Source organism: Leptospira koniambonensis, assembly GCF_004769555.1.
Taxonomy (GTDB): domain Bacteria; phylum Spirochaetota; class Leptospiria; order Leptospirales; family Leptospiraceae; genus Leptospira_B; species Leptospira_B koniambonensis.
Window position 1 is genome coordinate 288,358 of sequence record NZ_RQFY01000012.1, and the last position, 115,343, is coordinate 403,700.

101 protein-coding genes (2 of these 101 only partly in view) are annotated in these 115,343 nt (G+C 40.1%); 84 read left to right on the plus strand and 17 right to left on the minus strand.

Going from position 1 to position 115,343, the window contains the following annotated elements:
- Window positions 1-1,545 carry the end of an Ig-like domain-containing domain gene (locus tag EHQ52_RS19195; protein ID WP_135616985.1) on the plus strand. The gene continues 1,554 nt to the left of window position 1, outside the view, so only the last 1,545 of its 3,099 coding nucleotides appear in the window; its start codon lies beyond the left edge, outside the window; its stop codon occupies window positions 1,543-1,545.
- Between the two features lie 343 nt (window positions 1,546-1,888).
- Window positions 1,889-4,912, plus strand: a complete 3,024-nt coding sequence (locus tag EHQ52_RS19200; RefSeq protein WP_244244961.1) for an Ig-like domain-containing domain — start codon at window positions 1,889-1,891, stop codon at window positions 4,910-4,912.
- 63 nt (window positions 4,913-4,975) lie between these two features.
- Here the strand turns inward: EHQ52_RS19200 and EHQ52_RS19205 are convergent, their stop codons facing one another.
- Window positions 4,976-5,710, minus strand: a complete 735-nt coding sequence (locus EHQ52_RS19205) for a FecR family protein (RefSeq protein WP_135616987.1) — start codon at window positions 5,708-5,710, stop codon at window positions 4,976-4,978.
- A 10-nt stretch (window positions 5,711-5,720) separates the two neighbouring features.
- Window positions 5,721-7,166, minus strand: a complete 1,446-nt coding sequence (locus tag EHQ52_RS19210; RefSeq protein WP_135616988.1) for a hypothetical protein — start codon at window positions 7,164-7,166, stop codon at window positions 5,721-5,723.
- Between the two features lie 305 nt (window positions 7,167-7,471).
- On the opposite strand from EHQ52_RS19210, the gene EHQ52_RS19220 reads away from it, so the two are divergent.
- On the plus strand, window positions 7,472-8,437 hold the full coding sequence (locus EHQ52_RS19220) for a sensor histidine kinase (protein WP_135616990.1): 966 nt from the start codon (window positions 7,472-7,474) through the stop codon (window positions 8,435-8,437).
- Complete coding sequence (locus EHQ52_RS19225) at window positions 8,434-9,174, plus strand: LytR/AlgR family response regulator transcription factor (RefSeq protein WP_135616991.1); 741 nt, start codon at window positions 8,434-8,436, stop codon at window positions 9,172-9,174. Before EHQ52_RS19220 ends, EHQ52_RS19225 begins: the two co-directional genes overlap by 4 nt.
- A gap of 212 nt (window positions 9,175-9,386) precedes the next feature.
- Here EHQ52_RS19225 and EHQ52_RS19230 read toward each other — a convergent pair whose 3' ends face one another.
- The 4 genes from EHQ52_RS19230 to EHQ52_RS19245 are packed head-to-tail and all read right to left on the minus strand — an operon-like array spanning window position 9,387 to window position 12,498.
- The gene (locus tag EHQ52_RS19230) at window positions 9,387-10,085 is read right to left on the minus strand and encodes an SDR family oxidoreductase (RefSeq protein ID WP_135616992.1); all 699 of its coding nucleotides are present in this window, start codon (window positions 10,083-10,085) and stop codon (window positions 9,387-9,389) included.
- 10 nt (window positions 10,086-10,095) lie between these two features.
- Window positions 10,096-11,097, minus strand: a complete 1,002-nt coding sequence (gene corA / locus EHQ52_RS19235) for a magnesium/cobalt transporter CorA (protein WP_135616993.1) — start codon at window positions 11,095-11,097, stop codon at window positions 10,096-10,098.
- 42 nt (window positions 11,098-11,139) lie between these two features.
- Window positions 11,140-11,691, minus strand: coding sequence for a TetR/AcrR family transcriptional regulator (locus EHQ52_RS19240; protein ID WP_135616994.1), 552 nt, complete (start codon window positions 11,689-11,691; stop codon window positions 11,140-11,142).
- Window positions 11,692-11,694: 3 nt separating this feature from the next.
- The gene (locus EHQ52_RS19245; protein WP_100710485.1) at window positions 11,695-12,498 is read right to left on the minus strand and encodes an aldolase/citrate lyase family protein; all 804 of its coding nucleotides are present in this window, start codon (window positions 12,496-12,498) and stop codon (window positions 11,695-11,697) included.
- 146 nt (window positions 12,499-12,644) lie between these two features.
- Here EHQ52_RS19245 and EHQ52_RS19250 point away from each other — a divergent pair, with 146 nt between their 5' ends.
- From EHQ52_RS19250 to EHQ52_RS19325, 16 genes are all read left to right on the plus strand, one after another.
- Window positions 12,645-12,935: a hypothetical protein gene (locus EHQ52_RS19250; RefSeq protein ID WP_135616995.1), complete on the plus strand. Its 291-nt coding sequence runs from the start codon at window positions 12,645-12,647 to the stop codon at window positions 12,933-12,935.
- 57 nt (window positions 12,936-12,992) lie between these two features.
- Entirely contained in the window at window positions 12,993-13,988 is a 996-nt protein-coding gene (lepB, locus tag EHQ52_RS19255; RefSeq protein WP_244244962.1) for a signal peptidase I, read from the plus strand.
- A complete protein-coding gene (locus EHQ52_RS19260) occupies window positions 13,989-14,222 on the plus strand; it encodes an AtpZ/AtpI family protein (RefSeq protein ID WP_135616996.1) in 234 nt (77 codons plus the stop codon).
- 12 nt (window positions 14,223-14,234) lie between these two features.
- The gene (locus EHQ52_RS19265) at window positions 14,235-14,588 is read left to right on the plus strand and encodes a hypothetical protein (RefSeq protein WP_135616997.1); all 354 of its coding nucleotides are present in this window, start codon (window positions 14,235-14,237) and stop codon (window positions 14,586-14,588) included.
- Between the two features lie 114 nt (window positions 14,589-14,702).
- A complete protein-coding gene (gene atpB / locus EHQ52_RS19270; RefSeq protein ID WP_135616998.1) occupies window positions 14,703-15,761 on the plus strand; it encodes a F0F1 ATP synthase subunit A in 1,059 nt (352 codons plus the stop codon).
- Window positions 15,762-15,802: 41 nt separating this feature from the next.
- Entirely contained in the window at window positions 15,803-16,102 is a 300-nt protein-coding gene (gene atpE, locus EHQ52_RS19275; RefSeq protein ID WP_135616999.1) for an ATP synthase F0 subunit C, read from the plus strand.
- A 2-nt stretch (window positions 16,103-16,104) separates the two neighbouring features.
- Window positions 16,105-16,623, plus strand: coding sequence for a F0F1 ATP synthase subunit B (locus EHQ52_RS19280; RefSeq protein WP_135617000.1), 519 nt, complete (start codon window positions 16,105-16,107; stop codon window positions 16,621-16,623).
- Between the two features lie 7 nt (window positions 16,624-16,630).
- Window positions 16,631-17,191, plus strand: coding sequence for an ATP synthase F1 subunit delta (gene atpH, locus EHQ52_RS19285; protein WP_135617001.1), 561 nt, complete (start codon window positions 16,631-16,633; stop codon window positions 17,189-17,191).
- The gene (gene atpA / locus EHQ52_RS19290; protein WP_135617002.1) at window positions 17,181-18,695 is read left to right on the plus strand and encodes a F0F1 ATP synthase subunit alpha; all 1,515 of its coding nucleotides are present in this window, start codon (window positions 17,181-17,183) and stop codon (window positions 18,693-18,695) included. The genes atpH and atpA overlap by 11 nt, the downstream gene beginning before the upstream one ends.
- 13 nt (window positions 18,696-18,708) lie before the next feature.
- Window positions 18,709-19,569, plus strand: a complete 861-nt coding sequence (gene atpG / locus EHQ52_RS19295) for an ATP synthase F1 subunit gamma (protein ID WP_100710491.1) — start codon at window positions 18,709-18,711, stop codon at window positions 19,567-19,569.
- A gap of 21 nt (window positions 19,570-19,590) precedes the next feature.
- The gene (atpD, locus tag EHQ52_RS19300) at window positions 19,591-20,994 is read left to right on the plus strand and encodes a F0F1 ATP synthase subunit beta (RefSeq protein ID WP_135617003.1); all 1,404 of its coding nucleotides are present in this window, start codon (window positions 19,591-19,593) and stop codon (window positions 20,992-20,994) included.
- Window positions 20,995-21,378, plus strand: coding sequence for an ATP synthase F1 subunit epsilon (gene atpC / locus EHQ52_RS19305; RefSeq protein WP_135617004.1), 384 nt, complete (start codon window positions 20,995-20,997; stop codon window positions 21,376-21,378).
- Between the two features lie 192 nt (window positions 21,379-21,570).
- The gene (locus tag EHQ52_RS19310) at window positions 21,571-24,255 is read left to right on the plus strand and encodes a hypothetical protein (protein WP_135617005.1); all 2,685 of its coding nucleotides are present in this window, start codon (window positions 21,571-21,573) and stop codon (window positions 24,253-24,255) included.
- Between the two features lie 2 nt (window positions 24,256-24,257).
- Window positions 24,258-26,498 carry a GAF domain-containing protein gene (locus EHQ52_RS19315; RefSeq protein ID WP_135617006.1) on the plus strand — a complete coding sequence of 747 codons (2,241 nt, stop codon included), beginning with the start codon at window positions 24,258-24,260 and terminating at the stop codon, window positions 26,496-26,498.
- Between the two features lie 327 nt (window positions 26,499-26,825).
- The gene (locus tag EHQ52_RS19320) at window positions 26,826-27,155 is read left to right on the plus strand and encodes a metalloregulator ArsR/SmtB family transcription factor (protein ID WP_100710497.1); all 330 of its coding nucleotides are present in this window, start codon (window positions 26,826-26,828) and stop codon (window positions 27,153-27,155) included.
- Entirely contained in the window at window positions 27,142-27,639 is a 498-nt protein-coding gene (locus EHQ52_RS19325) for an SRPBCC family protein (RefSeq protein WP_135617007.1), read from the plus strand. The genes EHQ52_RS19320 and EHQ52_RS19325 overlap by 14 nt, the downstream gene beginning before the upstream one ends.
- Window positions 27,640-27,673: 34 nt before the next feature.
- Here EHQ52_RS19325 and carA read toward each other — a convergent pair whose 3' ends face one another.
- Entirely contained in the window at window positions 27,674-28,762 is a 1,089-nt protein-coding gene (carA, locus tag EHQ52_RS19330) for a glutamine-hydrolyzing carbamoyl-phosphate synthase small subunit (protein ID WP_135617008.1), read from the minus strand.
- 377 nt (window positions 28,763-29,139) lie between these two features.
- On the opposite strand from carA, the gene thrS reads away from it, so the two are divergent.
- From thrS to EHQ52_RS19480, 30 genes are all read left to right on the plus strand, one after another.
- Complete coding sequence (gene thrS / locus EHQ52_RS19335) at window positions 29,140-31,113, plus strand: threonine--tRNA ligase (RefSeq protein WP_135617129.1); 1,974 nt, start codon at window positions 29,140-29,142, stop codon at window positions 31,111-31,113.
- Window positions 31,114-31,206: 93 nt separating this feature from the next.
- A complete protein-coding gene (gene infC, locus EHQ52_RS19340) occupies window positions 31,207-31,755 on the plus strand; it encodes a translation initiation factor IF-3 (RefSeq protein WP_135617009.1) in 549 nt (182 codons plus the stop codon).
- A 33-nt stretch (window positions 31,756-31,788) separates the two neighbouring features.
- Window positions 31,789-31,992: a 50S ribosomal protein L35 gene (gene rpmI, locus EHQ52_RS19345; protein WP_010514334.1), complete on the plus strand. Its 204-nt coding sequence runs from the start codon at window positions 31,789-31,791 to the stop codon at window positions 31,990-31,992.
- Window positions 31,992-32,345, plus strand: coding sequence for a 50S ribosomal protein L20 (gene rplT / locus EHQ52_RS19350; protein WP_086446212.1), 354 nt, complete (start codon window positions 31,992-31,994; stop codon window positions 32,343-32,345). The genes rpmI and rplT overlap by 1 nt, the downstream gene beginning before the upstream one ends.
- A gap of 232 nt (window positions 32,346-32,577) precedes the next feature.
- Window positions 32,578-33,258 (plus strand): hypothetical protein, encoded by a 681-nt coding sequence (locus tag EHQ52_RS19355; RefSeq protein WP_135617010.1) that lies wholly within the window; start codon window positions 32,578-32,580, stop codon window positions 33,256-33,258.
- 5 nt (window positions 33,259-33,263) lie between these two features.
- Window positions 33,264-33,563: a cell division protein ZapA gene (locus EHQ52_RS19360; protein WP_100710502.1), complete on the plus strand. Its 300-nt coding sequence runs from the start codon at window positions 33,264-33,266 to the stop codon at window positions 33,561-33,563.
- 1 nt (window position 33,564) lies between these two features.
- Window positions 33,565-34,152, plus strand: coding sequence for a 5-formyltetrahydrofolate cyclo-ligase (locus tag EHQ52_RS19365; RefSeq protein WP_135617011.1), 588 nt, complete (start codon window positions 33,565-33,567; stop codon window positions 34,150-34,152).
- Window positions 34,153-34,266: 114 nt separating this feature from the next.
- Window positions 34,267-34,752, plus strand: coding sequence for a chemotaxis protein CheW (locus EHQ52_RS19370; RefSeq protein WP_425269414.1), 486 nt, complete (start codon window positions 34,267-34,269; stop codon window positions 34,750-34,752).
- Window positions 34,753-37,905 (plus strand): chemotaxis protein CheW, encoded by a 3,153-nt coding sequence (locus tag EHQ52_RS19375; RefSeq protein ID WP_135617013.1) that lies wholly within the window; start codon window positions 34,753-34,755, stop codon window positions 37,903-37,905. It begins immediately after the preceding gene.
- A gap of 16 nt (window positions 37,906-37,921) precedes the next feature.
- On the plus strand, window positions 37,922-39,004 hold the full coding sequence (locus EHQ52_RS19380; RefSeq protein WP_135617014.1) for a protein-glutamate methylesterase/protein-glutamine glutaminase: 1,083 nt from the start codon (window positions 37,922-37,924) through the stop codon (window positions 39,002-39,004).
- Between the two features lie 2 nt (window positions 39,005-39,006).
- Window positions 39,007-39,369 carry a response regulator gene (locus EHQ52_RS19385; RefSeq protein WP_008594408.1) on the plus strand — a complete coding sequence of 121 codons (363 nt, stop codon included), beginning with the start codon at window positions 39,007-39,009 and terminating at the stop codon, window positions 39,367-39,369.
- A gap of 4 nt (window positions 39,370-39,373) precedes the next feature.
- Entirely contained in the window at window positions 39,374-40,150 is a 777-nt protein-coding gene (locus EHQ52_RS19390) for a segregation and condensation protein A (RefSeq protein ID WP_135617015.1), read from the plus strand.
- 5 nt (window positions 40,151-40,155) lie between these two features.
- Entirely contained in the window at window positions 40,156-40,695 is a 540-nt protein-coding gene (scpB, locus tag EHQ52_RS19395; protein ID WP_423789925.1) for an SMC-Scp complex subunit ScpB, read from the plus strand.
- The gene (gene pheA / locus EHQ52_RS19400; protein WP_135617016.1) at window positions 40,682-41,773 is read left to right on the plus strand and encodes a prephenate dehydratase; all 1,092 of its coding nucleotides are present in this window, start codon (window positions 40,682-40,684) and stop codon (window positions 41,771-41,773) included. The genes scpB and pheA overlap by 14 nt, the downstream gene beginning before the upstream one ends.
- Window positions 41,770-42,687 (plus strand): prephenate dehydrogenase, encoded by a 918-nt coding sequence (locus EHQ52_RS19405; protein ID WP_135617017.1) that lies wholly within the window; start codon window positions 41,770-41,772, stop codon window positions 42,685-42,687. Before pheA ends, EHQ52_RS19405 begins: the two co-directional genes overlap by 4 nt.
- Window positions 42,668-43,984: a 3-phosphoshikimate 1-carboxyvinyltransferase gene (gene aroA, locus EHQ52_RS19410; RefSeq protein ID WP_135617018.1), complete on the plus strand. Its 1,317-nt coding sequence runs from the start codon at window positions 42,668-42,670 to the stop codon at window positions 43,982-43,984. Before EHQ52_RS19405 ends, aroA begins: the two co-directional genes overlap by 20 nt.
- Window positions 43,981-44,694 carry a (d)CMP kinase gene (gene cmk, locus EHQ52_RS19415; protein WP_135617019.1) on the plus strand — a complete coding sequence of 238 codons (714 nt, stop codon included), beginning with the start codon at window positions 43,981-43,983 and terminating at the stop codon, window positions 44,692-44,694. The genes aroA and cmk overlap by 4 nt, the downstream gene beginning before the upstream one ends.
- On the plus strand, window positions 44,684-46,411 hold the full coding sequence (locus EHQ52_RS19420) for a 30S ribosomal protein S1 (RefSeq protein WP_279638310.1): 1,728 nt from the start codon (window positions 44,684-44,686) through the stop codon (window positions 46,409-46,411). Before cmk ends, EHQ52_RS19420 begins: the two co-directional genes overlap by 11 nt.
- Before the next feature lie 20 nt (window positions 46,412-46,431).
- Window positions 46,432-47,169: a tetratricopeptide repeat protein gene (locus EHQ52_RS19425; protein ID WP_135617021.1), complete on the plus strand. Its 738-nt coding sequence runs from the start codon at window positions 46,432-46,434 to the stop codon at window positions 47,167-47,169.
- On the plus strand, window positions 47,170-47,808 hold the full coding sequence (gene hisG, locus EHQ52_RS19430; protein ID WP_135617022.1) for an ATP phosphoribosyltransferase: 639 nt from the start codon (window positions 47,170-47,172) through the stop codon (window positions 47,806-47,808).
- Between the two features lie 174 nt (window positions 47,809-47,982).
- The gene (gene rpmF, locus EHQ52_RS19435; RefSeq protein WP_008593555.1) at window positions 47,983-48,183 is read left to right on the plus strand and encodes a 50S ribosomal protein L32; all 201 of its coding nucleotides are present in this window, start codon (window positions 47,983-47,985) and stop codon (window positions 48,181-48,183) included.
- A 5-nt stretch (window positions 48,184-48,188) separates the two neighbouring features.
- Window positions 48,189-49,193, plus strand: coding sequence for a phosphate acyltransferase PlsX (plsX, locus tag EHQ52_RS19440; RefSeq protein ID WP_135617023.1), 1,005 nt, complete (start codon window positions 48,189-48,191; stop codon window positions 49,191-49,193).
- 105 nt (window positions 49,194-49,298) lie between these two features.
- Window positions 49,299-50,063, plus strand: coding sequence for a 3-oxoacyl-ACP reductase FabG (gene fabG / locus EHQ52_RS19445; protein WP_135617024.1), 765 nt, complete (start codon window positions 49,299-49,301; stop codon window positions 50,061-50,063).
- A 446-nt stretch (window positions 50,064-50,509) separates the two neighbouring features.
- Window positions 50,510-50,743: an acyl carrier protein gene (acpP, locus tag EHQ52_RS19450; protein ID WP_008594933.1), complete on the plus strand. Its 234-nt coding sequence runs from the start codon at window positions 50,510-50,512 to the stop codon at window positions 50,741-50,743.
- 67 nt (window positions 50,744-50,810) lie between these two features.
- Window positions 50,811-51,548, plus strand: coding sequence for a ribonuclease III (rnc, locus tag EHQ52_RS19455; protein ID WP_425269410.1), 738 nt, complete (start codon window positions 50,811-50,813; stop codon window positions 51,546-51,548).
- Between the two features lie 11 nt (window positions 51,549-51,559).
- Entirely contained in the window at window positions 51,560-52,021 is a 462-nt protein-coding gene (locus tag EHQ52_RS19460; protein ID WP_135617130.1) for an NUDIX domain-containing protein, read from the plus strand.
- Window positions 52,018-53,112: a 3-dehydroquinate synthase gene (gene aroB, locus EHQ52_RS19465; protein ID WP_135617025.1), complete on the plus strand. Its 1,095-nt coding sequence runs from the start codon at window positions 52,018-52,020 to the stop codon at window positions 53,110-53,112. The genes EHQ52_RS19460 and aroB overlap by 4 nt, the downstream gene beginning before the upstream one ends.
- A 49-nt stretch (window positions 53,113-53,161) precedes the next feature.
- A complete protein-coding gene (locus EHQ52_RS19470; protein WP_135617026.1) occupies window positions 53,162-54,031 on the plus strand; it encodes a mechanosensitive ion channel family protein in 870 nt (289 codons plus the stop codon).
- A 47-nt stretch (window positions 54,032-54,078) separates the two neighbouring features.
- The gene (locus EHQ52_RS19475) at window positions 54,079-55,167 is read left to right on the plus strand and encodes a tetratricopeptide repeat protein (protein WP_135617027.1); all 1,089 of its coding nucleotides are present in this window, start codon (window positions 54,079-54,081) and stop codon (window positions 55,165-55,167) included.
- A gap of 54 nt (window positions 55,168-55,221) precedes the next feature.
- Window positions 55,222-55,812 (plus strand): hypothetical protein, encoded by a 591-nt coding sequence (locus EHQ52_RS19480; protein WP_135617028.1) that lies wholly within the window; start codon window positions 55,222-55,224, stop codon window positions 55,810-55,812.
- 12 nt (window positions 55,813-55,824) lie between these two features.
- Here EHQ52_RS19480 and pyk read toward each other — a convergent pair whose 3' ends face one another.
- On the minus strand, window positions 55,825-57,249 hold the full coding sequence (gene pyk / locus EHQ52_RS19485) for a pyruvate kinase (RefSeq protein ID WP_135617029.1): 1,425 nt from the start codon (window positions 57,247-57,249) through the stop codon (window positions 55,825-55,827).
- A 152-nt stretch (window positions 57,250-57,401) separates the two neighbouring features.
- Between pyk and EHQ52_RS19490 the strand changes: the two genes are divergently transcribed.
- From EHQ52_RS19490 to EHQ52_RS19500, 3 genes are read left to right on the plus strand one after another with little or no spacing between them, the layout of a single operon-like run.
- Window positions 57,402-58,259, plus strand: coding sequence for a histone deacetylase family protein (locus EHQ52_RS19490; RefSeq protein WP_425269411.1), 858 nt, complete (start codon window positions 57,402-57,404; stop codon window positions 58,257-58,259).
- Between the two features lie 4 nt (window positions 58,260-58,263).
- Entirely contained in the window at window positions 58,264-59,079 is an 816-nt protein-coding gene (locus EHQ52_RS19495; RefSeq protein ID WP_135617031.1) for a hypothetical protein, read from the plus strand.
- Window positions 59,080-60,183, plus strand: a complete 1,104-nt coding sequence (locus EHQ52_RS19500) for a SpoIIE family protein phosphatase (protein ID WP_135617032.1) — start codon at window positions 59,080-59,082, stop codon at window positions 60,181-60,183. It abuts the gene before it with no gap.
- Here EHQ52_RS19500 and EHQ52_RS19505 read toward each other — a convergent pair.
- From EHQ52_RS19505 to EHQ52_RS19515, 3 genes are all read right to left on the minus strand, one after another.
- Window positions 60,166-61,911 (minus strand): hypothetical protein, encoded by a 1,746-nt coding sequence (locus EHQ52_RS19505; RefSeq protein WP_244244963.1) that lies wholly within the window; start codon window positions 61,909-61,911, stop codon window positions 60,166-60,168. The two genes, EHQ52_RS19500 and EHQ52_RS19505, sit on opposite strands and share 18 nt — an antisense overlap.
- 112 nt (window positions 61,912-62,023) lie before the next feature.
- Window positions 62,024-62,488 (minus strand): putative lipoprotein, encoded by a 465-nt coding sequence (locus EHQ52_RS19510; RefSeq protein WP_135617034.1) that lies wholly within the window; start codon window positions 62,486-62,488, stop codon window positions 62,024-62,026.
- Window positions 62,489-62,574: 86 nt separating this feature from the next.
- Window positions 62,575-64,500, minus strand: coding sequence for a glycoside hydrolase family 36 protein (locus EHQ52_RS19515; RefSeq protein WP_135617035.1), 1,926 nt, complete (start codon window positions 64,498-64,500; stop codon window positions 62,575-62,577).
- Window positions 64,501-64,606: 106 nt separating this feature from the next.
- Between EHQ52_RS19515 and EHQ52_RS19520 the strand changes: the two genes are divergently transcribed.
- The 11 genes from EHQ52_RS19520 to greA all read left to right on the plus strand — a co-directional run bounded on the left by EHQ52_RS19520 (window position 64,607) and on the right by greA (window position 76,383).
- The gene (locus EHQ52_RS19520; protein ID WP_100710526.1) at window positions 64,607-65,245 is read left to right on the plus strand and encodes a ribonuclease D; all 639 of its coding nucleotides are present in this window, start codon (window positions 64,607-64,609) and stop codon (window positions 65,243-65,245) included.
- Entirely contained in the window at window positions 65,242-66,609 is a 1,368-nt protein-coding gene (radA, locus tag EHQ52_RS19525) for a DNA repair protein RadA (RefSeq protein ID WP_135617036.1), read from the plus strand. The genes EHQ52_RS19520 and radA overlap by 4 nt, the downstream gene beginning before the upstream one ends.
- Window positions 66,606-67,715, plus strand: coding sequence for an LIC10775 family protein (locus EHQ52_RS19530; RefSeq protein ID WP_135617037.1), 1,110 nt, complete (start codon window positions 66,606-66,608; stop codon window positions 67,713-67,715). Before radA ends, EHQ52_RS19530 begins: the two co-directional genes overlap by 4 nt.
- Before the next feature lie 5 nt (window positions 67,716-67,720).
- The gene (locus tag EHQ52_RS19535; RefSeq protein ID WP_135617038.1) at window positions 67,721-68,524 is read left to right on the plus strand and encodes a hypothetical protein; all 804 of its coding nucleotides are present in this window, start codon (window positions 67,721-67,723) and stop codon (window positions 68,522-68,524) included.
- Between the two features lie 284 nt (window positions 68,525-68,808).
- Complete coding sequence (locus EHQ52_RS19540) at window positions 68,809-69,042, plus strand: DNA-binding protein (RefSeq protein ID WP_135617039.1); 234 nt, start codon at window positions 68,809-68,811, stop codon at window positions 69,040-69,042.
- A gap of 34 nt (window positions 69,043-69,076) precedes the next feature.
- Entirely contained in the window at window positions 69,077-69,790 is a 714-nt protein-coding gene (flaA2, locus tag EHQ52_RS19545) for a flagellar filament outer layer protein FlaA2 (RefSeq protein ID WP_135617040.1), read from the plus strand.
- 21 nt (window positions 69,791-69,811) lie between these two features.
- Window positions 69,812-70,753: a flagellar filament outer layer protein FlaA1 gene (flaA1, locus tag EHQ52_RS19550; protein ID WP_135617041.1), complete on the plus strand. Its 942-nt coding sequence runs from the start codon at window positions 69,812-69,814 to the stop codon at window positions 70,751-70,753.
- Window positions 70,754-71,085: 332 nt separating this feature from the next.
- Window positions 71,086-71,655, plus strand: coding sequence for a hypothetical protein (locus EHQ52_RS19555; RefSeq protein WP_135617042.1), 570 nt, complete (start codon window positions 71,086-71,088; stop codon window positions 71,653-71,655).
- Complete coding sequence (locus tag EHQ52_RS19560; RefSeq protein ID WP_135617043.1) at window positions 71,652-72,182, plus strand: hypothetical protein; 531 nt, start codon at window positions 71,652-71,654, stop codon at window positions 72,180-72,182. The genes EHQ52_RS19555 and EHQ52_RS19560 overlap by 4 nt, the downstream gene beginning before the upstream one ends.
- 6 nt (window positions 72,183-72,188) lie before the next feature.
- Window positions 72,189-73,175, plus strand: a complete 987-nt coding sequence (locus tag EHQ52_RS19565) for an SGNH/GDSL hydrolase family protein (protein WP_135617044.1) — start codon at window positions 72,189-72,191, stop codon at window positions 73,173-73,175.
- Window positions 73,176-73,605: 430 nt separating this feature from the next.
- Window positions 73,606-76,383, plus strand: a complete 2,778-nt coding sequence (gene greA, locus EHQ52_RS19570; protein ID WP_135617045.1) for a transcription elongation factor GreA — start codon at window positions 73,606-73,608, stop codon at window positions 76,381-76,383.
- Window positions 76,384-76,505: 122 nt separating this feature from the next.
- On the opposite strand, the gene EHQ52_RS19575 is transcribed toward greA, so the two are convergent.
- Window positions 76,506-78,314 (minus strand): M23 family metallopeptidase, encoded by a 1,809-nt coding sequence (locus tag EHQ52_RS19575; protein WP_135617046.1) that lies wholly within the window; start codon window positions 78,312-78,314, stop codon window positions 76,506-76,508.
- A 91-nt stretch (window positions 78,315-78,405) separates the two neighbouring features.
- On the opposite strand from EHQ52_RS19575, the gene EHQ52_RS19580 reads away from it, so the two are divergent.
- The 9 genes from EHQ52_RS19580 to EHQ52_RS19620 all read left to right on the plus strand — a co-directional run bounded on the left by EHQ52_RS19580 (window position 78,406) and on the right by EHQ52_RS19620 (window position 88,854).
- Window positions 78,406-78,966, plus strand: a complete 561-nt coding sequence (locus EHQ52_RS19580) for an LPS assembly lipoprotein LptE (protein ID WP_135617047.1) — start codon at window positions 78,406-78,408, stop codon at window positions 78,964-78,966.
- A 144-nt stretch (window positions 78,967-79,110) separates the two neighbouring features.
- Complete coding sequence (locus EHQ52_RS19585; RefSeq protein WP_008595524.1) at window positions 79,111-79,599, plus strand: Fur family transcriptional regulator; 489 nt, start codon at window positions 79,111-79,113, stop codon at window positions 79,597-79,599.
- Window positions 79,596-80,720: a tRNA guanosine(34) transglycosylase Tgt gene (gene tgt, locus EHQ52_RS19590; protein WP_167492243.1), complete on the plus strand. Its 1,125-nt coding sequence runs from the start codon at window positions 79,596-79,598 to the stop codon at window positions 80,718-80,720. Before EHQ52_RS19585 ends, tgt begins: the two co-directional genes overlap by 4 nt.
- 69 nt (window positions 80,721-80,789) lie before the next feature.
- On the plus strand, window positions 80,790-81,125 hold the full coding sequence (locus EHQ52_RS19595) for an STAS domain-containing protein (RefSeq protein ID WP_008595243.1): 336 nt from the start codon (window positions 80,790-80,792) through the stop codon (window positions 81,123-81,125).
- A gap of 43 nt (window positions 81,126-81,168) precedes the next feature.
- A complete protein-coding gene (locus EHQ52_RS19600) occupies window positions 81,169-82,761 on the plus strand; it encodes a lipoprotein LipL71 (RefSeq protein WP_135617049.1) in 1,593 nt (530 codons plus the stop codon).
- Between the two features lie 145 nt (window positions 82,762-82,906).
- Window positions 82,907-83,779, plus strand: coding sequence for a carboxylating nicotinate-nucleotide diphosphorylase (gene nadC / locus EHQ52_RS19605; protein WP_135617050.1), 873 nt, complete (start codon window positions 82,907-82,909; stop codon window positions 83,777-83,779).
- A gap of 2 nt (window positions 83,780-83,781) precedes the next feature.
- The gene (locus EHQ52_RS19610; RefSeq protein WP_135617051.1) at window positions 83,782-85,815 is read left to right on the plus strand and encodes a RelA/SpoT family protein; all 2,034 of its coding nucleotides are present in this window, start codon (window positions 83,782-83,784) and stop codon (window positions 85,813-85,815) included.
- 118 nt (window positions 85,816-85,933) lie between these two features.
- Window positions 85,934-87,772 carry an extracellular solute-binding protein gene (locus EHQ52_RS19615; RefSeq protein ID WP_135617052.1) on the plus strand — a complete coding sequence of 613 codons (1,839 nt, stop codon included), beginning with the start codon at window positions 85,934-85,936 and terminating at the stop codon, window positions 87,770-87,772.
- Between the two features lie 14 nt (window positions 87,773-87,786).
- A complete protein-coding gene (locus tag EHQ52_RS19620; RefSeq protein ID WP_135617053.1) occupies window positions 87,787-88,854 on the plus strand; it encodes a hypothetical protein in 1,068 nt (355 codons plus the stop codon).
- Window positions 88,855-88,939: 85 nt separating this feature from the next.
- On the opposite strand, the gene EHQ52_RS19625 is transcribed toward EHQ52_RS19620, so the two are convergent.
- Window positions 88,940-89,668, minus strand: coding sequence for a TetR/AcrR family transcriptional regulator (locus EHQ52_RS19625; RefSeq protein WP_341867189.1), 729 nt, complete (start codon window positions 89,666-89,668; stop codon window positions 88,940-88,942).
- A gap of 47 nt (window positions 89,669-89,715) precedes the next feature.
- Between EHQ52_RS19625 and EHQ52_RS19630 the strand changes: the two genes are divergently transcribed.
- The 6 genes from EHQ52_RS19630 to EHQ52_RS19655 all read left to right on the plus strand — a co-directional run bounded on the left by EHQ52_RS19630 (window position 89,716) and on the right by EHQ52_RS19655 (window position 96,331).
- Complete coding sequence (locus EHQ52_RS19630; protein WP_135617054.1) at window positions 89,716-91,137, plus strand: flavin-containing monooxygenase; 1,422 nt, start codon at window positions 89,716-89,718, stop codon at window positions 91,135-91,137.
- Window positions 91,134-91,955, plus strand: coding sequence for an SDR family NAD(P)-dependent oxidoreductase (locus EHQ52_RS19635; RefSeq protein WP_135617055.1), 822 nt, complete (start codon window positions 91,134-91,136; stop codon window positions 91,953-91,955). The genes EHQ52_RS19630 and EHQ52_RS19635 overlap by 4 nt, the downstream gene beginning before the upstream one ends.
- Window positions 91,956-92,273: 318 nt before the next feature.
- On the plus strand, window positions 92,274-93,575 hold the full coding sequence (gene purB / locus EHQ52_RS19640) for an adenylosuccinate lyase (protein ID WP_100710541.1): 1,302 nt from the start codon (window positions 92,274-92,276) through the stop codon (window positions 93,573-93,575).
- Entirely contained in the window at window positions 93,575-94,339 is a 765-nt protein-coding gene (locus EHQ52_RS19645; protein ID WP_135617056.1) for a Rossmann-fold NAD(P)-binding domain-containing protein, read from the plus strand. Before purB ends, EHQ52_RS19645 begins: the two co-directional genes overlap by 1 nt.
- Window positions 94,336-95,439, plus strand: a complete 1,104-nt coding sequence (locus EHQ52_RS19650) for an AraC family transcriptional regulator (RefSeq protein WP_135617132.1) — start codon at window positions 94,336-94,338, stop codon at window positions 95,437-95,439. Before EHQ52_RS19645 ends, EHQ52_RS19650 begins: the two co-directional genes overlap by 4 nt.
- A gap of 70 nt (window positions 95,440-95,509) precedes the next feature.
- Window positions 95,510-96,331: a sterol desaturase family protein gene (locus tag EHQ52_RS19655; protein ID WP_135617057.1), complete on the plus strand. Its 822-nt coding sequence runs from the start codon at window positions 95,510-95,512 to the stop codon at window positions 96,329-96,331.
- Here EHQ52_RS19655 and EHQ52_RS19660 read toward each other — a convergent pair.
- Genes EHQ52_RS19660 through EHQ52_RS19670 form a run of 3 tightly spaced genes read right to left on the minus strand, consistent with a single transcriptional unit; the run spans window position 96,303 to window position 101,272 of the window.
- On the minus strand, window positions 96,303-98,318 hold the full coding sequence (locus tag EHQ52_RS19660) for a PAS domain S-box protein (RefSeq protein ID WP_135617058.1): 2,016 nt from the start codon (window positions 98,316-98,318) through the stop codon (window positions 96,303-96,305). The genes EHQ52_RS19655 and EHQ52_RS19660 overlap by 29 nt on opposite strands.
- A gap of 45 nt (window positions 98,319-98,363) precedes the next feature.
- Window positions 98,364-100,298 (minus strand): hypothetical protein, encoded by a 1,935-nt coding sequence (locus EHQ52_RS19665; RefSeq protein WP_135617059.1) that lies wholly within the window; start codon window positions 100,296-100,298, stop codon window positions 98,364-98,366.
- A complete protein-coding gene (locus tag EHQ52_RS19670) occupies window positions 100,295-101,272 on the minus strand; it encodes a glycosyltransferase family 2 protein (RefSeq protein ID WP_135617060.1) in 978 nt (325 codons plus the stop codon). The genes EHQ52_RS19665 and EHQ52_RS19670 overlap by 4 nt, the downstream gene beginning before the upstream one ends.
- Before the next feature lie 197 nt (window positions 101,273-101,469).
- Between EHQ52_RS19670 and EHQ52_RS19675 the strand changes: the two genes are divergently transcribed.
- From EHQ52_RS19675 to EHQ52_RS19690, 4 genes are read left to right on the plus strand one after another with little or no spacing between them, the layout of a single operon-like run.
- On the plus strand, window positions 101,470-101,811 hold the full coding sequence (locus EHQ52_RS19675; protein ID WP_086446267.1) for an STAS domain-containing protein: 342 nt from the start codon (window positions 101,470-101,472) through the stop codon (window positions 101,809-101,811).
- Between the two features lie 14 nt (window positions 101,812-101,825).
- Window positions 101,826-104,852, plus strand: coding sequence for an LIC_11026 family protein (locus tag EHQ52_RS19680; protein WP_135617061.1), 3,027 nt, complete (start codon window positions 101,826-101,828; stop codon window positions 104,850-104,852).
- A gap of 5 nt (window positions 104,853-104,857) precedes the next feature.
- Complete coding sequence (locus EHQ52_RS19685) at window positions 104,858-105,481, plus strand: DUF1318 domain-containing protein (RefSeq protein ID WP_135617062.1); 624 nt, start codon at window positions 104,858-104,860, stop codon at window positions 105,479-105,481.
- Between the two features lie 5 nt (window positions 105,482-105,486).
- Window positions 105,487-113,079, plus strand: coding sequence for a PD40 domain-containing protein (locus EHQ52_RS19690; protein WP_135617063.1), 7,593 nt, complete (start codon window positions 105,487-105,489; stop codon window positions 113,077-113,079).
- 158 nt (window positions 113,080-113,237) lie between these two features.
- On the opposite strand, the gene EHQ52_RS19695 is transcribed toward EHQ52_RS19690, so the two are convergent.
- Window positions 113,238-114,314: an aminopeptidase gene (locus EHQ52_RS19695; RefSeq protein WP_135617064.1), complete on the minus strand. Its 1,077-nt coding sequence runs from the start codon at window positions 114,312-114,314 to the stop codon at window positions 113,238-113,240.
- Between EHQ52_RS19695 and EHQ52_RS19700 the strand changes: the two genes are divergently transcribed.
- A protein-coding gene (locus tag EHQ52_RS19700) for a S1C family serine protease (RefSeq protein WP_100710551.1) crosses the window boundary here: on the plus strand, window positions 114,313-115,343 show its 5' portion. 70 nt of this gene lie beyond the right edge of the window; only the first 1,031 of its 1,101 coding nucleotides appear in the window; its start codon is at window positions 114,313-114,315; its stop codon lies off the right edge, out of view. The two genes, EHQ52_RS19695 and EHQ52_RS19700, sit on opposite strands and share 2 nt — an antisense overlap.

Below are 115,343 nucleotides of genomic sequence, written 5' to 3' on the forward strand. Positions count from 1 at the left end.
GCTATTAAAACTCCTTTAACTATAGCAGCCCTTCCTGCAAACACCTCTTCCGATAATTTTTATACGAAAGAATGGTCTGACCATTTAAGAGTTAAAAATAATGCTGGAACTTTGGATTCTGTAGATTATGTAGATTCTACTTCTTGGGCAGCGGACCTTCTATCCTCCGTAACAGCTTCTATCGCGAACGATATGGTTCCGGCTTTAAAACCGGCAATTACTCAATCCATGTTAAAGGACGTTGTGCAAAAGGTTGCTCCTAATGCTTTAAACGCAGTTGTTACGTCCCTGGCAAATCCTGGTTTGGATGTAATATTGCCCGATTATCTTCCTGCGCCTCTCCAAAGTTTCCCTCTTTCTTTGAAATTGAAATTTCAAACAGATGTGGTTCCTACGGTTTCTGGAGCGAATAAAGGACTTGTTGGTTCTGCTTCTGTTGCGCTGGTAGCTAAAAATCCTTTGATCAATACGGATCCGAATTATCACGGACATCAATTAGCTTCCGGTTTTGTGAGCACTCGCCCTGTTCCGAATGCAGATGCTCTTACTAAAACTTTCCCATTCTCTAAAAGTTCTACAAACCCTGGACTTCTTTTAACTTTAACAGCTGATACTGTTACTCAGGCGGCTTATAGTCTCTGGCAAAACGGTGCATTAAACTTAAGAATCAATAAACCTTTTATTGATTCCATCACTGCGTATGCTGGTTCAGATCCTCTCTTTCAGTTGACCCAGGAACTCGTGAAGGTAGGAACTCTCCTAAATATTTTGGCTCCTGGTAGATCTACTTTGGTTGGTTTAAATCCAAGTGATTCTACAAAACTCATCCAGAACGTAAAATCTACAGATGATGTGGATATAGATGTGTATGCGATCCATGCACCTAACGGGGAGTTTAAGTTTGGCGGGGCAAGTTCCATTCCCGCACTCGTTGTAAACTTTACTGACTTAGAATTGAGAATTTATGGAAGAAGACCGAACGGAACTCAGATCGGATATCCTACTTTAAGTTCGATCACTTGCTCTTCTGCGGCAGCGGATAATGCTGCAAACAGTTGTCGTTATCTTTTGAATACTGTGCGTGTAAGTATCAAGGGAGATGGTTCTTTCAATTTTATTCCTTTCGTGAATCCGGATCCAACTGGAAAACCTCAGTATAATAATTTGAACGCTATGAGCCTTGTGATCAAAAAAGATGAGAACAGTATGGCTTATACCCTGGACATTCTGGAAGGAAATTCAGTGAACCCATTCGGATTGGATCCAAAAGGAATTTTCCAAGTGGTAGATCCTTTGATCCGTTCATTGATCATTCCTTTGGTGAATAACGTATTGAGACAGGTTCCTTTGCCTAAATCTTTGAATGTTTCTGCGATCACGAATTTTTCTTCGGGTGCAGTATGTAATCTTCAGTCTACTACGGATAAATTGAAACTGATCACTATCCCGATCCCGAATACGGAACCTTATCCGTATCTATTCGGAGGTCTTCAGTTCCAAGGAGCTGCTGCTACAAACCCTGGAACAGTGGTGCAATGTCCTTAAGAGCATATAGGAATTAGCAAAAGAGGATAAAGTATAGAAACATAATATTATAAAAATAGAATAAATCCTAAACCAAGAGTTTTCTCCAAAATTGAAAATAAACTCTTAAAGGCGGGGCCGGTTCTTCGAAAGAAGAAGGTCCAGTCTGAGGTTGGATAGGCACTGACGGGTGCCGATTCCTGCCGAATTCAAAAGAAATCATGCGATTGAAGACTGGAGAAAAAAGATGGTTACCGGATTGGGTGAAAGAGATAGAATTTTTATTAAACGGACGGTTGTTATAACCTGTCTGGCAGTGCCCCTTTTATTTTTCGGATGTAAAGATTCTGAAAAGGGGGGAGGCATGCTCGATTCATTCCTTAGTTCCATTGGAATTCCTATTGATGATGGAGGCTCAATCCCCGGGGCTTCCAATAATATTAATTATACTGAAACAGATACTCCTGCCACTTTACCTGTTGATTTCGGGACCGCTGGGCCTCAGGTCCTTCTCAATTTAGCTAGTCTCACTCAGGTGGATCGTTATAAAAGTTTAGAGATCGTCTTCTCCGAACCGATGGTTTCAAGCACAGTTAAGGCCGACTTCGTATTTACTGAAAATAATGGGACCCTTCTTCCTGGGCCTCCTACTGAAAAAGGAGGAACTTTCTACTGGAAGTCGGGGGGAAGATTAGTATTCGATCCTTATCGTGAATTAAAGGCAAATACTACTTACAAGCTAACCTTGACTTCTGCTTCCAAAGGATTAGAAGGAGGGGATCTTCAGCCTTATACTGTCAGCTTCATTACGGAGCCGGATTACTATATTACAATGTCCTTAAATGGCACAGGAGTGGGTCCGGCGAATTCTCAAAAAGATCTGACTTACTTAGATGCAACTCCAGGTACAATCTCCATGAACCTGAATGCAAGTTTTTCCAATCCTAGTAATCCAAACCAAATCCAAAGTATTAAATTAAAACATATGGGTTCCACTGCGGAACACGTGATTTGTGCAGCTTCTCCTTGTGATATGACTGCACCTTTGGCTTCTTCCCTAAATTTGAATACTTTTTCAGGAGCAAAAGCTGGGTTGAAACCATACCAAGGAGGGAACGCTTATGAATTCCAGATCTCTACTGCTGATGGGAAAACATTCCGTAGGTCTTTTGGATTTAATTATGGAAAAGTAAATTCTACTCCATATGCTTTAATATCTAATGCCTCTGCCGCGGTTTTTGATGAAGCTCAGACTTTAAAATTATTTTCTAATATTCTCCAAAGGTTTGCTCATGCGGATTTTAAGATCACGAATAAAACGTTTAACGATTTTTCCGGATCTCCTAAAACTACAGACGTTACTCCTCTTAGAGATCCGGACGGCAATGGGAACTTTTCGGACAGAAGATGTATAGATTTCTGGTCTATTACGGCTAATGATTTTCCGATCAGCGTAAATTACGTGAAAACCTACGGGGATATGCCGGGTCAATTCGGGAATGGATATTGCGGGATAGCCGGAAATACTGGCGCATTCAATATTACCGCGAGTTTTGCAGGAAATCTTCCTATGTGGTTGGATGTTTATATCAATAACGTGGTAGTTCCTCCATTAGCTCCAGACAATACCACCAATATCACTGATTCGATTTACGTTCAGGCTGACGGAGTGATGGGGATAGATCTGAATGGAAAAAGATCTGTGATAGATATCACTACTATAGGGTATTCTCATGATTGTACAGTCCTTGCTTGCCTGCTTGGGAACGACGATACTTATGCATTCTCTACCTCGGCGACATTGAACCCGAACTCACCATATACTTCTCGTTTGGCGAGAGCTAAGGCAAACGCAAGCTTTGATTCGAGCGGGAAAATTGCAGTAGCGATCAAAACTCCTTATACACCTACGGATGGAATTAACGGTAACTTTTATGTTTCAGAGTGGACTAATAATCTAAGTGTAGCAGGCGTAAATTTACTCGCTGCCACAGATACATTAGGTTCTTGGCTTTCTCCAATTACAGAAAGTGTAGCGAATAATGCAGTTCCACAGGCGACACCTTATATCACTCAGTCAATGCTTCGAGATATTGTGGAAAGAGTATCTGTGGAAGCAATGAATGCAGTATTAGTCTCATTGAATAATCCAGGTTTGGATGTTACTTTACCGGATTATTTACCTGCACCTTTGAATAATTTTCCTCTGTCTTTGAGGTTGATGGCCCAAAATGATGCGATCGTAAAATCGGACGGAACTAATAAAGGAATACTAACTTCTGCAAGTGTATCTTTAGTTGCTAAAACTCCTCTTGTAAATACGGATCCGAATTATCATGGGCACCAATTGGCTACTGGTTTTGTAAGCACTCGTCCTATTCCGACTGGAACTGCTATGGCGAAAACATATCCATTCTCCAGAAGTAATGCCAATCCAGGATTACTTTTAACATTGAATGCTGATACTGTGACCCAAGCAGCTTATAGTCTCTGGCAAAATGGTGCCTTAAATTTAAGGATCAATAAACAATTTATAAATCAGATCAAACAGTATGCTGGTTCTGATCCTCTTTTCGAATTAACCCAAGAGTTGGTAAAAGTTGGGACCTTACTAAATATATTATCTCCAGGTAGACCCTTAGTAGGTTTAAAACCAAGTGATCCGACTAAGTTTGTTCCGAACGTAAGCGCTACTGATGATGTAGATATTGATGTTTATGCTATACATGCTCCAAATGGTGAATTCAAATTTGGAGGAGCGAGTGCGCTTCCTACTCTGGTAGTGAACTTTACTGATTTAGAATTAAGGATATATGGCAGAAGACTTCCTGGAACAGATGTTGGTAGCGGAAGTTCTGTGCCTTGTAGTGTAGCCGCAGCGGATAGTGCTGCAAACAGTTGCCGTTATCTTTTGAATACTGTAAGAGTTAGTATAAAAGGGGACGGGTCCTTCAATTTTATTCCTTTCGTGAATCCGGATCCTACTGGAAAACCTCAATATAATAATTTGAATGCGCTAAGTCTTGTGATCCGAAAAGACGAAGCTAGTATGTCTTACACAATGGACATTCTGGAAGGGCCTACATTCAATCCTTTTGGTTTGGACCCTAAGGGAATTTTCCAAGTGGTAGATCCTTTGATCCGCTCTCTGATTGTTCCTTTAGTGAATAACGTATTAAGACAGGTGCCTTTGCCTAGTTCTTTGGCCTTGGATGCGATCACGAATGTTAGTTCTGGGAATAAATGTAGTCTTCAATCTACTACGGATAAATTAAGATTAGTTACTATCCCAATCCCGAATTCGGAAGCGTATCCTTATCTATTCGGTGGGCTTCAGTTCCAAGGAGCATTCGCTTCCAATCCTGGAAATGCGATCACTTGCCCTTAGGATAAAAAAAGAGGCTCAGTTTTTCGTGAGCCTCTCATACATTCCAAAATCTTTATAAAAGATTTACATCTTTCCGCCGCCGTATGTCTCATCGCTTGGAACGGAATCTTCTGGAGTCCAGCCTTGAGGTGTATGGCAAGATAGACAGTTCTTTAAGGAAATATTCTTTTTCATTAAATCCTTAAATGGAGGAAGAGATTTGAATTTTACGATAATCCCATCATAAGAACTTCTTTTAGGCTCTTCTCCGCCGCCAGGATAATAGCCACCATTTCCTTTTTCCTGCATAGTTCCGTCTTTCGGATCTCCTGTTCCATTCATCAAAACCTTACCTTCACAAGTACAGAAGGAAGAATCTTTGGTCTTATGGTCATGAAATGCGGAGAAAGCAGTTCCTCTTACGCCAGCAGTAGTAGTAGGAGTGCTGACTTCGAATTTTTTTCCTTTTAGGTTCACAAGTTGGAACCAAGCAAATCCGCTTTGCACTTCTAATTTACCGTCTTTGGATTCATTATACAGGCTGGAAATTTTCAGTTTTGTATTCGGCAGGATCTTAAACTCAGATCCCTTATAGAGAAGGGTGGTTTTGGAAGCGTTTCCTGTAGAAACTATATCTCCCTCTGAAACTAGGTCGCCCTGTTTTAAAATGTTCCAACTTCCCTTGCCGCCTTTTTGTAACTGTACTTTTCCTATCAGGAAGGAGACTCTCGCATCCTTCTCTTTATTCTCTTGGCTTATTAAAACCAAGGAACCGATGGAAAGCATTAAGCTTAAGATCATCCACACTCTTAATTTCATAAATATCTCCTTAAAATTCGATGGTGGTCCAAAGAGTTAACTCTTTGGTCAGGCGGCCGTAGGATACGATCCCGTTATTTGCACCGCCTTGGAATTGTTGTAAATACTCCGCTTTGGTCCTTTCGTTTCCAGACCCATCCACATAAGATTGTTCCCTGTCTCCGTCCTTGTCCCTGTTCCTTGATTCGGTATACCCTATAGAAACACGTAAAGAATCTGTAATATTCCATTCCGCGAATATTGAACCCCTTCTGAAGGAAGAACGAACAGAATAACCGGAAGAATTTACCAAAGGCCCTATGGTATTGGTTTGTATATTCCAATAATCCGATTCGGGACTTCCTGGCATGATCTGGTTTATCTGAGTTCGGTTTGCGGCGAGCATTCCGTCTCTTCCGCTTCCTCCTTCTAATCTACCCACGATCCTAAAATCTCCCCATCCTAAAGACAACCAGGCGTAAGCAGCATTTCCCGTAGAATCCAAACCTGGAGTTATAGCTCCGAACGGTTTAGAAACGTCTCTGATATCTCCGCCTTTCTGTTTTCTGAACACGTATCCAAGTCCAAAGTTGAGAATTTTTTTACGATCAAAATTAGCCTCAACAGCATAAGAGTCACTTTCTAAGGAACGAACATCTTTTCTGAGGTTAGTTAAAGGGTTATTATCTGAAGCAAGACATGCAGTTCCTTCTTTACAATCTGAAGAAGCGGCACCTGTTAAGTTAGCGGATCTATAAAAGAAATGAAGGCCGATCCTATTCTCATCACCTATTTTAGGTTCATAAGAAACTCTGGAAGAAAGATCGAAACCTGTGGAGTCAGTGTTTTGAGTTTGCCTGTAACCTTCTCCATTGGAAAGAATTACTTGGGCGGATATATTATTATCCCATTTCCCTGTTCCGCCTAACCCGATATCGGCGGGAGCGGGTGCGAATCCCAGACTTTCTAGAGGTCCTTTATCTACATATCTCCATCTCCAATAATTTTTCCATTGGGTGTATGTGTGTGGGAGTTCCTGCATTCCAAACGTTAGTGAATATTCTCCAAGTCCAGTTTCCCAGGTTTTGCGGATAAGTGCCCTTCTGATCCCTAAAATATAAGGATTAGATTTAGTTCCTCCGTCCATTCTTGTATCTGCACTTACTTGAGCAGAACGTAATAATTCTCCCCATAGTTCCAAGCTGACCCCTGTTTCTTTAATTTCTTTATTAATGGTCAGAAGGGTCCAAGGAGTGGAGAAACCCGGCTCTTCATTTGGATACGCGTTAGTAAGACCGGAGCCGCCGTCTCTCATTCTCTGGTTATAAGAAGGGGAGAGGATACCACCTATCTTTAAACCGTAAAAACCATCCGGTTCGTCTTTCTTGGTGGTAACGATTTCCTCTGCGGATAAATGTACGGATCCCATAATAAAACATGCTGCGGTGATCAGTTTTCGAATAGATGTCTTTTTCAAAGAGGTCCCCCTCGATTACTTGCCGACAAAAGTCGTAAAGAAAAAATTTCGTTTAGATAAACTTATCCTTACTCTCTTGTCTACCAGACTTTGTATTTAACAAGCTGGTCGATCCGATTTCTGTAGTTTCCATTCGATTGGAATAAACGATACTTCCCTTGGAATAAGATTGTAAAAAGGGAATCGACGGGGTAAAAGAATAAAGGATCAGTGGAGTCGGAACCGGAAAAAAATTTTCGACCATTCTTTCTATGCGCACGTTTAAAATATTATTCTGGTTAACTATAAACACAGTGATCGGCACAATGAATTCGTTGTTAGTCGCTCATAATTCCAAGGCTCCTTTTTGGAAGGTGTTCTTGGCCACTCAGGTGACTACACATTGTGTATGTTCTATAGTCGAGTTTTCTGTAGAATTCCTAAACCGAATGAACAAAGGGGCATTTTTTACCGGTGCTTTTCTGGTAGTAGCTTCTGCGATTGCGTCTGTCTTGGGAGTCGCGTCAGGCGGGATCATCCATGTAATATTATTAGCGGGAGAAGGAGTCGAAAGGCCCCACGGAGGATCTTATAATATTCTTCTAAGCAGCTTAATACTGGCATTATTCATTTCATTTTTAGAAAAATCCATGCAGATCCTGATTGAAAGAAGGAAGAAGATGGAAAGTGAGCTGAAAGATATCCAATACCGGACCTTTCAGAACAGGATGGACCCTCATTATCTGTTTAATACTTTGAATACAATACATTCTTTGCTCGTAACAGACCCTCAAAAAGCAGATAACGCTTTAATTTTACTCTCCGAAACGTATCGATTTTTGTCAGACCGTATTTTCGAAAAAACTATACCGTTTTCGGAAGAATGGGATTTCACGGTAAACTATCTGGAATTACAAAGGATACGATTTTCGGATTCTTTAACGATCAAGATCAAAAAAGTGGGGGATTTTTCCAGGTTGAGGATACCTCCTCTCACATTACAACCATTAGTCGAAAATAGTTTCAAACATGGATTAGAAAATCGTTCCGAGGCAGGGATATTAGAGATCAGTGCAACCGAAAGTTTCGGAAGAATAAAAATAGAGATCAAAAATAATGGGAACGAAAAACAGGAACATCATTTGTTACCTGAATATAAGAAGTCCGAATTTTCTCGCACCTTAAACAATATAAAATCCAGGTTAGAGTATAATTTTGGCGAAGCGGAACTCAAATTAGAAAAAGATAAATTCGGAATCACCACATTACGATTGGAATTTGCATCAAGATGAATAGCGTGCTATATAAAGTTTTAGTCATAGAAGACGAGGTTCCTGCTCGGGACCTTCTCCGCAAATTTTTGGAATATTGGCCTCAGTTCGAAGTGGGCGGGATCGCAAGAACAGGCTCTCAGGCAATCGATCTTCTTAAAAAAGAAAAATTCGATCTGATGTTTTTGGACATCAATCTTCCCGAAAAAACTGGCTTACAGGTCTTGGAAGAAATAGGAGAGAGTCTTCCTGTATTAGTATTTACCACAGCTTATAGGGAGCACACTCTTAAAGCATTCGAAGTTGGGGCCTGCGATTATCTTTTGAAGCCTTATACAAAGGAAAGATTTTCTGCATGTATGGAAAGGGCACTTCATCATCTGCAATTAAAATCAATTTCCAATTCCAGAGCAAGCGGTGAACCGGATCCAGTATTCGTTTTTCGTGATGGAGGTTTGATCCATAGGGTTTTATATGCGGATCTATATTATCTCACTGCAAATGGAAAACGTTCCGTTCTTCATACCAAGGACGGAGATTATGAAACTGCCAAGCTGCTTGGCGATTTAGAAAAAGAATTACCTAAGACTGATTTTTTGCGGATCCACAGAAAACATATGGTGAATCGTAATCTTGTTTCCGCCGCAAAATCCCAAGCGGGCGGCGCTTATACAATTTATCTGAAAGACGAGGACGAGACAAACCTTCCAGTTGGAAGAGAATTCGTGGATGGAGTAAAGGGTTTATTCGGTAAGTGAGGAAGGATGTAGGAGTTCCTACATTTTTTTTTAAACCGCCCCCGCCCTGATTCGGGAGGGGGGAGTGGCCCGTGGGAAAGCGCTTTCCCCTATACCACAAAATCCCCCCTTTGTCAACCTGATTCCCCAACCCCAAACCTATGTTGGAATTCCAACAAACAGAGAATCTTCCTTCAAGTAGGAGTTCCCACTCCCACTCCCACTACTTCCAACTACCAAGGAATCTCTTTCTTATCCCTCAGAAAAATCCCGCTCGGACCACTCTTCTCCAGTTGAGCTGCCCAAACAATTGTCTCAGCACCATGTTCTATGGAGCGAGTTGCAGACTTACCACCCATATCCGTTCTTACCCAACCTGGACAAACTGAATTTACTTTAATATCTTTGTCGGAAGATTCTGCATGAAGGATACGAGTAAGCGCATTTAAAGCAGTTTTGGAAATACGATATGCCGCATAACCAGAACTCATATCATAAAGTTGTCCCATACCTGAGCTGACATTTACGATCCTACCATAACCGTTCTTTTTCATTACGCCTAAGATCTTTTGAGAAATAAGAAAAGGTCCTATCAGATTTGTATCCAAGGTTCCTTGTAACATTTCTAAACTAGTATTTTCGATAGATCCGTTATCCAGATAAATTCCTGCGTTATTCACAAGTATGTCGATCTTCGGATATTTTGCTAAGACTTCTTTTAAGAAAGTTTGGATAGAGTTTGGATCGGAAACATCTAAGGCAAAAGCTTCTGCGGAGCCTCCGTTATTTCGAATGGAAGAAGCAGTTTTTTCGGAATCTTCTTTTTTGCGGGAAGCGCAGATAATGTGGATCCCTGATTTGGAAAGTTGTTTGGAAACTTCTTCGCCTATACCTCGGCTTGCGCCGGTTACGATTGCAATTTTTTTGTCCATAAGACTTGGACTAATCTTTGAACCAATTTTTATATTTAAAATATAAAATCATACTTCCTGGAATAGCAAGCATCGTAGCAAGGGAAGCGCTTAGGATGAGCTTATTTCCATAAGGGAGGTCTGCAAAATTCATACCGAAAAATCCAGTTAAGAAGGTGAGTGGCATAAAAATCATCGAAACCAATGTTAATCGTTTGATAATATCGTTTGTTTTCTGGGAAAGAATGGAAAAATAAGCATCCATTGAGTTTCCGATCAGGTCCCGGTCCATATCTATAGTTTCTACGAGCCTGCTTAAATGATCGTATACGTCCCTGAAATAGAAACGCACCTTTTCAGAGAGAAATTTGTCCTCATGTCTCATGATCAGATTAAGAACTTCCCTCTGAGGAGAAAGAACCCTTCTCATCCGAACCAAATTTCTTTTCACATATAAGATATCCGTAATAAAGTCGGGCTGTATTTCGCTGATCAGGATCTGATTTTCCAGATCTGTGATCTGTTCTGAAATTTGGTCTAAGATCGGAAAATTAGAATCTACCAAAAGATCGAATAAAAGATACAGAACATGATCCGTTCCTTTAGAAGCAAAATTCTGTTCGGTCATAGTTCGATGCCAAAGGGAATCTATCAAAGGTTCCTTATGTTCATGAACAGAAACAATAAACTTACGATTGAAAAATACATGTGTTTCAGTCGCAGAAAAAGACTGTTCTCCTTCTGATCTGAAACTATGAAGAACAATAAATGCGTGATCTTCATAATCTTCGAACTTAGGTCTTTGGTTTCTGTTCACACAATCTTCAATCGCTAGATCATGGAAGCCGCAGTTTTTGGATAAAAAGATTAGATCTTCCGGGCTTGGATTTTCTACATCAATCCAAACCTTTTCTTTGTTCAGAGTTTTCTTTAAGGAGAAATTTTTCAGAAACGCAGAATCTGTTTTCCGAGGCACTGCTTTAGAAACAGAATTTTTTTCTTTGGGAGTGGGGAAGGACAGAAATCGTATCATTCTATTGCTCTAATGCGAATTCTTCCGAGAGCTTGTTCAGCCTTAGGTATTCTCCAATGCGTAAACTATATACGCTCGAAAATCTTCCAGAGTGAATTCTCTCTTATTGGTCAAATGATTGATCATATAGCCTATGATCGCGGAAGTAAGATTTTTTACTTCGAACTCAGTATAATTCGGTTTTAAAGCTAAGATGATCTTTTTGGAGTTTTCATAAAAGATCAAATTTACTAAATGAATATTCCGTTTTTTTAATCTATGGATCTTAGGTTGGAGCATGAGACTCCAATACAAACGGAGATATTCTTCATTCTCCTTTACCAATTTAATGATCTGTCCACCTAAGAATTGGATAAGCTCCGCTCTATTCTCCGTAGTATTCAATTTTTCCGGAAGATATTTTTTTAGGATCGTATCATGGGATTCGATGATCCCTTCTAAAATAGATTCCTTGGATTCAAAATAACGATAGGCGAGACCTAAAGATAGACCGGCTCTCTGGGCGATTTGCCTCATGGTAGAGCCGTGATACCCTTGTTCTGAAAATAATTTGAGGGAAGTTCTTAAGATTAGGTCTCTTGTATCTTTGGCCATTGTTTACCGAATGGAATAGAGAACCTTTCTGGATCCGATCCTTTCCCGATTGGTTTCCATTCTATTCTTATAGCCGTAGGCTTTCTCAGGTTTTAAAAGAGAAAATAGATCATACAATTCGATCTCGAATTGAAGCATTACTTCTGCTACTTCTTCAGGAAATTTTTCCAGAGATTTCATAGCATCCACACAAACATGTCTGGAATTGATCTTATCAGGACGGATCTCTTCGGCTATCTTTCTGAAATTTTGTTTTGTGATCGTTCCGCCAACAGAAGTTTTTTTACCTCTGTCTTTGGAGATTGCAATGATAGTGCGAGTAACTTTCATCACTTCTTTATCATCTGGGATCATTCCCATAGAAGCAGAAAGATCAGATCTTGCAGCAGTCACCTGGTCCAGATCTTCGAAAGCACTGGAGTCAGCGATCTCCAACAGATTTTTATAACCTGTGATTGTTTCCAGGTTCATCGCCTTAGTAACCTTAGAAAAAGTCACAGGACTTAGCATACTTTTAAGAGTAGAAATAAAATTTTTGAGAGCATAAGAAGATTCGATCATAGGTGCTGAAATCCCTTCGATCTCTTCTTTTACAAGCATACGGATATCGGTTCTGGCTTCCGGCCCACCGATCTTGACCGTGACCGGAACCAAATCTTTAGCCACGATATGGAGTGCTCGGATCTCGTCCGAATCCATATCTTCCGTTTCCGTGCCTCCTTTTAATCCTACGATAGGATAACTCTGTTTCAGAGAAATCAGGTGGCGGCGAAGTTCGATAATTTTGCGGTCTATCTGCTCTTTCACGTTTCTAATATCGTCCTTTTCAAAGAAACAGTAAGGATTTTTAAGAAAAAAGCTCTAGTAAAGTAGCTTCCTCCGCGTTTTGGCGCCTCTGCGTGAGCAGAAAAGGTATGGAACTTATTGTATGATTGCGAGGATCTGACTGTCTTATGCTTTCAAAACTTCCTTTGCTGCCTATCCTAACTTTCTTCATCTTCTTTGGATGTTCCGGAGAGGATATAGACGAGATCAAAGGAAAGAAGAAGGAAGAATTCAACCCAGTTGCTAATTATATTGTTTGTGTAGTTTCCACTCAAGCCTGCATAGATTCTCAAGGAGAAGATTGTTTTATCACAGAAAATGATCCGCAATACTTCACTCCCGGAGGCGGCGGGGTAGAGGCCTTCTGTTTTGATCGAACTGCGGAAACCATTCTCGTTACCGAAACAGGAAGCATGTAAAGCGGGCACTCAGTCTTCCGAATTGACGGGAAATGCCGATCCCGTATCAATAGACCTATGAGCCAGCCGAAGGGCAGTACCTTTTTGAAAAAACTTCCTACATGGGTCCAGGAAATCTTTGGAGAAGAATCCGTAGATTCCTCACTCTCCTTCTTTTTTATCGTTTTATTAGTTTTAGCTTTTAAATCCTCAGTCTTGGACGCGAACAATATTCCTTCGGGATCCATGCTCCCAACTCTCAAGATAGGGGACTTTCTGTTCGTAAATAAAATGAGATATTCTCTCCGACTTCCTTTTACGGATATTGAACTCAAAAGATATGATGATCCCAAAAGAGGGGATATCGTAACCTTCATCCCTCCCGATGGAGCCGTCTCGCCGGAAGAGAAAGAAGGCTGGTTTCCTAAACGATTTGTAAAAAGAGTGATCGGTCTTCCGGGTGATCGTATACGTATTGTAAAGGTACTACATGAGAGAGATGGGTTTCCAACAGTCTACGGTAAAATCGAATACATGGAGAGAGGAAAAACAGACTTCTCCGCTTATGACTTCAAGGACACAGAAAAAGGAAATCTATTCGATGACCTGGACGATGACGCTGCAGTCCAATATTATCTTTTTAAAGAAAAGAAGCCAGACTTCGAACATTATGTGATCGAAGGAAATGTTCGTCCTTATAATCACGAATTCAAAGACGCGGATTGTTTCCAAGTCACAGGTTGTGTGATCCCTGATGATCATTATATGATGATGGGAGACAACCGCACAAATTCTTCCGACTCCAGATTTTGGGGATTTGTTCCAAGGGACAATATACTCGGAAAAGCAGCGTTGATCTATTTCTCCATTAACTGGAAAGATCATGTATGCGCTTATAAAAGTGCAGAAGATCTAGGACAAAATGGAGACTCTGCTCAAAAATACGATCCAGATGAATTTAGATCAAAATGTGGGGACATCGGTTCTAATATGAACTGGTTCAAGAGCACTGTATTCTATAGAATTCCGAGGATGCAGGTTCGTTGGTATCGGATTGGAACCGTATTAGAATAAATGAGTGAGTCGGATCAAAAACCCCCTGAAAATAAGGACGGTTCTCCTTGGCAGCTTGCTAGCCTGGGAATGGAGTTTACTTTTATCATCATTGCTTCTGTTTTTATAGGAAGGTATCTGGATGGTCGATTTGGATGGTCTCCTTTTGGGATTCTGTTCGGAGCGGTTTTCGGATTTGGTTACGGGATTTATTATCTTCTCACCAGAGTTTCCCAATTCGATAAAAAGGATTAGGTTTCCTTGGGGATGAAGGACTCTGACGGAGTGTTACAGCCTAAAAAGTATTATTTTGGTTTTGTAATACTTCTGCTTATCTTTGGATCCTGGTACTGGTTCTACGGAGCTTCTTATCCAAGCATATGGAAGGGAATTGTAATATCCCTGATCATATCTTTGCCTATTAATCATTTTAGATTTTATAACCTTTGGAAACATTCCAAAGAGGGTTTTTTAATCCAATTTGGAACGACTGTTCTGTCTTTTTTTATTCATTTAGCCGTTTTAGTACTGTTTATCTGGAGAGGCGAACGTGAAGGTTTTGTGATCGGTTTTTTTATTGCCCATTTCGCCAACCTTTTAATATTGGTATTCGCAAGGTGACCCCTTAAAACGCCTCAAAGAACGTTTTAAAGGACTATTGCGGGAAATAGAACCCTGGGTGGTGCTCCCAAAACTCTTCTTTCCTGTCGTTTACGAGAGGACCCTTTTACAAGTATGTTGAAACAAATCTTCGCAACCGCATTATTATTGTTCTCACTTCCATTATTTGCTTCTGAGGGAGAAGCTTCCAAACCATTCGATTTGAATGAAGTGTTGGTTCACCACTTGATGGACCATGCTGAGTTTCCTTTCAATGTCGGCGGGCATAAAGTGTACGAAGGGCATGAAGGTTTCGATACCAATGCTCATGATATTTTCGTAGATCATCATAACGGGAAAAGATTTCATTTTAAAGGAGGATTGAATCTACATATCACACGTCGTGTTACAATGATGTGGATCGTTTGTTTCTTTCTTCTTATCGTATTTATCCCTGCCGCTCGACTGATCGCAAAAAATCCATTAAAGATACAAAGCAGATTTGCTAACGCTGTAGAAGCGTTTGTAAATTTTCTAAAAAACGATGTAGTCGATTCCAATATGGACGGCCACGGACATGCGTATTATCATTATATCTTCACATTATTCTTTTTCATTCTATTCAGTAACCTTTTAGGACTTTTCCCTCCAGTGGGAGAGGTGATTGAAGTCGGAACTGAGATAGTCCAAAATTATGTGAATGGAGAAGAAGTAGCAAATGCGGCTGCAGTTTCTTCCGCTCATCACGAACCTATGTGGATCGCAAAGGTTTGGAATGGTATTACTGTAACTGGTGATATTTCTGTTACCTTAACTCTCGCTCTCATTACAATGTTATTATTATATGGAACCGGTTTCGTATACCAAGGGCCAAAATATATTTTTCATTCGGTTCCGAATGGAGTTCCTTGGTTACTTTGGCCTCTTATGTGGCCTTTGGAGTTTATCGTTTCACCAGTTGCTAAGACAACTGCTTTAACTTTACGTCTTCTTGCAAATATGACTGCAGGGCACGTAATGATCTTATCAATCATTGGATTTATCTTCTTCTTCCAAAGTTATTTGGTATCCATTGCTTCTATTCCGGCAGCGGTGGTCCTTTACTTCTTGGAGACATTTGTGGCCTTCTTGCAGGCTTACGTTTTCGCACTATTAACCTCGCTCTTTATTGGGTCGAGTATGCACAGGCATTAATTTTAGAATTATAAGAGTTCAAATTAGGAGAATTAAGCAAAATGGAATTCGGACTAGGATATATCGGCGTTGGCTTAGGTCTAGGACTAGCAGTTCTTGGAGCAGGTTTAGGAATCGGAAGAATCGGAGGATCTGCTGCGGAAGGAATTAGCCGTCAGCCTGATGCTGGTGGAAAAATCCAAACTGCAATGATCATTTCTGCAGGTCTTATCGAAGGTGCGGCTCTGTTCGCAATCGTAATCGCTCTTTTAGCTTCCTTAACACTCGGCGGAGAATTGACTAAAACTGTTAACAAAGCAGTTGCAACTCCTGCTGCGGCTTCTCAAACAGAAGGTAAATAAGCTTGTTTCTTTTAGCAGCATCACTTGATCTACTAAATGTAAATCCGGGTCTAGTAATCTGGACCCTTCTTACATTTACGATCGTAGTGATTATCTTAAAGAAGTTCGCTTGGGATGTGATCCTCAAAGCACTCGATGAGAGAGCCGAGACCATCCAAAACGATATTCGTAAGGCTGCTGACGTACGTTCCGAAGCGGAATCTCTGCTGAAAGATTATGAAACAAGAATCGCACAAGCAAAGGACCAAGCTAATGGAATCGTAGCGGAAGCGAAATCGGACGCTACTAACCTGAAAAACAAAATGTTGGATGATGCTTCGAAAGAAGTGAAAGCGTTAAAAGATACCGCTATCAAAGATATCGAACTCGCAAAATCCAAAGCATTGGCAGAACTCCAAGGACAGATCGTAGACATGACCGTTCAAGTCGCGGCACTGGTTCTGGAGAAACAGTTAAAAGCTGAAGATTATAAGTCTTTCATCGAAAACGAGTTAGGCAAGATCAAGAAACTGAGCGCGTAACAAACAAATGAGCTATTCTGCGATCCCAAAAACATACGCGGCCGCTTTTGCGGACGCTAGTTCTTCTCCGGAAGAAGCCGAACAGGAATTGGATTCTATCGTAAGTATTTTCCGTATAGAACCACAGTTCCGCGATTTTTTCGATACCCCTTCCGTTAAAAGGGAAGATAAGGAAGCAGTTTTATTAAAGACCTTCCAGGGGAAAATTTCGGAAATCACTCTGAACTTTTTACAGGTGCTTCTTCGCAGGGGAAGATTTTCATTTCTTTCCGAAATTCACGAAGCTTTAAAAGAAGAACTGGATCGTAAAGCAGGAAGAGTTCGCGCGAAAGTCAAAAGTTATCCCGCTATGGATGAGGCTTCTCTTTCCAAATTAAGGGAAGTATTAAAAGAAAGATTCAAATCGGAATTCATCTTGGAAGCAAGTGAAGATCCGAGCCTTCTCGGAGGTTTCGTGGTCAGATTCCAAGACTTGGCGATCGACTCTTCCATGAAAAGCCAACTTAAGAAAGTAAGGCAAACCTTGCTGGACAGCAAATTACCGGTCGGAGTGGTGTATGAAAATTAAAACAGACGAAATTACGTCGGTCCTCAAACAGGAAATTTTAAATTATAAAAAAGATCTGGGTGTCGAAGAAGTCGGAACTGTTCTGGAAGTAGGGGACGGTATCGCTCGAGTTTTCGGCCTCAGAAATGTAATGGCCGGAGAACTTGTAGAATTCCAAAACGGAGTTCGCGGTCAGGCATTCAACTTGGAAGACAATTCCGTGGGTGTGATCATTTACGGAGAATACAAAAATATCCGTGAAGGATTCTCCGTAAAAAGAATCGGAAAAATTTTAGAGGTTCCGGTTGGACCGGAAATGCTCGGACGTGTGGTAAACCCACTCGGTGAGCCTCTTGATGGAAAAGGACCAATCAATACCAAACATACTCGTGCGGTAGAAAGTCCAGCTCCTGGTATTTCCAAAAGACAACCGGTTGAAGAGCCTCTTCAAACTGGTATCAAAAGTATTGATGCAATGATCCCGATAGGCCGTGGCCAAAGGGAGTTGATCATTGGAGACCGTGGAACTGGTAAAACTTCCATCGCTCTTGATACGATCATCAACCAAAAAGGTTCCGGAGTTATCTGCGTTTACGTAGCGATCGGACAAAAAGCTTCCACTGTAGCGACTATTGTGGAAAAACTAAAAGCGGTTGGAGCCCTGGAATATACCATCGTGGTTTCCGCAACTGCTGCTGATCCTGCTCCTCTTCAATACATCGCACCGTATTCCGGCTGTTCTATGGCTGAATACTTCATGTATAATGAGAAAAAAGCTACCTTAGTTGTTTATGATGACTTATCAAAACAAGCGGTTGCTTATCGCCAAATGTGTCTTCTTCTTCGTAGACCTCCGGGCCGCGAAGCTTATCCTGGAGACGTATTCTATCTTCACTCTCGCTTATTAGAAAGAGCGGCTAAATTGGATGAGAAATATGGAGCAGGTTCATTAACCGCGCTTCCTATCATCGAAACCCAAGAAGGTGAGGTTTCTGCTTATATTCCGACTAACGTGATTTCGATCACTGATGGTCAGATCTATCTACAATCTAACTTATTCGCATCAGGGGTTCGTCCTGCAGTGGATGTGGGTATCTCCGTATCTCGTGTTGGTTCCGCAGCTCAGATCAAAGCGATGAAACAAGTCGCTGGAAAAATGAAACTGGAATTAGCTCAGTTTAGAGAGTTAGAAGCATTCGCTCAGCTTGGAACTGACTTGGATCCAATCACTCAGGCTCAGTTGGACAGAGGATATCGCATCGTTGAGATGTTGAAACAACCTGTTTCCAGCCCTTATCCTGTAGAAGAACAAGTGGTCGAAATTTTTGCGGTAACCAGAGGACATATGGACAAAGTTCCAGTTCCTAAGGTGAGAGAGTTCGGAGCACATTTATTAAACGTTCTTCGCACACAACAGCCAGAAGTATTGAACGCTATTCGCACCGAAAAGAAAATTTCGGACGAAGGAAAACTGGGAGAGGTTATCGCCTCTATCGCAGCTGACTTTGTTAGGAACCTGAAGTAAGCGGAGAAAAATCTTGGCTACACCTCGGGAAATAAAGAAACGGATCAGCTCCGTTAAGAACACTCGGAAGATCACTCGAACTATGGAAATGGTCGCTACGGCTAAATCCAAAAAGTTGAGTGATCGGGTGAATGCGTCTCATCCATTCTCTAATAAAATTAAAGAATTGGTGGGAGCGCTTGCATCCCTTGCTTCCGTAGTAAAAAGTCCTTATTTAAGAAAACCGAATACGATTCGTTCGATCGCTCTTCTTGTGATCACTGCTAACAGAGGTCTTTGTGGTGGATATAACTCCAAAACAATCCGTTTAGCAAAAAATCGCATCCAAGAATTGAAAGATCAGGGCGTGAATGTTCGACTTTTTGTCGTAGGTAAAAAAGGAATTTCCTATTTCCAATTCGCAAAAGAGAAAATAGAAAAATCCTATACTCATATTGACGATAAGTCCGGTTACAAAGAAGCGGAAGAGTTTGCGGACTTCTTCTTGGGTCTATTTGCAAGTGAAGAAGTGGATTCAGTAGAAATTATTTCTACGGTTTATCATTCTTCTGCAAACCAAGAGCCTGAAGTTACTAAGGTTCTTCCGTTTGAAGCACAAGGAGAAGCTAACGTAGGTTCCAACGTTCTGTATGAGCCAAGTCCGGCTGATATTTTGGAATCACTTCTTCCTTTAGTAGTAAAAACTGCATTTTTAAAGGCGATCTTGGAAGCGAATTGTTCCGAGCAGATCGCAAAGCGCGTGGCCATGAAATCCGCAACGGACGCGGCCTCCGAGATGATCAAACTTCTGACCCGCGGTTACAACCGTATTCGTCAGGCGAAGATCACTCAGGAGATCTCGGAGATTGTAGCGGGTGCGGACTCGCTAAACTAGTTCTGGTATTGGAGTACTTGGATGAGCAAAGGTAAAGTAAAACAAATCATCGGATCCGTTTTGGATATCGAATTCGAGTCCGGACATCTGCCCGAAATTTTTAACGCGCTTGAAATCGACGCGGTCGTAGAAGGCAAAAAGGAAAAAATTATCGCCGAAGTGCAACAGCATACCGGTGGTAGTGCGGTAAGAGCGATTGCTCTTTCTTCCACTGACGGCCTTGTAAGAGGACAGGATGTTTCTGATACAGGAGCTCCTATTTCCGTTCCAGTTGGGGACGTGACCCTCGGAAGAATTTTTAACGTTCTGGGAGAGCCTGTTGATGAGGGTGCTCCTATCCAAGTGAAAGAGCGTAAGCCGATCCATAGAGCGGCTCCAAGTTACGAAGACCTTTCCCCTAAAACGGAAGTATTCGAAACAGGGATCAAGGTTATCGACCTTCTTGCACCTTACATCAAAGGTGGAAAGACCGGACTCTTCGGAGGAGCCGGAGTTGGTAAGACAGTTCTTATCCAAGAGTTGATCAACAATATCGCGAAACAACACGGTGGATTCTCAGTATTCGCTGGTGTTGGCGAAAGAACCAGAGAAGGAAACGACCTCTGGAGAGAGATGAAAGAATCCGGAGTTATCAACAAGACTGTACTTTGTTATGGTCAGATGAATGAGCCTCCTGGTGCTCGTCTTCGCGTTGCTCTTTCTGCTCTTACAATGGCGGAACATTTCCGTGATTCCATCGGAACAGACGTATTACTCTTCGTAGACAATATCTTCCGTTTCTCCCAAGCGGGATCAGAAGTATCGGCTCTACTCGGACGTATGCCTTCTGCGGTAGGATACCAACCAACTCTTTCAACAGAGATGGGTGCTCTTCAAGAGCGTATTACTTCTACTCGTAAGGGATCCATTACTTCCGTTCAGGCGATTTACGTTCCTGCGGACGACTTGACTGACCCTGCTCCTGCGAATGCGTTCGCTCACTTGGATGCAACTACGGTTCTTTCTCGTGCGATCTCTGATAAAGGAATTTATCCTGCGGTTGACCCACTTGACTCTACTTCCCGCGTGATGAACGCAGAAGTTTTGGGTGCGGAACACTATGGTGTTGCTCGTGAGGTTCAAAGGATTCTTCAACGTTATAAAGACCTTCAAGATATTATCGCGATCCTTGGTATGGACGAACTTTCTGAAGACGATAAGGTTCTTGTTGCGAGAGCAAGAAAGATCGAGAAATTCCTTTCTCAGCCTTTCCACGTTGCAGAAGTATTCACAGGATCTCCTGGAAAATACGTAAAACTTGCAGATACAGTTCGCTCTTTCAAAGAGTTGATCGCAGGAAATTGCGACCACCTTCCAGAGCAAGCCTTCTACATGGTAGGAACCATAGAAGATGCGATCGAGAAGTCCAAAAACCTGAGAGCATAATTGATGGCAGCCAAGCTAGACGTATCGGTAATCTCTCCAGAGAAACTACTCTTCCACGGCGATGCTGACAGCATCGTCGTACCTGGAAGCGAAGGGTTTTTCGGAGTGTATCCGGGCCATACTTCTCTTGTTTCCCTGCTTGGGATCGGCGTGTTGGAAGTCCGACAAGGAAATAAAACCAAAATCGCCGCTATCGAAGGCGGGTTTTTCGAAGTAAGAGACAATAAAGTTACAATTTTAACGGACCACGGTAGCCTTAAGGAAGATATCGACCTTGCTGCCGCCCAAAAAGCCCTAGAAGAAGCGGAAGCTCTTCCTGCCTCCACAGAGAAAAATACTCTCGTCCTAAAAGCAAAAACCCGAATTTTAGCAGCTTCACGCTAATATTTAGGGGTTCCAAATTCCGAAAATTATATAGGGACACTTCTATTGGTTAAGGCCAAAGAAGTGTCCCAAATAAGAAGATAAGGTCCTCTAATATAATGGGACTGTATCGGAATTTTTTCGGATTGTATTTCCTGCAACTTAGGAGATCCTCCGAATAGACAGACGGATTTTTAGCATACTGTAGGAAGCATGGCGGAAGATTTTACGATAGACGAGGGAGAGGGGTTTCCAGCTGGAAATGGAGAGGATTTTGATCCGAGCGAAATGAGCTTGGACGAAATAGATTCTCTCTTGGCTAACGATGGTGATTCCTCCGATTTTAATTTCGATTCCGTTCCGGGAGATTCCCCAGATACCGAAGGCTTTGAAGAATTACTCGCTTCCTCCGGAGATGATTATCCGGAGGACCTTCCTAATTTTGAACCTGAAGAAACTGATTTTGACTCTGATTTAAGCCAATTAGATGAGTCAGTCCATTTGGACGAAGACTTTGATTTCGAACTCACCGATCCAATGATCGACGCTGAGATCGACAGACTTTTAGATATTGATGATGATCTGTCTCCTTCTACATCTTCTTCCTCTGCCCCTTCTTGGAGAGATTCTTCTCCTTCCATTTCTTCTCCTGAAAATCATGAGGAAGCATTTGGAGACTTAGGATCTTTAGACTTGGGAGATTTCTCTCAACCTGGAGAAGTGCCTTCCTCTGCATTCCATTCAGACGACCAACCATTCGATTGGGGAGGGGACTCTTCTGATCAGGACGAAGTAGTTGGACTTTCTGACGCTGACCTTGACGATGAGACACCGATCTCACTTTCAGATGACGAATTACATAATATTGATATAGGTTCCAACCTTGCGGACTTCTCTATGGATGAGGAAGAAGTTTCTGCTCCAGAGGATTCAGGTTCCAAAACATTCGAAGACGAAATAGTTTCCGACGACGAAGGCCCAATCTCTCTCTCCGAACATGAGTTAGACGATATCATGGCAGAGGACTTCAGCCCGAACATGGAAGAAGAAGGATTCGGAGACCTGGGTGGAGACGATATCTCCATGCCTTCTTCCGAATTGACCGAAGATATTAACTTCGAAGGCGAAGAAGAAAAGGACATCGCACTTTCTACGGACGAATTGGATCATCTTTTAGAAGGTGATCCTTCTTTAGAGAGCAAAAATTCTTTCGATGAGATGGGAGATTTTGGAGATCTAGATCTTGGTTCCGTTTCTGAAGAACATACTTCTTCTGATTTAGATATGGAAGAAGAAGCGAACGAACCGATTGCACTTTCAGACGACGAACTTGGAAATCTATTGTCCTCAGGAGATGAGGATGAGATCGAAAGTATCCAACTGGATGATCTTGATTCTGTAGGAGCTCCTACAGCAGAGTCAGAGTTCGGAATGGAAGAAGATACTGATCCTTCTTCTGAATTAGACCTAAGTGATTTTAATTTTGATCCTGAGCCGGAAGGCACTAAAGACGAATTTGGAGGAGAAGATGAATCTATCTCTCTTCCTGTTTCCGATTTTGATAATTTCGGAATGAGCGAGGAAGAAAATCCTTTAGATACCGGATTGGATCTGGGAGATTTCGAAGATAATGCAAAATCAGAAGAAAAAGTTTTCGAAGAATCTTTAGGAGACTTCACTTCTGCAAGTGATGAGGATATTTTAGGAAGTTCCGATTCCGATCTGATGGATTTCTCTCCTACAGAAACTTCCGAAGAAGATTTCTTCGCGGAAGGCTCTGATCCAGATGAGCCGATCGCGCTCTCAGACGATGAGTTAGGAAACTTATTGTCTTCTGGAACAGAAGAGGAAGAAGAACATACTGGAACTACTTTAGATCTTTCTTCCGACCTTGATGATAACGAACCGATCGCACTTTCCGATGATGAACTTGGAAACTTACTCTCTGGCGAAGAAGAAACAGTTTCTTCTTTAGATTCGGAAGAAGACGAACCAATTGCACTCTCAGACGATGAGTTGGGAGACCTATTATCTTCTGGAGACGAAGAAACTTCAGATGCAGATATATTTGCAGATGCTCCGCCTATAGAACATGACGATACCGCTCCGGTAGAATTTGGAGACTTCAGTTTAGATTCAGAAGCAGATGAACCTATCGCTCTTTCGGAAGATGAGTTAGGACATTTATTGGAAGAAGAGCCTGAAATAGAAACTGCTTCTACCGATCTGATGGAAGATTCTGATGAGCCGATCTCACTTCCAATCAACGAGTTAGACGATATCGGAACTCCTGATGTAACTTCCGATTATGATATAGATTGGGACGGACCTGTTGCAGATCTGAATGATCTTGGTACCGGAGAAGGAAATGCAGTTGCTGCACCTTCTGATTGGGATCTTGGCGAAGAAGCAGACGAACCTATTACATTATCCAATGACGAATTAGGAAATTTACTCTCTGACGAAACCCCTGAAGGAGTAGATTCAGAAGACTTAGACCAATTATTATCTTCTCCTCCTGAAGCAACCGACCTAAATGATTTAGGTTCTTTTGAAGATGATATCCAAATTTCAGGTTTAGATTTCGCAGGAGATTCGAGCGACGAGATCGTTCCAACCATAGAAAGATTAGCTCCTGAGCCGGAGCTAAATTTTGTCCTAGATGAATATGCGGATGAGAATGAACTTTCTCCTCTGGAAGAGGTCCGCCAAGCAGGGAGCGCTGCAGTAGAGCCTGAAACAGGTGGTGAGGCAATTCCTACTCAAGATGAGATGAAACGAATTCTTCTCTATTTGGATGAGTTACTTGGAAATCTTCCAGATGATATGATCCGTGACTTCTCTCGTTCAGACTATTTTGAACTTTATAAGAAATTAATGAAACAAATCGGCGTTTGACGATGGGTCTGTTAGACAAGGTCACTCGTCTCATTCGTTCTGGAAATTTAGAATCTGGAGCAAAAGTTTCTTCTTCGGTCGCAGTTTCCGGAGAAGAGAAACCTTCTCTATTGAAAAAGTCCATGGCAGTACGTGCCAAAGGCCTTTTAGAAAAGGCAATGGATTTTGGAGGGAAAAAAGAGAAGGCCCCTTCTGCTTACGAAGATCCTACTAACTTCGAACCTGCAACAGCTTCTACATCCTCTGAAGACGATTTTAGTTTTGATTCTCCTTCTGCTGATTTCGGAGATATAGATTTTGGAGCTGACACTTCAAGTGATATGTTCGGAGGAGAAGATTCCGATTCAGAAGTTTCTTTCCCTGACTCTGCTTTCGGTGAAGAAAGTTTTGGAGAAGATTCAAACAGTGATTTTGATCTATCTTCTACAGACTTCGGTTCTTCTACTGAAGAAGGATCAGATTTTGAAATGGATCCAGATCTTGGACTAGGATTAGAAGATTCGGATCTGGGTGCGGACTTTGGAGAACTTCCTGAAGAAACTCCAAGCAAAGGATTATTATCCAAGGCAGAGGAGGCAAAAGAAGATGAGGATTTCTCTTCTGGACTTTCTAAGCCTGATGCAATTAAAGATCCGTTTGATGATTGGGTCAAGGATGCAGAAAACCAAGCAAGCGGGGAAGCGGGCCGTCCTTTTAACAAGGAACAGAGTGATACTGAAAATGCTCAGTTCTTATTCGATGATGATTCTGATTATTCTACGCTTCCTATCGATCTGCAAATTGCTTCTCGCAAAAAATTAGAGAACTATTTATCTGCATTCGAAATTTCTAAAGAAATTTCTGCTTCCAAAGATTTTACTAACTTCTTCGAAAACTTAAGTTTCTCCATCCAAGGACAGATCGGTGCTGAATCTATAGTAGTTTTCTCTTCTACAAATGGAGAATACGATGTGCTTCGTGTTGTGGAAGCACAGGGAATAGGCGCGGATCCCGATTGGGTTTTAGAAGTAGGTGACGAAAGTTACCAAGCCGCATTAAAAACTCCTTCTGTCGTCTACGCGAAAGAGATTTTAAAACATTCTCCTCCTAAAAAAGAGAAAGAGATCTTGGAGAAAACGGAAGCAGAGATGCTTGTCCCAATTCGCAGTTATGACGAATTTTATGGAATTATAATATTAAGCAAAACCGTAGCTGGCGAAGATTACACGATCGAAGACTTAGAGTTCTTGAAGATCGTCGGAGAAATGGCCGGATCCGTATTAAGAAGGATCATGGACTTGGAAGCTCTTCACCAAGAAAACGATCGTTTAAGCCAAGTAGTCAAAAGTAACGAAAGAATACTATCGACTGCAAGAGATCTTGCCGGAGTCCGTGATATGGACGAGGCATACGACTATCTGGTAGAAGTATTAAAAAAAGAACTTGGATTAAGACGTTGGAGTTTCCTACTTTTAGATAGGAGCACCAGAAAAGAATACAAAGTATTCGGAACAAATTTACTTACGCCTGATACTTCCGGAAAATTCAGACTCGGATTAGATTCTAACTTAGTTGGAATAGTCGCCAATGTTCCTGGTGTTTTCAGGATTGCAAATTTCAGAAAGAACCCGGAACTTCTATCTCAGTTATCCAATGATGAGATCGGGCTCATGCATGATTTCGATATTCTTCCATTCTTAAACTTGAACTGGCTTGTGGGAATGTTATTCATCCACGAAACAGAAAGACCCTGGACGGACACTGACCGCGAAACAGCGGTTGGAATCTCCGAGATCGCTTCTCCGGTGCTTTCCAATTTATTAATGCTGGAAGAAAGAGATGCAGTCTTCAGAGATCCATTCAGTCCTGTAGAATCCAGGATAGATGAAGCTATTTCAAGAGCATCCAAGATAGGAACTCCTTTTAGTCTCACTGTTTTCAAAGTCCAAAACACAACCAGAATGGTCCGAATTAAGGGTGCAGGATTTTTTGCTCATTATTGTGAAGAACTAAGAGCATCCATCCAAGAAAATCTGGGAGAGACAGATTACTGTTATAGAGTAGGCCAGGGAAAATACGTAGTTGTCCTTGATGGAAAAGATCGAGAAGAAACTCAGATCGTAGTCCGTAAGATCCGAAATAGAATTGTAGAATTGGATAGAAAGAATAAAGATTTCCAGACTTCTACAGCCAACCAAACTCTTTGTTACCCTGCGGATACCAGAGAGAAAGAAAGAATGTTGGAACTGATAGAAGAATCCTAGTTATTAAAGATCATCTTGTAGGAGCTCCTACAGTTTTTTAAAACCGCCCCCGCCCAGATTCGGGAGGGGGGAGTGGCCCGTGGGAAAGCTCATTCCCGCTTATCACAAAGTCCCCCCTTTGTCAACGAAATCTTCCTATTCTCCCCCGTGTTGGAATTCCAACATGAACGTTGATTTCTTTAAAAGTCCTTTCATAACCCCTAATCCAATCCCTCCTTCCAACTCCGGTTTTTCCTTCTAAACTTCTGTCTCTTAAACAACCTATCTACTTTCATAATCCATTATTTAAACATTGACTTAATTAAATAACTGTTTAAATAATGGATTATGAATGCTTTTGCAGCTCTTGCGGATGATACAAGAAGGGAAATAGTAAGGCTGGTGGCCAAAAACGGTGAACTCACTTCGACCGAGATAGGGCAAAATTTTAATATTACACCACCTGCAATTTCCCATCACTTAAAAGTATTAAAGAGTGCCAAAGTCCTTAATATGAAGAAAGAAGCGCAAAAGCGTATCTATAGTCTTAACGGATCCAGCATTAACGAAATGGAAGATTGGCTGCTGGATATAATCGATCTATGGAACAAACGTTTGGATAAATTAGATCGATACGTATTAAAGATCAAAAAGGAGAGAGCCCGTGATAAAAAATAACGTGGAAACAAGTATAGAAGGCAATAAGGTAATTTACAAAAGATACTTTGACGTAGAGCCAGAACTTCTCTTCGAAGTATGGTCTATGTCTGAACATCTTGCCGAATGGTGGGGACCAGACGGATTTACATTAACTACTAAGCGTATGGATTTTACGAATGGCGGGATCTGGGAATTTATCATGCACGGGCCAGATGGACATGATTATAAAAATAAGATCCAATTCACTGATATCAAAAAGCCTCTTCACATTCACTATAAACATTTAGGCGATGGAGAAGGTGATCATGATGTTCATTTCGAATCAAAAATACTATTCGAAGAAGTCGGCGAAGGCACGAATCTCACAATGGAACAAATCTTCCCGAGCAAAGAAGAACTCGAAAGAGTGAATGAAAAATACGGCGCGATCGAAGGTGCTAAACAGCATATCGGCAACCTCGCTAAATACTTAGAAAAACTTAAACAGTCGAAGAAGAGCTAATCGAGAAATTGTAGGAGCTCTTAACAGACAAAGATTATTTCTTCTTAGTTGAATCCACTAGGTCATAGAATTTCTGAAACAAGTATCTACTATCATTCGGGCCAGGAGAACTTTCTGGATGGTATTGAACCGACAGAAGAGGATAACCCGATTTCAAAATACCTTCTACAGTATCGTCGTTCAGATTGATAAAAGAGATCGGTTCTTTTACGGAAGATTCTGCGACTACAGCGAAACCATGGTTTTGGGAAGTGATCTCCACTTTACCGGTCTCCAAACTTTTTACAGGTTGGTTTCCGCCTCTATGGCCGAACTTCATTTTTTCAGTCTTCTTACCTAAGGTTAGGCCAATGATCTGGTGTCCTAAACAAATCCCAAAAAGAGGATAATTATTTTCTAATATAGCTTTTGTGGAATCGATTGCGTAAGTGCAAGCTGCCGGATCTCCAGGACCATTAGAAAGAAAGAATGCATCCACTCCATCTTTCATGATATCGGAAGCTGGAGTCTGAGCGGGATAAACAGAAACTGCAAAACCGGCTGCATCCAAGAGGCGAAGAATATTCGTCTTCACACCATAATCATAAACAGCGAGTTTGTATTTTTTTCCAGAGCCAGATCCGAACTCGTATTTTTTATCAGTAGTGACAACCTTCGCGAGGTCGGCATCTGCGATCCCCGGGAACTTCTTCACTTGCGCTAAAAAAGAATCAGAGTATTCATTTGCGACGAAGATCCCGCCGTTAGGAGCTCCATTCGTGCGGATGAAACGGGTCAATTTTCGAGTGTCGATCCCTTGGATCCCAGGAATTTTATAATCTTTTAAAAATTGAGATAATGTCTTTTGGGCCTTGAAATTGGAAGGACGATCCACATATTCTTTTACGATCATTCCGGCCGCTTGGATCTTTCCGGACTCCATGTTTTCAGGATGGATTCCGTAGTTCCCGATCATCGGATAAGTGAGAGTTACGATTTGGTTGGCGTAGGAAGGGTCAGTCAGAATCTCCTGGTAACCCGCCATGGAAGTATTAAAGACGATTTCCCCGACGGACTGGGTTTCGTAGCCGAAGGATTCACCTTCGTATACGTCCCCGTTTTCTAAAACCAAGAACGCTTTCATTAAGGACAGGCTTTCGCACCGAAGGCAAGGGTCAAGTGGAATCATCCAGAATTTTCTAGGAACTCCAACAAAGGAGTTGGGCGGCTCCTCACTTCGTTCGGACCGGGCTACTACGGGTTCGCGCATTCGCGCTCATCCGGCAAAGCCGGACTTCGCCCTTCGTATCCCTGCCGCATTTCTTCTCACGCAGAGACGCAAAGCCGCAGAGGAATTTTAAAGTGCCAATTTAACCCTCTGTGACCTCGGTGCTCTCTGCGCGAACCAAAAAAACTTGAAAGTTTAGCACAGAGTTCACGGAGCACGCAGAGATGGAAAACATAGGAATCCTCTTTAGCTCTTCACGGCTTTGCTTGCGAAAAAAACCGTGTATCGACGGAATGGAAGCAGGGGTAGCTGTGGCAGTTCAAAATCAGTCAGTCAAATTTATCTTACCGGATGGAAGTTCTAAAGAAGTATCCTCCGGTTCCTCATATAAGGATTTTATAGAATCCCAACTTCCGTTCTTAAAGAACAAGGCGCTCGCAGTCCGCTTGGATAGCACAACCGTTTTAGATTTGAGCCGGACCATTGATTCCACAACCACCCCAAACACAACACCTAAGCTGGAAGTTTTGACCTTCCAAGACAAAGAAGGTTGGGATACCTTCCAACATTCCGCAGCTCACTTGCTCGGAATGGCGGTCCAGAATTTATACAAAGATGCAAAATTAACCGTTGGTCCTGTGATCGAAAATGGACCTGGGTTTTTCTATTACGATATCGATTTCACCGAAACTGTGATCACTCCGGAAGATTTTCCTAAGATCGAAGCGGAGATGAAAAAGATCGTAGATAACGACCATGAAGTATTCCGTAAGGTCTGGGACAAAAAAGAAGCAATCTCCGTTTTCGAAAAAATGGGAGAGAACTATAAGGTAGAGATCGTCGGGCAAATCCCTGATGACAAAGTTTCTATCTATGGAATGGGGGAATGGTTCGACCTTTGTAGAGGACCCCATATTCCACGTTCCGGATTTTTGAAAGCATTCAAGTTGACTGCACTTTCTGGAGCTTATTGGAAAGCAGATAAAAACAATCGGATGCTCACCCGAATTTACGGGATCGCATTTCCTAGTAAGAAGGAATTGGACGAGTATGTTTTCCAGTTGGAAGAAGCTAAGAAGAGGGATCACAGAAAGATCGGAAAAGAAATGGATCTATTCTCTTTTCAGCCGGAAGCTCCTGGTTTTCCATTCTGGCATCCTAAAGGAACTACTCTTTGGAATGCACTCGCAGATTATATTCGTAAAGAATGTGCGAAACGCGGATACCAAGAGATCAAAACTCCTGCTGTTCTTTCTTCTGAGTTATGGAGAAGAAGCGGTCACTGGGATAACTTCAACGAAAACATGTATTTTGTTGATATCGACGAAGAAGAATTCGCGATCAAACCGATGAACTGTCCTGGTTGTAGTTTGATCTACAAACACCATCTCCATTCTTACAGAGAACTTCCTCTTAGATTTGCTGAATTAGGAAGTGTGCATCGTCATGAATTGCACGGAGTTCTTCATGGGCTTTTCAGAGTAAGAGCATTCACCCAAGATGACGCACATATCTATGCTCCTTTGGAATATCTGGAAGCAGAAGTGTTGGATATCATTGATTTCACTTTTAATGTGTATAAGAAGTTTGGATTCCAAGAATTCAAAACTTATATCGCTACTCGTCCTGAAAAATCCCAAGGTAAGGACGAGGACTGGGAATTTGCAACCAATGCTCTCAAACAAGCCTTGGAAAAAAGAAATATCCCATTCGCCATTAAAGAGGGAGAAGGTGCGTTCTACGGACCAAAGATAGAATTTAATATCAAAGATTCTATTGGTAGAATGTGGCAATGCGGAACTGTGCAAATAGACTTCTCCATGCCGGATCGATTCGAATTAGATTATACTGATTCTGACGGAGCCAAAAAAAGACCAGTCATGGTCCATAGAGCAATCTATGGTTCCTTGGAAAGATTTATCGGGATACTGATAGAACATTTCGAAGGCAAGTTTCCACTTTGGCTTTCTCCGAACCAGATACGTGTTCTAACCGTAACCGAAAATGTGCAGGAATATGGATCCGAGATCTTAAAAAATCTGATCGATTTAGGATTTAGGGCAGAGGCGGATTTCAGAAATGAAAAGATCGGCGCCAAGATTCGAGATTCCATCCTGAAAAAGGCAAATTACCTTCTGGTACTAGGCCAAAAGGAGAAGGATTCAGGCACAGTTGCGGTCAGAAAACGAGGCTCAGAAGAAACAATTTCTATGTCTTATTCCGAGTTCCGCTCTTTATTGGAAAAGGAAGTCTCGGAAGGACTTTGAACTAAATTCTACTTGATGTACTAGGCTATCCGTAGAGAAAATCGCTTGAAAGCTAGCCTACTAGCCAAAAAATTGGAAAAAACCGGAGATTGAATGCAGAAGAGGCCTCAACCGAAACCCACCGATAAGCTATTTACTCATAGAATTAATGAGAAAATTACAGGGGTTGCCCAAGTTAGATTGGTGTCGGATGACGGAGCAATGATCGTTTCTTTTGACGAGGCATTACGACGCGCTAAAGAAGAAAACTTGGACTTGGTAGAAGTATCTGGCGACCAAGAGATTCATGTCTGCAAGATCATCGATTACGGTAAATATAAGTTCGAACTACTTAAAAAGAGTAAGGAAGCTAAGAAGAAACAACACGTAATCAACGTGAAAGAAGTGAAGATCCGTCCAAGGATCGAACAACATGATTACGATATTAAAAAACGCCACGCAGTGGAGTTTCTTCAAAAAGGTGACAAAGTTAAAGTCAGCCTTCGCTTTCGCGGTCGTGAAATGATGCACTCCGAACTCGGGATGAACGTAGTAAATCGAATGGTAGAAGATTTGAAATCGGTCGGTACTCCGGAAAGAGAACCAGTGTTAGACGGCCGCCAAATCGTTGTAGTTATCACACCTCTTGCTGCAAAGCAATAGAGTAAATATTCAGGAATTATCGAGGTAGGGGAAATGCCTAAGCTTAAAACAAATAGAGCCGCAGCTAAACGGTTCAAGTTTTCCAAAAATAATAAAATAAAACGGAAGAGTATGAACACCCGTCACATTCTTACCAAAAAAGGACCCAAAAGACGTCGTCGTCTTAGAGGAATGACTTTGGTAGTGGATGCGGATTGGAAAGCAATCGTTAGACTCATGCCTTACGGAGTTCGATAATGCCACGCGCAACAAACGGAACCATTCACAAGAATCGTCGTAAAAAAATCCTAAAAACCGCAAAAGGTTTCAGAGGAGCAAGATCCAAACTTTACAGAACTGCGAAATCCGCGGTAATGAAAGCGGGTCAATGGGCGTATAGAGACAGAAGAGCAAAAAAACGTGATTTCCGTAAACTTTGGATTATCCGTATCAATGCTGCTGCTCGTGAAGCTGGACTTTCTTATTCTCAGTTCATGTATGGACTGAAAAAAGCCAATATTTCTTTGGACAGAAAAGCCCTTGCAGAACTTGCGTTTAACGACAAAGAAACTTTCAACGCTTTAGTTGAAAAAATCAAGGTAGCGGCGTAATCAATATTCGCCCTTAGGAAGGTCCGGTTTTTCGGATCTTCCCGCCTGAAAAAGCCCGTAATTCTACGGGCTTTCTTCGTTTTTAGAAAAAAAGGTTTTTCTCTTTTTCAGAAAGATGAAAAATGGGATGGATTTTGCCGATTTGGCTTGTCCCAAATATTTAGGCGGAATTTCGCTCTAAGTGTAATTTTATAAAATAAACCACTCCAACTAAGGAGAACGAGGTTCGCACATGTTAACTATGGAGACAATTGAGGAGCTCGAGAGTAAAGTCCTAAAAGCACTCGAACTCATTAGCGACCTTCGGGCGGAAAACGGTCGCCTGGAAACAGAAAACGAATCTCTTCGCGCGGAAAACGACCAGATGAAACTGGCGATGGAAGAGAAAGAAAAAGAACTTTCTTCTCTCCGCGAACAACTCCAAAAAGCGAACGCAGAGTTGGAAGGGATCAAAGAAAGAGAACGTGCACTCGAAGCTAAGATCAATCAACTTCTTGGACGTTTGGATGGACTTCCTGCTTCCGGTAGCGGATCTTCCTCTGCTTCTTCTTCACCTAAGCCTAGTTCAAGTTCTTCTTTTGCTACTGGAGCTGCGGCTGGCGCAGTTGCAGGAGCGGCAGCAGCTTCTGCTGCTCCATCTGTAGTTAGAGATTCTTCGGACGAAGACTTTAACGAAGATGATGAGATCATTCTTCTAGATGACGAAGACGATGATATTTCTGTGCTAACTGAATCTTCCGATTCTTCCGGAGGAGACGACGAGATCATCATCACTGACGAACCTATCGACGACTTCAGTCCTGTTTCTGCTGATGACGATGATATCATTATCGAAGATGATGATGACGCGATCAGCGTATTCGATGCGGATGAAGACGACGACTTCCTCGTCATCGAAGACGATCCTAAATAATTTTTATGAGTGAGAAAGTCAAAGCTCGTATTCTGGGCGAAGACTATACGATAGTAGGCGATGCCGATTCGGAGTATATCCATAGGCTCGCCGAACTAGTAGACCGAAAAGTTCGTGAGTTACAATTAGGAATGCCTAACGCGCCTAAATTGAAACTCGCGGTACTCGCAGCCTTAAATTTCGCAGACGAATTGGAACAATCCAAAAATCAAACGGGCGACTCTGGACCTTCTTCTCCCGAAGCGGAAGAAAAGACCAAAAAATTGATCACTCTTTTAGAAGAAGGTTTGATCGGAGATCTTTGATTTGGTTTCTAAATCGGAAGCCAGAAAGAAAATAAAATCTCTTCTCTTGGGAGTTCCTTCCAGGAAAGAAAAAGAAGAAAGTATCCGCGCTAATCTTCTGGAATTTCTGAGACATAGCTCATCTTCTACCCAATTAAAAATCATCTCCTATGTTGCTGATGATTTTGAAATTTCTCCTTTTCTACCGTTAGTCCCTTCTTTATTATTAGGAAGATTAGGTTTAGACATATTTTTTCCAAAAGTAACAAATTCAGGACTTGAATTTAGATTAGGTTCCGGATTTTCCCGAGGGGCTTTCGGTATTTTAGAACCAACTGGAGAAGGTTTATTACAACCGGAAAATGCAGATTGGATTATTGTGCCCGCCCTGGGTTGGAATAGGGAGGGAGCAAGGCTTGGAAGAGGGAAAGGTTTTTACGATCGTTCTCTAAAGGATATACTTTCCGAAAAAATGATTGGCCTTTCTTTTGAGGACCTATACCCTTGCGATTTTTCTGAGGAGCCCCACGATCTGAAAGCAGGTACTGTGATTACAGAGAAAAAAAACCATTGCTTTCCCGGTAAAATGGGAGAAAAATCAGTCGGATAATTCGATTGGGAGTTTCTTTTTCGGGGGGCTCCGTGTCGACAATGTACTAAGCCGGAAACTTGTGCCCAAGGTTTCCGTTTTGAAAGAGTAAGTGGCGGAGAACCGGTGAAAACCATAGATAAAAACAACCACGCGGAACAAAACCAAGAAGAGAAAGAGCTGGATACTATCCAGGAGTTTCTCACATTCGAAGTGGATAAGGAAATTTTCGGGATCGATATTCTTTATATCCACGAAATCCTAAAACCGGTTCCTATTACAAGAATTCCTAATGTAGAGGGTTTTATATTAGGGGTGATCAACTTAAGAGGTGAGATCATTCCTATCATGGATTTGAAGGAACTTTTTGGATTAGGTTTTTGTGATATTCTTCCTTCTACTCGGATCATTGTTGTTGTCACTGGAGAAAAAAGGGCAGGTCTCGTAGTTGACTCAGTAAGACAAGTTGTTAAGATCCGAAAAGATAAGGTCAGTCAAGCGGACGAAGATCTTAGCGTAAATTATAGTGAACTTATAGAATCAGTCAGCCAGTTCGAAGAATCTCTTATCCTTAACTTGAATCTTTCCAAGGTAATGGATTATGCAGGGGAGGAAGCGTAAATGGCAGGAGTACTTGGCGAATACACAGAACTCTTTCTCGAAGAATCCGAAGACCAGATTGAAGAATTAAATGCGAATCTTCTAAAGCTGGAGAAGGATCAATCGGATCCTCAGACTATAAATGATATTTTCCGCGCGGCTCACTCTTTAAAAAGTTCCGCTGCTTTCGTTGGATTGTATAATCTTTCCGACCTTGCTCATAAGATGGAGAATCTTCTCCAAAGTATTCGAGACGGAAAACTTGCAGTTAATTTATCTTTAGTAAATCTATTATTCCAATGTTTTGATTTGATCAAGAACGTGATCGTGAATGTTGCTGCCGGCAAAAAAGTGGATACTCCTTATACGGATATGATCCAGAGACTGGAAGCTTACGAAAAAAATCCTGATGTAGCTTCTGCTCCGAGCGCGGCCGGAAGATCTATTTCTCAATCTGCAACTCCTGTTGCAAAACAAGAAGAACTTTCCGGCAACGGAATTGATCTGGATGCAGACGATCAAAAAGAATTAGAAGAAATTATCCGCAACGGTTCTGGAAAACCTTGGCTCTTAAAAGTGGGACTCAAAAAAGATTCTCCGATGAAGGGCTTACGTTATACTCTGATTGTCCAAAACCTGAAAAACCTAGGCCAAGTTTTCCGCACTAAACCAAGCGCAGAAGAATTAGAGAATGGAACAGAGGCTCCGTATCTTTCTATACTGATCGTAAGTTCAGAATCCCAAGAAGAACTTACCAAGGCTGCAAACGTAGACATGGTAGAGAACCTGATGATCCAAGAGTTCAAACTAAGTGGTTATTCTGAAACTGGAGTTTCTGCTTCCTATCAACTGGATGAAGAAGAAAGAAGCACTGAGGCGAAAGTTACTTTAAAAAGTATTAAAGTATCTTCCGACAAACTGGATCAACTCATGAATAACGTGGGTGAGCTTGTGATCACGAACTCAGGCTTCCAGAAAATTTACGATGACCTTCTTCGCACATTCGGAGACGATCAGTTATTCAATGAACTCAAAGGCCGTATCGATCTAATCAATCGTATTTCAAAGGAACTTCAATCGGGTATCATGAATATCCGGATGGTCCCAATTTCTACAGTTTTCCGTCGTTTCTCTCGTTTGGTCCGAGACCTTTCTTTAGAAACCGGCAAAACAGTGGATCTGGTTTTAAATGGAGAGTCTACTGAGCTGGACAAAAAAGTTATCGATGCTTTGGGAGAGCCGCTTCTTCACTTGATCAGGAACTCTGTGGATCATGGTATCGAATCTCCAGAAGAAAGAAAAAGGTTTGGCAAACCTGAAACTGGAATTGTAGAGCTGAATGCTTACCAAGGCGGAAGCAATATTATGGTAGAGATCCGTGACGATGGTCGCGGATTAGATCTAGATAAGATCCGCAAAAAAGCAATTGAGAAGGGACTCGTTTCTGAAACCGACGCAGCTGCTTTAGAAGAAAGTGATATTTATCAATTCATCTTTGCTCCTGGTTTCTCCACTGCAGACAAGATCACTGATATCTCCGGCCGTGGTGTTGGAATGAATGTGGTGAATAGCCTTATCCAAGAATTCAAAGGTAAAATCCTGATCCAATCTCAGAAAGGATCAGGAACTTCTTTCGTTCTATCTTTCCCTCAAGCACTTGCGATCATTCCTTCTATCTTGATCGTAATGGAAGAAGAAGTTTATGCTTTCCCTCTTTCAGAAGTAAACGAAACCATCAAGGTAAACAACGAACAGATCACTACTCTGGAAGGGAACGAGATCATCAATTTAAGAGGAGAGGTTCTTCCTATCTACAGATTGAATCGTATCTTAGGTCTTCAGGACAAAACAGACAGAGAAGAATTCCCCGTTGTTATCGTTCAATATAAGGGCCGCAAGTTAGGCTTCATGGTGGATGAACTCGTTGGAAAACATGAGACAGTTATCAAGTCCCTGGAGAAAAACTTCAAAAATATCAAAGGACTTACCGGAGCTTCCATCATGGGAGATGGAACCATTATCATGGTTCTAGATATTCCAGGCCTTGTGGAATTTGCCGCAGAGTTGGAAGAGAATGCAAGATATGTGAATTACCATCTGGAAACGATGAAACGTATCAGCACGATCCGAACCATCGAAACGGAAGAAGAGAAGTATATCCAAAAAACTTCTAATCCTACTAACGTTTATAATCATAAATTGCATGAGATCACTACTCGTGAAAGAGAACGTCGTAAGAAGAGCGAACGTAAAAAATCAGAAGAATCCAAAAAGGTAATCGTAGCAAAAGAAGAACTCGAAAGAGAAATTTCTTCTACTCCGATCAAAACCACTATGGAGATCAGGCCTTCTGAAGAAAAACTGATCACTTCTACTGAAACTCCTTCTGAACTTTCTTCCAACACTGCAGTTCTGGAAAGACCTGCTGCTAAAAAAGAAGGAATGGAAGAAGCTTATAGATCTCACATCAACGAATTGATCTCTGATTCTCCAGTTTCTGATGAAGAAAGAAAAAGAGCGGATCATATTATAGAAGGTTTCTTAGAGCAGAAAAAACAGAGAATGATGTCTGTCGCTCACTCTAAGGAATTTACAGGAAACCTGAGCAAAGAACAGATCAAGAAGATTGAATCTGTGGTTAATACTGGTATGATGAATGCCGGTATGGTACTTTCTCAGATCCTGAATAGGAACGTGGATCTGTTTATTCCTGAAATTATCATGAATGATAAAGAAGGTTTGGCTTCTGAGATCCGTTTCTCTGACGATAAATTCTACGGAATGAAAGTCAGAATGACTGGTGATCTGAACGGAAACATGTTAATGATGTTCTCGAGAGAGAATGCCAAAAATCTTGCCAGAGAACTTTTAGATTCTAATCCGAGCGGAGATGCTCTGGACGATGATACTAGGAGTGTTCTATCAGAGATCGCAAACATTGTTTGTGCCTCCGTTTTGAACTCTATTTCCAATAAGGCGAAAGTGGGTGTGATGCCGGATGTTCCGGAACTTGTGGAAGGAACCTTCCTAGAAGTTCTGGATGTTGTTAAACCGGAAAGAACTAAGTTCTTAAGTATGCTCACTGAATTTAATCATGAGGGAAACAACCTGTTAGGAGTACTTTTATTTCTTCCAGACTTCGATGAACTCATGGATTTGCTTCCGAAATTTTAAACACTAGGATTTTGTCGTGGTAGGAACTCCTGCGGACGGGTCGATTCGGGTCGTGATAATAGACGACTCCCTTTTGGTGCGAAATATTATTTCGGACCAGATCAAAAAAGAAAGTCGGATCCAAGTTATAGCTACCGGTAAAACCGGAGTGGATTGTATTGAACTAGCCACCAAGCTAAGACCTGATATTGTAATTTTAGATGTAGAGATGCCTGTGATGGACGGGCTTACTGCACTCCAAGAACTTCAGAAACGAAAATTGGGTATTCCAGTAATGATGCTCTCTGTTTTGACACAGCACGGAGCTGATGCAACTTTCAAAGCATTGGAATACGGAGCCATAGATTTCGTTCCTAAACCTTCCTCTAGTAATCAATTTAATCCGGAAGAAATTGGAACAGTTCTCAAAAATAGAATACTCGCTTATTTCGATAGCTTACGACCAAGTCATGCGGGCCTTGATCCCAAAAAAATCGTAGAAACGGTCAAAAGTAAAATTTTCAAAGATGAAAAGAAAACTGTGGAAGCGGTTTGTATTGGGACATCAACCGGAGGTCCGAAGGCATTACAGACTGTTTTTTCTGATTTTCCGGAGAATTTTCATCTACCAATTTTCGTCGTACAACATATGCCTGTGGGTTTTACGAAAGCGTTTGCTTCTCGTTTAAATGATCACTCTAAAATTACAGTAAAGGAAGCCGAAGACGGAGAAGAAGTTCGTCCCGGAACAGGTTACGTAGCTCCGGGTGATGCACATTTGAAGATCGAATCTAAGGCAGGACGTAAATGGATTGCCTTAGGTAGGGAAGCACTGGTAAATGGACACAGGCCCTCAGTCGAAGTTTTATTCGACAGCGCAATCCGGGAATACGGGAGCGCCTTAGTCGGTGTGATTATGACCGGCATGGGAAAAGATGGAGCGGCGGCGACTCTCAGAATGAGAGAGACTGGAGCTTCTACTGTTGCCCAAGACGAGGACAGCTCCGTGATCTTCGGAATGAATCGCCAAGCCATCGAAATGGGTGGGGTTCAGTTCGTAGAACCAGTAAGCGCAATAACATCAAGGATACTTTCCATTCTTAAAGAAAGGGGAAACTAATTATGGCCAGAATTCTCGTAGTAGACGATGCAAAATTCATGAGGACCATGGTGAAGGACGCACTCGTCGCCGGAGGGCATGAGATCGTCGGCGAGGCCGAAAACGGAAACATCGCTGTTGATCAGTACAAAGCGATTAAGCCGGACCTAGTCACCATGGATATCACCATGAGAGAAAAAGACGGGATCGAAGCAGCCCAGGAAATTTTTAAATTAGATCCGAAAGCACGTATCATCATGGTAACTGCTCTTGGTCAGGAAGAACTTCTTGCGAAAGCGATCAAGATGGGAGTGAAGGATTTCGTAGTAAAACCTTTCTCACCTGAAAGATTGCAACAGGCGGCAGAAAAAGCACTGAATTCATAAAAAGATGGAGAGAGAAAACGCCACACAATCCTTCGTAGTTCAATGGAACAATTCCGAAGGTGGTATTACAGAGGGACCTTTAAGTCTTCTCTGGTCTCTTATCGAAAGTTATAAGGTGGATATATTTGAAGTATCCCTTTCTCAAATCACCCAAGACTTTCTAAACTTCATTAAGATTTCTGCAAGTATTCATATAGACATGGGAGCGGAATACGCTCTTATGGCCGCTAATTTAGTTTATCTCAAATCTAAAGCATTATTACCCGATCCAGGTTTCGAAGAAGAAGATTATGATCCTCCTCTTCCGCCTGAACTGGTCGAAAAACTTCTAGAACATAAAAAATTCCAATTAACCGCCCAGAAAATGGGGGATGTGGATAAGGTCCAGGCTGGAGTATTTTCCAGAGAAACCAATCAGGTTATAGATGAGTCTGAATCCTGGCTGGATCTAAGCCTTTTAGATTTGATTTCCGCATTTAATGAGATCTTGGAAAAACGGGAAGATGAAGGCGAGATTCCCGCTTTACTTACCGCGCCCCACCGGTATTCTGTCGAAGAAAAGATGGGTACCATTTCCGAACTGCTCGTCGAACGTTCGGATATCTCCTTTGAAGAATTGTTTTCTCAAGTCAAGCCTGAGAAAGCCGAGATAGTAGCCGTCTTTCTGGCAATGTTGGAGCTCTGCAAACAGAGAATTGTATCCATCCGCCAGCATCGCACATTCGGCGAAATTCGTATATTCTTGGTGGGAGAACCGTGGAACGCGACAAAGCCGGCTTAAAAGGACTGATAGAAGCGCTGCTTTTCCTTTCCGGAGAGCCACTTAAACTAGCCAGTATCGCAAAATCCATAGACTGCGAAAAACAGGAAGCTCGTGATATACTAGACGAGTTGATCTTGGATTACCAAGAGAAGGACGGAGGATTCGTTCTTAGAGAGATCGCAGGCGCTTATCAATTTTCTACGAACGAAAAATATTCTGAAATTTTAGCAAAACTTTTCAAAGAGAAGAAGAGAGAACAACTTTCTCGTTCCAGTTTAGATACTTTGGCGATCATTGCTTATAAACAGCCGATCACATTATCTGAAATTGATGATATACGAGGAGTTTCTTCCAGAGCGATGGTAACTTCTCTCATATCTAAAAAACTGGTTAAACCAGTTGGTAATAAAGAAGTTCCTGGAAGACCTGCATTGTACGGAACTACTAAAGATTTTTTAATACATTTCGGATTAAATAAACTGACCGATTTACCTGCCCCTGTGGAAGTGAAGGAATTAAAATTCGAAAACCTGGATGATTTGATAGAGAATGGCCAAGAATAACGACAAACTGAAAGAGTTCCGGGATAAGATTGATTCCCTGGACAAAGAAATCGTAAAGGCTATCCAGGCCAGGGCGGAAATTGCCTCCGAGATCGGAGAGATCAAAAGAGAGAATAACGAACCTATCTATCGCCCTGATAGAGAGAAAGACGTTTACGAAAAAATCCTTGGACTGAATGGAGGGCCTCTTCCGGACAAGGTGTTGATTGCAATTTATAGAGAGATCATGTCCGGCTCCTTCTCCGTGGAGAAGGGTTTAAAGATAGGTTATCTTGGACCAGAAGGATCTTTTTCTCACCAAGCGGTTCGTGCAAGATTCGGAACTTCTGTTGAGGCAACTGAATTTCCTTCTATCCCGGAAGTATTCCGTGCGGTTGAAACTGATAAAGTCGATTACGGAGTTGTTCCTGTGGAAAATTCTTCCGAAGGACTTGTGAACTCCACTCTGGATCAGTTCTTAGTTTCTGATCTAAATATTTATTCTGAAATTTATCTTAAGATACATTTAAATCTTTTGGGACATGAACATGATCTTTCTAAGATCAAAACCTTATACGGTATCAAGATCGCAAATTCTCAATGCAGAAATTGGATCGCTGCCAACCTTCCCCATGTAGAAGTTTCAGAAACTCCTTCTACTTCCAGGGCGGCGAGTATTGTTGCGGAGAAGAAGGAAGCATGTGCTGCAATAGCTTCTTCCATTGCTGCTGAAATTTACGGTTTGGATCTGGTTCGCGAATCCATCGAGGATATGTCTGATAATACTACCAGATTTTTGATCATTGGTAAAAACCAATGTCCTCCTACAAGTAACGATAAAACTTCCGTGGTGTTTTCCATTCCGGATAAACCAGGTTCTTTATACAAAGTATTAAAACCTATCTTTGATAAAGGGATTAATATGACCAAGATAGAGTCGAGGCCCACACGCAGGACTTCTTGGGAGTATAACTTCTTCATAGATTTTTTAGGTCATAAAAAGGATCCTCAGATAGAAGAGGTCCTCAACGTATTAAAAGAAAATACAATCTATCTCAGGATTTTGGGATCTTATCCGATCTCTCCACCTAACCCGTGAAAACCGATTTTTCTAGAATCCTGATTTACGGCCTGGGAATGATGGGCGCCTCCCTCTCTTTGGCCTTAAGAAAAAAGAACTCTTCCGCAGAGATTGTGGGCGTGGTAGGATCTCCTTCCAGTAAAGAGAAGGGGATCCGTCTTAAATCAGCAGATAAAATTTTTACTTCAGAAGAATTTTCAAAATCTCCTGATTGGGAATCCTATGACCTGATCGTTTTCGGAGTTCCTGTAAATACAACTGTTGAGGTGATTTCCAAACTTCCTTCCGGATTCAAAGGTCTTTTGACTGATATGGGTTCCACTAAGCAGGAGATCGTGCATGCAGTGGAGTCCGTTCTTACTGGAGAACATAGATATATTTCTTCTCATCCGATGTGTGGTTCTGAAGAATCAGGTTTAGAATTTGCAAATGTAGATCTGTACGAAAACAGACTTTGTATTCTGACTAAACCTTCAGGTGCGACTGACGAAGCATATTCAGAGATCGAAAGTTTTTGGAAATTCCTTGGAATGTCTACTACTGAAATTCCTGCACATGATCATGATAAAATTCTCTCCTATGTTTCTCATGTTCCTCATTTGATCTCTTCTCTGATGACAAATTGGGTTTGGGAAAACGGTTGCGTAAGAGAATTTACCCAAAATTCTCCTTTGCCTTTGACCGGCGGAGGTTTTAGGGACATGACCAGAATTGCAGGATCTAATCCTAAAATGTGGTCACCGATTTTTTCTTCTAACCAAAAAGAGATCTATAATGCGCTTTTGGATTATAGGGATAGATTAGATAAACTTCTTTCGGAATTAAGTCCAGAAAAGCCGCTCGACCTAAAACATTGGGAGTCCTTCATGGAACAATCTCGTATAGATAGGGACGCAATTTTAAAGAAACAAAATGATTCCAAGAATCCTTAAATCTTCCGGAAGAGAGATCACAGTTCCGGGAGACAAATCTCTTTCTCATAGAAGTGTATTATTCTCCGTATTATCCAAAGGGGCTTCTCATGTTTCCGGGTTTTTGGAAGCAGAAGATCCTTTAAACACAATGAAAGCTTTCACTCAGTTAGGGTTGAAAGTGGAGAAGATCTCAAAAGGAGAATATGTTTTTACAAGTCCAGGTAAACATGCTCTTCAATCTCCTAAAGAAGTTTTAGATTTCGGGAATGCAGGAACCGGGATCAGATTATCTGCAGGATTACTCTGCGGGCTCCAAGGAATTAAGGCTACCTTAACTGGAGATCATTCTCTCCAAAAAAGGCCGATGTCCCGTATTATAAAACCTTTAAATTCTATGGGTGCGTCCATCTCAGGAAAGGATGATAAGGCCCCTTTAGAGATCACTGGAAAAAAACTATCCGACTTCCATTATAAAAGCCCGATCGCTTCTGCTCAGGTAAAATCCTGCCTGATGTTAGCGGCAATGGCTTCTGAAACTTCTTTAGAATACGAAGAAGATATTCTTTCCAGAGACCATACAGAGAATATGTTCCGATTTTTAGGAAACAAACTGAACCTTATTTCTCCCACTCATTTTAAAATGGAACCTCCTTATACATTCGAAGCAAAAGAATTCAAAGTGCCTGGGGATATTTCTTCTGCTGCATTCTTCTTAGTGCTTGGAGTTCTTTTAAAAGAAGGTTCCGTACTTGTGAAAAATGTAGGATTAAATCCTTCTCGCATTGGGATACTACATGCACTCGAAGCGATGGGTGCAAAAATTTTAGTGCATAACAAAAGGATAGAATGTGGAGAACCTGTGGGAGATCTGGAAGCAGTTTCTTCTAATTTACGTTATGCTGAGATTAAAGAAGAATGGATCCCTTCTCTTATTGATGAGATCCCAATTTTAACGATCGCGGGTCTTTTCGCAAAAGGTGGATTTATAATCCGTCATGCAGATGAACTTCGCGCAAAAGAATCGGACCGAATTTCTGCGATGGTAGAAAATCTAAGAAATCTTGGAATTACAGTGCATGAATATCCAGATGGGTATGAGATCCCTGAAATTGATTCCAGTGTAAATTCTTCAGAACTTTCTTCCTGGCTTTCCGGAAACTCAGTGGATATTTTTACTAAGATGGATCATAGGATCGCGATGAGCTTTATGATCTTGAAAGCAGTGAGCGGTTTGGAAATTCGTCCGGATGAAACTTCTTGGATTGAAACTTCTTTTCCAGGATTTGAATCTTTATTGGAAGGTTTTGTGAGATGACGGAAAACGTGATCGCATTAGATGGCCCAGCCGGAACTGGCAAGAGTACAGTGGCTCGTGAACTTTCTAAAAAGCTTGGATTCGAATATTTGGATTCAGGAGCATTCTACCGTGCGTTAACTCTTCATATTTTTAAGATCTACAAATCCAAAAATTCTTCTATTTCCTTTTCGGATTGGTTATCAGGTAAAGAGTTCCTACCACTCACTGCAGGTGTGGAAATTCTATGTGAATTTTCAGAAACAGGGGAGAACAAAATTTTCTTAAATGGAGAAGATGTTTCCTCTGAAATCAGAACTCCTGAGATCACTCGAGAAATCAAATACATAGCTGACAAAGCTGCATTCAGAGAATTCGTAAATTCTCAATTGAGAATATTATCTCAAACTCATCGACTAGTAATGGACGGTAGAGACATAGGTACACATGTATTTCCGGACGCTCGTTACAAATTCTTTTTGACAGCTTCTTCCAGAGTTAGGGCCGAAAGAAGATATAATCAATTATTAGAGCAAGGTATTCGTTCGGATTTAGAAGAAATCGAAAAAGAGATCGTTATCCGTGACAAATCCGATACGGAAAGAGAAATCGCCCCTCTCCGGAAAGCGGAGGACGCAATCCTCATTGACACAGATAACCTGCCAAAAAATAGTGTAATTAGTAAGATCCTTGGGTGCCTAGACTCTGGCATTTATAACGATTCGCACTAATCCCAATCAAACACCGAGTATTTCAATCCGTATGAGTAGCCAACAAGACAAGTCCACTTTTGCAGAAGTTTTCAAACAGTGGGAAGAAAAGAAAAACGACGAAGCCGAAATTCGCAAAGACCAAGTGGTCGAAGGTAAAGTCGTATCCGTAGACAACGATAACGTCTATGTGGCAATCGAAGGATTGAAACAAGAGGGAAGAATTCCCCGCTCCGAGTTCGACGAAAAACCGGAAATCGGATCTGTAGTTACAGCACTAGTAAAAAGAAAAGAGTCTACTGACTCTGGATGTGTTCTTTCTAAAAAAGAAGCCGACCAAAGAAAAGGTTGGGAAGTTGTTAAAGACGCATTCAAAAATAATTACCAAGTCAGCGGACGTTTGGTAAATGAGATCAAAGGAAAAGGTTACATCGTTAACGTAGAAGGTTCTGAACTTTTCCTTCCAGCTTCTCAACTTAGTTATAAATTCTCCGATGGAGAAAATTACAAAGGTGTAGAGCTTGATTTCAAAGTAATCGAAGTCAATGAACGCACCCGTTCCGGAGTTGTTTCCAGAAAAAAACTTCTAGACGAAGTGAATAATGAGAAATGGGACGCTCTTGCTCTTAAAGTTAATGTTGGGGACAAAGTGAAAGCTACTGTTTCCAAAATTGCAAGTTTCGGAGTTTTCTGTGATCTGGAAGGAGTTGTAGGACTTCTCAGACAAAGAGATATCTCTTATAAAAAATTCGCACCATTCAAACAATACTTCACCATTGGACAAGAGATTGAACTTCAAATTCTTGAAATGGAGAAGGAGAACAACAAACTCGCATTAGGACTCAAACAACTGTATGAAGATCCTTGGGTTTGGGCAAAACGTTCCTTGGAAAAAGACATGGTCATCCGTGGAACTGTTACTTCTCTTACTAACTTTGGCGCATTCGTAGAATTAAAAGAAGGTTTAGAGGGTCTGATCCATACTTCTGAATTGACCTGGGCTAAAAAACCTCCTCATCCAAAAGAACTTCTGAAAAAAAGCCAAGAGGTTGAAGCTCTTATTCTAGATATCGACTTCGAAAGCAGAAGATTATCTTTAGGTCTAAAACAACTTCAACCAAATCCTTGGGACGCTTTAGGTCCTGAAGTTAGAGTTGGAAATGTTCTTACCGGAAAAGTAACTGGTATTACTAAATACGGTGCGTTCGTAGAAGTGGAAAACGGCATCGAAGGCCTGATCCACATCAGCGATATCACTTGGGATGAAAAACAAAAGAACCCAACTTCTCTACTTAAAAAAGGAGAAGAGGTTAAATACATCATCCTAGACATCAATTTTGATGCTCAAAGAATTTCCTGCGGATTAAAACAACTGCAAGAACATCCTTACGAAGCATTAAGAAATCGTTATCCTATCGGTTCCGTTGTCCAAGGAAAGATTAAAAGTATCGTTGACTTCGGTATGTTCGTAGAAATCGAACCTGGTTTCGAAGGACTTGTTCACATCTCCGAGATCCCTGGTGGAAAAGACACCAACCTGGCTGAGTCTTATAAGCCTGGTGATATCGTAAAATGTGCTGTTGTTAAGATCGATTCCAAAAACAAGAAGATCTCTCTGTCTATCAAGGATTTCGACAAAGCTTTAGAAAGAGAAGAGATGGCGAAGTATTTAAAAACTTCCGACACTCCTTCCAGAGAAAGTTTAGGCAGCTTTATCAATTCTTCCTTAAAATCTTAAGGGTTACTCGGGGTTTTTGGATGAAACGTTTTGAACCTAAAACAGGTGCTTCTATTACGGATATAGATCCTTACCCAGGTCTTACCGGAGCAGAAAGATTTTTCGCAATTTTATTCTCTAAGATTGGAGAGAATAAGAAGCAGGTTTTATTCGGAGTAGGTGTTTTATTCGTAACCGTACTAACTGTTGTTAGCTGGAACGAGTATAGAGCAGAACAATTCCGTAAGGGTACTCTTGCCATCGAAAAAGTGGAGAAGGAGTTAGCTCTTTCTCCAATGACCGAGATCACTGATAAGATCAAAAAATACGAAACTATTGCTTCTACATATAGTTCTCCTTCTCTAGATATCAGACTTTCCAAAACTTTGGGAGATCTATATGCGAAGAATGGAGAATACCAAAAAGCGGCAGAGAAGTTAGAATTTGCAGGTAAAAAGATAGATGAGCTTCCGGAAGTGAAGGCATACTATTTTTATATCGCAGGAAACTATAGAGAAAGTGCAAACCAACTCGCGGAAGCTGAATCCGATTACGGAGTTTCCGTTTCTCTTTTAAGCAGCCGCAAAAATGTTTCTGGATTTTACGCTTGGAGCCTTTACCAAGCAGGTCGTTTGAAACTACAAAACGGCAAAAAAGAAGAAGCAGTCGATCTACTCAAAAAAGTTTTAGACCAAGACATCGCTTCTCCTTCTGAAGAATTTAAAGCAGTTAGAGAACTCGCTACTTATCTTCTACTAAAAAGCAGCCAGGGAAACTAAATGCTGACTTTGGCCCTTCCGAAAGGACGGCTTGCCGAAGAGAGCATAGAACTCATGCTCGAAAGGGGATGGCTTTCTGGCCGTCCCGATCCTGATTCAAAAGAACTTATATATAAAGACCCAAAAGGAAAGGTCCGTATTTTACTGGTCCGCTCCCAAGACGTGGCGACTTACGTGGAACAAAATTCTGCGGATGCTGGTATAGTGGGATGGGACGTATTATTGGAAGGTGGTTATGACCTTCTTCTTCCCTTGGACTTGGTCATAGGGAAATGCAGACTTTCAGTGGCTGGTCCTAAAGGTTGGAGCCTTAGTTCTGGAGAAAGAAAGGTCCGCGTAGCAACAAAATATCCAAATATCGCCAAGGAATTCTTCCTGAAAAAAGGGATTAACTGCGAAGTGATCAAACTTTACGGAAGTATTGAACTCGCTCCTTTAGTGGGTTTATCGGATTGTATCGTGGATTTGGTGTCCACGGGCGGCACTCTCAGAGCCAATAATCTGGAAGAGATCGAAGTTATTATGGAATCCACTGCGAGATTGGTATTTAACCGCTCCGCTTTATACACAAAACGGGCAGAAGTTGGGGAATTCCTAGATTCTTTTGAACGACTCGTAGGGAGCGAAAAAGCCCGGTAGGGTAACTGAGCAAAGCGAAGTTAAATTTCAAACGGACACCGAAGCTGGAATTAATACCAGCAGGGGTTACTCAAAGTTTAAAACTTTGCCTTTCGTTACATGCGAAAAACAGTTGTGAATTCCGCCTTTAAAAAAAACATAGTCGTAAATCGACCTTATCTATAGAGAAAAACAATGGCAGTTCCTAAGAGACGAAAATCTAAATCAAAAGTGAGGATGAAACGGGCCCATCATGCGATCGGCAAACCGAATCTAGTTCCTTGCCCGAACTGTAATTCCTTCAGACCTCCTCATAGAATCTGCCCTGTTTGCGGTTTTTACAAAGACCGTGTAGTGGTGGAACCGAAAGTCAGGAAGACTAGCGAAGAGAACTAATCAATATGTGGGTCGCCGTCGATGCAATGAGCGGCGACTACGGTCCTGACAGGATCGTAGAAGGTGCCGTTAACGCGGTAAATCAAGACGGTCGAAACGTCATTCTCGTTGGTAAAGAAGAAGATATCAGCGAGACCCTCCTCAAATACGAATACGATACAAACAAGATCAGGATTGTTCACGCCAGTGAGATTATAGGCATGAACGATTCTCCTTCCATCGCAGTGCGTGCTATGGAAGATTCTTCTGTTGTGCAGGCAGCTCAATTAGTCGCTGATAAGACATGTGTTGGAATGTTCTCTCCTGGAAATACTGGAGCCACTATGGCTGCTGCATTATTATATCTAGGCAGAATTCCAGGTGTTCTAAGACCTCCCATTGCTGCTCCCATTCCAAGAGAAAAAGGAGCTCCTACACTTCTTCTAGATGCAGGCGCAAACGTGGATTGTAAGCCGGAGTATTTGGCTCAGTTCGCTATCATGGGAGAAATCTACTCCAGATTAATTTTCAATATCCATAAACCAAAAGTTGGGATCTTATCCAATGGAGAAGAAGATAAGAAGGGAAACTCGGTCACAGTAAAAGCATTCGAATTTATTAAAAAGCTACCGATCGATTTTGTAGGAAATGTAGAAGGACGAGATCTTTACGGTGGGGGAATAGACGTGGACGTTGTAGTCTGCGACGGCTTTGTAGGAAATATAGTCCTGAAAGCAACTGAAGGCCTTTCTAAATCCATATTTGCTGTGCTCAGAGAAAGTATCGCTCAATCCAGTCTTGCACAAACAGGGGCACTTCTTCTTAAGCCTACATTCACTGCGATCAAGAAAAGATTGGATTATGCTGAGTACGGTGGAGCACTTCTTCTTGGTGTGGACGGAACCTGTTTAATTGGACATGGTTCTTCTAATGCACATGCAGTCCGAAACGCGATCCGAGTGGTGGTAGAATGTGCCGAAAGGGATGTGAACCAGCGCATCAAAGAAGATATAGAGAAGGCAAAGTTCTAATATTCCTTCTTTCACCAACTCCAAGGTGAACGCTACACCCAGAATCACTTGACCCCCCAGGCCTGAAAAATACGCTAACCGCAGAATCTGGTAAGGAAAAAACCAATGATCGATTTGAAAGGCAAAAACGCCATTATAACCGGGGCTGCCCGCGGAATCGGTAAAGCAACCGCTCTTAAACTAGCGCAAGCAGGCGCAAACGTTGTCATTGCCGACTTAAACGAAGAGGCAAGTAAAGCTACTGCGGACGAAATCGCAAAAGCAACAGGTGTAAAAGCAATCGGAGTCGCTGTAAACGTAGCGAACGCAGAATCCGCTCAAGCTGGTATCCAAGCTGTTGTGGATAATTTTGGTTCAATAGACGTTCTAGTGAATAACGCTGGTATCACTAAAGATACTCTTATGCTTAGAATGAAACAAGAACAGTGGGACGCTGTAATCGCAGTGAACCTGACGGGAACTTTCAATTGTATCCAAGCTGCTATTAAATTTATGGCAAAAAATCCGAACGGTGGATCCATTATCAACCTTTCCTCTATCGCTGGAGTGAACGGAAATATCGGACAAACTAACTACTCAGCGTCTAAAGCAGGGGTAATCGGTCTGACTAAAGCAGTCGCTTTGGAAATGGCTGGCCGTAAGATCCGTTGTAATGCGATCGCTCCAGGATTTATCGCTACTGAAATGACAGACGCGATCCCTGAAAAGATCCGTACTGCAATGGTAGCTGCGATCCCTTTAAAGAGAGCAGGACAACCAGATGATATCGCGAATACTATCGCGTTCTTAGCTTCTGATATTTCCTCTTTCATTACAGGACAATTGATCGAAGTGAACGGCGGGGGATTCCTCCCAGGTGTCCAAGCCTAATTACTTCAGATCTGAAATCTGATTAACAGCTAAGAAAGCCCGGAATTTTCCGGGCTTTTGTTTTTTTGCAGAACCAATCAATGCTTTATTAGAAAGGTTCTTGTAATGTTCCGTAAAATTATAAATCCGAACGGCGTTCGAACGAATGATCGAGAACAGTCTCAATATCAAATATTAGAAATGTGACTTTTTGATTATTTGAATATGGGGCAGAGCAGGAATTTTTGATCTATTGAGTCGATCGAATATGTAAGTTATAGAACATCTTCTTTGAAAAAATATAAAAAAGAAACTCGTATAATATTCTGTTTTTTTCCCGTTTCCAATCCGTTATCGCTTGCCAAAACATTTGAGAAAAAAATGTTTAAAAATCGGTGGATGAATTCATCCCCGATTCTAAACCTAACTAAAACTTACATACCACTTTGGTGGTACGGAGGAAACAAATGGCAGATTTCGAAAAGATTAAGTCTATTATCGTTGAGCAACTTGGAGTGGATGAGTCTGAAGTGACTCCTGAAGCACACTTCATTGATGACCTTGGTGCAGACTCTCTTGACACAGTTGAACTCGTTATGGCTCTTGAAGAAGAGTTTGGCGTTGAAATTTCCGATGAGGATGCTGAAAAGATCCAAACCGTCGGAGACGTAATTAAGTTCATCGACACTCTAAAGTCCTAATTGACTAGACCTCCGGGTTCTTACGGGAACTCGGAAGTCTTTCTTCCATTCCTTTTATCAAAATCCTTTGATAAAAAAAAAGCACAATCAGAATCAAAACACTTCAGATCCTAAAACAAGAAAGGATCCTTCTCTACTTGCGTCTGAGCTTGGTTTAAAATTTCATAAACCTTCTTATTTAGAGATAGCATTCATACATAGTTCTTACAGAAACGAAAATCCACAGTATACAGAAGACAACGAAAGACTTGAGTTTTTAGGAGATTCAGTTCTCGGACTTGTGGTAGCAAAATATTTATACAGAACAAATCCTTCCGCGAATGAAGGGGAACTTTCCAGAAAAAAAGCAACCTTAGTTTCTACAGCAATGTTGAACGGGCTCAGCGAAAAACTGGGACTTACTTCTTACGTTTTATTAGGAAAAGGAGAAGGTCGGGGCGGCGCCCAAAAAAAACTGGGAGCAAACTTATTCGAATCTTTGGTCGGCGCGGTTTATTTAGACCAAGGAATGGAAGCAGCGGAGAAGTTTATACTCCAACATCTTATAGATTACGTTAAAAGTTCCGATAAAGTAAGAGAGGCCACGGATTATAAATCCATTCTCCAGGAAATTTGCCAAAAAAAATTCAAACTTCTACCTTCTTACCGATTACTAAAAGAGATAGGGCCGGATCACGAAAAAACTTTTTACGTTAGTGTATCCATTCGGGACAGACATTCTGCGGAAGGTAAGGGAAAGAATAAAAAGTTCGCGGAACAAGACGCTGCGAAACAATTGTTGAAGGCCTTAAAGATCAAGGTTTAATGAAATCTAATATGGAATTCTTTTTTAAAAAGAAAGGTTTGCGGGTCCGAGTGGCCGCTTTGATCAGAAACCGTAAGGGAGAGATCCTTCTTTTGCAGCAAAAAAAGAAGGATGCCTATTATTGGTTATTGCCTGGCGGTGGTATAGAATTCGGAGAAAGTGCAGAAGACGCTCTGAAAAGAGAATTGAAAGAAGAACTTTCTTTAGATATTACCAGTGCAAATTTTCTATTTTTGAATGAGTCAATCGACCCTAAGGGAAATCGTCATCTTCTTCAGTTAGTATTCTTAGCCACCGTTAAAAAACAGGATCCGGAAGTGAACTCGAAAGAAAAGGCAATCACAGGATTCGGCTATTTTCCTTTGGGTGCGGTTTTAGAAATGGATATAAGACCGGATATTAAGGATTTTCTTTCTTCCGGAAAATACAAACCGGCTCCTTTTATACGAAGCCATTGGGTATATGATAAATGAATCCTATTCGGGAAGTACAGATCAGAGCATTTTCAAAAGAATATAAAGTCCAAATCCACTCTGACTTCAGAGGTCTTGGAGAAACGATCAAAAGATTTTATCCCGTTTCTTCCATATTTATACTTACGGAAAGAAAACTTTCAGGACTATTTTCCAAATTTTACGAATCGGAACTTTCGGGTCTTGGAATTCCACATCACGAAATTTATATCAAAGGTGGGGAAAAGAATAAACATATTCTCCGCACTGCAGAAGTTTATAATAAACTGATCGAGCTTGGGGCAGACCGCAAAAGTTTGATCCTTGCATTGGGTGGCGGAGTTGTAGGTGATTTCGCAGGATTTATCGCTTCTACATTCCAAAGAGGAATTCGTTTTGCTCAAATCCCTACAACCTTACTTGCTTCTGTAGATTCTTCTGTGGGTGGAAAAGTAGCAGTGAATGCTGATCTTGGGAAAAACATGATCGGCTCCTTCTACCAACCTGAGTTTGTATATTTGCCTTTGATCGCATTGTCCACTTTACCTAAAAGAGAATGGAGATGTGGAATGGCAGAGATCGTAAAACACGGTCTTTTATCCGGAGGAGAATATCTAGAAAAGGTCAGTTCGAACGATAAGTCTGTGTATGACCATACTTCTCCAGAACTCTTGGAACTGATCATTGGTTCTATTTTATATAAGGCTAATATAGTTTCCCAGGACGAAAGAGAAACCGGTCTAAGAAAAGTTTTAAACCTGGGCCATACTACTGCTCACGCAATAGAATCTCTTACGAATTACAGAAGATATTCTCATGGCGAAGCAGTTTCCATAGGCCTTTTGACTGCGATCATTCTTTCTGCAGAAAAACAAGGACTGGATGTTTCCTGGATAGAAGGTCTTAAAAAAATCCTGAAAGCATACGATCTTCCGTATCACGATAAAAGTAAGTCCATTCAGGTAGCAAAACATACTCTTCATGATAAGAAGAATGTGGGCAACTCAGTCCGATTTGTTCTTCTTCAGTCTCCAGGAAATCCAATTTGGGATATTCCAATTGAGCTGGAGGAGATCGCTTCTGCTTTTAAAAAGCAGAAGAAAATGGATTAGAATTCGCCTTGCCTTGGCTTAGAGTTTCTTTAGCCTGGGTTCTCTCATCATGGAAGAAATCCTACGGCTCATAAATCCGATCTCCCTTCTGAATTCGAAGGAAAGAACTATCACGGAAGAGTTCGTTCTGGTCGCATATTTTATCCTAACCTTGGTGATCGTTTATAAAACTTTCGTTTTAAGTTTCGATCGGATCAGTCCTCCTGCTGATAATTCTGTCAGGTATAATCGTAGGCGAGTGACTCGGATCTTGTTTGTGGTTGTGGGAGCAGTGTCCCTTCTGCCCGTAATTTTTTCTGGCCTTTCTTATCTTCCTACTGTGATGGGTCTTGCTGGAGCCGGTATCGTAATCTCCTTAAAAGATATTACTTTGAATTATGTGGGATGGTTGCTTATTCACGGTAGTAACGGTTTTGAAGTAGGGGATAGGATCGAGATCGAAGGTATTAAAGGGGACGTGGTCAATATAGGGATCAATCGTTTTACTTTGATGGAGCTAAGTCCCGATCCTAAATCAGAACAATCTACTAATCGATTGGTGCATCTTCCAAATCATACGATCATTCTTCATAAAGTATATGTGGTGAAGGAAAAAATGGGATTCGTATGGGACGAATTCAGGATTAAGATCCCGCATAGTGCTGATTGGGAAGCTGCCGAAAAAATCCTGAATGGAATTCTGAAAAATGGATCTATCATAGACCAACATAAAATGGATTATTCGGTCAGAGAACTTTCCAAAAATTATTTGGTCCGCTTAGGAAAGACCACACCAATCGTATACATGAATGTAGAAGAAGGTGGAGTGTTATTCTCTCTTCGTTATCTTACTCATATCAAAGAAAAAAGAAATCAAAAGGCAAGGATCTCAAGAGAAGTCCTCAAGGAATTTGGAGACTCCGGGATCCAATTACTATAGTGTCCTGAACTGATTTAAAAGAGATATATGAAACAGGTAGGTAAACCTTGAAACAATCTTATTCATTTCCATGGTCGATCCGTTTTACTAAACTATCCTTGTTTATTATCTTTTCCTTATGTTTATCTTCAGGGGAGATCTTTTCTGAAGAAATTTCCAGGCCGGAATACGAAAAAGCAGATCGACTGATCGAAAATCAGGATTATAAATCCGCATTAAAGATCCTTCTTGAATTCGAAAAGAAAAGGCCGGAAGATGATGTTTTACTATTTAAGATTGGTTTCAGTTATTTCAGATTAGAAGAGGATCAAAAAGCCTTAACATACTTTGAAAAAGCAATCCGATCCAATTCTAAAGAAGCAAAATACTATGATTACTACGGAGCAACACTCTATTTCTCAGGTAAGATAGACGAGGCAGAGAAACAATTCTTAAAATGTATTGAATTGGATCCAAAGGCGCAAAAGGCCCTGAGTATGCTTGGTGCCGTTTATGCAGAAAAAAGACAACCGTCCAAAGCGAAGAGTTATTTTTTAAAGGCCTTAGAAATTGATCCGGATGATCTGAGGGCGAATTATAGTCTTGCAGGTCTTTATTTTAACGAAGGAGAATTAGCGAATTCTCAAAAATATTTCGAGATCTGTTATAAATTGGATCCTGAAAATTATGCCACTGTCAGCTACTTGATAGAAAACTTATATAGACAGGAAAAATTCGACGAAGCGGAGAAGTATAAAAAACGCCTGGCTCAGATCAGGAATACTTCTAAAGATCCTCGTATTTCTAATTTGAAATATTTTCGATTCGATACTTTTGCTATCAAAGATTATATGATAGTTGCTCAGGAAGGTTTTGCTAAAACCGGAGAACTGTATTATTATTATGTTTTTTCGGTATTCGATAAGAGCGGAAAACATTTGAAAAATATAAATCTAGAATCCTCTGCAATTTTAAAAGAAGGGGGTTTCAAATATATTATCGGAATGGATAGTATAGAAGAAGGGGCTGCCAAACATTCTACTTCTAATATTGCGTATCCTGAATTACCTTCCTACTTCGAGTTAAAATCCGTATTGGCAGAAATATTAGAAGGCAAAGTAAATTTTCCCTATAGCACCACCGTTAGTCCAAAATAGTGAATTTTTTTGGAAATTATAGGCTCTATTTGGATAAAAAAAGATAATATTTACATGCAGCAAAAAAGCTTTAATAAAGAAGAATTATTACGCAGGGAGCTTGTAACGGACGAAAATCTTTTATGGTCTGGAGTTCCGGATCGAGGAATCAAATTCGTATCCAGCGATATTTTCCTTATTCCATTTTCTATTGTTTGGGCAAGTTTTGCATTTTCTACTTTATTTAGAGACTTCGAAAATAATCTTTTTTTTCCGTTTTCATTATTCTCTCTATTATTTGTTTTCGCTGGTGTTTATATTACAGTAGGCCGTTTCCTCGTGGATTCATTCTTTCGTTCTCGGACAATATACGGGATCACAGATAGACGTATTATTATATTATCTGATATTATTATAACACGCAAAGTGGAAACATATTGGTTATCCGACCTATCAAAAATAAGTTTATCCGAAAGTGGCAATGGAAAGGGATCAATATTTTTAGGAGATAAAGGTGCTTATTTTAATTTTTTCGGAAACACAAATCTATTTGGACGTAAAGGGGAGTCGGTTCCTTGCTTAGCATTTATTGAAAATGCGAGAGAGGTTCATAATAAGATTTTAAAACTGAAGGAAGAATCAAAAAATCGAATTTCCTCCTCCTAATTATTTTAAAAATTATCGTATCTTATAGATCTGTAAAAAGTCTACAGACTTTGCTTCTCCGCCCGGCGCTCCGGAAAGAATAACAACGATATCCCCTTGGACCAACATCCCATCTTCGGGGAGTTTATTTTCCATATAACGGATCATATCAAAAAAAGTTTCCATGAATGGCATCACGTAAGGCTGAACACCACGATATAATTTCATCTTCCTTGCAGTCGCTAAATAAGGAGTAAAAGAAAGGATAGGGACCTTAGGTCTCATTTCCGAAGTGATCAGCGCAGAATATCCACTTCTTGTAAAATTCACGATTGCTTTTGCGTTGATGCTATGTGCGATCTCTCTCGCTGCTGAACCGAGAGCCGCTCTTTCTATTTCTAATTCGGATTTTTTTAAGTTCCAATGTATCTCATAGATCCGATCTAAGTTTTCTGTTTCTCTTAGGATCTTTGCCATCATCTCAGCGGATTCTACTGGATATTTTCCACTCGCAGATTCTCCGGATAACATGACTGCATCTGTTCCATCCATAACTGCATTTGCGACATCACTTGCTTCTGCTCTGGTAGGTCTTGGATTATCCACCATGGATTCTAACATTTGAGTGGCGGTGATTACAGGTTTGCCTGCACGGTTTGCTTTATAGATGAGTTCTTTTTGTAAAACCGGAACTCTTTCCGTTTCCACTTCGACCCCAAGGTCTCCTCTTGCGATCATGATCCCGTCCGCTGCTTCTAAAATTTCGTCTATATTACGGATTGCTTCTGGTCTTTCTATTTTAGCAATGAGCCCTGTTTGGGTTCCTCTCATCATTTCGCGAGCAAGCTCTAAGTCGGAAGCTCTTCTTACGAAACTTAATGCGACGTAATCCACTCCCAAATTTAATGCAAACTTAAGATCTAATAGATCTTTTTCAGAAAGTGCAGGTGCTGAGATAGGAGTTCCCGGCAAATTAATTCCTTTGTTGCTTTTTAAAATTCCTCCTATTATAACTTTTAAAACGGCTTCTTTGCTTGATTTGGATTCAACTTCTAGTACGAGTTTACCATCATCTACTAATAGTTTGTCTCCCGAACGAAGATCTTCTATCATGGCAGGGTAGGTAGTGCCGACCGCCTCGGAGTCTCCTAAGTATTCCGCGTCGGGTAAAAGTCTGATCTTGTTTCCCTTTTCTAATTCGATTTTGGGAACCCGGAGTTTTCCGGTTCTGATTTTTGGTCCTTGTAGATCCGCCATGATGCCTAGAGGAACGCCGGACTCGGATTCGCATTTTCGCAAAGTTTCAAAAACTTTTTTGTGAACTTCGTGAGTGCCGTGAGAGAAATTCATTCTCGCGATGTCCATTCCGGCTCGGAGAAGTGCGGTGATAGTATTTTCATCTGAGGAAGAAGGGCCAATGGTGCAGACCATTTTGGTTTTTTTTTCCGGGCTAAACATGAATGGGAACCTCCGAAAATTTGGACGTATTTAAGAATGCTATTTCGTTCTTTACGGGGCGAAACCGAAGGGTAAGCTTGGGAAAAAAAAGGCACACCCAATTGCGCCAACTGTTAGAACGGCTCGCTCTAGTTTATCATCCGGAATACAATATGGACCTTGGTCCTCACGTATTCCCCGCACGTAAATACGCAATGATATACAATCAAGTCAAGGAAGATCCTAAACTTTCTTCTTTGCCTGCCCTCCAACCGGCCCCGGTCGGAGAGGAAGAATTAAGCCTAGTCCATACTCCTGAATTCATTTCAGATTTTATGAATTTGAGATATACGGATCGGACCATGTATTCGGAACTTCCCCTCAACCAAACTATGGTCAGAAGTTTTTGTCTAGGAGTGGGGGGAACCATTCTCGCGACTGAGATGACCGAAAATTATAAATACGTATATCATATCGGTGGAGGATTTCACCACAGTATGCCGGATCGTGCAGAAGGTTTTTGTTATCTAAATGATGCTGCAATCGCGACGAAACTTTATCTGCAAAAATATCCTGAAAGAAAGGTTTTATTTATAGATCTCGATCTTCACCAAGGGAATGGGAATGCTAGAATTTTCCAAGGAGATCCTTCGGTTTGGACTTTTTCTATGCACCAAGAAGAGTTATATCCTAAAAAAGAGAAGTCCAATCTGGATATACCTTTGGAAAACGGGACCAACGACAAAACATATCTTTCCCGTTTGCAAGAAGGTTTGGATAAGATCCAAAAAGAATTCAAACCGGATCTGATCTATTATTTCGCGGGTGCGGATCCTTTCGAAGATGATTCTTTAGGTGATCTAAAGCTTACTTTCGATGGGTTGAAGGCAAGGGATAAAATGGTAAAAACTTTTGCGGATTCTTTGGATATTCCTGTAGTGGTCATGCCAGCAGGTGGTTATGCAAGGAATTTCCACGACACGGTTCGTATCCATTTTAATACGATCAGGGTTTTCGCCTCCTTAATTTAATTACATGAGTATATTTTCCGGTTCAGATAAATCCACATCGGGTCAGAGTTATATCGATCCAGAGGCATTAGGCCTTATAGACGTAAATAGAGAATTCAAAACACATTTAGGGATAGAAGATACTCTATTCAATCGATTCTCCGCTAAGGAAGTTCACGAACTTTTGGAACAATCTGGAATGTTCGAAATGTTAGAGTTCAGAGGATTCAAAAAAACTAAATTAGAGATCCAAGGAATTTCAGAAGTAGACAATCGTATTTATATTAAAACTGAAGAGAACGAAATTTTAGTTCATATGCGTTTGAAGTTCTCAGACTTTCTTTTCAAAAAGATAAACGAATCTTTTCCCATGATCTATATAGATTGGTTATTAAGCCAAAACGTAAGGCTCGGAAAATTGGGAGAAAAGAAAAAATTATTCGAAGGCCAAGAATATCCGGGCCTGAACATAATGAACGAGATCACTTCTTTTATCCGTTTGCTATCCGGAAAGATCGGGGCAGCGGGAGCTTTTAATATTCCTGAATATTTTCACGATGCAGTTTTATTTCATAAAAATTTCAGATATTTATCTCCAGAAAAAGAAGGAGAATTTAGAGCACTACTCAGATGTTTTAAAAAAGAAAATCTGAGATCTCTCTCCGGAGCCATCCATTCCGGAAAAATTTTAGATCGCCAGACCTCTGCAGTATACTCTTGGAGTTATGGAGAAATGGTGTCCGCGACAAATCCATTTCTCGAAAAATCCTTGTTCGACGAACACTATGATTCTATGGTTGCCAGAATTTCCGAGACCAGGGAATTTTCTAGGATCGATTAGATGACATCAATTACGATTAAACCTGAAATTCTGATCATAGACGACGATCGGGACGTAGGAGAAGCTCTAGAAATTCTTCTCTCCAAATTAGGTTACAATTCTACTTTTTTCGATTCCGTGGAGAAGGGTAAGGAATATTTCGAAAAAGAATCCAACCCAATTGTCTTTCTGGACATTCACATGCCAAAAACCAGCGGGTTGGACGTCCTACCTTATTTCAAAAATTTGATTCCTGCTACCCAGGTCATCATGATGACTGGGGAAAGGGATATCAATAATGTGGTGACTTCTCTCACTCATAAGGCTTCCGATTTTCTTTTAAAACCGTTCTCTCTCCAGACAGTTCGCATCGCAGTCCAAAGAGCATTGGATTATTATACTTTGCTAAAGGAGAAGGAAGCGAGGGATGAAAATATCATGAGAGATTTGAGGCTTGCCTCTAAGATCCAAAAAAAGATACTTTCTGTTCCAGTAATTTCTCCTTTGGAAGTTATAGTGGACAATACTCCTGCTTCTTTCGTGAGTGGGGACTTTTACGTTCTTTCTAAAATTGGGAACAAGGTGATGGTGCTACTCGGTGATATCGAGGATCACGGAGTAACTTCTGGGCTTATCGGACTTCTTATGACCAGTATAGCAAGAGAAGCATATAAAGAAAGCCAGGACCCTTCTAATGTTCTGAAAAGAATGAATCTGGAACTTTCCCAAGAAATAGGAACTCATAGTTTAACTGCTGCGGTTGCAGTGATCGATTTGGAAAAAAAGACAATCTGTTATGCGAGGGGAGGACATCCTTTCCCTGTTTTATACCAGGCCGCAGGACAAAAACTTTTAAACGAAAAATCAGGACAGTTACTTGGTATCATGGATGCTCTCGAATTTGAGTCTCATGAGATTCCCTACGAATCCGGAGATGTTTTATTCTTATATAGTGATGGTCTTTTAAACAGTCTTTCTAGTCCTCTATTCAAAGAGTTGGAAGATGTCCGTAAAAAAGGTCTGGGCATCGAAGATTACCAAGAAGCGATCAGAACTTTCAGCAAGGTAAGTTTGCCTACTAGAGAATTCAGAGATGACTCTAGCTATCTACTTCTGAGACTCTAGTTTTCTTTCAGAACGATTTGGTTTTGCTCCTGGAAAGGTGCCTTTTCGGATATTAAAAAATACTAATTCGGGCAAAGAGAAGAATACTGAATTCAACCCATTCATTACTCTTTTTCCTTTGTCGAATGGGCTAGTAAATATCCCTAAAGTAAAATTACCGATTCCCCAGCCTAAGTTTACGATCCCATAAACTGGCCTGAGTAAGACTACATCATCTGTAAAAAATACAAAAGAAGAATCATCCGGATTACTTCTGTAAATACTGGAACTGAATACATTGGATTCTTTTAGATACGTTTTCCATTTGGAATTCGATTCATATAATTTTTCCAGAGCCACTTTTCTATGAGAAAGTTCTAAGGTTTCCTCTTTTACATTCCATTTTTCAGTGATAGAATCATAGGCAATAAACGGAATAAAAGTGAGAGAAGAATGAGGATCTATTCTTTTTCCGAGAATGTTTTGGTATTCCTGTTCGTTTAAGATAAATTCTAAAGAATCAAAAATTTCAGAAGTGCAGTTTTTAGTGATGAGTTTGAACGTATAAAATTGTTTTAGATTCTCATAATATGCAGATTCTGCTTTTTCGGAGCGGGCCAAATATTTCGAGATAATTTCAGGTTCTGGAGTCGGAAAAGAAAATACAAAATTCCCTGAAAGGTCTGGAGATAGTCTATCAAACGTATTTCGGATTGAAATTCCTCTACTTAAACCTGTTCTTAATTCCCAGTCCCTGTTTTCTAAATCTTCCCAGGTGAGATAATTTTCTTCTGTTAGATTTTCTGATTTTATTCTTTCTTCTCTAAAATTTTTAGATGCTTCTAATAATAGATCTGAACTTGCTTCTACATTTTTTTTGTCCTTGGACCAGGTGGTGGGAGCGATCTGATAAGCCGATTCAGGAAAGGTAATTAAGAAATAAAGTTTACCTTCTTCTATACTCTTTTCCAAAACTAAATATCTTGCGAGATTGACTAATACACTATGACCCCAGTGCGAATTTTCCTCTTTGATCAGTTCTACGATGGAATATTTGAGTGAGTCACGTAGTGAGATAAGTTTACCTTTTTCTTCTTCATTTAAAGAGGTTCCGGAAGAAAGAAAAATCGTTTCAGGATTTAAAGAATATCCCAAATCCAGTATTTCTAAAACGGAAAGTTTTTCTAATCTAGGCAGAAACCAGGATGAAATTCCTTCTTTATAGAATGGATAAGTTCCGTTTTGGACAGCTGGTGCTTCTGAGAATACTGTAAATTTTTCTTCGACAAGTGCAGAGTTTAATTCCTTTTTGATCTGTGTTCGTAACTTTCCGAGCCAACCTTTGCCAAATGAAGAGTTTAATTCTTCCTTTAAAGAAGAAAGATCGGCTCCTTCTTCTTTTTTGAAATAACCAAATGTTCTGATGTGGATATTCTTTCCTGGGCTAATAATTTCTTTTAAAAATTGTACATCTGCTCGGATAGATTCTAAATTTTTAATATGTTTGAATTGGATCAAAGCAAGTTTTTCAAAACCAGTTCTGATTTTGTCTAGATCTTTTTCTGAAATTGCTACGCGCGCTATTTTACTGGTTCGATTGGAATACGTATTATAAGAATAAGAAAATCTTTCGTAGGATTCACGGACTACTCTGAATATTTCGTCAGGGTAATATTGAAAATGGATGACTGTATCATCGAATCTAAGTGCGGAATGTCCTCCGCTGGACTGCCCAATATTTGCATTCACATAGATGAAATCTATATAACTGTTTTCAGAGCTTAGGCTATAAAAGGGAAAAAGTAAAAAAAGAAGAAAAAAGCGGCCGACTGCCGACCGCTTTCGCGCACTCGATCTCAAATTAAAGGGAAAGATAGCCTCTTTCCAAAGCCTTTGCGATCTCAGGTTTGAAGTTTACGTTTGCAGCAAAACTTTTAAAACCTTCTTCGCTCACTCCTGCTTTTTTGAGTCCTCTTCCTATGGAAACATAAGTGCTCTCTGAATTTTTCCAGTTGATCACTCCATTTTTAGAAGCGAGTTCTGCTAAGTCAGATTCAAATTCAGAAGAACGAGTGGATCCAGTTTGCAAATAGAATGCAGTTAGATTTTCCACATCTCTTTTATATCCTTTCTTTTCTGCCGCCGAATCTTTAGAAGAAGAGGAAACGGAAGAAACAACGGAGACCACAGCATTAGAAATACTTTGAAGTGAGTTCGAAGCAGAATCCGAGATTGACTTTGATACCGTATCTAAAAAACAATTTTGGGAGAGTAGGATACCAAATGTAAGTAAGCCTGTTCCCAGAATTTTGTGAAAAAATTTCATTGATGTACCTCGCCTTTGATCTTCCGAATTTTGGAAGAAAGTTTCTGACACGTTCGCGCCTATTCTCTTACTGAATTCAGTAAGAGTCAACTTTGTTTTCCGGAATATAGGACCACTGTGGACCATGGTTCCATTTCAATTTTGAGATTTTTTTTACGGGAATCTATCTCTAAGGAGTCAGGTTTTTTTCCTGTCCAATAGTCTATAGAATTCTTTTTGTCCCAAGGGAAGAAGAGAGAGAGTGATATCTCTTTTTTCTCATCACTTGGATTCCAAATCCCTAAATAACCGGAAGGATTGTAGAGAGCGCTCGGGAAAAACTCAGTTCCGAGCCCGACTGGAAGAGGAGTTTTGCCTCTACACTTAGATTGGAGCGCTAAACTTTTTTGTAATAATTCAAGTCTGTCTTCATTTACGAGAGAAAGATCGTCAGAGACAAATAACATTCCTCCGGATACAGACATGATACTTGCCATAATTTTTGTTTGGGCCTCTGTCATGCTGTTTTTCTTTTTACGAACTAAAAGACAGTCTGGATCATTTAGCCAAAGTGTTCTATGCATAGAAGCTCTGGTGATATCGTTAATGAGTGCTCTTTCGGTGCAGAGTCCGTTTCTATCCTTGACTAAGATCCTGGATTTTTCTCTGTACCAGAAAGGTGCCACGTCGCATGAAATTCTCATTGCATCAAATAGTCCAACGGAAGGAAGCATTGGTGCTCCACAGCCTAGGATAAATATATCCTTTCCGACTACTTTTCGAATGAACTTGATTGCATCCGCATAACGAGTATGAGGTGATACGCTTCTGTCATAGGTCCAGCCGGGCAGTAATGCAGAATATAAGAAATCCAGTTTTAGATATTTGTATCCGTATTCTTTTACTATCGTTTTGAAAACTGTGGCTAAAAATTCTTTGGAAGCAGGGTGGGTCACATCCAAACTATAAGTATAATCCACACCCCAATTTGGATTCCAAAGTGCAGGTACTGGATTTCCGTCTCTGTCTTTTAGGACCGCTTCTGGGAATTTTTGGAAAAATTTGGATTTTTTACGAACTAAGAATGGAGCAAGCCAGATCCCAGGGATTAATTTTTCAGAACGAACAGCTTCTGCAAGTAAACCCATTCCGCCAGGGAAACGATCGTTTGTTTCTAGCCAGTCTCCAATTTCTGCTTGGTAACCATCATCTATTTGGAAAACTTTTAATCCTAAATTTTTGGATCTAAGTTCTTTCAAATTTTGAAGAATGATCTTCTCAGAAATTTTGGTATAATAATGATACCAAGAACACCAGCCGGTTGGGACCTGAGTCTCAGGTAGTTTAACTTTTAGATTTTTTGCAAGTTCAGCAAAATAGTTTTTAATAAAGATCGCTTCGTCGCCTGTGAATTTGGAAACACGGATCTGAGTAAGAGGGAGTTTATTTCCTTTAAAATCTTCGAAGCGGAAAAAATCATATACTACTCTAATATCTCCGCTGAAAAAATTATCAGTTGTCTTTTTGGAAGAAGGTGAAGTTAAAATCTTAAACTTAACTCCTTCTTCTCCTTTGGAAACTGCTCCTGCAAAAAATTTAGAGTCTTCGTTTTTAGGTAAAAGGATTACATACGCTTCTGAGATCCAGTTGCCTTCTTCTCCTGCATGCTCCGAATAAATATTTTCTTGGGAGAATTGCAAAAATCCTAATTTAGGAGAAACATCTGCGTCTTCTAAATTTTCAGCGGCGGAGAGACTCCAGGATTGGTATCCATGTCTGAAAATTTTACCTTCTTTGATCCCATGAGAGGGAAGTTCCCACTCGAAGGTAAGGAGTTCTAAACCAGCAGGAGGCCTTCTTTCTGCTATCCATTCTAAAACGGGAGCATACGTGGATTTTCCAGGGGATTTGACTAATTTAAAGGAAAACTTATAATTCCCGCAATCGCTCTTGGTCTCTGCTCTTCCTGCCGGAAACTCAAACTGAGACTTTTGTTCTTCTTCATAGATACGGGTTCGCAAAACTGCTTTCATTCTAGGACGATGGTTTACTGATTCGAAAGATAGAAAAGGAAAAAAACCGCTGGGGAGGCCGGACTTTTCTTGCGGACCGGAGATCCTATTCGGATATTTTGGCTTTATGGCATCTAACCGCGCGAACAATAAGCCGGATCTTTTTCCGGGAGATCTTTCCGAAGAGAGATTCAAAGAATATTTAGAAGACGATCATTTGGCAGTAGATTGCGAAATGATGGGTTTAAATCCAAGAAGAGATCGTCTTTGCGTGGTCCAGATCTGTGATTCTAAAAATAGAGTGAGCCTGGTGCAAATTCTGCCCAACCAAACAGAGGCTCCTCTACTCAAAAAATTATTCGAAAATCCTGATATCATCAAAGTATTCCATTTTGCTCGTATGGATACCCTCTTCTTAAGATACAGACTTGGGATTTTGACCAAGGGAGTTTTTTGTACTAAGATTGGATCCAAACTTGCCCGCACTTATACAGACAGACATGGTCTGAAAGATATTATCAGAGAATTTTTCGATGAGACCCTGGACAAAAAAAATCAGTCCTCCGATTGGGGAGCTCAAAGTTTAACTAAGGATCAGATTGAATATGCATCCGGAGATGTTTTATTCCTCATCTCTCTTTCCCAAAAACTCACTCAGATATTGATCCGAGAAGGAAGATATGAACTCGCTCAAGAGGCTTTCCAATGTCTCCCTGTATTCAATCAGATTGATTGGCTCCAAATGGAGAATTTATTCGAACATTGAAAAAGAAAATTTCCAAAACCTTTCTTTGCCAATCCTGCGGACAGGAATTTTCCCGTTGGGCAGGCAAATGTGAATCCTGCGGAAAATGGAATACGATTGTAGAAGAATCGGGAGGGGATCGTTTTTCTTCTTCTCCCAGTTACAAAAAATCTGCAGTCTATAAGGAACCTGTTCCTATAGATTCTATACCTTCGGATGATACAAAACGTCTGAGTTCAGGTCTTTCTGAATTGGATTTGGTTTTAGGCGGCGGACTTGTTCCTGGAAGTTTAATTTTAGTAGGTGGAGAACCTGGAGTAGGTAAGTCCACACTCATCTTAGAGATCAGCAGAAGTATGATCTCTCAAGGCAGAAAAATATTATACATCTCTGGAGAGGAATCTGCGGCTCAAGTCGGACTTAGAGCTTCAAGGATGAATGTTCTATCAGGGAACCTTCTTCTTTCTTCCGAAACATACGCGGAGAATATTTCTGCGATGGTTGAGGATGTTGCTCCTGATCTGGTATTTGTAGATTCTATCCAAACTCTTACAAGAGAAGCACTTCCGAACCAAGCGGGAACAGTTACACAACTCAGAGAATGTACACAAGTTCTTTTGGAAACTGCAAAGCGCACTGGAATTCCGATCGTAATGACAGGACATATTACTAAGGACGGAGCGATCGCAGGTCCTAAGGTATTGGAACATTTAGTCGATACGGTATTATACTTCGAAGGGGACAAACTGAATTATTTCAGACTTCTTCGCGCCGTAAAAAACAGGTTCGGCGCAGTAGGAGACCTCGCAGTTTTCGAAATGTTGGAATCCGGATTAAAAGAAGTAAAAGACAGACAAAGAGTATTTATCAGTTCTCTAACAGAAGGAAAGAGCGGCTCAGTCATCAGTTCTGTTGTAGAAGGAAGCCGAGCTCTGAGTGTAGAAGTCCAAGCCTTGGTAAGTAGAACCAATTATTCTCAAGCAAGAAGAATGGCAGAAGGTCCAGACACTCGAAGACTCATCCTACTTGCGGCGGTCATCGAAAAATACTTAGGACATACATTATCAGAATGTGATATATTCGGAAACCTGGCAGGAGGACTGCAGGTGGACGAACCGGCGCTCGACCTTGCGATCTGCGCTTCTATACTTTCTAGTTACACAGAAAGACCTGTTCAATCAGGATTTGCGGTCATTGGAGAAGTTGGATTATCTGGAGAAGTTCGTTCCGTTGGACAAGTCTCCCTTCGATTAAAAGAATTGAAAGGTGTAGGAATAGAGACAGTTTTTCTTCCAAAAGGAAATCTGGCAGAGTTAGAAAAAATCCCTGGAATGGAAATTGTTGGGATAAGCGCTCTAAGAGAATTAGAAGGTTTATTTAAGTGAAATCCCGGATTTTAAATAATCCGGTTTCCCGTGTTTTTTATATTATAAAATTATTATATACTATTGTTCTGGTTTCTCTCTGCACGTTTGCTGTGCCTATATTCTCTCAAGAAGTTGATCCACTTCTTCGACAGCCTTGGTTTTCCGACCAGGAGAAAAAGGAAGAATTACTTTATAATAGGCTCCAAACTGCATATCGATTAAGTGCTCATTATGTTTGGAAGACTGATTCCAGATCTCGAAATTATCGTTTTTACAAAGATGGAAAAGTAGAAATGATACTGGATCGAAATTACAAAGAAGTATTTCCGAACAGACAAGAATTGGATCTACATTATAGCGAAGCAGAAAGTTTGCAAAAACATGCAAATCCATATTCTGCAATTCGACTCTTAAAGGGTTCCATGTACTGTTATCGATTGAGATACGGGAAATTAGTGCCGGAAGGTTATGAAAAAACAGCAAAACTTCTGGGAAAATTTTTAGATCAATACGCACATAAAGAAAAAGAATTACAAAGACTTACAGATCCATTCGGTTGTTGGACTCCAGAAGTTTTAAAGATCAGAAGTTCAGACTTTGCATATTCATTCGATCTTCCTCCCGAGTTGACTTATTTATTTCCGGACGAAGACAGAGAGTTTTCTGGAGAAGACCCTGACTATCTCTGGCAAGTGCATAGATTCTACCAAAACTTTCCAGTGGAAGGAGGACCTTCTACATGGGAGAAAGAATATAGAAAGAATAGTGAAGGTATCTTATTCTTTCGACCGGATCGAATTGTTTTCACTGTAGGAACAACGCTTCATTTTCATCCTTCTATCTTTAATGCACAAAACTACTATCTGATTTGGGATTCACTTCGAGGTATCAATTCCAGGACAATGAAAGAATGGAATTATCTTCGCAAAAAAGAAGGGGACCTATATAGAACAAGTTTCGATTTTGTGGGAGAAGATGGCCGCAAAAGCCAGATCATCATTTTGGAAAAATTTTATTTAAGAGGGACCAGAGGAATCCTATTCTCTTTGGCCTATCCAAGCAAATTAGAAGCCCTCGGCACTAAAATCTGGAGTGGATTTTCTTCCTCTGTCGTCGTAGAATAGGGGAGATGTTTGCCTTAGTCAAAAACTGGGAAAACCAAAGACCTAAAAAGCCTGAACCTCCTTGGAGATTACTTGGTTTGGGCCTTCTGTTTGTGAACGGAATGGCAGCACTTTTCTTGCCAATTGGACTTTTTGGGACATTGATCTCCACGATCGCCTGTCTTGGTTTTTTATTTCTTCCTATGTTCTTTATGACCCTAAGGCTGACCAAGTTTTACGGAAATAGTATATTCTTTGCTTTGTTCCTTGGCTTCGTCTCTGCACCTGTTTCTGCTTTGTATTTGAGCCATGCATTCGGCTTCTTCCTAGGCCTAAAATCCCCAGAACAAACTATCTTCCAAAAAGAAGGTGTAGTATCCAATTCTCATATCTATAGATTCACAGATTCCAAGTTTTTATACAAATACCAGGTCACTAAGACCACTCCAGGTTCTATTAAGAAAACATTGTATTTCCATGTGGCGCCCTGGGTTTCTTCTGATTGGAAAGAAGGTGACGAGGTCCTAACCTGGGCGGTCTGCCCACAATTCTCCGAAAAAGTATGTGATTGGGAGAAGCAGAACGCAAGAGTAGGGCAATCATTGTCTCATTCCAATATTGCTGGGTTAAACTCGTATTATGCGGAAGCAGTCCTGGAAGCCTGCAAAAAGTTCGGTTTCGATCTTCCCAAAAACCCAAGGATCCTTCTCCCAATCTCCAATCCGGAAGAAGTTTTGTTCAATATGGGAGTCCTGGGACTTGCTGGCCTTCTCGCCTTAAACTATATTTGGATCATTGGCATTTTAGTTTGGAATAAGAGGAAACGTTAGAAAGGTTCACGCCAAGACGCAAAGCGAAGAAGAGCTATCATTTTCTTCAGAAATACCTTCTTTTCTTCGCGCCTTCGCGTGGAAAAGGGCTGAAGCAAAAGATATTATGTCTCATATAGACGAGCTTTGGCGCGGGACTGGAGTTCCTACCAAGATTGGGTTGTCGGCCCAGAGATCCGATTTTTTCGATTTTTTCTTCAAGATCACAAAAAACTTTTTACTTGGCTAATTTTGCAACTTAGGCTACCGATATTTATACACAGAGACGGGAAGGAGAAATCTATTTGGACCCCGAAATCCTAACGGAGAAGGTCGCAACCCAGAACAAAAAGTTTCTGGTAGATCTAAAACGGAATGAGAACGGATACTATTTAAAAGTTTCCGAATGGTCCAATAGCAAAAAATCTTCCATATTCATTCCGGCAGAAGGTGTCGGAAAGATGATCGAGGTATTACGTAAATTCCAAGGCCTGATTCAGGATGGAGAAATTACGGACATCCCTCCCTCTCAGAATTAGATTGGATTGCACTAAATCTTTAGGAGATATTCTCATGGGGAAAAAGACGTACTTATTAGCTAGCGTTCTCTTTTTCTTGGCTATTACCGGAACTTCCGGTCAGCAGCCTGCGGGAGGGAACCAAGGCGGCCAGGGTGGCCAAGCACCGGATCCCCTCGAGAAAATTATACTCGAAAACTTCGAGGAGTCCGAAGACTGGAGAGCTAAGTCTACTACTCCCCTGGGAGAGACTAAAACTCTTAAGATGGTTCAAAGAGGTCTCATCCGAGACGTATTCGATGAAAATACTGTTCCGGATAATGGCGGAGACCAATTAGAAAAGAACCATATCCTCGGGATCAAAACTTTTTACAACGATAGAGGATTCGATCGTGTAGAAGTTTTCCCTCCTCACGAATATATCGTAAAAGGAAAAGCTCGTCAGATCTCTATTTGGGCTCTGGGAAGAAAATTCCGTCATACTCTATTCGTTAAACTGAGAGACTATAGAGGAAAAACCCATAATATCAGAATGGGTCGCTTGGATTATTTCGGTTGGAGAAAATTAACTGCAACTGTTCCAGGATTCGTTCCTCAAAGTACCAGATTTGCACTATTGGACAAGAACCTAAGATTCGTTTCCATTTTCGTGACCTCCGACGTTCATGAAGTTGGCGGAAGCTTCTACTTTTATGTAGATGATTTAGAAGTTCGTGCCGATAAATCTGATACGAAGTATCCTGGTTCTGAAATTAAGGACAATTGGTGATATTACTCCGGTAGGAAACGTATGAAAAACCTCAGCAAAAAAACTAAAATCACCGCGGCAGTAGTAGTAGGTATTTCTTCCATCCTTCTTCTCGGGACCGTGAGTGCGCAATTTATCAAAAAGAAAAAGGGCGGGATCGAATCTCCTACCGGTATCGACGTAAGTGGAATGGAGTTACGCTCCATCACTGTAGAATCTTGGGATAATCCCCCAGGCGCTGCTCCTTACGGTTGGGAAGTTGCTACTGATAAAGACACTCTTGTTCCTCAAGGACAACAGTCTCAGTACCAGCCAACTGCTTCTAACGCGCAAGCATTGAGAGAAGTGAAACTTCTACCAGGAAAACCTGGAGACATCAAGAATGTAGACGCTGGAACTGGAAAAGTTTTGGGAGTGAAGTTTGCATTCACTTTCCCAGGAGATAACTCAGTAAGTATCCGTCCTCCTCGCACTCCTGAATACGAGATCACTCGTAAAATGGCATACTTAGACGCGAACAATAAAAGAAAAGAATTCAAGATCTATGGTGTTGAATTCCCAGGGATCGTAAAAGCGGTTTCTGTTTGGGTTTGTGGTCGTGGTAACGAATATAATCTAGAGGGTTGGTTAGAAGATTGGAAAGGTGATTCTCATATCTTCCAATTCGGAGATCTGGACTTTATTGGTTGGAGACCTCTTACTTTTGAAATTCCTCCGGGAGTTCCTCAAGACGTAAACTCTTTCCCTCAAGTTAAGACACTTGTATTCAAACAATTTAAAATTCGCTCTCGTAACGATACGAGCGGAGAAACTGTTTATCTCTTCTTTGATGAGCTAAGAGTTCTTTCTGACGTATTCGAAGTTCACTTCGACGGAGCTTCTATCGACTTCGATGCGGATGATTGCCGCTCTAAACGTAAGTTGGATAAGATGTTGAAAGTGAAAGCAGAGAAAGAATGTGAAGGTGGTGGAAACGGCAAGTAAGCCTTTCTCACAATTCGACTCTAATCAAAACGCGGGAACTTTCCCGCGTTTTTTGTTTTATAATAGTTTCGCACGGAGAATACGGAATTCACGGAGTTTTTCTCTGCATGCTCTTGTGCGGAGCGGAATCATTATTCCATATTTATGTAATATTTTTCTGTATTTCGTATTTTTAATATGGAAAATATGTCAAAATGGAGATTTATTTAATTGGGCGAAAATCGGTTCAAGTAGGCTTATACATGAAGGGGAGGATGCTAAATCTCCCTACTTCTTATTCTTTTTTAATATTTATACTGTTCCCCCTGTTTTTTGCAGACTGTAGTACCGATTTGGATTTTCAGTTTGGTGCTCATGCCAAGGCGAAGAGCCGTTTCGAAAAGGCCTTAGTCTCTTTGCAGATTTTTCATAATGCCATTTTACAACCTTCTGCAAGTGAGATCGAAACCCTTGGAGAATTTGAAAAATCTCTGATAAATTCCGGTTGGAACAAGCCTGAAAATATCCAAAAATCCGCGGACGCACTTTCCGAAACCTTCGCCTTTTTAGGGACCGCCGATGGAGAAATTGAAGCTGATATGGAAGCTTGGGACAAAGGAGATCTAGTATGGCCAAAGCCGATTTCTTCTCAAAAATTACAGGAAATTCGGAATTCTCGCCTAACGGAGATGAGATCTTATTATAAAGGACAGATGGAAGGGATAAAAAATTTAACTTCGGAAGAGAGGCAGTCTCTAAAATTGAATGTATCCGCCGGGATTTATCTATATAGTTATATGTCCGAGGCGGATCAAAAGAATTCTTTCATGGATGAAGTCTTTCAAAAAGAAAATGCGAGTTGGTTGGTTCGGACCCGAGAAGAAATTATCAAGGAGCAAATACGGAATGGAGAAGCGTTGTGAAGAGTAAACTTATTATTCTATATTCGGTATTTGGCTTTTTCTTTCTTGGTTGTCCTCAGGATCCGAACGATAAATACGAGGATCAAAATCGGCTTATATACTTGAGTATGTTGTATTGGGACGGCGCATTTGTCCCAAGGGAAAATTACTGTCGGAATTTGATAAGTTCAATTCCAAATAATCAGGAAGTATTTGTAAGCATCGGACAAGGAGTGAAAAAGGAACCAGGCTTCAATGGTACAAATTTAGAATTGAAAATCTTGGACAGTAGTGGATGCAAAATTCGCTTTGAATTATATTATTGTGATTGGTTTGATAATGCAGTCTATTTGTTAGATCCACCACCGAATCCGGGAACATGTAATATTTCCGCCTTTACTTATTTAGAGGGTCCTTCCGGAAATCAAATCAATTGTTCTATCAATCGATCCAACTATTACAGATACGCAATTTATTCCTATGCTGTAGATTCTGCAGGAGATGTGCCTGCATCTTGCAATTACAGTATTAAGGTAACGAATTTTTGAGATAATATGAAGAAAATTATATTACTCATTTTCCTACTTTTAGGATATTCTGAAGTTTCGGGGCAGATCTATTACGAAGGAAATGGACATCAAAATGATTGTGATACAAAGAGGGATGGAGGCGATTCCATTCCGATTTCGTATATTCAATACGACGCAAACACAAGAATAACAATTTACGGAGATAGTCGAACGGACTTTGCTGATTCGATACCTTATAACTTTTCCAATATGAATGCGCTACTTGGAGCAGATACATCAATTTGGAATGTTCAAAATTTTGGAGTAGCAGGTTGGACGAGCGATGATTTATTTTTCAAATTAATTGAATGTTTTAAAATTGATCCCAGTACTGGTGCGCCTATCAATTCCAATTATGTAACGGCTACAAAAGTAGCTTTTGAGATCGGCGGGAATGATATTTTACATATGGCTCCCTTCTTGTATTCTTATCGTTGGCTTCTTCCTATTAGTGTTTTAAGATCCAAGGCAAATATTGATAGAATCGTAAGTATCTTTCAACGCCGGAATAAAAAGATCCTACTCATTGGGAATTATCCGGCGGGAGGTATGCCGAGCGGAATGAGTCAACTCGGGGAACATTCAAATACATATCCGCTTAGTCTTGGATTTGCACTATCTATCGGGTTGATGGCATTAGAAAATGAATATGTAGAACTTGTAAATAGGCGCCAAATTGAGTATATCAGAGTTTGGGACTATATGGCGCTGTATCCTGGAGCGCCTGTGCCTCGGGCGGATTTAACTTTTGGAGATCTGATTCATCCTTCCCCGGCTGGATTTCAAGTCTGGGGCCAAGCAGTTGGAAATAAGATCCGTGAATTAGGTTGGCATCTACCGGACACTCCGCCGGAACCACCGCCTCCGAATGTGGATGATACTAGTCCGGATGGCACAACAAATCCGAATCCACCGCCACCGGCGATCGATCCGATCTTACTCTGTTTTCTTCTGAAAATTTGCCATTTGTAAAAAATGGTATCGAATAGGAAAGATCTACTCTCTCGCAAAGAGAAGATTTGATCTGTGAAATTTCTTTTTTATTCCCGAACGGTTTCGCGCGGAGAACGCAGAGGTAAAAGAGATAAAGAGGTTATCTCACGCAGAGACGCTAAGACACAGAGACTTAAGATATTTCTATTATCTAAATCCTCCGCGGCTCCGTGTCTCTGCGTGCCACAAGTCTTGCCTTTCTTTCAAACTCTACGTCTATAGCTTAAAATAAATGCCAAAATGCATCCCTAAGTGACACGTACAGACACTCTGAAACTCTAACACCCAAATTCTAGTTTACGGATAAGCCTAAGCTGCTATAATTGATCTGAAAGGGCTCTTAAGAGACAAAAAAACCGCCCATCCGAACCTATTTTTGAATGCCGACCCCGTCGGCGGAGTAATTCCTATGTCTAACGAAACTGCGACAACCGCGGAAACTAAGCCTGCCAGCGAACTGGACAAGCTGACTTCTCTTTTCAACGAGGAGATTTATGTACGCTCGGACGCAAATTCCATTCCAGCATCTAAATTTAAAATTTACGACGATCTTATAGAATCCTTTCAATCATCCGGACTTATAGATTCTGCCAAAACAAAATTGGAAGAACATCTTGCTGATCATTCTGAAAGTATTTCTGCAAGATATATGCTTGGACTACTTGGACTACAGAAAGGAAGTATAGACGCTGCTTCTTATTTCAAAACTTTGCTGGATTCTTTCAAACAAGCCAGCAAATGGGTCATCATTGAACATATCACTGACAATATTTTAAAATTCGGAGAGGATCGTTATGCTCTTCGTTTCAAAGCAGAAGCTCTTGAAAAACTAAAGAAGAATAAAGAGCTAAAACCTATCCTTGAAAAACTTGCAAAACAAGACCGCAAGAACCCAGAGATCGCTAAAAAATACGCATTAGCAATTCTTGATGAAAATAAAGAGAAAGCAGTCGCTTATCTAAAACAAGCGATTGAGACTTTTGCAAAAACAAAAGACTATCTACAATTCGAAGAGATCTGGCCGATTTTCGTAACCAATAGTTACGATGATATCCAATTCGTAGAAAAAGTAGAACGTATCCTTTTAGGTCATCGCGAAAAGACCCGTCTTGCAGGTTATCTTTATCCATTAGTTGAGCCATTCAAGATCACTGAAGATTGGGATAGAGTGATCTATCTTTTGAAAAAGATCCTGGATCATGAGCCTGTTTCCAACAAAGCAAGAAACGAACTGATCAGAGTTTATAAACTGAAATATGCCAACCACAGCTTGTTGGAAGATTTCTTAAAAATGTCCGAGTTAGGAAATAACAGAAAACCTGTTAAGGTTTGTATTTCCAACTTCGAAAGAAACATCGTATTCGATACAGGCAACTACGTTCTTCACAGAAACTGGGGAGTAGGTAAGATTGTTTCTATTTCGCCTAATGGAGATTCTATCTTTGTAGACTTCAGGGATAAAAAGAATCATAAACTTTCCATCCAAATGGCGATCACCAGTTTGAAACCTTTAAAAGGGGATCATATCTGGGTAAGATTTTATGAAGACAAAGCTTCTGTTGTTTCTCTATTCGAGACTGATGTTCCTGGCTTCTTTAAAGAATTATTAACTTCTTTCGAAAACCATATGTTGGTTGCCGAAATGAAGGCAGAGATCGCAGGAAAATTTATCCCTGTAGTTGATTGGTCTAAATGGTGGAACAAAGCTAAGAATGTTATCAAAAAAGAAGATAACCTAGGCTTTAACCCTAAGAAAAAAGACGAACTCTGGTATAGAGAAAAACCAATCACTTATGCGGAAGAATTGACTGAAAAATTCAACGCGAACGCAGATCCTGCAAAACGTTTAGACATCGCTATCGAAGCACTTCGAAACAAAGAAGAGGCTGAATCAGCGATCGATACTTTCGCTCATCATTATTTCGAAGAAGAGCAAACTCACGATTCATTCCGCAAGATAGTTGCATATCTGTATCTGGATGAAGTCGCTTCTACCATGGAAGGTGACGACGGAAGTCCTTACGATTTCCAAAGGTATCAAAAGTTGGATGATGTTTCCAAGATCGTTAAGTCTCTCAAAAGAGAAGAGGTTCTGGAATATTCTTCTAAGATCAGCAACTTAGATATCAAAAAGTCTTTTGTAGACTTAGTGAAAAAATCTCATTCTGAATGGGTCAATATTCTTGTTGGACTTCTTTTCGAAGTTCCGGTTAAGAACAACAAATACGTAGTTTCTGTTCTGGAAGCTGACGGAAAGTTCGCTGAACTAAACTTATTCATCGAAACTTCATCCAGCCGTGCTAAAGAAAATCCTGAAGTATTCCTTTGGGTGGCAAAATCTATCCTTCTCAAAACTTGGGAAGAAGAATGGATGAACGTTTCCAGACAAGATCTAATCTTAAGAGTTCTTCGTTTACTTAAACCTCTAAACAAAATTGAGGAAAAAGGAACTAAACTTAAGAACACCTGCCAAGAGATCCTTTTTGGAAACGAAGCAGCTGTGATCAGCGAGGCGATCCAAAACGGAGATTCAGAATATATCCGCAAAGTTTATGCTCTTTATAGAGAAGTTCCTTATATCGAAGAGACTGAAAAAGACAAATTGATGTCTCTCATCAGAGTTCTTAAACCAGACCTTATCTGGGAAGATGAGGATGATGATGAAGAGGAAGAAGACGTTCTCGCAAGAATTCCAGAAAACGCGGTTATGGTTACTCGTCGCGCTCTGAATGCTAAAAAAGCAGAGTTTGATCATTTGGTAAACGTTGAGATGCCTGAAAACTCCAGAGATATCGGAGAGGCTCAGGAGAGAGGGGACTTAAGAGAAAACGCGGAATACAAAGCCGCTATGGAAAAACAAGTCCAGCTCCAAGCTCAGATCAAAAAATTGGAAGCAGAACTCAAAGCTGCTATTGTTTTAGATCTTTCCAATGTGAAAACGGATCGTATCAATATCGGAACCACTGTAAAACTCAAAAACGAGTCCAGCGGAGAAGACCAAACTTATTCTATCTTGGGTGCTTGGGACGCGGATACTGAAAGAAATATTATTTCTTACCAGTCACCGCTTGCTAAGTCTCTTTTAGGTAAAAAAGTAGGAGATAACGCTTCTTTAAATCTTGGCGGAGCAGAAACCAAGTTTAAAGTCCTGCAAATCAGTAGATACTCTCTCCAAAACCAAGACTAAGACCAGAGAGGAATTTTTCTCACGCAAAGGCGCCAAGTTAAGAAGATATTTATTTAAGTTTTCTTAACTTGGTGATAACTCTTCTCTTCTTTGCGGCTTTTTTAACTCTTTAGTCTCTAAAACTAAAATCTTACCAGATCAGTAAACCAATCGGAGGAATTTCCTGCGCGATCTTTAATTCGGATCTGAAGTAACATATACTTTTTCCAAGCGGAGAAAGTTTTAGGAAATTTAACGATTAGCATTTTACGGTCCCCGTCAAACTCGCTAGGATAAATTTCTCCTTCGAGTAAAACTTCTGCACCACCTGCGTAACCTGAGCCTGTGTCGGAAACGGTGTATAATCTTTCTTCTATCCCTTCTTCTTCCTGGCCCTTGATCCTTCTATGTCTTGTGATTAAGTATGGATAATTGACTGCAGGCTTTGCATCGTCAGTCAGGATTGCTAATGCTCCAAGTTTAGTGAGTAGAGCAATTTGGCCTTTTTGTCTTAAGGCAGACCATTTTTTAGAAGCCTTATCGTAGATATAGATCCCATCTTTTTTGCCAAGGGCAGCGCCTCTCCAAGTAAGTTCTGCTTCTCCCACCCAAGAAAGATCAGAAGATTCTAATTCATAAATAGGACCTTTGGATTTGAGGCCTTCTGGAAGTTTTAGATCTTCTTCCAATTTTTCGATCTTTTTGAAGATAAGAGAGCCTTGGCCGTACGTTGTTTTGTTTGGAGTTTTGATCTTCAGAATTCCATCAGTAGAATTAAATTCAGTTTTTGTGATAGAAGGTTTCTTCGAATTTACAGCTCCTACTTCTATTTCTAAGGGAAGAATAGAATGATTTCCTGCATGATCGGAAGCCTTGAGAACAAGTTTGACTATACTCCCAGTTTCAAAATTTCTGAGATCTATGCTCGGTCCTTTTGCAGGAAATAGATTATAAACATAAACAGGAGGATTTAAAGAAGAACGATTAGAATCGAATATATCATGATGGATCCTTGCTTCTTCATAACTCATTCCCCTAAAGGATCTTTCGTATAAGGGAACTTCTTCCTTATAAAGTCCTGCAAAGAATAAATTGTTTTTATTACGAGAAGTCATTTGGTCATAAGCGCCCAACCTAAAACGGACCCCTCCCGCAAGATTCAGTTTTTGGTTTCCTGGAAGTGCAAATCTACCTTCTCCTTTTTTTTCCAAAGGTAATCTTGCCTGGACTCCATCTTCTGAATCAACATACAATAGTAAAAGTTCAGGAGAAAATCTGTCTTTTCCTCTCAAAGGCAAATAGGGGAGAGGGTTTAAGGTTCCATTAGGTAAATGTAATTCAAAATGTAAATGGCTAACTCCAGTTCCGGATTCTCCGAGCCTTGCAATATTTTCTCCCTTGGGAAGATTATAAGAACCTGGAGAAAGTTTTACCTGAAATTCTCCGCCGCTAAGTAATGCCAAAGCTTCTCTCAGCAGATCCAAATCTTTTCTGAAACCTTTGAAATCCAGTAAGTGAGCAAACTTTGCTTTTAGAGTAGAACCTGAAGATTTTAAAATAATATTGGAGCCATATCCTTTTGTGGATTGGCCTATCGATTCTATATATCCTTGAAAAGGAGAAATTGCTGCGATCCCGTTCGTGTGGAATGTTTTAAAATCACAGCCCATATGGAGGTGATGCACTCTATATTCTGCATAAGAACCTGAGATAGGAGTTTCCATCTCCATCGGAAAACCTAAATTTCCAAGATCCGCCAAAACCTCAGGTGTAAGATCATCCCAAATATTTTTTTGAACGGGCGGGTTTGTTTTTAAATTGGGAGAAACTGCAGAAACCTTGGAACCAGTTTCGCCTGCTTTACCTTCTGCCCATGCGAGCATAAGTAGTAAAAATATTAGGCCGGATCGATACGGGATTTGTGGAAAAAGTTTTAGGAAATTTTTTCCCATTTGCGAATTCAGATCCGGTTCCTCTAAATTGTAAAGCCTGAAATCTGTGAAATTTTCTTGCCGCCTCATACTTGGGGAAAAGCCTGATGTTATGAGGCTTCTTGTTCCGATTTTTCTGGTTTTTTGCCTAAGTTCCTGTACCTACATTACTCGGGAGCCCGGCAATCCTCCTAAAATTGATGGGATCCCAATACCTGATTCCAAACGCACCATATATGTGCAGAATTTTCGGAATAATTCCTATGGGATCGCAATGCATACCACTCTCTCCGATCTGGTAAAACAAGAGATCAATTATCGAGGCAGATTTATCCAGACCAGGGAGAAGTCCCAAGCTGCATATCGTATCTACGGAGAGATCAGTCATTACCAACAAGTTGGAGCTCTTTTGGATCAGGGTGGCCAACAGCTAAGTAAAGAGATGTTCGTTGTCTGTAAGGTAGAACTCCAAAAAGCAGGCGGCGAAAAAATCCCATTAGAAAGAACTGAAATCCCAGCAAGGATCATCTATTCAGATCAAGTTGGATTTATGGAAACAGAGGGCCAGGCCCAGACCAGGTTACTCAAAATTCTCGCAGTCCGTATCGCAGAAGAAATGGAAAGAGCCTGGTATTATTCTATAGCGGGCAAGATAGAAGGTGAGGAAGAGTAGTATTTCATTTCCTAAAAATGAAATTCCACTTGATAATTCTCATAACCGGATCTTAAATTGTGGAAAAGAATATGAACATTCTGAGTTTCCTTGATCCGAAAGGAAAATTCTACAAACTAAGTTCCATATCTTTTCTCCTGAAAAATGAACAAAGACCGAGAAACTGAAATTCTGAAAACCGTAGACGATTCCATCCGGATGGAGATGAAAACTTTTTCTGACTACTTACAGAAGAAGGGACTAAAGATCACCAACCAAAGGATGTTAGTCGCAGAACGTATTTTCTCCCTGCACAATCACTTTACTGCGGAAAGCCTACTGGAAGAATTCAAGGACCAGAGGGATAAAATTTCCAAGGCCACCATCTACAGAATTTTATCTATCATGGTGGAGGCGAAGTTATTGCAGGAGCATAATTTCGGCCAAGATTATAAATACTACGAACATATTATAGGTCATACTCATCACGATCATATCATCTGTGGGGATTGCGGCAGGATCGTAGAATTCATGGACGAGAGGATAGAACAGTTGCAAGAGCAGGCTGCTGCAAGCAACGGATTTAAGATCACTGGTCATAGTTTGAATATTTACGGCACTTGTTTGGATCCGAATTGTCCGAACAAAAAATGATCTATAGATCCAGAGTAGAAGACCCAAATTCTTTCGCTCGAACCGGAACCTTATCGCTTAACGGAATAGAAATTCCAACACCAGTTTTTATGCCTGTGGGCACAAGAGGTGCAATCAAGTCCCTGGACTCTGACGACATAGATGAGTTAGGTTATGAACTGATCCTCGGAAACACTTATCATCTTTATCTTCGTCCAGGTACAGAGGTTCTGGAGAAATTTGGCGGACTTAAAAACTTTGTTTCTTACAAAAAAGCACTGCTCACAGACAGCGGTGGTTTCCAAGTTTTCAGTCTGAATTCTCTCGTAAAATTTAAGAAAGAAGGAGTGGAATTCCGCTCTCATATCGACGGAAGTCCCCATTTTTTCACTCCCGAGAAAGTGATCGATATCCAAAGAGCAATCGGCTCTGACATCATGATGGTTCTGGACGATTGTCCTCCCGGAGACGGAACTGTTTCTCGGATAAAAGATGCTCTAGATCGAACTCATCGCTGGGCAGAAGAAGCCGTGAATTACTGGGAGAAAGACAAACGTAATCAATTTCTATTCGGGATTTTCCAAGGTGGAACCAATTTAGATCTGAGATTGGAGAGTTTGGAGAAGATCCGCTCTCTTCCGTTCTCCGGAATTGCGATCGGAGGTCTCTCTGTGGGAGAACCCAGACCCGATTTTATCAGAACTATGGAAGGAATTTCCTCGTACACCGATCGGACTAGACCATTATATCTGATGGGAGTGGGGACTGTTCCTGATATTCTGGAAGGAGTTCGAAACGGAGTCGATATGTTTGACTGTGTTCTCCCCACCCGCAATGCTAGAAATGGGCAAGTGTTCACCTCTCAAGGAAAAGTGAATCTCAGAAATGAAAAATGGAAGTTTCGAGATGAGCCGATGGACCCAGAATGCGAATGCAAAGTGTGCAAAAGATACAGTATTGGGTATATCAGACACCTGCATCACGTGAAAGAGCTGAGTGCATTTTCCTTGAGCACGTACCATAATTTGCATTTTATGAAAAAGTTCATGAAAGAACTTCGACATTCCATCGAAGTTGGAAATTTCAGCGAGTTTTTTGTTAAATGGAAAAATTTGTACGAAACACCGGAAATTTCTCGTTGACTATATAGAGAATGACCCCCCTATTGTAGGATGGTTCAAACAGATAAAGAAAGGAGTTGCTGATTTTTTATGGAAATCACCAGAAGGGAAAGCGGTAACATCGTAATTCTGGACATCAATGGGGAGATAGATTTATACAATGCCCCTGAGATTAAGGATGTGATCGCAAAGCTCATTGAAGAGCAGAAATACTATACTATTATCAATCTGGAAAAGGTCTCTTATATCGACTCATCCGGAATCGGTGCTTTGATTTCCAGCCTCTCTAACTTAAAAAAATACCAGGGTGGACTTAAGATAATCAATGTTGCGGGTTCCGTAAGAAAGGTATTCGAATTAACTAAATTAACGTCATTCTTCGAGATCTTCGATAACGAAGCTGATGCAGTCGCTGCCTTCAAATAAGTAAGGCATATTTTTTAACGATCATCTGGCTGGTGCAAAATAAATGAAAACTTTTCGAGCTATATCGTTCCCATCTTTGGTACTAGGAGTCTTAGGATTCCTAGTTGCCTGTGGATCGGAACTACCTGTAAAAGAATTGGCGGAAGCAAAAACCGCTATCACTCGCGCTAAAGATGCAGGCGCAGAAAGATACGCTTCTGGAGAATTCGAGGAAGCTCGCAAAAGTCTTTTGACCGCTCATGAAAAAGCTTCTAACGAAGACTTGGGCGAGACTAAGAAAAGTGCTGAATACGCAAAAAGCAAGGCGTATGATGCATTAGAAAGATCTTATCCTCAATTAACTGAAGAGTCAAAGACCCAAGCGAATACCGCTATCAACGAAGCGGACGAGGCTTATGCTTCTCAGCTTGCTGCAGAACCTTATAATAATGCAGTAGAACTTAAGAAAGAAGGGGACACTCTAAGAGATAACGCAGACCGTACTTTGGAATCCTATCCTAAGGAATCCGGAGACGATGCAAAACTTAAGACACGTCTTACTGCTTTCGATCAGTACGAACAAAGTAATAAAAAATATCTGGAGTCCAAAAAGTCGGCATCTGATGCCAAGTCTTTGGCTCTTTCCCAAAAACAACAGCTGATCGATTCTCTTGCAGATATCGAAAAAAATCTGGATGATGCGGACAGATATGCTGGCGGACAAGACCCAGAAGTAGCGCAAACAAGAGAACGTTTGAATGCCGCTAAGGCAAAAATCGACGAAGGAAAGATCAAAGAAGGTTATTCCGAAATCGATGATATCCGCAAAAAATCAGCTGAACTCGTAGCAAAAAACATCCAAGCTTACGCACTCAAGAAGAAGGTAGAAGCAAAAGATTCTATCGGAAAAGCTAAGGATAAACTATCTGGAATCGATCAGTCTAAACTGAAATCCAGCAAAGATCTCCAAACTTCTTACCAAAGAGCAGACGAGAACTTAAAAGCAGCAGATGAATCTTTAGTTTCCGCAGAAGAGTTATATTCTTCCGAAAAATACGAAGATTCAATTGGTAGATCTGAAGAAGCGATCAGACTTTCTCGCATCGTAGTAGATCAGTCTGATGATATCGCAGAAAGATTGCGCACTGGATCTTCAGTAGCTGGTCGCAAAGGTGATGCAGGAGATAGTTCTTCTTCTACCAAAAAAGGAGAAGATTCAACTGCTTCTTCTTCCGGAGAACTTCCTGAAGGTTGGAAAAAATACGTAGTTCGTAAGAAAATTCCTGCAGATTGCCTCTGGAGAATTTCTGCTTACAAACAACATTACGGTACTTCTAAACTTTGGAAACGTATCTATGATGCGAACCGCGGCAAGATCAAAAATCCAAACTTGATCTTCCCTAAACAAGTATTGCTAATTCCACCTGCTAAAGGATCCACTAAGTTTGATCCCAAAAAAGCTCCTAAAAAGCAGACTGGAAGCGACAAAGTAGAAGCTTCTACTCCTGAAGAGAAGAAGGAAGAGACAACAACTCCTCCAGCTTCCACTTCTGAGCAAGAACCCGAAGAAGAAGAGCCTTCAACTCCGGCACCTTCTACAGAAAGTGAGCAACCGTCCGACTCTGGTGAACAGGAAAGCGACGAAGAAGCTCGTTGATAAAAGTCTAATATTTTAGCAACTCAACACAAATGGTTGGCTCGGAATTTTCCGGGCCTTTCTTTTTTCTATAGATTGAAAATTTCGAATTCCGCTTGATCCTCATTTATTATTCGAAACAGTTTTACTTAGCGGTGAATTCAAAGTGAAGAGGGCTTATACCAAGCCTATATCAGAGACGAGCGAGGCGGATTATTTTCCCCTGGCTAAAATGGCATGGGACGAGGATTGTCCTGACCAAGATATAACGTCAGTTTCCTTATTCTCTCCAGATCAAAAAGCGATCGCATACTTAAACGCAAGAGAAGAAGGAATTCTCTGTGGTAGCGGTGTTACTGAGGTGCTCTCCAAACTTTCTGGCGGAGATTTGCAGTTTAACTTCTTCTTTAAAGACGGAGAAAAATTCGTCAAAGGAGACAAGATTGCAGAGATACAAGGCAGTCTTCTCTCTATGTTACGTGTAGAAAGAATTCTTCTAAACTTCCTACAATATCTTTCCGGTATTTCTACTTCGACTAGAAAGATCGTAGATCAGTATAGGTCTAAGGGTATAATGATCCTGGATACCAGAAAGACACTGCCAGGTTACAGGAAACTTGCAAAGTATGCTGTGTACTGCGGTGGTGGTTCCAATCATAGATTGGATCTTTCTGAAATGGCGATGATCAAAGACAACCATTTGGCTTTATTCGGATCTGCAAAAATCCCTGTAGGAAAAATCAGATCCAATTTTCCAGGAAGAATGGTGGAGCTGGAAATAGATTCCTTGGACCAACTGGAAGACGCACTCGAAGCAGAACCAGACGTTTTAATGTTAGATAATTTTAATATACCTGATACACGAGAAGCCTTCCAAAAGGTAAAAGAAAAAAATCCTAAAATCCTAATAGAATGTTCCGGAGGGATCACTCCGGAAAAATTAGAAGCATTGTCCGAATTTCCTGGAGTAGGAGTGAGTATGGGATACATAACTCATACTACCAGATTTTTGGATCTTGGTTTGGATATAAGGACCTAAGAATGGGATTTGTTAAGGCTCCAGCCACTAAAGAAATGTTAATCGAAGGGGTTCGGGAAACCATGGGCCCCGAAGCCTTGGAAATGATCGAGAAGGCTTATAAGGTTTCGGAAGATTCTCACCAAGGGCAATTCCGTCTTTCGGGGGAACCTTATATAGTTCATCCTCTTCAGGTTGGTTTTATTTTATACGAGTTGGGTCTGGATGAGAAGGTAATCTCTGCTGGTATCCTTCATGATGTGATAGAAGACACAAAATACACAAGAGACGATATGGTCCGAGATTTCGGAACTGAGATCACTCAACTTGTAGAAGGCGTGACTAAAATTTCTCAGATCAAAAGCCAATCCAAAGAAACGGAAGCCGCTGAGAATATTCGGAAGATCATTATTGCAACCATCCAGGATATTCGAGTCATTCTGATCAAACTTGCTGATAAAACCCATAACATGAGGACTCTTTCTTTCCAACCTCCTGAAAAGCAAAGAAGGATCGCAAACGAAACTCTTTCCTTATATGCTCCCATTGCTGGACGGCTTGGTATTTATTCAGTTAAATCTGAATTAGAAGATTTAGCATTTCAGGTAATCTTTCCGGAAGAATACCAGGACATTAAAAAAAGGATCAGCGCCAAAAAATCAGAAAGAGAAGATTATATAGAAAAACTTCAGCTGATCCTGAAACAAAGGCTCGCTGAAATTCAGATCAACGCGAATGTCGAAGGAAGAGCAAAACATTTCTTCTCCATCTATCGTAAGATGAAAACGAAGGAGAAAACCTTCGACGAAATTTTCGATCTAAGAGCGATCCGTATCGTTACGGACGAGATCAAGGATTGTTACGGAGTACTCGGGATCGTGCATACACTTTGGTCTCCTGTCCCAGGTAGATTTAAAGATTATATCGCAACTCCTAAAACAAATATGTACCAATCACTTCATACAACTGTGATCGGTCCCGACGGAAAACCTTTAGAAGTACAGATCCGTACTGCAGAGATGAATGCGATCGCTGAATTCGGGATTGCTGCTCACTGGGTGTACAAAGAAGGAAAAACTCATGCTAACGAAAGGCATCTAACTGTGAAATGGTTGGAAGTCTTGCAGACTTGGCAGGATTCTTCTTTAGATCCTAAAGAATTTTTAGAAGAATTAAAATACGATCTTCATGAGGACGAGGTATTCGTTTTCACTCCTAAGGGAGAAATTATACAACTTCCTAAAGGTGCTACAGTTCTAGACTTTGCATTTAGAATTCATACGGATGTAGGTTTGCATTGTAAGGGAGCGAAGATCAACGGTAGAATGATCCCTCTTCGTACAGAACTTCGCAGCGGTGATCAGGTAGAAGTGGTTGTAGACAAAAGATCCAAACCTTCTCCCATATGGCTTCGTATTGTTAAAACTCCTTCTGCCAGACAAAAGTTACGCGCTTATTTTAGAAAACTCAGAGAAGAGACAAGCAAAGATCTGGAACAAGGTGCTGAGAGTGCAGGCGAACTTACTCTCAATGCAGAAGTGTTAGAAGAGCTTAAACGTAAACCTTCTGAAAAAGTTTCTAAACAGACTCAAGCGCATGGTCAAGTTGCAGGCGGAAAAATTTTAGTCGCAGGATTAAGAGATATTCCAGTTCGACTTTCAGGTTGTTGTTCTCCTCTTCCTGGAGACCAGATCATCGGTTTCGTAACTAGAGGACGTGGCGTTTCCGTTCACAAAAAGAATTGTAGCGTTGCATTAAAACAAAGAGAAGAAGAACAACTCAGACAGATCACAGTGGATTGGGACTATGGCCAAACAGAACCTGTACCTGTTCGAGTAGAAGTAAAAGCAAAAGATCGCCAGGGAATTTATCTAGAGATGGTAAAAAGTATTTCTGGGACCCAGACAAATATTCTGGAGGCAGGAGCTTCTACAGTCCAAAAAGATACTTTGATGGCTCGCTTCATGATAGAAGTAGAACATTTGGACCAATTGAAGGAGATCCTAGGCAATTTAAAACGGATCCCGGATGTGGTCTTTGCTCATAGGGTCAAATAGGGATTAGCTGTTAGGCTTTAGTCCTTCTATCTTTTCATCAAAAATTTTACATTTAAGTTTGCCTGAAATCGGGTTTTCCCGGAAGCTTTCGAACACGAACATTCCTAAGAGGTGCGCTTTGAACCTTGCTCTAAGAAATCCTAAATTCCTAAATATTTGCTATTTTATACTTTTATTATCTGTCATCACGTTTGTATCGAACGGATGTAAAGAGAAGGAAGAAGTCCAGATCTCAGTAGCGACTGAAGAACTTCCTTGGGAAGGAGATCCAAACAGTATCCCGGAAGCACTGAAAAAACCGAATCCTTCTGTTTCTCCTAACGCAAAAAGGGGAGGGACTTTTAGGATCTATAGTCATCAGTATCCTAAATCATTAAATGCATATTTAGAGCAATTTAGTACGACCGGGGAAATTTTTGATCTGATGTTTGAGTCCTTATTGGATCAGCATCCGATTACTCAAGAGTCTATACCTAGACTTGCTTCTTCTTGGAAAATTTCTTCAGACAAAAAAACTTTCACATTCATTCTAGATAAGAATGCCAGATGGAGTGATGGTAAACCGATTACTGCTAAAGACATATTATTCACTTATGAAACTATCATGGATAAAAAGAATAATACAGCTCTTCATCGTATCGATCTTTCTCGTTTCGAAGTCCCGAAAATAATTAATGATCATGAAGTGGAATTCACTCAAAAAGAGATCCATTGGAAAAACTTTAATTTTATCGCTTACAGTATTCAAATTTTACCAGAGCATCACTATAAAGGAAAAGAGTTTAACAAAGAAAATTTTGAATTTCCGGTAACCTCTGGGCCTTATGAATTGCAATCCGCCAAGAAAGGGATCTACATTAAAATGAAACGTAGAAACGATTATTGGGCAAGGGCTTATCCTTTTTTTAAGGGAACTTTTAATTTTGATACACTCATCTTCAAGGTATTTGCAGATGAGGCAGTTGCATTCCAGGCATTCAAAAAAGGTGATATAGATCTATATCCTGTATATAAAGCAGCAACTTGGGTGCAAGATACAACTGGAGAACCTTTCGATAAAAATTATATTGTTAAACAAAAGATCTATAATGACAAAAGATCCGGTTTCCAAGGCTGGGCATTCAATATGAGAAGATCCCCTTACGAGGATATTCGAGTTAGAAAGGCAATCGCTCATTTAGTGAACCGGAAAGTTATGGTGGACAAACTTGCTTTTGGAGAATACCAACTCACTGATTCTTATTACGGCTCCGTATGGGAAGAAGGACAATTGCCGAACCCTGCGATAGACTATAATCCTGATATAGCTAAAAAATTATTTGCAGAAGCAGGATGGAAACTTAATGCAAAGGGATTCCTGGAAAAAGATGGAAAGGAATTCGTAATGCATGTTTTGGAAAGAGAAAGAGGAACCGAAAAATATTTTACCTTCTTCTTAGAAAGAGCCAAGGATCTTGGAATTCAGGTAAAGATTGAGAATACTGATCTTGCTAGCTGGTCTGAAAGAATGGACAAATATAATTTTGATGTTACATGGGCGGCTTGGGGACCAGGCGGAGTTTTTCCAGACCCTGAACATCAGTGGTTTTCTAAATATGCAAATGAGAATGGCCAAAACAATTTTAATGGATTCAATAATCCAGAAGTGGACAAACTCATCGAGCAGCAAAAAACTGAATTCGATATTAAAAAAAGAACGGAAATCATAAAGAAGATAGATAAGATCTTAACTAAAGAAGTTCCTTATGTTCTTCTTTGGGGAATTAAATCCACAAGAGTTCTTTATTGGAATAGATTCGGAACTCCTGATAATCCTCTTTCTAGATATTCAGGTGAAGGTGCTGCCAAATATTATTGGTGGATCGACGAAGAAAAAGACAAGGCCTTAGAAAATTCTAAGAAGAACAAAACGGCTCTTCCTACTTATAAAAGAGACTTGTACTATCAGTCCAAATAAGGTTTGGGATTTTAATGGCGAAGAAAGGAAGATTCAGTGAATTCGGAGATGCGATCCGAAATTTTTGGAACTCTCCTGGGATCCCAAGCTTTATAGAGATCCTGGAAAAGGGTCTAGATAAGGAATTATTTTTTGATCCGGATAGGACAGATTCTCAGATCCCAAAAGAGGATCTGCCTATCGATTTTCGGCTTAGACAATCAGGCTTTGCTCGTAAATTTTACGAAAGACTTTTTCCTGTATCTCACGTATTTCGTATAACGCATAGATATGGTAGAGAATTTTTAGATAATTTTATGCCTCTCGCTTCGGAGAATTATATTGGAAGAGGCTCATATAAATTTGTATACACACTTCCTTGGAACCAAGTTGTTAAAATAGGAAAATCCAAACTTCCATCGGATCCTATTTTTGGTTCTTTATATAAAGAAGTGCAGAATAATCTGGAACGTTATTTAAAAACGGAAGAAATTGGGCTCATGCATCATTTGCAAAAATCTGCATGGGGAGAATCCAAAAGAGACGAGATCCGTTTTAAATTTGCTCGTTTAGGATTGGAAAGACTTCATTATTGGAAGTTAAAAAGCCTAATCCCTGATCTTGTGCTTCCGACTAGATTTTTTATGGGCCTACGTTATAGAAGAAGTCCTTTCGGCGTTCCAGTAGTCACACTGACGCCCTGCGACAACCAGAACTTATTGCCTGGAAAACATCTAAAAGAATTCATTCGATTAAATGAGAAGGTGAGACAAAATCCGATCCAGGATGCACTTTTCCCAAAATGGAAATTGAATTTTGATACTCATAGATTCGGGATCATCAATAAATCCAAACTCAAGAAGATCGCCTTAGACTTCCATAGAGTGATAGAAGTAACTCGTTATCTTGCTTCCGAAGAAAAACTGATCTTCGATATCCATTCCGAAAATATCATTATTACTATCCCTGACTTCGAACTCAAAATTTTCGATTACCATGTTTTTGATGAACATCTATATGAGCCAAGCAAGGAAAACCCTTCACCTGAAGTGGATCATATTAATTTAATCAAAGAGTTTGTAAGTTCTTTTGAATTAGGGTAGGAGACGCAGAGAGGAGGGCCATTTGTTGGAGTTCCTGCGAGTGGGATTACTCAATCTCTTTGAGAGATCTTAGAGGTTTAGATTTTCATTTATTTTTTTTACGTGAGGACTTTGAGAGATCTATCAGGGATTTTAGTCTGAGCCTAAATATTTCCTGACATTCTTTAAGGATTTCTTCTCCTTCTTTCTTTTCGATTTCTCCAGCAAAACGGACAATTGTCCCCATCGTATGACTCAGAAAGAGAGCGAATGGTTTTAGATCGTTTTCTTTTAAGCCCGGCAAACAACGTAATGTGGTCTTTACTATAAGTTCTGCATTTCTATATGTATCCAAATTATCTTCCGAAACTAATTCAGGAATCGCTCTTGCTCCTGCCCAAAGATTCGCAAGTGCGGTATCACTTCGGAAAAATTCCGCAAATTGTAAAATTGCTTTTTCTCCTGCGATTTCTAACTCTTCTGCATTGGTAACCTGATCTAGTAATGTTTTTGTTTCGGCATATATTCTGTCATAATAATCTCTCATAATTGTTAGAAGGAGAGTATTCTTTCCTGGAAAATATTGGTACAAAGACCCGATCTGTATTCCGGCAGACTGGGCGATTTCCCTCATGCTAACAGCATCTATTCCCTTTTCTCCAATCAATTCCTTTGCAGTTCTGAGGATCAGATCCAATCTTTCTTTGCTTCGGGATTGTACGGGTGTGCGTTGGCCCTGCTTCATAGGAAATACAGTTATATTTCCTCTTCTTCTCGGACTACTTTTTTCTTTTGGAGCCGATTTTTGTTTGACTTCTTTCTTAAAAATGATCAATGATCATTTATTAAAAAAGAACATTGATCATTTTTGTGAGGAGAAGTATGAACGAGCAAGCCGAAGTTTCCAATTCTAAAGAAGTCCAAAATTATTCAGGCCATTACTGTATAGTGGGGGCGGGGCCTGCTGGTCTATCCATGGCGAGATCTTTGAAATCGAAGGGAGTTCCTTTTCATGTGATTGAGAGGTATAAGGATGTGGGAGGGATTTGGGATATCGAAAATCCGGGATCTCCCATGTATGAAAGCGCTCATTTTATTTCTTCGAAATATCTTTCCAATTATGCGGATTATCCGATGCCGGAAGAGTATCCGGATTATCCATCCAATCGCCAGATCTTAGCATATCACCGGGCCTTCGCTAAAGAATATGATCTATATCGACATATCAAATTTAATTCTTCGGTCCAGTCCATCCAACAGGAAGGAAAAAAATGGTTAGTTAAACTTTCTACTGGAGAATCAGGACTGTATGAGGGAATCATTTGTGCAAGCGGGATCACTTGGTCTCCGAATATTCCAAAATTAGAAGGCCAAGAAACGTTTCGAGGAGAGGTAATACATAGCGTAAAATATAAAAATATTTCTTCTTTTCGAGGAAAGAGAGTGCTCGTTGTGGGAGCAGGAAATTCAGGATGTGATATTGTATGCGACGCTGGAGTTGCTTCAGACCAGGCATTCATCAGCGTGAGGAGAGGTTATTATTTTATTCCAAAACATATTTTTGGAATGCCGGCTGATGTATTCGGCGACGGGGCACATTGGATCCCGAACTGGTTCTCTCAGTGGGTTTTTGGGATTATCTTAAAATTATTAGTTGGAGACTTGACTAAGATCGGTCTTCCCGCTCCCGATCATAAAATTTTTGAAACGCACCCTATAGTCAACGATCAACTTCTGCATAATTTGCGTCATGGGGATGTGATCGCAAAGGGTGATATCTCCAAATTGAACGGAGAGTTTGTAGAGTTTAAGGATGGTTCTAAGGAAAGGATCGATCTGGTCGTACTTGCGACAGGATATGAGTGGGCGATCCCATACATGGAAGGAAAATATTTCGAATGGAAAAACGGACGCCCAGAACTTTATCTTACTCTATTTAATCGCAAGTATGAAAATCTTTATGCTCTTGGTTATATGGAAACAGACGGTGGGGCATACAAAATGTTCGATGAAATGGCTAATTTAATTTCTTCTTATATAGATGCGAAACGAAAAGGGAATAGTTCTGCTAAAAAATTTGAAAAGTTGATTCGAACAGATAGGCCGTTATTAAACGGAGGCATTCATTATCTGAATACAGGACGGCACTCGGTATACGTGAATCAAGTCGCTTACAAGAAATATCGTTCTATGATCCAACGTAAAATGGAATGGCCTGAATTAAAATCAGGACAATTTGATGTTTTGAAAAAGAAACAGAAAAATATAAATTCTCCATCTCAACTTGCGGGAGTAGTGCGATGAAGACCGCCTTAGTTACCGGTGCAGGGGGCGGGATAGGGGAGGCTATCGCCATACGATTGGATAAAGCGGGATACCAACTTGTACTTTGTGATATCAAAAAAGAAAGAATGGAATCCGTTTCGAGTAGGCTTTCTCGTAAGCCGGAATTGATTGCCTGCGATTTAACAAAACAAGAAGAAGTGGAGTCGATGGTCTCCATTTTGAATTCTAGATTTTCCGATCTGGAAGTTTTAGTGAATAATGCTGGATACGCAAAGGAAGGTCCTTTTCTGGATCAAAATATTTCGGAGATAGATCGCCATACCGGTATCAATCTTTTAGGACCGATCCGGCTGATACATGCAGTAGTTCCAATGATGCTCCGAAAAGGAAGCGGTTCTGTGGTAAACATAGTGTCTATTGGAGGGATCATCGCTCTTGCAGACTCTGCTTTATATTCCGCTACCAAATTCGGACTTAGAGGTTTTTTAACTGCGATCCATGAGGAGTTGAAGGGAACAGGGGTTAAAATTTCCGGTATATATCCCGCTGCAGTAGATACTCCTATGTTATTGCATGAAGCTTTGAACGGAGGGACCGTATTGAATTGGTTGAATGCAGTAAAATCTCCTGACGATGTTGCAAGTGCAGTTCTTAGAGGGATCAGGACCGGCAAGTTGGAAATCTATGTTCCATATGGCGACGGACTGAGCTCTCGTCTCGCTGCGCTATTTCCTTGGCTTGTAGGTAAACTTTCTCCCGTTCTAAAATGGTTGGGAGAAAAGGGACGTCGCAGATGGCTTCGTAAAAAAGGCATCGATTATAGAGACGCAGTGTAAGAAGTAAGAGCCGCTGTTTAATGGCACGCAGAGCCGCAAAGACGCAGAGTTTTTTAAAAGGGTTTTTAACATTAGATTTAAACTCGTGAAGGAACTCCTACATGGGCCTTCTTCTGTTTGTCAAATGAACCCTCATTTTTCCGTGTTCTCTGTGAACTCCGTGCGAAATCTTTTAACCTCTTGGCGGCTCCGCGACTCTGCGTGAGACAGAAACTTAGCGACTCTGCTATCTCTGTGTCTCTCTTCACCAAAAACCGTTTACGGATGGGCCCCCGATAAAAATCCTATCAATGGGGGTATTTCCCCAAGGAAACTGGAATGATTGATCGGTATTCGAATCCTGAGATTTCTAAAATTTGGGAATTGGAGAACAAATTCGATATTTGGAAAGAAATCGAAATATTAGCAACCGAAGCCCGGATGAAAAAAGGAGAGGTCCCTAAAGAAGACTTCGAAGAGATCCGTTCCAAAGCAAGATTCAATGTGGATGAAATTTTGGAGATTGAATCCAAGGTTCATCATGACGTTATCGCATTCTTAACTAATATGAATTCTTATATCGGACCTGCAGGTCGCCATGTTCACTATGGCCTCACTTCTTCCGATATTGGCGACACTGCACTTTGTGTACAAATGGTCCAAGCAATGGACTTGATCCTTAAAAAAACTGATCAGTTGATCGAAGCGATCAAAGAGAAGGCGATCCAATATAGGGACCTTCCTTGTATCGGTAGATCTCATGGGATCCATGCTGAACCAATGACTCTTGGTTTAAAGTTCGCATTATTCTATGAAGAAATGAAAAGGAACAGGGTGCGTATGGCCCTGGCAAAAGAGGAAGTTGCCGTAGGAAAATTATCTGGTGCAGTAGGAACTTATTCCAATATAGAACCTGATATCGAAGAATACGTTTGCGAAAAATTAGGGCTTAAGCCTGATCCAATTGCGACACAAGTGGTTTCTAGAGATAGACATGCTGCTTATATGTCCGCGTTAGGCGTTACTGCTGCAAGTTTGGATCGTTTTGCAACCGAAGTTCGTCTTCTTCAAAAAACAGAAGGGAGAGAAATAGAAGAACCTTTTTCTCCAGGGCAGAAAGGATCTTCTGCAATGCCTCATAAGAGAAATCCTGTGATTTGTGAAAGGATCTCCGGTATTTCGAGAGTGATCCGTTCCAATGTTTCTACTGCTCTTCAGAATGTTGGCTTATGGCATGAACGAGATATTTCTCATTCTTCTGCAGAAAGGATTGTAGTTCCAGATTCTACAATCGCATTAGAGTATATCTTAGATAAAATGTTATTCGTAGTGAAAAATTTGCATGTGTATCCTGATGCGATCGAAAGAACTTTGGGGACCACAAGAGGTTTAATCTTCTCTCAAAAGGTTCTTCTTCACTTGATCGAGAAAGGCGGGATTACAAGAGAAGATGCTTATGCAATCGTGCAAGGTCATGCGATGGCAGTTTGGGCCGATATTTCTCAAAATCTGAAGACTAGACTTGCTGAAGATCCTAAAGTTCAAAAGGTCCTAAAACCAGGAGATCTAGATTCTATCTTCCAAATTTCTCCTTACTTAGATAAAGTTGGGCTGATCTATAAAAGACTCGGTCTGGAGTAATGCCTAAGTATGCAGTTTTCGGGCTGGGATATACCGGCCTAAGGATCCTAAATACTTTACAAAAAGAGAATACTGTTATCGGAGTTTCTCGAGCTACGCAAGTAGAAGGGTCTATTCTTTTGGATCTTTCGGATATGAAAGCCTTGGAAAAATTCCGAAAAGAAAACGAAGGTTCAATGTTTGACGCGAGCCTTATCACCTTCCCCGCTCAAAAACTAGAGAATAGAGAACAGGTTTTTGATACTATATTCTCTAATTCCAAATCTGTGTGGATGTTTGGATCTACTAGTATCTACAAGAGGATTACATCCGATATCACTGAAAAAACTCTTTTAGATCCTCGGCATGATCGTTACGAAACAGAGTTACGATTTTTGGAGAAGGGTGGTAAGATCCTGAGGCTTTCTGGGATCTATGGCCCTGATAGGAATCCAGCAAACTGGGCAAGAAAGGGTTCAGTTAAAAAAACAAAACGACAATTGAATCTGATTCATGGGGACGATATTGCAGAAGCGGTACGTTTGCTTCTATCTTACTCCGGAAATGATCTGCCTTCTGAGCTAATTTTATCTGACGGGCAATGGCATACATGGTTAGAGATCTTCCGATTCTTAGAGGATCATGGCAAGATCCAGGTTCTTCCCGAAGAAAAGATGGATAGAGAGGATAGTTTTATAGACAGCAGCTTGATCCGGAAATTTCTTCCTGGTTTACAAACAAAGGACTTTTGGGGAGAATTGGAAAAACTGGAAGAACTCATTTGATCTCACAGATCACGGACATATTACATTTATTCTGTCTTTCGAATCTAATCTTTATCATAGGCCTCTTAGGATGGAGGTATCTCTACGATTTTAGGATACGTATCGCTGGAGGTTTTTCTTTCGGGATCATATGTTATATCCTTCTTTCCTTGGATCCTGATCTAAAGATCCCTTATTCTATCCGCGTATTTTTATTTGCAGGTCTGATCAGTTTACCTTTTTTCTTTTGGATGATAAGTCTTGCGATCTTCGAGGATCATTTCGAGATCAAATATTGGTATTGGCTTTTACTTCTAAGTAAGGTTGGAGTTTCCGCTTGGTCAGTTTATCCTGTATTGGACCTGATCAATATGAGAGGGCCTATCGTTTCGGAAACTGTTCTCGCTCATATAATTATTCCTACTCTTCTATCCTTGGGCTTTGTTGTGGCCGCTATCATCCGGATCTATTCAGGGCGAAAGGATGACTTGATCGAAACAAGAAGAAGGTTACGTGAAGTCCATATCCTGATGACCGGAAGTGTAATCACTTTTAATATGTTCTCCCACTTGATCTTGAGAGGTAAGATCTTATCTGAAATTTTAGATTTAGCAAATGTGGTCTTTGCTTGGGGACTTATACTTGCATTTATGTATTTGGTCTTCGAGTTGAAAGAAGGTCTTGTGGACCCAAGACCGGAAGAGTCAGGAGACAAAGAAGAAAAAGCAGTATATGCGGACCCAGCCTTAAAGAAAAAATTAGTCTCTGCATTTGAAGAAACGAAACTTTATAGAAAAGAAGGTCTGACAATCGGGCAGCTTGCAGAAGATTTAGAAGTGCAGGAATATAAACTCAGAAGGTTGATCAATCAGGCAATGGGTTTTAGAAATTTTCCAGACTTCTTAAATCGTTATCGGATCCAAGAAGCTTGTGAAATTCTTTTAGACTCCGGAAAAGACGAGATCCCTATTATCAGAGTAGCTATGGATTTAGGTTACCAATCTCTTGGGCCTTTCAATCGCGCATTTAAAGAACTTACCGGAGTCACTCCAACAGAATTCCGCCGCAACCGTGGCAGGGACGGGTCCTTAAAAAGTACCGCCGATTTTGAAATCAGCTAGAGATTTTTAAAATTCAGATAGGCTAATCCTCGTCTTATCGTGTAAACTGTGCCTACACGGAGAGAATGGGATGAACGAGATAGTGGATCAAATGGGCTATACAGCTTATTATTTTCTTACCTTAGGGATATTATGGTTTCGCTATATTTTAATGGCAGGGATCGCTTATGTTTTTATTTGGCTGATCTTTAAAGACAAACTCAAACACAAGATTATCCAAAAAAGACTTCCAGAAAAAGATAAAATTTCTTACGAACTTAAATATTCAGCGATCACTCTTTTGATCTTTGCCGCTTCCGGAATTTTGGTTGTCTTAATGAAGAAGGCTGGCTGGACTTTTATCTACGATAAGGTAGAAGACTACGGTGTTCCTTATCTTCTATTCAGTATTATTGCTTTAATATTCCTGCATGATACTTATTTTTATTGGACTCATAGAATGATGCATCATCCTCTTCTTTTCAAAAGAATGCATTTGGTACATCATAAATCCACGAACCCATCTCCTTGGGCGGCGTTTTCTTTTCATCCATACGAAGCTGTTGTAGAAGCAGGAATTGTGCCATTAGTGATCTTATTCTTACCTGTGCATACAACTGCACTTGTCGTCTTTTTCTTTTATAGTAATTTTTTGAATGTGCTGGGGCATCTTTCCTTTGAGCTTTTTCCTAAAGGATTTATTGAGAATAGAATATTAAGACTTCATAATTCTACCACTCATCATAATATGCACCATAAATATTTTAACTGCAACTACAGTTTGTATTTTAATATTTGGGATAGAATTATGGGAACAAATCATGAAAATTACTTCGATACTTTTAGAGAAGTAACTCATCGAGAGCCCGAGGTAGTGGGGGATCCTAATAAGAAGCTGGGAATCGTATCCTAGTAACTGTCCCTTGCTCGGAAGAAAGATCCAACACAGAACCTTTTAACTGCTTAGTCAAAAGATCTACAAGTTCCAGACCCATTGAATCTTCTGATTTAGGATCAGAAGATTTGCCTTTTCCGTTATCAGTCACATCCAAATGGATCCAATTTCCATCCTTGTAAAAAGAGATCTTGATGATCTTCTCCTCTGAATGTTTTTTAATAGAGAATGCATGTTTCAGAACATTAGTGACTAACTCATTCAGGATCAAACCGATAGGGATTGCAGAATTCTGTTTGATCGGAAGAGATTCACAATTCAAGAAAATCTGGATCTCTTCTTTTCTATGTCCAAATGATTTAAGAAGGCTATCCACGAGCCTGCTTACAAACTCTGGAAAAAACTCGTCACTGATCCTATGTTTTCCATATAAGGATTCATGAACATAGGCCATTGATAGGATCCTATTTTGGGATTCTGTCAGAACCTGGGTTGGATTACTTGCGTCTACCTGTTCCAATTGGATGGAAAGTAGACTAGACAATACCTGCAGATAATTTTTAACTCTATGATGAACTTCTTTAAGTAAGAGATCCTTTTCTTGGAGAGAATTCGCCATAATTTCTTCTGCAATTTTTATTTGAGTGAAATCGGTGATAAAACCTTCTAAGGCAATCAATTCTCCGTTCTCACTTTTTACTGCGGAACCTTGTTCTAATGCCCAGCGCATTTCTCCGCTTCTCCGATGGATACGATAGAGTAGTCGATATGGAATATTTTTACTAACTGCAGAAGTAACTTCATTAAAGACTCTTTCTGCATCTTCCGGATGAATGATCTCCCCGAAAGCGATTGTACGATTAGAAACGAAATCAGAAGGAGAATAACCAGTAAGCTCGAAACAACCTTCGCTGATAAATTCCATTGTCCATTCAGGATCGTACGCACAACGATAGGCGATACCCGGAAGGTTACGGATCAAAGTGGAAAGTTGCCTTTCACTTTCTTTTAAAGCGGTTTCCGTTTTTTTATAATAAGTAATATCAGTGCACATCGCAAGTGCGCCCTCATAATTACCTTGGGGATCGAAGATCGGATTCGTAGACATTAAAAGCCAGACAGATTCACCGTCTGGACGTTTAAAAAAGAAATCGTGGACTTCTGCTTGCCCTTGTTTTCTTTCTTCCAATCTTTTGTTTACTAGATCGATATTATCTACTGCTATAAAATCGAATAAACTTTTACCTATCAGTTCTCTTTCGCTCATTCCTAAAAATTCAGCCATTGTAGAATTTACGAATCTAGTTTTAGCTTCTTTGTCGATGAGCCATATCCCTTCTAAGGTAGTATCTACTATCTTTTTGTAATTTTCTTCCGTTTTGGAGAGTGCCGCTTTTGTTTCTTCAAAGAATACGAGTAGTATTACTATTGCAGAAGAGAATCTAAATAAACCCGCGAGAAAAAAACCAATAAAACCAAATTCAGGATGGAATCGTACAAAAGGATAATTGAGTACATGGATTCCCCAAATTATAAAGATCCAACCTGCGATAATTTTTCCTAAGCTTGGGATCAGGTTTTTAGTTCTAAGAAAAATGATCCCTGTATAAATTTGAGATCCACCTATTAAAATATAGATAGGCCAGATCATATACGGATCTCTTGTCTTTTCTATATCTAAATACAATGCCCAAAGTCCAGCCGACCCAAATAAAATCTGAAATGGTCTGGAGAATGATTTATTTAAAAAATAAAAACATCCTAAGAATTGGAAAAGTGCCCTAATGAAATCAATGGAGAAAGCAGGAAAATATCTGTAAGAGTCAGCTCCTCCTACTAACAGAATATTTCCTAGATAACCTAAAAGATGGAATACCCAGCAGATGGACCAGGCAAGCAGAGCCTTCTGTCCTTCTTTCTTATACAAATACAGGTAAATAAAGATTAGAAAGAAGGCCGAAGGCGTAGCCGCGATGATGGTGGGTAATAACCAAGGATGATTCACGATGCCTTCAGCCGATTACCGAAAACAGGTTTCGGTTAAGTCCGATTATTTTTTAATAAGACGAAATTCTTTGAAACAATAATCTCCAGTTGGGTGTTTAATTTCTTTAATCTGTTCTAAGGTAATTCCGAAACCTTCTGCCCTGGAAAGAACCTTAGGAGGCAGTTCGCAGGTAGGTCCTATATACACAGCTTTGTCAAACTCGTCCCAGGATTTCCATTTGTATTTGCTATCATTCCGATATTTACCTTTTTCGACCGTTTTTTGTCGGAACAAAAGATCGAATTCGGAGGCTAGAATTCTTCCTGGCAATTGGAAGTTCTCTTCATCATGAAATGTATTGAATGCGACGTATTTCCCCTGTGGATCTATCTCTTTTGCGAACTCTCTTGCAGGTTCGAATACCGCAGTTTCGAATCCTTTTAAACAGAATTGATTTTTGGAAAGATAGGTTTGGCTAAATAGTCCACCGTCTCTCACAAATAAGCTCGAAGACCAAATTAAGAAGAATAGGAAAATTCCGTAGAATAAAACCTTTCTACTTTTTTCAGAAATTTGAACTAATCGGAAAGACCATAAACTCAGGATCGTAAGTAATGCAGGCAATGGATAGAAAACATGTCTTAATTGTTTGTTTCCTGTGCTTGCATCTATAACTATATATTGTAAGAATACGATCACGGTAATCGCGAATAGCGGATCTTTTAAAAATTTAGGCCAGCTAATATTCTGCAACTTAACAAGTAGAGAATCTATTCTTCCTTCTCCCTTTATTTCGGCAGAAGAAGTTTTATCTTTTCTATTTAAGTATAGCCAATATCCTATAGCGCCCAAAGAAAATAAGAAGAAGATCCTAAAAATCCAAGGCTCATTGAATACATGGCTCGCAGGAAATTTATCTTCAGGAGATTCGAATAAACTTAAGATAAAACTGCGAACAAATTTGTTCACGATCATCTGAGCGTTTACTAAACTCATTACTCTATCCAGGTTTGTGAATAACCAGATAAAACAAGGAAGGATCGCATACAGATAAAGTATTTTGATAGAAGGAGGAGAAATTTTCCCCAAGTCCTTTCTGTTCCTATATAAGAAATAATTGAAATCTAAGAAAAGAAGAACTGTAAGAAAATATAATACTTTTTTAAAGGATCTTTGGTCGAGGTTCCAATCTGTGACTACTCTCAATACTGGAAGCGAAAGCACGAGTAAAACTACTAAGATCAAGAATAAAAGTCTGATCCCTTTGTAATGGACCTTTACGGAGAATCGAATAAATCCGATCCATTCTGGAAATCTGGATATTAACTCGAACAAAAAGATAGAGATAAAAAGTAAAAGTCCATAAGGATACTTAGTAAAAAATAGAAGTATCAAAACTGCAGAAACCAAAGCGGCTACCTTGGAACCTGCAGGCAGACTTTCGCCTGGTTTTAGGTCCTTTACAGAATCATAAAGTTTGTATAATCCCCAATACACCCAAAGAAGAATAAACATTCCTTGGGTTTCTAACATAGAAGAAAGACTATAAGCAGGAGTTTCAGAAGTATGAAGGCTTAAAGCTAATACAAAAATAGAAACTAAACTTCCGAAAAGAAAAGACCCTGAAATTCTGGAAACTATATAGATGATAGAAGGAAAACAAAGAGCATAGAATGCCAAACCTAAAAAGGAGTCCTTCCAAGTGATCGGCCATTCTCCAGGGCTTGCTAAAAGTAAAAGTGAGAATATTGGACGAAGAGGCGGCCATGTCGCTGCTTCCAAGAAAGGAAGTGTAGCTCTCCAGATTTTGCCGTCTCTATAATCTTGGAACTGATCATATACTGCGTTTAGGCGTATATTTTCATCCCAGGTTAAAAGATCCGTAATAGGGCAAATTTCTAAGAATGCCTGCCAATTCTTAGAGATCATAACTCCAGTGGCAAATAGAGCAACTAACCCAAATAAAATTCCTAAAACTCTATCCCAAGTGCGGTTCATTTTTTAGTTTTTGGTCTCGAAGAGTAGATCTTTTCGATCACATACAGAGGACGATTCTTGGATTGATCATGAACTCTGCTTAGGTACTCGCCTATCATACCTAACGCAATGAGTTGTATTCCACCTAATACCAATGCTACGATCATGACCGAGGTCCAGCCTTGGATTGTATTATCAGTAAAAAGTTTTAAGTATAGAATATAGATAGTGTACAATGCTCCAAAAAACGCAGAAGTAAATCCTAAATAAGAGGAAAATTTAAGCGGCGCAGAGGAGAAGGAGGTAATTCCATCCAAAGCAAACTTGAGCATCTTGCTGACAGAAAATTTGGTCTCTCCGTCAAAACGTTCGTCTCTATCATATTCCAAACCAGTTTGTCTGAAACCGATCCAAGCGATCAATCCACGGATATAACGATGTTGCTCTTTCATGGAGACTAGAACATTAGTCACCCTTCTGCTCATGATCCTGAAATCTCCCGTATCAATTGGGATCTCGAATCTGGTCAGTTTTTTTAGTATCCTATAGAATACGTGAGCGGTGATCAGTTTGAAAAAAGATTCACCTTCTCTTTTCTTTCTTCTGGCATAGACTACATCATAACCTTCTGACATTTTTGCGTAAAGGTCTGCAACAAATTCTGGAGGGTCTTGAAGATCTCCATCCATGACTGCAACTGTTTCGCCTCTCGCAGTATCGATTCCTGCAGTGATCGCCAATTGGTGTCCGTAATTTCTGGATAAGTTCAGAAGAAAAAAACCTGGCTCTGATTCGCAGAATTTTTTTAATACATCGAAGGTTCCATCTCTCGAGCCATCGTTTACAAAAAGAATTTCTGTATCTTCTTTTCCGAAGCGATGTTTTTCTTTCAAGATAGTAAGAAGACCCCGAAGTCTTTTCACAAGTTCGGGGATGGTTTTTTCCTCGTTATAAACGGGAATGACTAGGGATAAAAGAGGGGGCTTTGCGGGCATTGCTGACCTTGGTACGATGTTTGTATTCGGTCAAAATGTCGACAATATTTCCTGTAATTTCTGTCAGAGTCAAAACCAGTTGCTCTTTGATTTTTGGGAGCTTTCGAGGGATTCGACAGGGCAATTCTGCAAAAAAGGGCTTTACAAGGAGGCCGGAATGCAGATCTTATATAAGCACAAAAATCCAAGAAAGGGTTATGAAAATCAAAGTCACCACTAAAAACGACGTTCACATCGTCAAGATCGAAGGCCCGATCAAAGCAGGCAATGAATTCGAACTTGGTCAAAAAATCGAGGAGTATATCTCGAAAGGTGACGTCCCTAAGTTTATCATCGACCTGAAAAAAGTTCCTTTCATCAACTCAGCCGGTTTGGGGATGTTTCTTAATATCTACAAACATATCGACGGTCTGAAAGGTCGCATGGTATTCACCAATTTGAATAATGATATCGAAAATCTAATGGAGATTACAAAGTTAGCCAGCATTTTCGAGATCTACAAAACGCTGGAAGAGGCTATCGAATCCTTCGAGTACTAACCTAAACGTTTCGGGTGGCTTCCGAGTTATTACAGTATTTGAAAAAGAAAAAGCTCCGCCTTGGGATCATTGCGGGGATTTTTCTCTTCTATCATCTCCTTTTCAACTCAATCACAGGACAGATCTTAGTCGATAAATTTAGCTCTTCCGTTTTCGCGGGAAAGTTCGAGGCGAATGTCAGAAGTTTTTCTCCATTCTATGGGATCAGATTCACTGACGTAAAATTATATCCCACAACCGACTGGGGTCAGAAGCCTGTAGTGACCGCTAAAGAACTGGGGATCTCCTACAATCTTCCTCTCATCATCTTCGGAAGATTGAAAATTTCCAAAATTTCCATCCATGGATTAGAGTTGGACCTCCTACAAAGAGGAAACCTTTGGAATATCTCTTCTGCTTTTCCTCCTGGCAAAAAAGAAGATATCCCTGTTGAAAAAACGGAACCTCTTACTGAGATCCGTACCTACATTCCAGTAAGCGCTTTCTTAGAACTGGACCTAAAAGACATTAATGTACATGTGAATTCTGAAAATGGATCCAAGTCTTACTCAGCAGGGCTTGAGGGATTAGAACTCGGATTTCTTTTAGATACGAATCGATTCACTCGGATCCCATTCGATCTGAAAGTTTTAGATTTGATCGACGAATTCCAAGTGAAGTTGAATCCAGAAAATCAGATCAAACTTAGATTCCAAGATTCTTCTGGGGGACTCGACCATCCATTTAGATGTACATTGGTTTGGGAAAGGGCAGAAGGTTCCAAGTCTGGTTTTCATTCCAAGCTTGACCTTGGTTCAGAAAAAATTCCTATACGAATTGCAAACAGAGTCAGCGCGCCTTTTGGTTTTTCACTAAAATATGATATAGATGTTTCTCCAGAGAAAAAGGAACTCCTGCTTAGAAATTTAGAATGGAAAGTGGGAGAAGATACCTGGCTAGAAGGAAGTGGAAAAATTTCAGACTTCGCGGCAGATTCTGGAAATATAAATCTGGCCATCCAAAAATCCAGGATACGACTCGCACCTTTATCAGATTTTTTGCATAGCCTTGGATTCGACTCCTTCTCAATGAGTGGAGAAGCAAGCCTTGCTCCAATTTTAGCGGAGGGTGGTTGGAACAATTTAAGGGTTCTCGGAGAAGTTCGCGGAAACTCACTGGATTTCAGAATAGGGAAGAAGAGACATTCAATTCCAGTATTCAATTTGGATTGGGATGTGCGAATCGATCCACAAAGTGAAAAAGATCCAGGACCAAAAATCCCTCTGCCATGGATGAGATCTTTTTCATTCAAAAATCTAAAAGTAATCTATAACGAAATTCTGTTAGAAGGGAATCTAAATTATTCTCAGGCAGAAGGACCCAATCTAAATCTAAAAGTGGATAATTTTGGACTTGGAGATTATCTAACAGGATATTCTGGAAAGTTCTCTGCAGAACTTTCTGCTTTTGGAAAAGATTTTTCAGAATTAGATTCTGCCTTAAAATTAAGAGCCAGAGGTTTTAGATTTCCATTAGGCAGAGGAAACTCAGGAAATATAAATCTGGAAGGTGGCTTAAAAGCTATATTCCATTTTCCTAAAAAAGCCTGGGGCCTTGAGGAAATATTAGTATCCAATCTGAATTTACAAGCCTTCTCCCCTGAAGGAAATTCCGCGGTAAAATTGAATTCAGGCGGAAGGATAGGACTTGGAGAACCATTCGTATTAGATCTAAAAAAAGCGGGATTGGATCTGGACTTAGAATATCTTGTCCCTCTTCTTCCTTTATCACTTCGAGAAACATTGATCCCTGTCCGAAACCAAGTAGGTAAAAAGATAGGACTGGATGGGGACTTTTACTATTCACTTGGCAATCATGGGCAAAATATCCAAGGAAGTCTTGGAGTTGATCTTCCTGGAATGAACTTGAGAGATGGGAAACTTTCCTTAGATCTGAAAATGATCGGAAGCCCAAGCTCTAAGATCAAAATTGATAAACTTGAATTAACTGCATTCTCTAAAAAACTATATTTAGGAGTAGGCGGAGAATTAACCAAGGCATCAAAGAATGGGCCTCCTCCTTCAATGGGAGAATTTATCCCAGGCTTAAAAGGAGAATTAAAACTTTTATCTCCTAAAGAAAGCGGATTGATCAAAGGTTTATTTTTTCAAGGAGAAGCTGGGATCAAATTTAACTGGTATGGAAGTCTTGTTCAAGGAAATTTAATATCTAAAAATTCTAATGTACTTGTGCAGGGTGGTGTTTGCCCTGGATACGATTGCAAATTGTATAGAATAGATGGATGGAATGCTGATGTTCCATTTGCGCATGACCTTTCCGTCAAAGAGACCAAAAATCTGATCGAAGGAAACAAAAGAAAATTCGTGATGAATTACGGCAGAACACCTGCTCCTAATTTTACGATCCGACAGATTATTGGGAACCATCCTTCTTTAAAAGGAACACCTTTCGAATACAGCAGGCCTAAGGCGGATTCTCCTGGGCTTTCTGCCAACCTGGAATACTCAGAAAATTATTTACGAATGGATTATCTCAAAGTATATACTCTGGACGGGGAGATTTGGGGTAAGGATATGATCGTTAACGTTGGCTCGGGAGATCCTGAAAAAATGGAATATTCAGTTTCTTTGAGAGTTAAGGATATAGATCTAAAACAATTGCTTCCTGCTAAAACTCAGGCCAAGATAGACGATGGAAAAGTAAAAGCAGACTTGAATTTTTGGGGAAGAAATCTGGGAGACCCAGTCCCGAATTTAAATTTGTTTTTTAGCATCTATCAGATCGGGAATGATTTTGGAAAAAGTGCGATCAATATTTTTGCTCCTTCTAATATACTCACTGATTTTATTTACGGAAGTTATGCAGTGGATAAGATAGAATTGGAATTGTCCAAAGGTTTAGTATACGCAGTGATCCTATTCAAACGTTCTATTTTAGGAACTATTATCCAGCTGGAAAATAACCAGGTATCCCAACAGAGAATGCCTTTGGCAAACTTTCTGAAACGTGCCCAAAACGAGATCGAAACTTTCAATCAGTAGAACTTATGAAGAATATTCTAAAATTTTATATTATTCTTTTTGCAACCTTTCCTTTGTTCGTGTATTGCCCGATCAAGGCTCCACCGATCACGTTTACTCAGACCCAAACTGCTGCAGAAAAACAAATGTTGGGAGAGGACCGAAATTTGGAGAAAGATGGATGGCTTATCGCTTCTATCAAAACTTCTTCTTCCGGTTCTGAGATCTGGGAAAGAGATCTAATAAAAGAAGAATTTGGAAATACTTCTGATAATCAATTTTATATGGCTCTTCGAATTCTTGCTTATTTGGCAAGAGAGCTAAGAGAATACAGAAGTTTTGGAATTTTGGCAGAAGGTCTGGACGGAAAAATAAGATGGAATCCTAAGATCAAAGAAGCAGGAGCGGAGAAGGTCTCCCAAGATCCAAAACAAAAATCTCGTATTGATGATCTAGTCAAACTTACGAATGAAAATAGAGAAATTGTAATTAAGGAAAAACTAAAGAAGGCATTCTCAGATCCAAACCGTACTATTACAGAAAAAGAAAAAGTGTCTATTAAGGAAAGTATCCAAACTACTTGGCTTCGTTCTGTGGATATAGGAGAATATTACGAGGTCTCTGCTGGGAATTGGAAGAAGAAGGAATAGCTTAGATGAAGCAAGGGGTTTTATTCTTCTTTCTATTTTTATTTTGCAATTGTCTTACTTTTGGTCCGGCACAAAAAGTAAGGCCTATCGAATTTGATTATGGTCCAATTTCTAAAAACTATTTCAATCCTGAAAATGATAAACCGTTTCCTTTAACTGTACAAAGAGGTAATAACCTTTATAATTCAACCACAAAGGATGGAAAATATCTTTTTTATACAACAGGGCAAAAGGGAAATTATGATATCTGGTTCAGAGATCTTAAAAGTTCTATAATCGTCCCTGTCACGGAACATCCTTCTTCCGAATATAAACCTGCAATCAGTCCAGACGGTAAAAAATTAGCATTCGTATCGGAACAATATGATACGGCAGGAGATATAGTTCTTTTAGAGATAGAACCGGAAGTCTGGGCTAAAAAGATCTTAGAAGGAAAAAGATTTTTAAGCGACGACTTTGAATTTATTACAAATCCAGAATATTCTGATATTTCTAAGTCAGATAAATTTTCAGATTCAGATCCTGTTTGGGGAAAAGATAGTAGAGTATTATTATTTTCTTCTGATCGCCTGACTCCAGGAACTCCGAACCTGATCTTATGGGATACGGAAGGAAAAGAAAAACCGATCTTACTTACTCAATCTGGAGCAGTAAATCCATATTGGTCTCAGGATGGAAATACAATCGTTTATCTCTCCTATGCGGACTCCAGAGAAGGCGAGATCTATTCTTTGGATCTAATTACCAGAAAATCTAAAAGACTGACAAATGATACTTATTTGGATTTTTCTCCTAGCTTATCTCCTGATGGAAGATATCTATTTTATACATCCATTCGTTCCGATTCGGATGGAAACAGGAAATTGGACGAAAGAGATAATAGTCTGATCATCCGATTGGATCTTTCTGATATGAAAGAGAGAAGACTTACTTCAGGAAATTTCTCTTTATTCGATACAAAATATTCTTCCTTTAATGGAGGAAGTATCCTATTCACTGCATCATATTATGGAACCTTAAATATCTATTTTTTACCTTTAAGTGGCTCTATTCCCAAAGCTTCTGATATATCTTCACAGTTTGAATTGGCCAAAGAATACGGCAAAAAACAATCTATAGATGATTACGTGTTGGCATTGGACTCCTTGGAGTTATATTACAAAGAAGATCCTCTTTATCCAATTTTTAGAGCAAAAGTCTTAAACGAAAAATATTTAATCCATAAGAAGTCTGGCAAAACCTCAGAGATCAAAAAGGAGATGAGTGCTTCTCGTTTGGATCCTAAATGGGGATTTGCTTACGTATTTTATTTGGAATCTGAAAACAAAGGGATCCCCGAGATTAAAGAATATTTTTCTAATATTCGAAACCATGCTGATGCGCAAGTCGCAGGTGCGATCCTGGAAGAAATTGGAAATTTGGAAGAGAGATCAGGCAAAATAGATGCTTCTCTTAATTCAAAACAAGAATTGGTGATCCGATATCCTGGGTATTATAATATCCACGAAATTTTAAGAAATATAGGTTCTCTTCAGCTTAAGGAAGCAAAGAAGAAGGACTGGACCATTCCTTCTACACTTCTGCAAGCAGCAAATGAGTCTGAATCCAAAACAATAGAACTTAGGAATTTATACGGACTTTTCGAAGAACAGATCCTTGCTGGCAAATCAGACTCCGAGAAGATTTCGCTCTCGGAAAAGATAGAATCTTCTAATAAGATCAAAGAACGTTCTCAGGTCTTATATAGATTTTTAATGTATACAAAGGCTGCCGGACTTTCGGGACAAGGTGCATATGCGGAAAGTAATTCTCTCTTGGAACCTTTGCTCAAAGAAATTACTCCAAAGGATCCGCTCTTTCTGAAAATCCATTTATTAAGATCTTCTAATTTTAAAGGCCTCGGAAGTGTTCGATATTCATTGGAATCCCTTCGCACATTTTTGGAGAATTACGATCATGATTCTGGAGTAGAGATCTCGGATAAGGAGATGGAAAGGTTCTTTATCTATTTTGAGAATCTGGCGCGGAACTATGAGAATAGATCCGACTTCCTCCAGGCTTCTCTTCACTATTTCTATAATACTGAGAATATGTTCCTGGCAAAGAGTAAGAGCCTCTTCCAGGATACTGTATATAAAGATTACGCTATTTATTATCAAAAGCTGATGGTGGATACTTCTTTTAAATTAGCTAGATCCATTAGTGAAAAGAATGCTTCTAGTATTTTAGGAAATTTGAATCCTCTTGAATTTGATCCATTGGACAAAAAGGAAGGTCTTGTTTATATAGACCAGTATTTTGAGAAAGAAAAGATTTTGCCTAGAGCTCGGGCATTCTTGGATCTTGCTACATTATACGGATACGCATATTATCTAATCAATCGCTCTGTGATCCGTGAAACATTTTATTATAATTCCGGAACAATGGATCGGATCAAAAAAGAGGCTGCTCTCAGAGATTTTAAGCAGGCGGAATATGAACTAAGATGGATCATATTTGCGGAGCCCACCTATCATGATGCCTATCAACTTTTAGGTTGGTTATACCAATATGTGGACATCATGAAGTCAAGAAAGCCGAGTGATAAGGAGCCGGCCGACGAAGATAAATATAAGGATGAATATTCTAAATATTTTCCAGAAAAAAACTTTGAAGAGAATATAGAATTATATAGCCAGATCTTAGAATTACTTGGAGAAAATTTCCAAAATAAAAAAGCTCTCTCGGATCTGAGATTGAATTTAGGTAATAATTATTTCTTACTGAAAAACTATCCCAAAGCGGATGAACAATATTCTTTAGTTGAATCATATTCGAATTATATAATATCTAAGGCACAATTTGAGGACTATAGACAAAAGGCGGTCTTCTTATTTAACTCAGCTCGCGCTTCCATGTATATGTCCAAGTATGGAGATGCAGTCCGAAAATTAAAAAATGCGTCTGATATATATTCAAAAAACGAATTCTTGCAATTATACTCCGGAACCGATTATACTAAAAACTTACAAAGTTATAGAGAGAAATTAACTCTTCTCAGGACATTAACAGGTCTATCCCATATGGAATTGGGAGAATATGCACAGGCCCTTCCTTATCTGACAGAAGCGTTGGAATTAAACGAGCCTTCTCGATTAGTAGATCCAATCAATATTAGAAACGCATTAGCGATTTCTTATCAAAAATTAGGTTATATTTCCAAGTCGGAAGAAAATTTAAAAGAAGCGGAGATATTGGCAGCTTCTCGTACAACTCTTTGGTTACCAAAGAAAGTGAGTCCTAAATTTTGGGAATCCGTCTGGGATTCCATTTGGGATTACGTTTTTGAAACAGTTCTTCCTGACTCAGTTCGTATTTCTGGATCTGGTAGATTTCCAGAAGCGATTCCTCCAGTATTCCAGCCATTATTATCTTCTGGAATAAGAGTAAATAATCTTGTATTAGAACAGAACTATCGTCTGGCCGCAGAAGAAACAGACAAACGATTAGAATATGTAAGTAAAAAAGGTTTGAAGAAGACCTTGGCAGGACAATTGGTCCAATCTCAATCCTATGCCGATCTTGGATTTTTTCAGTATAGAAGAAACGAATTCGAAAAAGCTAAATCTGCATTTTTAGAAGAGAACGAATTTTTAAAAGAATCTGCAAATCTATCTGGAAGATCCACAGGCAGTTTTAAAAGATATTTATATTCATTATTCGCTTCTATAGAAGCCTCCGACAAAAAAGATAAAAATAGCTATTCTGAAGAATTAAACAAGGCTTTAGCAGAACTGGATGGATTCAAAAGAGAATCCATGGAAAACTGTCTTTCTTCTTGGTCGGAAGATATGATAGAAGGAAATTTTGTATGTTCTGAGACATTCTATAAACAATATTATGATTTTGATATATTGAAAGCGACGGTTCTCTATTATTCAGGAGAGGAAAACTTAAAAAAAGGGGAATGGTTAGAAGGTTTCGAAAAATTAGGGATTTCTTCTTCCTTATTAGAGACTCCTTCTGGATTGCCTAAAGAGATCGTTGGACTTTCTAAAGATCCATTTCCAAGAAAAGAAAGGGTATTTCACTTTTTAAGCAGGGCCAGCGTATTTTATAGATTAGGCGATCTAGAAAAAGCGGAAGAATGTTTAAAAGCTGCAGAAGAAATGGCAAACGTTTTCTATTTCGGAGCCGAGTTAATCCAAACCTGGGTATTGCAGGCAAGGCTTGATCTAATTTCTAAAAAACCGGATAAGGCAAAGGCAAAATTATCCAAAGCTGAAGAACTTCTTAAAAAACAATTTCATCTTATCTCAGACAATAAAAGTTTTCTGCTAAGAGACTTATACGAAACAAAGATAAGAGCGGAACTTGATTCTGGGAATCCAAGCACAGCTTTTAATGATTGGATACGACTACAAAGATTATTAAATTTCCGTAATTTTCAAAAAGGAAATTGGGAATTTAGAGAAGCCAGAGCAGAATACGTTAAATTCGAATCCGATTGGAAAAATTACCGAAATACTTATTTTAAATACCAGACCGCTTTAGAAACCAGGGGAGATATTAAGAAAGAAGAAGCTGCTCTTGCACAAGCAGGGGCCCAAGTTTCTAAATCTTTAGAAATTCTAAGATCCAAATTGCCTAAAAGGGCGGCATTCTTGGATCCTTTTGGTCCAGTAAACGAAGAAGTTTTAAAGCAGAACGAGACTGAAATTCGTTTATTAGAATCCAGAGGTTCAGTAGTTGCGCGGATTAAAAATAATTCTTCTTTAAAATTTCTGAACTTTGAGAACGAATCCAAGGTAGAAACTTGGATTAAATCCAATTTTGAGAATTCTGGCCGCAATCTTGTTTTAGATCCTGGAAATACATCGATTGGAGAGATATTAGGTTCTCAGATTTCCGGCATTAGTTTTGCACTTTCTTCTTCTATTTTAAGCAGAGAAGAAAGAACTCCTAAAGTGATTTCCTCCTTTTCCCCAATTGGCGGTTGGAATTATAGAAAGGTAGATTCTGATTCCTGGACAGATATATTAGAAGATACTGATGTATTGGTAAGTTCTTTTCCAGATGTAAAAGGGGATTCTGCCTTTGGAGAAAGAACAAAAGATACATTAGAGCTCAGGGAAATATTTTCCAGAGAACATAGATTAGGTGCTGTAGTCTTTACTTATTCTGAAAAACCAAGCTGGCGCCAAATCTTAAAGGCGTATGCAGGATTATCTGGTGCAGGTGTCAATCTAATGTATCTATGTCCTGGAGAAGCCTGTGTAAAAGAATCTCTGGAAGAAATTTTTTCAGGAAAAATATCTAATTCTGCAATTCGTTTCGGTAGAAATTTAGAAAAATCTGGAAATAGAAATGGAGAAGCAGAAAGGCTTTTTGCTAAGTCTAGAAAAGACGAAAGAATTTCCGACTCTTCTGAGGTGTTTTCCGACCTACATAAAGCTCGTTCTTATGCGGAACCTAATTCTAATTTGTCCTTAAAAATTGAATCAGACCTGCTAAGAGCCTACCAAAGACTAAAACCTGATTTTTCTTTGGATAAAATTTTCTCCTTACGTTATGAGAATCGGGATCTGAATTCTCAAAAGGAATTAGGACTGAATTTATGTTTATCTCGGTTATTGGAAACGGAATACAAAGATTGTGGAGAGATCTCTTTACCGGAAGCTAAGAATGAAATTTTGAACGGAATTTTTGCTCTAAAAGAAGGAAAGTTTCCCGGTAATTCTTTGAGTTCCAATATTTCTGCAGATAAATATGATCCATTCTTATTTAGATTAAAACTTTCTAATCTAGCTTTGGAAGCTTATTATCCTGATTTGGCTTCTTCTCAACTTGGACTTGCTAAACAATTTATCTCTTCTGGATCAGATCAGGAAATCTGGAAGAAGATGGAGACTCGTATCCGAAAAGAAAAAGCTCTATTGGAAGACGAGGAAGATTGGTCCGAAAATTCTAATCAGATAGAGTTAGATCCTCAAGAAAGAAATTATCCAAGACATCTGGCCTTTTTAGAAAATCGAAAAAAATTGGGGCATAGGATCTCTCCTCTTTCTTTATATTCTGAGATACATAGTTCTTCCAAGGCTCTATTTCAAACTTTAGATGCTGAGTCTAGATCTTCTGTGTTGGACCTCTTACGTTATTCCTTACCGGAAGAAACCGGTAAGGAAATGGATGAATTTTTGAATTCTTTTGTGGATCTGGAGAATAGTAAGAAAAATTTTCCAAGACAAGCAAGGATCATGTTGGAGTTTTCGAAATCTTATCTTTCCAGAGGAGATTTTGATAAGGCGAGGTATTGGATCTCTAAATCGAAAGGAATTCCGGATAAACTTTATTCTTCTGAAATTGAATTTATTAATTCTAAAATCTCTTATTTGGAAGGTAAAAAACCGGATAAAATATCTGAGTCTGGCTTTTCAGAATATCTTTCTGAATATGAAAATGCATCTTCTAAAAAGTCTTCCGAATTTGTGGAATTAGCGAATCGTTTTGTTAAACATAGGAAGAGAAAAAAGTTTAGTTCGGCGGAGAGAAGAGAACTTAATGATTTTATAACATATTTGCAGACTCTTTCTTTTCAGCAGAATGATTCAGAGACATTTTTTGATCTGGGATTGATCAAGGATAAAATTTCAGCAGTTCGTTCTGCTTTGTTTGGGCGTTCCGTTTCTTATTCTGATCTTCCTAATTTTAATAAAGTATCCTTTGCAATCGAAGATAAAATCCCGGAAAACCAAGAGTTCTTAGCTTTGATGGATCTGGGTTTAAAAACTTTTTATATAAAATTTACAAAAGGTAAATCTAAGGGAGATCTTGCGTTTAAGGATAATCGAAAAGTAAGGGCCTCCATTTATAAATATAACGAAGAAGCGGACAAAGGTGGAGCAGAAGTTTTACTGAGAGAAGCTTTGGAATCTGAGATCCGCCAGAATATTCGCCCTTCCAAAAACAAGACTACGTATTTGTATCTTTCTTCTTATCATTTCTTGGCTCCTATTTTGCCGAAGGCAGAAGAAGAGATCTATTATGTTGCTGATCCGGAAACTTTACTGAAAAATCCAGTGCATAAAGAGAAAGAAGAGTTTTGGGACGGATTTGGTATTATAACTAAGGACGATCCAAATCCTTCTGTTTGGTATTCTCAGTTGCTTCAATTGGAAAACTTAGAACTTTCTCCTAAGGGAAATCCTTCGATCACTCCTTTTCATGTGGTTAGAGTTCCTTTAGTAGAAGATAGAGAAAAAGGAATTTTGTTCGGAACTATATCTGTTTCCGAAGTAGAGCCGAGGACTTTGCAGGGAGTTTGGATGCTCGCTTCTTCTTTTTTAGAAGGTTTTGGAAATGCTTCTTTGAACTTAAGAGATTCATTATATTATTTAGGAAAATTCTGGAAAGGGCCAGGGATAGTGAATCTTGGATTCCAAGCGGATACTCATAATTCCAGATTTTTGAGAGAGATTTCTTCCAGAAAAGAAGACTCCAAAACCTCACTTCGGAATCGTTTTTTGAAAACGATGGATACAATGAGGGAAGTGTATCCGGTGGATAAGTATTGGAACGGGTATAGACTATTTACGACTTCATTTATTTCGAAGGAGTAGATTTGTCGGAATTCCCGCAAGGATATTGAAATTGCCCCGCCCTGTTCTGGGTGGGGGCTGGCCGGTGGTACAACACTCCGAATCCTTTATCACAAAATGTAAATCTCCACAAGTAAAATTTATCTCCACTAATCTTGGTTGGAATTCCCGCATCCAAATTACTTCTCTTCTAGTAGCGCCTTTCTCTCTTCCGTGCTTTTCTCCTTTAACTTCCTCATCTCTTCGTGAAACTTTGCAAAGTCCTTTCCTACTTCTGCAAATCTTCTCTTGAAATATCCGCTTCCAGAATTGTAACGTAACATTCCGATGAAGTCTTCGTTATTCCAATCTCTTTCTGCAAGTTTTTTGGAATTGATCTTGGTCCATTTTGTTTGCAGGATTTTCTTACGAAAATTTGAAATGATCTCTAATTTTTTGGCTCGAACGATATCGTCTGCTCCGCCTTCAGAATAAGCGGCTTTCAGTAGATTTGCAGTTTCTATAATTAGATTTTTATAAAGTTTCGTTTCTTCTTCTGATCTTTTTCTTTCTTCAAATAGTTTTGGGCCGCCGATCTTTAAGACATATTCATCTGAGCCTGTATCTTCTACAAAACTCGCATAACTTTCGTTAAATAGAGTATCTCCAGGAAAGTAAACCGTTGCATGTGCCATTTCGTGGATGACGATCGAGGCTAAATCTCCTGGATCTTCATATAGTTGAGAAGAGAATAATGGATCTTCAAACCATCCTAAAGTAGAATATCCTGCTGTGATCCGAATTCTTGTGTCGAAGCCCTGGTCTTTCAAAGATTGTTCTTCTTCTTTTACTTTTTCTAACGAAAAATATCCTTTGTATGGAACTGTTCCCGCGATCGGAAACCACCAAGTATAGGATTCGAATTTAAGTGGATGACAAGCGCTTACATGCCAACCAATTGCTGGTCTATCCAATTGAACGAAACTTTTGAATCCACCTTCTGGAGAAAGTGCGAGCTCAGTGACACCGAATTCTCTGATCTTCTCCACTTCTTTTAATTTTGTTTTTGTGGTTTCTGGTATTTCAGGATCTGCTAAAACTTCTGGGATCGCTTTTCTTTGTAGAAGTATCTTTGCCTGTTCTTTTCCAAGATGATAGAGATAGGGAATACATCCTTGGCCGGAAAAGAATAGAAAAAACAAAACGGGTATCCCGGAAAAGAATCCGAGTCGACGATTCTTTCCGTTAGGTAGAAGGTGGGTTGAGTCTGATTGCATGAATATTCGTCTTCCTAAAATCGTTTGGATCAATATCGGACTTTTGGTTTTATTCCTATTCGTCCTCATTCTTCCGGGAGAAGGAGGTTTGTCCTCCTTTTTCCGAGGCGGCAAACCACTCGGTTATTCCGACCAAAGAGCCGGGATCCAATTGCAGAATGCTTTTAGAAATGTTTATAATTCTTCTAAGGATTCTGTAGTTTCTATCCGGACCAAAAAAACAGAAGCGATCACAAGTCCTTACCAATATTTCGATTATCGCACCGAAAAACTTTCTTCTTTCGGGAGTGGGTTTTTAATCCATGAAAAAGGATATGTTGTCACAAATTTTCACGTTATCTCTGACGCGGAAAGTATAGAAGTAATTGCCTCAGACGGTAGTGTTTTCCCCGCTAAATTTGTGGGAAGCCATGAAAGAGCGGATATTGCTCTTCTAAAAATTAAAGAAGGAAGTGGACTCAAACCTGTTTCTTTTGGTGATTCTGATAAGATAGAAGTGGGGGATTGGGCAATCGCAATCGGTTCTCCTTTCGGTTTAGAAAGATCTTTTTCGGTAGGTGTGGTTTCTGCAAAATACAGAGAAGATTTGGATGAGACAGGACAAACCCATATCCAAACAGACAGTATGATCAATCCAGGTTCCAGCGGTGGACCACTTCTAAACATATACGGAGAAGTAATCGGGATCAATCGTTTGATCCGAAGTGACTCTGGTAGGAACACCGGCATCGGTTTTGCTATCCCGATGAATTATGCTAAAAAAATAATCCAGCTTATCGAAGAGAATAAGGGCAGAATTATCAGACCTGCGACCCTGGGTGTGATGGCGACTGTCCCACTTCCTGATCATAGGAGAGCCCTAGGAATTCCCGCAGATTGGAAAGGGGTTCTGGTTTATGATATGGATTCAGGTTCTTCGGCAGAAAGTTCCGGTTTGAAACGATATGACTTCATTATGGAAGCAAACGGAGTCCAAGTTAAAAATATTAATGATCTGAGGGAACAGGTCGGAATAGTAGGATTAGGCGG

Excerpts from the sequence above, each read along its gene's own strand:
- EHQ52_RS19200 (WP_244244961.1), top strand. The coding sequence starts at position 1,889 with ATGCTCGATTCATTCCTTAGTTCCATTGGAATTCCTATTGATGATGGA.
- EHQ52_RS19205 (WP_135616987.1), bottom strand. The coding sequence starts at position 5,710 with ATGAAATTAAGAGTGTGGATGATCTTAAGCTTAATGCTTTCCATCGGT.
- EHQ52_RS19220 (WP_135616990.1), top strand. The coding sequence starts at position 7,472 with ATGAATTCGTTGTTAGTCGCTCATAATTCCAAGGCTCCTTTTTGGAAG.
- EHQ52_RS19225 (WP_135616991.1), top strand. The coding sequence starts at position 8,434 with ATGAATAGCGTGCTATATAAAGTTTTAGTCATAGAAGACGAGGTTCCT.
- EHQ52_RS19230 (WP_135616992.1), bottom strand. The coding sequence starts at position 10,085 with ATGGACAAAAAAATTGCAATCGTAACCGGCGCAAGCCGAGGTATAGGC.
- corA (WP_135616993.1), bottom strand. The coding sequence starts at position 11,097 with ATGATACGATTTCTGTCCTTCCCCACTCCCAAAGAAAAAAATTCTGTT.
- EHQ52_RS19240 (WP_135616994.1), bottom strand. The coding sequence starts at position 11,691 with ATGGCCAAAGATACAAGAGACCTAATCTTAAGAACTTCCCTCAAATTA.
- EHQ52_RS19250 (WP_135616995.1), top strand. The coding sequence starts at position 12,645 with ATGCTTTCAAAACTTCCTTTGCTGCCTATCCTAACTTTCTTCATCTTC.
- lepB (WP_244244962.1), top strand. The coding sequence starts at position 12,993 with ATGAGCCAGCCGAAGGGCAGTACCTTTTTGAAAAAACTTCCTACATGG.
- EHQ52_RS19260 (WP_135616996.1), top strand. The coding sequence starts at position 13,989 with ATGAGTGAGTCGGATCAAAAACCCCCTGAAAATAAGGACGGTTCTCCT.
- EHQ52_RS19265 (WP_135616997.1), top strand. The coding sequence starts at position 14,235 with ATGAAGGACTCTGACGGAGTGTTACAGCCTAAAAAGTATTATTTTGGT.
- atpB (WP_135616998.1), top strand. The coding sequence starts at position 14,703 with ATGTTGAAACAAATCTTCGCAACCGCATTATTATTGTTCTCACTTCCA.
- atpE (WP_135616999.1), top strand. The coding sequence starts at position 15,803 with ATGGAATTCGGACTAGGATATATCGGCGTTGGCTTAGGTCTAGGACTA.
- atpH (WP_135617001.1), top strand. The coding sequence starts at position 16,631 with ATGAGCTATTCTGCGATCCCAAAAACATACGCGGCCGCTTTTGCGGAC.
- atpA (WP_135617002.1), top strand. The coding sequence starts at position 17,181 with ATGAAAATTAAAACAGACGAAATTACGTCGGTCCTCAAACAGGAAATT.
- atpD (WP_135617003.1), top strand. The coding sequence starts at position 19,591 with ATGAGCAAAGGTAAAGTAAAACAAATCATCGGATCCGTTTTGGATATC.
- EHQ52_RS19310 (WP_135617005.1), top strand. The coding sequence starts at position 21,571 with ATGGCGGAAGATTTTACGATAGACGAGGGAGAGGGGTTTCCAGCTGGA.
- EHQ52_RS19315 (WP_135617006.1), top strand. The coding sequence starts at position 24,258 with ATGGGTCTGTTAGACAAGGTCACTCGTCTCATTCGTTCTGGAAATTTA.
- EHQ52_RS19320 (WP_100710497.1), top strand. The coding sequence starts at position 26,826 with ATGAATGCTTTTGCAGCTCTTGCGGATGATACAAGAAGGGAAATAGTA.
- carA (WP_135617008.1), bottom strand. The coding sequence starts at position 28,762 with ATGAAAGCGTTCTTGGTTTTAGAAAACGGGGACGTATACGAAGGTGAA.
- thrS (WP_135617129.1), top strand. The coding sequence starts at position 29,140 with ATGGAAGCAGGGGTAGCTGTGGCAGTTCAAAATCAGTCAGTCAAATTT.
- infC (WP_135617009.1), top strand. The coding sequence starts at position 31,207 with ATGCAGAAGAGGCCTCAACCGAAACCCACCGATAAGCTATTTACTCAT.
- rpmI (WP_010514334.1), top strand. The coding sequence starts at position 31,789 with ATGCCTAAGCTTAAAACAAATAGAGCCGCAGCTAAACGGTTCAAGTTT.
- rplT (WP_086446212.1), top strand. The coding sequence starts at position 31,992 with ATGCCACGCGCAACAAACGGAACCATTCACAAGAATCGTCGTAAAAAA.
- EHQ52_RS19355 (WP_135617010.1), top strand. The coding sequence starts at position 32,578 with ATGTTAACTATGGAGACAATTGAGGAGCTCGAGAGTAAAGTCCTAAAA.
- EHQ52_RS19360 (WP_100710502.1), top strand. The coding sequence starts at position 33,264 with ATGAGTGAGAAAGTCAAAGCTCGTATTCTGGGCGAAGACTATACGATA.
- EHQ52_RS19375 (WP_135617013.1), top strand. The coding sequence starts at position 34,753 with ATGGCAGGAGTACTTGGCGAATACACAGAACTCTTTCTCGAAGAATCC.
- EHQ52_RS19385 (WP_008594408.1), top strand. The coding sequence starts at position 39,007 with ATGGCCAGAATTCTCGTAGTAGACGATGCAAAATTCATGAGGACCATG.
- EHQ52_RS19390 (WP_135617015.1), top strand. The coding sequence starts at position 39,374 with ATGGAGAGAGAAAACGCCACACAATCCTTCGTAGTTCAATGGAACAAT.
- pheA (WP_135617016.1), top strand. The coding sequence starts at position 40,682 with ATGGCCAAGAATAACGACAAACTGAAAGAGTTCCGGGATAAGATTGAT.
- aroA (WP_135617018.1), top strand. The coding sequence starts at position 42,668 with ATGATTCCAAGAATCCTTAAATCTTCCGGAAGAGAGATCACAGTTCCG.
- cmk (WP_135617019.1), top strand. The coding sequence starts at position 43,981 with ATGACGGAAAACGTGATCGCATTAGATGGCCCAGCCGGAACTGGCAAG.
- EHQ52_RS19425 (WP_135617021.1), top strand. The coding sequence starts at position 46,432 with ATGAAACGTTTTGAACCTAAAACAGGTGCTTCTATTACGGATATAGAT.
- hisG (WP_135617022.1), top strand. The coding sequence starts at position 47,170 with ATGCTGACTTTGGCCCTTCCGAAAGGACGGCTTGCCGAAGAGAGCATA.
- rpmF (WP_008593555.1), top strand. The coding sequence starts at position 47,983 with ATGGCAGTTCCTAAGAGACGAAAATCTAAATCAAAAGTGAGGATGAAA.
- plsX (WP_135617023.1), top strand. The coding sequence starts at position 48,189 with ATGTGGGTCGCCGTCGATGCAATGAGCGGCGACTACGGTCCTGACAGG.
- fabG (WP_135617024.1), top strand. The coding sequence starts at position 49,299 with ATGATCGATTTGAAAGGCAAAAACGCCATTATAACCGGGGCTGCCCGC.
- acpP (WP_008594933.1), top strand. The coding sequence starts at position 50,510 with ATGGCAGATTTCGAAAAGATTAAGTCTATTATCGTTGAGCAACTTGGA.
- EHQ52_RS19460 (WP_135617130.1), top strand. The coding sequence starts at position 51,560 with ATGGAATTCTTTTTTAAAAAGAAAGGTTTGCGGGTCCGAGTGGCCGCT.
- aroB (WP_135617025.1), top strand. The coding sequence starts at position 52,018 with ATGAATCCTATTCGGGAAGTACAGATCAGAGCATTTTCAAAAGAATAT.
- EHQ52_RS19470 (WP_135617026.1), top strand. The coding sequence starts at position 53,162 with ATGGAAGAAATCCTACGGCTCATAAATCCGATCTCCCTTCTGAATTCG.
- EHQ52_RS19480 (WP_135617028.1), top strand. The coding sequence starts at position 55,222 with ATGCAGCAAAAAAGCTTTAATAAAGAAGAATTATTACGCAGGGAGCTT.
- pyk (WP_135617029.1), bottom strand. The coding sequence starts at position 57,249 with ATGTTTAGCCCGGAAAAAAAAACCAAAATGGTCTGCACCATTGGCCCT.
- EHQ52_RS19490 (WP_425269411.1), top strand. The coding sequence starts at position 57,402 with ATGGACCTTGGTCCTCACGTATTCCCCGCACGTAAATACGCAATGATA.
- EHQ52_RS19495 (WP_135617031.1), top strand. The coding sequence starts at position 58,264 with ATGAGTATATTTTCCGGTTCAGATAAATCCACATCGGGTCAGAGTTAT.
- EHQ52_RS19500 (WP_135617032.1), top strand. The coding sequence starts at position 59,080 with ATGACATCAATTACGATTAAACCTGAAATTCTGATCATAGACGACGAT.
- EHQ52_RS19510 (WP_135617034.1), bottom strand. The coding sequence starts at position 62,488 with ATGAAATTTTTTCACAAAATTCTGGGAACAGGCTTACTTACATTTGGT.
- EHQ52_RS19515 (WP_135617035.1), bottom strand. The coding sequence starts at position 64,500 with ATGAAAGCAGTTTTGCGAACCCGTATCTATGAAGAAGAACAAAAGTCT.
- EHQ52_RS19520 (WP_100710526.1), top strand. The coding sequence starts at position 64,607 with ATGGCATCTAACCGCGCGAACAATAAGCCGGATCTTTTTCCGGGAGAT.
- EHQ52_RS19535 (WP_135617038.1), top strand. The coding sequence starts at position 67,721 with ATGTTTGCCTTAGTCAAAAACTGGGAAAACCAAAGACCTAAAAAGCCT.
- flaA2 (WP_135617040.1), top strand. The coding sequence starts at position 69,077 with ATGGGGAAAAAGACGTACTTATTAGCTAGCGTTCTCTTTTTCTTGGCT.
- flaA1 (WP_135617041.1), top strand. The coding sequence starts at position 69,812 with ATGAAAAACCTCAGCAAAAAAACTAAAATCACCGCGGCAGTAGTAGTA.
- EHQ52_RS19565 (WP_135617044.1), top strand. The coding sequence starts at position 72,189 with ATGAAGAAAATTATATTACTCATTTTCCTACTTTTAGGATATTCTGAA.
- greA (WP_135617045.1), top strand. The coding sequence starts at position 73,606 with ATGTCTAACGAAACTGCGACAACCGCGGAAACTAAGCCTGCCAGCGAA.
- EHQ52_RS19575 (WP_135617046.1), bottom strand. The coding sequence starts at position 78,314 with ATGGGAAAAAATTTCCTAAAACTTTTTCCACAAATCCCGTATCGATCC.
- EHQ52_RS19580 (WP_135617047.1), top strand. The coding sequence starts at position 78,406 with ATGAGGCTTCTTGTTCCGATTTTTCTGGTTTTTTGCCTAAGTTCCTGT.
- EHQ52_RS19585 (WP_008595524.1), top strand. The coding sequence starts at position 79,111 with ATGAACAAAGACCGAGAAACTGAAATTCTGAAAACCGTAGACGATTCC.
- tgt (WP_167492243.1), top strand. The coding sequence starts at position 79,596 with ATGATCTATAGATCCAGAGTAGAAGACCCAAATTCTTTCGCTCGAACC.
- EHQ52_RS19595 (WP_008595243.1), top strand. The coding sequence starts at position 80,790 with ATGGAAATCACCAGAAGGGAAAGCGGTAACATCGTAATTCTGGACATC.
- EHQ52_RS19600 (WP_135617049.1), top strand. The coding sequence starts at position 81,169 with ATGAAAACTTTTCGAGCTATATCGTTCCCATCTTTGGTACTAGGAGTC.
- EHQ52_RS19610 (WP_135617051.1), top strand. The coding sequence starts at position 83,782 with ATGGGATTTGTTAAGGCTCCAGCCACTAAAGAAATGTTAATCGAAGGG.
- EHQ52_RS19620 (WP_135617053.1), top strand. The coding sequence starts at position 87,787 with ATGGCGAAGAAAGGAAGATTCAGTGAATTCGGAGATGCGATCCGAAAT.
- EHQ52_RS19630 (WP_135617054.1), top strand. The coding sequence starts at position 89,716 with ATGAACGAGCAAGCCGAAGTTTCCAATTCTAAAGAAGTCCAAAATTAT.
- EHQ52_RS19635 (WP_135617055.1), top strand. The coding sequence starts at position 91,134 with ATGAAGACCGCCTTAGTTACCGGTGCAGGGGGCGGGATAGGGGAGGCT.
- purB (WP_100710541.1), top strand. The coding sequence starts at position 92,274 with ATGATTGATCGGTATTCGAATCCTGAGATTTCTAAAATTTGGGAATTG.
- EHQ52_RS19645 (WP_135617056.1), top strand. The coding sequence starts at position 93,575 with ATGCCTAAGTATGCAGTTTTCGGGCTGGGATATACCGGCCTAAGGATC.
- EHQ52_RS19655 (WP_135617057.1), top strand. The coding sequence starts at position 95,510 with ATGAACGAGATAGTGGATCAAATGGGCTATACAGCTTATTATTTTCTT.
- EHQ52_RS19665 (WP_135617059.1), bottom strand. The coding sequence starts at position 100,298 with ATGAACCGCACTTGGGATAGAGTTTTAGGAATTTTATTTGGGTTAGTT.
- EHQ52_RS19670 (WP_135617060.1), bottom strand. The coding sequence starts at position 101,272 with ATGCCCGCAAAGCCCCCTCTTTTATCCCTAGTCATTCCCGTTTATAAC.
- EHQ52_RS19675 (WP_086446267.1), top strand. The coding sequence starts at position 101,470 with ATGAAAATCAAAGTCACCACTAAAAACGACGTTCACATCGTCAAGATC.
- EHQ52_RS19685 (WP_135617062.1), top strand. The coding sequence starts at position 104,858 with ATGAAGAATATTCTAAAATTTTATATTATTCTTTTTGCAACCTTTCCT.
- EHQ52_RS19690 (WP_135617063.1), top strand. The coding sequence starts at position 105,487 with ATGAAGCAAGGGGTTTTATTCTTCTTTCTATTTTTATTTTGCAATTGT.
- EHQ52_RS19695 (WP_135617064.1), bottom strand. The coding sequence starts at position 114,314 with ATGCAATCAGACTCAACCCACCTTCTACCTAACGGAAAGAATCGTCGA.